The 87,772-nt window shown below is 64.3% G+C and carries 90 protein-coding genes, 2 tRNA genes, 1 other RNA gene and 1 pseudogene (1 of these 94 cut by a window edge); 64 read left to right on the top strand and 30 right to left on the bottom strand.

Features of this window, described 5'->3' with window-relative positions; genetic code table 11:
• Positions 1-22: 22 nt before the first annotated feature.
• The 10 genes from L0V05_RS16050 (at position 23) to L0V05_RS16005 (ending at position 11,426) form a co-directional block, all read left to right on the top strand.
• A tRNA-Met gene (locus tag L0V05_RS16050) sits at positions 23-99 on the top strand.
• Positions 100-616: 517 nt separating this feature from the next.
• Entirely contained in the window at positions 617-1,333 is a 717-nt protein-coding gene (locus L0V05_RS16045; protein ID WP_234872163.1) for an ABC transporter ATP-binding protein, read from the top strand.
• The gene (locus L0V05_RS16040) at positions 1,327-3,693 is read left to right on the top strand and encodes an ABC transporter permease (protein ID WP_234872161.1); all 2,367 of its coding nucleotides are present in this window, start codon (positions 1,327-1,329) and stop codon (positions 3,691-3,693) included. The genes L0V05_RS16045 and L0V05_RS16040 overlap by 7 nt, the downstream gene beginning before the upstream one ends.
• Positions 3,694-3,696: 3 nt before the next feature.
• Complete coding sequence (locus L0V05_RS16035; protein WP_234872160.1) at positions 3,697-4,884, top strand: efflux RND transporter periplasmic adaptor subunit; 1,188 nt, start codon at positions 3,697-3,699, stop codon at positions 4,882-4,884.
• A 433-nt stretch (positions 4,885-5,317) separates the two neighbouring features.
• On the top strand, positions 5,318-6,400 hold the full coding sequence (locus L0V05_RS16030; RefSeq protein ID WP_234872158.1) for an ABC transporter ATP-binding protein: 1,083 nt from the start codon (positions 5,318-5,320) through the stop codon (positions 6,398-6,400).
• A 2-nt stretch (positions 6,401-6,402) separates the two neighbouring features.
• Complete coding sequence (locus L0V05_RS16025) at positions 6,403-7,326, top strand: ABC transporter permease (protein WP_406565980.1); 924 nt, start codon at positions 6,403-6,405, stop codon at positions 7,324-7,326.
• Positions 7,319-8,119 carry an ABC transporter permease gene (locus tag L0V05_RS16020; protein ID WP_234872156.1) on the top strand — a complete coding sequence of 267 codons (801 nt, stop codon included), beginning with the start codon at positions 7,319-7,321 and terminating at the stop codon, positions 8,117-8,119. The genes L0V05_RS16025 and L0V05_RS16020 overlap by 8 nt, the downstream gene beginning before the upstream one ends.
• Before the next feature lie 21 nt (positions 8,120-8,140).
• Complete coding sequence (locus L0V05_RS16015) at positions 8,141-9,175, top strand: extracellular solute-binding protein (protein ID WP_234872154.1); 1,035 nt, start codon at positions 8,141-8,143, stop codon at positions 9,173-9,175.
• Between the two features lie 60 nt (positions 9,176-9,235).
• Entirely contained in the window at positions 9,236-10,663 is a 1,428-nt protein-coding gene (locus tag L0V05_RS16010) for an amidase (protein WP_234872152.1), read from the top strand.
• Between the two features lie 103 nt (positions 10,664-10,766).
• Complete coding sequence (locus tag L0V05_RS16005) at positions 10,767-11,426, top strand: TetR/AcrR family transcriptional regulator (RefSeq protein WP_234872150.1); 660 nt, start codon at positions 10,767-10,769, stop codon at positions 11,424-11,426.
• An 89-nt stretch (positions 11,427-11,515) separates the two neighbouring features.
• On the opposite strand, the gene L0V05_RS16000 is transcribed toward L0V05_RS16005, so the two are convergent.
• Positions 11,516-12,466 (bottom strand): LysR family transcriptional regulator, encoded by a 951-nt coding sequence (locus tag L0V05_RS16000; RefSeq protein WP_234872148.1) that lies wholly within the window; start codon positions 12,464-12,466, stop codon positions 11,516-11,518.
• Positions 12,467-12,575: 109 nt separating this feature from the next.
• Here L0V05_RS16000 and L0V05_RS15995 point away from each other — a divergent pair, with 109 nt between their 5' ends.
• The 5 genes from L0V05_RS15995 to L0V05_RS15975 are packed head-to-tail and all read left to right on the top strand — an operon-like array spanning position 12,576 to position 17,961.
• Positions 12,576-13,433, top strand: a complete 858-nt coding sequence (locus tag L0V05_RS15995) for a dioxygenase family protein (RefSeq protein ID WP_234872146.1) — start codon at positions 12,576-12,578, stop codon at positions 13,431-13,433.
• A complete protein-coding gene (locus L0V05_RS15990) occupies positions 13,430-14,491 on the top strand; it encodes a maleylacetate reductase (RefSeq protein ID WP_234872144.1) in 1,062 nt (353 codons plus the stop codon). Before L0V05_RS15995 ends, L0V05_RS15990 begins: the two co-directional genes overlap by 4 nt.
• Positions 14,492-14,527: 36 nt before the next feature.
• On the top strand, positions 14,528-16,282 hold the full coding sequence (locus L0V05_RS15985; protein ID WP_234872142.1) for an FAD-dependent oxidoreductase: 1,755 nt from the start codon (positions 14,528-14,530) through the stop codon (positions 16,280-16,282).
• A gap of 3 nt (positions 16,283-16,285) precedes the next feature.
• Positions 16,286-17,131, top strand: coding sequence for an intradiol ring-cleavage dioxygenase (locus L0V05_RS15980; RefSeq protein WP_234872140.1), 846 nt, complete (start codon positions 16,286-16,288; stop codon positions 17,129-17,131).
• Positions 17,128-17,961, top strand: a complete 834-nt coding sequence (locus L0V05_RS15975; RefSeq protein ID WP_234872138.1) for a 3-oxoadipate:acetyl-CoA acetyltransferase — start codon at positions 17,128-17,130, stop codon at positions 17,959-17,961. Before L0V05_RS15980 ends, L0V05_RS15975 begins: the two co-directional genes overlap by 4 nt.
• Before the next feature lie 5 nt (positions 17,962-17,966).
• On the opposite strand, the gene L0V05_RS15970 is transcribed toward L0V05_RS15975, so the two are convergent.
• A complete protein-coding gene (locus tag L0V05_RS15970) occupies positions 17,967-18,737 on the bottom strand; it encodes an IclR family transcriptional regulator (protein ID WP_234872136.1) in 771 nt (256 codons plus the stop codon).
• Between the two features lie 206 nt (positions 18,738-18,943).
• On the opposite strand from L0V05_RS15970, the gene L0V05_RS15965 reads away from it, so the two are divergent.
• The 10 genes from L0V05_RS15965 to kce all read left to right on the top strand — a co-directional run bounded on the left by L0V05_RS15965 (position 18,944) and on the right by kce (position 27,570).
• The gene (locus tag L0V05_RS15965; RefSeq protein ID WP_234872134.1) at positions 18,944-19,780 is read left to right on the top strand and encodes a cyclase family protein; all 837 of its coding nucleotides are present in this window, start codon (positions 18,944-18,946) and stop codon (positions 19,778-19,780) included.
• Positions 19,781-19,873: 93 nt separating this feature from the next.
• Positions 19,874-20,224, top strand: a complete 351-nt coding sequence (locus L0V05_RS15960) for a cupin domain-containing protein (protein ID WP_234872132.1) — start codon at positions 19,874-19,876, stop codon at positions 20,222-20,224.
• Positions 20,221-21,015: an SDR family NAD(P)-dependent oxidoreductase gene (locus tag L0V05_RS15955; RefSeq protein WP_234872131.1), complete on the top strand. Its 795-nt coding sequence runs from the start codon at positions 20,221-20,223 to the stop codon at positions 21,013-21,015. Before L0V05_RS15960 ends, L0V05_RS15955 begins: the two co-directional genes overlap by 4 nt.
• Before the next feature lies 1 nt (position 21,016).
• Positions 21,017-21,940, top strand: a complete 924-nt coding sequence (locus L0V05_RS15950; RefSeq protein WP_234872129.1) for a 3-hydroxyacyl-CoA dehydrogenase family protein — start codon at positions 21,017-21,019, stop codon at positions 21,938-21,940.
• A 45-nt stretch (positions 21,941-21,985) separates the two neighbouring features.
• Positions 21,986-23,257 carry an ABC transporter substrate-binding protein gene (locus tag L0V05_RS15945; protein WP_234872127.1) on the top strand — a complete coding sequence of 424 codons (1,272 nt, stop codon included), beginning with the start codon at positions 21,986-21,988 and terminating at the stop codon, positions 23,255-23,257.
• A gap of 61 nt (positions 23,258-23,318) precedes the next feature.
• Complete coding sequence (locus L0V05_RS15940; protein ID WP_234872126.1) at positions 23,319-24,047, top strand: ABC transporter ATP-binding protein; 729 nt, start codon at positions 23,319-23,321, stop codon at positions 24,045-24,047.
• The gene (locus L0V05_RS15935) at positions 24,040-24,744 is read left to right on the top strand and encodes an ABC transporter ATP-binding protein (protein ID WP_234872124.1); all 705 of its coding nucleotides are present in this window, start codon (positions 24,040-24,042) and stop codon (positions 24,742-24,744) included. The genes L0V05_RS15940 and L0V05_RS15935 overlap by 8 nt, the downstream gene beginning before the upstream one ends.
• Positions 24,745-24,748: 4 nt before the next feature.
• Positions 24,749-25,612: a branched-chain amino acid ABC transporter permease gene (locus tag L0V05_RS15930; RefSeq protein WP_234872122.1), complete on the top strand. Its 864-nt coding sequence runs from the start codon at positions 24,749-24,751 to the stop codon at positions 25,610-25,612.
• Positions 25,613-25,615: 3 nt separating this feature from the next.
• A complete protein-coding gene (locus L0V05_RS15925) occupies positions 25,616-26,629 on the top strand; it encodes a branched-chain amino acid ABC transporter permease (RefSeq protein ID WP_234872120.1) in 1,014 nt (337 codons plus the stop codon).
• Positions 26,630-26,637: 8 nt separating this feature from the next.
• Positions 26,638-27,570, top strand: a complete 933-nt coding sequence (gene kce, locus L0V05_RS15920; protein ID WP_234872118.1) for a 3,5-dioxohexanoate:acetyl-CoA acetone transferase — start codon at positions 26,638-26,640, stop codon at positions 27,568-27,570.
• Between the two features lie 238 nt (positions 27,571-27,808).
• Here kce and L0V05_RS15915 read toward each other — a convergent pair whose 3' ends face one another.
• From L0V05_RS15915 to L0V05_RS15885, 7 genes are all read right to left on the bottom strand, one after another.
• Positions 27,809-29,419 (bottom strand): FGGY-family carbohydrate kinase, encoded by a 1,611-nt coding sequence (locus tag L0V05_RS15915; RefSeq protein ID WP_234872116.1) that lies wholly within the window; start codon positions 29,417-29,419, stop codon positions 27,809-27,811.
• A 1-nt stretch (position 29,420) separates the two neighbouring features.
• A complete protein-coding gene (locus L0V05_RS15910; protein ID WP_234872114.1) occupies positions 29,421-30,143 on the bottom strand; it encodes an SDR family oxidoreductase in 723 nt (240 codons plus the stop codon).
• A gap of 15 nt (positions 30,144-30,158) precedes the next feature.
• Positions 30,159-31,418 carry a sugar ABC transporter permease gene (locus L0V05_RS15905; protein ID WP_234872112.1) on the bottom strand — a complete coding sequence of 420 codons (1,260 nt, stop codon included), beginning with the start codon at positions 31,416-31,418 and terminating at the stop codon, positions 30,159-30,161.
• Positions 31,415-32,182 (bottom strand): ATP-binding cassette domain-containing protein, encoded by a 768-nt coding sequence (locus L0V05_RS15900; RefSeq protein ID WP_234872110.1) that lies wholly within the window; start codon positions 32,180-32,182, stop codon positions 31,415-31,417. Before L0V05_RS15900 ends, L0V05_RS15905 begins: the two co-directional genes overlap by 4 nt.
• Positions 32,183-32,247: 65 nt before the next feature.
• Positions 32,248-33,297 (bottom strand): ABC transporter substrate-binding protein, encoded by a 1,050-nt coding sequence (locus tag L0V05_RS15895; RefSeq protein WP_234872108.1) that lies wholly within the window; start codon positions 33,295-33,297, stop codon positions 32,248-32,250.
• 163 nt (positions 33,298-33,460) lie between these two features.
• Complete coding sequence (locus L0V05_RS15890; protein WP_234872107.1) at positions 33,461-34,339, bottom strand: AraC family transcriptional regulator; 879 nt, start codon at positions 34,337-34,339, stop codon at positions 33,461-33,463.
• 306 nt (positions 34,340-34,645) lie between these two features.
• A complete protein-coding gene (locus L0V05_RS15885; protein WP_234872105.1) occupies positions 34,646-36,040 on the bottom strand; it encodes a helix-turn-helix domain-containing protein in 1,395 nt (464 codons plus the stop codon).
• Positions 36,041-36,195: 155 nt separating this feature from the next.
• Here L0V05_RS15885 and L0V05_RS15880 point away from each other — a divergent pair, with 155 nt between their 5' ends.
• From L0V05_RS15880 to sucD, 4 genes are all read left to right on the top strand, one after another.
• Positions 36,196-37,395 (top strand): pyridoxal-phosphate-dependent aminotransferase family protein, encoded by a 1,200-nt coding sequence (locus tag L0V05_RS15880; protein ID WP_234872103.1) that lies wholly within the window; start codon positions 36,196-36,198, stop codon positions 37,393-37,395.
• 4 nt (positions 37,396-37,399) lie between these two features.
• Positions 37,400-38,338 carry an HpcH/HpaI aldolase/citrate lyase family protein gene (locus tag L0V05_RS15875; protein ID WP_234872101.1) on the top strand — a complete coding sequence of 313 codons (939 nt, stop codon included), beginning with the start codon at positions 37,400-37,402 and terminating at the stop codon, positions 38,336-38,338.
• Between the two features lie 108 nt (positions 38,339-38,446).
• On the top strand, positions 38,447-39,619 hold the full coding sequence (locus L0V05_RS15870; protein WP_234872100.1) for a malate--CoA ligase subunit beta: 1,173 nt from the start codon (positions 38,447-38,449) through the stop codon (positions 39,617-39,619).
• A 10-nt stretch (positions 39,620-39,629) separates the two neighbouring features.
• Positions 39,630-40,529, top strand: coding sequence for a succinate--CoA ligase subunit alpha (gene sucD, locus L0V05_RS15865; RefSeq protein ID WP_234872098.1), 900 nt, complete (start codon positions 39,630-39,632; stop codon positions 40,527-40,529).
• A gap of 260 nt (positions 40,530-40,789) precedes the next feature.
• Here sucD and L0V05_RS15860 read toward each other — a convergent pair whose 3' ends face one another.
• Complete coding sequence (locus tag L0V05_RS15860) at positions 40,790-40,981, bottom strand: Rieske 2Fe-2S domain-containing protein (protein WP_234872096.1); 192 nt, start codon at positions 40,979-40,981, stop codon at positions 40,790-40,792.
• Positions 40,982-41,231: 250 nt separating this feature from the next.
• Here L0V05_RS15860 and L0V05_RS15855 point away from each other — a divergent pair.
• A pseudogene (locus tag L0V05_RS15855) lies at positions 41,232-42,398 on the top strand (cytosine permease); the annotation flags it as partial.
• 86 nt (positions 42,399-42,484) lie between these two features.
• On the opposite strand, the gene L0V05_RS15850 reads toward L0V05_RS15855, so the two are convergent.
• Together L0V05_RS15850 and L0V05_RS15845 are read right to left on the bottom strand one after the other, a co-directional pair.
• Positions 42,485-43,000 carry an ester cyclase gene (locus L0V05_RS15850; RefSeq protein WP_234872094.1) on the bottom strand — a complete coding sequence of 172 codons (516 nt, stop codon included), beginning with the start codon at positions 42,998-43,000 and terminating at the stop codon, positions 42,485-42,487.
• 229 nt (positions 43,001-43,229) lie between these two features.
• A complete protein-coding gene (locus L0V05_RS15845; RefSeq protein ID WP_234872092.1) occupies positions 43,230-44,135 on the bottom strand; it encodes a LysR family transcriptional regulator in 906 nt (301 codons plus the stop codon).
• 183 nt (positions 44,136-44,318) lie between these two features.
• Between L0V05_RS15845 and L0V05_RS15840 the strand changes: the two genes are divergently transcribed.
• From L0V05_RS15840 to L0V05_RS15795, 11 genes are all read left to right on the top strand, one after another.
• Positions 44,319-44,747, top strand: a complete 429-nt coding sequence (locus tag L0V05_RS15840) for a DoxX family protein (RefSeq protein WP_234872091.1) — start codon at positions 44,319-44,321, stop codon at positions 44,745-44,747.
• A gap of 20 nt (positions 44,748-44,767) precedes the next feature.
• Positions 44,768-45,703 carry a VOC family protein gene (locus L0V05_RS15835; RefSeq protein ID WP_234872089.1) on the top strand — a complete coding sequence of 312 codons (936 nt, stop codon included), beginning with the start codon at positions 44,768-44,770 and terminating at the stop codon, positions 45,701-45,703.
• A 131-nt stretch (positions 45,704-45,834) separates the two neighbouring features.
• Positions 45,835-46,335: a cytochrome b gene (locus tag L0V05_RS15830; RefSeq protein ID WP_234872087.1), complete on the top strand. Its 501-nt coding sequence runs from the start codon at positions 45,835-45,837 to the stop codon at positions 46,333-46,335.
• A gap of 230 nt (positions 46,336-46,565) precedes the next feature.
• Positions 46,566-47,162, top strand: a complete 597-nt coding sequence (locus L0V05_RS15825; RefSeq protein WP_234872085.1) for a hypothetical protein — start codon at positions 46,566-46,568, stop codon at positions 47,160-47,162.
• Between the two features lie 392 nt (positions 47,163-47,554).
• The gene (locus L0V05_RS15820; protein WP_234872083.1) at positions 47,555-48,847 is read left to right on the top strand and encodes a tyrosine-type recombinase/integrase; all 1,293 of its coding nucleotides are present in this window, start codon (positions 47,555-47,557) and stop codon (positions 48,845-48,847) included.
• 47 nt (positions 48,848-48,894) lie between these two features.
• Positions 48,895-49,539, top strand: a complete 645-nt coding sequence (locus L0V05_RS15815) for a hypothetical protein (protein ID WP_234872081.1) — start codon at positions 48,895-48,897, stop codon at positions 49,537-49,539.
• A gap of 67 nt (positions 49,540-49,606) precedes the next feature.
• A complete protein-coding gene (locus L0V05_RS20740) occupies positions 49,607-49,828 on the top strand; it encodes a helix-turn-helix transcriptional regulator (RefSeq protein WP_406565979.1) in 222 nt (73 codons plus the stop codon).
• Between the two features lie 109 nt (positions 49,829-49,937).
• Positions 49,938-50,243, top strand: a complete 306-nt coding sequence (locus L0V05_RS15810; protein ID WP_234872079.1) for a winged helix domain-containing protein — start codon at positions 49,938-49,940, stop codon at positions 50,241-50,243.
• A gap of 366 nt (positions 50,244-50,609) precedes the next feature.
• The gene (locus L0V05_RS15805; protein WP_234872077.1) at positions 50,610-51,137 is read left to right on the top strand and encodes a GntR family transcriptional regulator; all 528 of its coding nucleotides are present in this window, start codon (positions 50,610-50,612) and stop codon (positions 51,135-51,137) included.
• A 232-nt stretch (positions 51,138-51,369) separates the two neighbouring features.
• On the top strand, positions 51,370-52,035 hold the full coding sequence (locus L0V05_RS15800) for a hypothetical protein (protein ID WP_234872075.1): 666 nt from the start codon (positions 51,370-51,372) through the stop codon (positions 52,033-52,035).
• 355 nt (positions 52,036-52,390) lie between these two features.
• Positions 52,391-52,933, top strand: a complete 543-nt coding sequence (locus L0V05_RS15795) for a hypothetical protein (RefSeq protein WP_234872073.1) — start codon at positions 52,391-52,393, stop codon at positions 52,931-52,933.
• Positions 52,934-53,959: 1,026 nt separating this feature from the next.
• Here the strand turns inward: L0V05_RS15795 and L0V05_RS15790 are convergent.
• The gene (locus tag L0V05_RS15790; RefSeq protein ID WP_234872071.1) at positions 53,960-54,457 is read right to left on the bottom strand and encodes a hypothetical protein; all 498 of its coding nucleotides are present in this window, start codon (positions 54,455-54,457) and stop codon (positions 53,960-53,962) included.
• Between the two features lie 286 nt (positions 54,458-54,743).
• Positions 54,744-55,343: a hypothetical protein gene (locus L0V05_RS15785; RefSeq protein WP_234872068.1), complete on the bottom strand. Its 600-nt coding sequence runs from the start codon at positions 55,341-55,343 to the stop codon at positions 54,744-54,746.
• A 167-nt stretch (positions 55,344-55,510) separates the two neighbouring features.
• Between L0V05_RS15785 and L0V05_RS15780 the strand changes: the two genes are divergently transcribed.
• Together L0V05_RS15780 and L0V05_RS15775 are read left to right on the top strand one after the other, a co-directional pair.
• Positions 55,511-55,810, top strand: coding sequence for a hypothetical protein (locus L0V05_RS15780; RefSeq protein ID WP_234872067.1), 300 nt, complete (start codon positions 55,511-55,513; stop codon positions 55,808-55,810).
• A gap of 154 nt (positions 55,811-55,964) precedes the next feature.
• On the top strand, positions 55,965-56,318 hold the full coding sequence (locus L0V05_RS15775; RefSeq protein WP_234872065.1) for a hypothetical protein: 354 nt from the start codon (positions 55,965-55,967) through the stop codon (positions 56,316-56,318).
• Between the two features lie 172 nt (positions 56,319-56,490).
• Here L0V05_RS15775 and L0V05_RS15770 read toward each other — a convergent pair.
• Positions 56,491-56,580, bottom strand: a tRNA-Ser gene (locus L0V05_RS15770).
• Positions 56,581-56,790: 210 nt separating this feature from the next.
• Here L0V05_RS15770 and L0V05_RS15765 point away from each other — a divergent pair.
• From L0V05_RS15765 to L0V05_RS15735, 7 genes are all read left to right on the top strand, one after another.
• Positions 56,791-57,618: a DUF2059 domain-containing protein gene (locus L0V05_RS15765; protein ID WP_234872064.1), complete on the top strand. Its 828-nt coding sequence runs from the start codon at positions 56,791-56,793 to the stop codon at positions 57,616-57,618.
• Positions 57,619-57,802: 184 nt separating this feature from the next.
• Positions 57,803-58,255 (top strand): 50S ribosomal protein L21, encoded by a 453-nt coding sequence (rplU, locus tag L0V05_RS15760; protein ID WP_234872062.1) that lies wholly within the window; start codon positions 57,803-57,805, stop codon positions 58,253-58,255.
• Positions 58,256-58,261: 6 nt separating this feature from the next.
• Complete coding sequence (rpmA, locus tag L0V05_RS15755; RefSeq protein ID WP_234872060.1) at positions 58,262-58,531, top strand: 50S ribosomal protein L27; 270 nt, start codon at positions 58,262-58,264, stop codon at positions 58,529-58,531.
• Between the two features lie 204 nt (positions 58,532-58,735).
• Positions 58,736-59,287: a GNAT family N-acetyltransferase gene (locus tag L0V05_RS15750; protein ID WP_234872058.1), complete on the top strand. Its 552-nt coding sequence runs from the start codon at positions 58,736-58,738 to the stop codon at positions 59,285-59,287.
• Between the two features lie 91 nt (positions 59,288-59,378).
• Positions 59,379-60,410 carry a GTPase ObgE gene (gene obgE, locus L0V05_RS15745; protein WP_234872056.1) on the top strand — a complete coding sequence of 344 codons (1,032 nt, stop codon included), beginning with the start codon at positions 59,379-59,381 and terminating at the stop codon, positions 60,408-60,410.
• 26 nt (positions 60,411-60,436) lie between these two features.
• Entirely contained in the window at positions 60,437-61,531 is a 1,095-nt protein-coding gene (proB, locus tag L0V05_RS15740) for a glutamate 5-kinase (protein WP_234872242.1), read from the top strand.
• Positions 61,532-61,597: 66 nt separating this feature from the next.
• Positions 61,598-62,869, top strand: coding sequence for a glutamate-5-semialdehyde dehydrogenase (locus L0V05_RS15735; RefSeq protein WP_406565978.1), 1,272 nt, complete (start codon positions 61,598-61,600; stop codon positions 62,867-62,869).
• Between the two features lie 2 nt (positions 62,870-62,871).
• Here the strand turns inward: L0V05_RS15735 and L0V05_RS15730 are convergent, their stop codons facing one another.
• Together L0V05_RS15730 and L0V05_RS15725 are read right to left on the bottom strand one after the other, a co-directional pair.
• Positions 62,872-63,498 (bottom strand): glutathione S-transferase family protein, encoded by a 627-nt coding sequence (locus tag L0V05_RS15730; RefSeq protein ID WP_234872055.1) that lies wholly within the window; start codon positions 63,496-63,498, stop codon positions 62,872-62,874.
• A 126-nt stretch (positions 63,499-63,624) separates the two neighbouring features.
• Positions 63,625-64,218, bottom strand: a complete 594-nt coding sequence (locus L0V05_RS15725) for a histidine phosphotransferase family protein (protein ID WP_234872054.1) — start codon at positions 64,216-64,218, stop codon at positions 63,625-63,627.
• Positions 64,219-64,251: 33 nt separating this feature from the next.
• Between L0V05_RS15725 and L0V05_RS15720 the strand changes: the two genes are divergently transcribed.
• The 3 genes from L0V05_RS15720 (at position 64,252) to olsA (ending at position 66,194) form a co-directional block, all read left to right on the top strand.
• Positions 64,252-64,434 carry a DUF3553 domain-containing protein gene (locus L0V05_RS15720; protein ID WP_234872053.1) on the top strand — a complete coding sequence of 61 codons (183 nt, stop codon included), beginning with the start codon at positions 64,252-64,254 and terminating at the stop codon, positions 64,432-64,434.
• Between the two features lie 147 nt (positions 64,435-64,581).
• Entirely contained in the window at positions 64,582-65,370 is a 789-nt protein-coding gene (gene olsB, locus L0V05_RS15715) for an L-ornithine N(alpha)-acyltransferase (protein ID WP_234872052.1), read from the top strand.
• Positions 65,367-66,194: a lyso-ornithine lipid O-acyltransferase gene (gene olsA, locus L0V05_RS15710; RefSeq protein WP_234872051.1), complete on the top strand. Its 828-nt coding sequence runs from the start codon at positions 65,367-65,369 to the stop codon at positions 66,192-66,194. The genes olsB and olsA overlap by 4 nt, the downstream gene beginning before the upstream one ends.
• Positions 66,195-66,261: 67 nt before the next feature.
• Here olsA and L0V05_RS15705 read toward each other — a convergent pair whose 3' ends face one another.
• Entirely contained in the window at positions 66,262-66,882 is a 621-nt protein-coding gene (locus L0V05_RS15705) for a thiamine phosphate synthase (RefSeq protein WP_234872050.1), read from the bottom strand.
• Positions 66,883-66,933: 51 nt separating this feature from the next.
• A complete protein-coding gene (locus tag L0V05_RS15700; protein WP_234872047.1) occupies positions 66,934-67,260 on the bottom strand; it encodes a TfoX/Sxy family protein in 327 nt (108 codons plus the stop codon).
• 74 nt (positions 67,261-67,334) lie between these two features.
• Between L0V05_RS15700 and L0V05_RS15695 the strand changes: the two genes are divergently transcribed.
• The 7 genes from L0V05_RS15695 (at position 67,335) to L0V05_RS15670 (ending at position 76,557) form a co-directional block, all read left to right on the top strand.
• Positions 67,335-68,060 (top strand): RNA methyltransferase, encoded by a 726-nt coding sequence (locus tag L0V05_RS15695; protein WP_319937898.1) that lies wholly within the window; start codon positions 67,335-67,337, stop codon positions 68,058-68,060.
• Between the two features lie 114 nt (positions 68,061-68,174).
• Entirely contained in the window at positions 68,175-69,212 is a 1,038-nt protein-coding gene (locus L0V05_RS15690) for a zinc-binding dehydrogenase (protein WP_234872045.1), read from the top strand.
• A gap of 212 nt (positions 69,213-69,424) precedes the next feature.
• Positions 69,425-70,093: a phosphoribosylformylglycinamidine synthase subunit PurQ gene (gene purQ / locus L0V05_RS15685; RefSeq protein WP_234872043.1), complete on the top strand. Its 669-nt coding sequence runs from the start codon at positions 69,425-69,427 to the stop codon at positions 70,091-70,093.
• Positions 70,094-70,161: 68 nt separating this feature from the next.
• On the top strand, positions 70,162-71,928 hold the full coding sequence (locus tag L0V05_RS15680) for a sensor histidine kinase (protein WP_234872042.1): 1,767 nt from the start codon (positions 70,162-70,164) through the stop codon (positions 71,926-71,928).
• 6 nt (positions 71,929-71,934) lie between these two features.
• Positions 71,935-73,263 carry a sigma-54-dependent transcriptional regulator gene (locus tag L0V05_RS15675; protein WP_234872040.1) on the top strand — a complete coding sequence of 443 codons (1,329 nt, stop codon included), beginning with the start codon at positions 71,935-71,937 and terminating at the stop codon, positions 73,261-73,263.
• 374 nt (positions 73,264-73,637) lie between these two features.
• A complete protein-coding gene (locus L0V05_RS20555) occupies positions 73,638-73,769 on the top strand; it encodes a hypothetical protein (protein ID WP_255683782.1) in 132 nt (43 codons plus the stop codon).
• Position 73,770: 1 nt separating this feature from the next.
• The gene (locus L0V05_RS15670; RefSeq protein WP_234872038.1) at positions 73,771-76,557 is read left to right on the top strand and encodes an Rne/Rng family ribonuclease; all 2,787 of its coding nucleotides are present in this window, start codon (positions 73,771-73,773) and stop codon (positions 76,555-76,557) included.
• 53 nt (positions 76,558-76,610) lie between these two features.
• On the opposite strand, the gene L0V05_RS15665 is transcribed toward L0V05_RS15670, so the two are convergent.
• Positions 76,611-76,853, bottom strand: a complete 243-nt coding sequence (locus L0V05_RS15665; protein WP_234872036.1) for a sulfurtransferase TusA family protein — start codon at positions 76,851-76,853, stop codon at positions 76,611-76,613.
• 109 nt (positions 76,854-76,962) lie between these two features.
• Between L0V05_RS15665 and L0V05_RS15660 the strand changes: the two genes are divergently transcribed.
• The 3 genes from L0V05_RS15660 to L0V05_RS15650 are packed head-to-tail and all read left to right on the top strand — an operon-like array spanning position 76,963 to position 80,339.
• The gene (locus tag L0V05_RS15660; protein WP_234872034.1) at positions 76,963-77,715 is read left to right on the top strand and encodes a cytochrome c biogenesis CcdA family protein; all 753 of its coding nucleotides are present in this window, start codon (positions 76,963-76,965) and stop codon (positions 77,713-77,715) included.
• A 54-nt stretch (positions 77,716-77,769) separates the two neighbouring features.
• Positions 77,770-78,981, top strand: a complete 1,212-nt coding sequence (locus L0V05_RS15655; protein WP_234872032.1) for a hypothetical protein — start codon at positions 77,770-77,772, stop codon at positions 78,979-78,981.
• On the top strand, positions 78,978-80,339 hold the full coding sequence (locus tag L0V05_RS15650) for a cytochrome P450 (protein ID WP_234872030.1): 1,362 nt from the start codon (positions 78,978-78,980) through the stop codon (positions 80,337-80,339). Before L0V05_RS15655 ends, L0V05_RS15650 begins: the two co-directional genes overlap by 4 nt.
• On the opposite strand, the gene L0V05_RS15645 is transcribed toward L0V05_RS15650, so the two are convergent.
• Both L0V05_RS15645 and L0V05_RS15640 read right to left on the bottom strand, forming a co-directional pair.
• On the bottom strand, positions 80,325-80,555 hold the full coding sequence (locus tag L0V05_RS15645) for a ribbon-helix-helix domain-containing protein (RefSeq protein WP_234872029.1): 231 nt from the start codon (positions 80,553-80,555) through the stop codon (positions 80,325-80,327). The two genes, L0V05_RS15650 and L0V05_RS15645, sit on opposite strands and share 15 nt — an antisense overlap.
• A complete protein-coding gene (locus L0V05_RS15640) occupies positions 80,552-80,731 on the bottom strand; it encodes a DUF4169 family protein (RefSeq protein ID WP_234872027.1) in 180 nt (59 codons plus the stop codon). The genes L0V05_RS15645 and L0V05_RS15640 overlap by 4 nt, the downstream gene beginning before the upstream one ends.
• Before the next feature lie 158 nt (positions 80,732-80,889).
• Here L0V05_RS15640 and L0V05_RS15635 point away from each other — a divergent pair, with 158 nt between their 5' ends.
• Entirely contained in the window at positions 80,890-81,411 is a 522-nt protein-coding gene (locus tag L0V05_RS15635; RefSeq protein ID WP_234872025.1) for a VPLPA-CTERM sorting domain-containing protein, read from the top strand.
• Between the two features lie 79 nt (positions 81,412-81,490).
• Here L0V05_RS15635 and fumC read toward each other — a convergent pair whose 3' ends face one another.
• The 8 genes from fumC to L0V05_RS15595 form a co-directional block, all read right to left on the bottom strand.
• Positions 81,491-82,885, bottom strand: coding sequence for a class II fumarate hydratase (gene fumC / locus L0V05_RS15630; RefSeq protein ID WP_234872023.1), 1,395 nt, complete (start codon positions 82,883-82,885; stop codon positions 81,491-81,493).
• A gap of 101 nt (positions 82,886-82,986) precedes the next feature.
• Positions 82,987-83,436, bottom strand: a complete 450-nt coding sequence (locus L0V05_RS15625; RefSeq protein WP_234872022.1) for an SspB family protein — start codon at positions 83,434-83,436, stop codon at positions 82,987-82,989.
• Between the two features lie 84 nt (positions 83,437-83,520).
• Entirely contained in the window at positions 83,521-84,774 is a 1,254-nt protein-coding gene (gene chrA, locus L0V05_RS15620) for a chromate efflux transporter (RefSeq protein WP_234872020.1), read from the bottom strand.
• Positions 84,771-85,571: a chromate resistance protein ChrB domain-containing protein gene (locus L0V05_RS15615; protein WP_234872018.1), complete on the bottom strand. Its 801-nt coding sequence runs from the start codon at positions 85,569-85,571 to the stop codon at positions 84,771-84,773. The genes chrA and L0V05_RS15615 overlap by 4 nt, the downstream gene beginning before the upstream one ends.
• 104 nt (positions 85,572-85,675) lie before the next feature.
• Positions 85,676-86,362, bottom strand: coding sequence for a DUF1194 domain-containing protein (locus tag L0V05_RS15610; protein WP_234872016.1), 687 nt, complete (start codon positions 86,360-86,362; stop codon positions 85,676-85,678).
• Positions 86,359-86,850 carry a cupin domain-containing protein gene (locus L0V05_RS15605; protein ID WP_234872014.1) on the bottom strand — a complete coding sequence of 164 codons (492 nt, stop codon included), beginning with the start codon at positions 86,848-86,850 and terminating at the stop codon, positions 86,359-86,361. Before L0V05_RS15605 ends, L0V05_RS15610 begins: the two co-directional genes overlap by 4 nt.
• Before the next feature lie 86 nt (positions 86,851-86,936).
• Positions 86,937-87,291, bottom strand: a transfer-messenger RNA (tmRNA) gene (ssrA, locus tag L0V05_RS15600).
• A 57-nt stretch (positions 87,292-87,348) separates the two neighbouring features.
• Positions 87,349-87,772 carry the end of an extracellular solute-binding protein gene (locus L0V05_RS15595; RefSeq protein WP_234872012.1) on the bottom strand. The gene runs 620 nt beyond the window's last position, so only the last 424 of its 1,044 coding nucleotides appear in the window; its start codon lies off the right edge, out of view; its stop codon occupies positions 87,349-87,351.

Here is an 87,772-nt window from a genome sequence, read left to right as displayed (position 1 = left end):
CCGGATACCGTGACGCAACCGGCGCGGGGTGGAGCAGCCCGGTAGCTCGTCAGGCTCATAACCTGAAGGCCGCAGGTTCAAATCCTGCCCCCGCAACCACCGTTACTTGCCCAGAACGCCCGCCACCAAAGCGGGCGTTGGCATTTGAACCACCCGCCTCGCAAAGCGACAGGATCGCGCCAAGTTCCCCATAAAGTTCAAGCACAGGGCCGTCCCGAGCAAAGGGGTGACGGCTACGACACTCCATGACTTGCGGTCTAAATGCGACGGCATGGAGGTCGGCGAGGCTTGGCGTTTGAAGCAGCTTGAGGACGGGAATGCGATGCTGAAGCTGCCTTTCAGATATGTAGCGGTGAAGGTGTGAAGCCGCGTTCCTTCGACAGGACCATGAGAGATGACCTCGGTTTTCCTTCCAACCGACAGGTCCAGGCTGGGAAAATCAATAAAACTGCTGCCGATATCTTCCAAAATCTTCGCCCCAAGGCTCGATGGAAGTGGAAGTGGTGGCGAATGCGCAGATGGACTGCTGCGGATCTTCCCGTCTCGACACTTGACACACCTCAAGGTGCGCAAGGCGCAAGAACCTATGCTGGCAGATCAGGGAGGAGCCGGTCGGATGAACGCGGAAGCAGGCCCCGTCTTTCGGACCAGAGGCCTGACCAAGGTCTATCGCAGCGGCGAGCAGGAGGTGCATGCCCTGCGTGGCGTGGATTTCCAGGCGAACCAGGGCGAGTTCATCGTGATCCTGGGCCCGTCGGGATCGGGCAAGTCGACGTTTCTCAACATCATCGGCGGGCTGGATCGGGCATCTTCCGGCGAGGCATGGTTTCAGGACCATCAGTTGACGGCGCTCGACGAACGGGGGCTTACGCAATACCGGCGCGATCACGTTGGCTTCGTCTTCCAGTTCTACAACCTCGTCCCCAGCCTCACGGCGCGAGAGAACGTGATGCTCGTGACCGAGATCGCGCGCCATCCCATGCCTGCCGACGAGGCGCTTGCCCTGGTTGGGCTTTCCGACCGGCAGGACCATTTCCCTGCGCAGATGTCCGGCGGTGAACAGCAACGCGTGGCGATCGCGCGCGCCATCGCCAAGAATCCCGAGGTACTCCTATGTGATGAACCGACAGGGGCGCTTGACTCCGTCACCGGCATCCGCGTGCTGGAAGCGCTAGTGCAGGTCAACCGAACGGTCGGTGCGACAACGCTGGTGATCACCCACAACGCCGCCATCCGCGACATCGCCGACAGGATATTGCGCTTCGCCGACGGACGGATCGTCGAGGAGATCGTGAATTCCGCCAGGAAAAGCCCGTCGGAGGTTTCATGGTGATCGCGCCGCTGCATCGCAAGGTCCTGCGCGACCTGCGTCGTCTCTGGCCGCAGGTGTTGGCTATCGCGCTGGTCCTGGCGGCTGGGGTGGCGACACTGATCCTTGGCAACGGTGCCTATTCCTCGCTCTACGAGACCCGTGCGCGCTATTACGACACCTACCGGTTCGGCGATGTCTTTGCCGACCTGACCCGCGCACCGCGCGCACTGATGTCCGAGATCCGGTCGATCGACGGCGTTCTGTCCGCCGAGGCGCGAATAGTGAAACTTGGCCTGCTTGACCTGCCGGACATGGTCGAGCCCGGCACCGTTCAACTGGTCACGGTCCCGGAGAGCGAAGGAGGCGGCCTCAACCAGTTGCATCTTCGTCAGGGCCGCATGCCCGACCCTCAATCCGCTCACGAGGCGGTGGTGTCCGAAGGGTTTGCCACGGCGCACCGGCTGCGTCCGGGCGCGCCGTTCACGGTCCTCATGAACGGGCAGAAGCGCGAACTGGTCGTGACCGGCATCGCCCTGTCGCCAGAATTCATCTATGCGCTCGGGCCGGGGGAAATGATGCCCGACCCGCGCCGCTATGGCATCGTGTGGCTTCCCCGCTCTGTGCTGGAGGCGGCCTATGACCTAGAAGGCGCCTTCTCGAACGTTGTCCTTAAACTTGCACCCGGCGCTGATACGGATCGGGTGATCGCAGACCTCGACAGGCTGACTGCGCGATATGGGGGCGTCGGCGCCAATGCCCGCGAGGACCAGACATCCCACGCCTTTCTCGATGCGGAACTGAGACAACTCAGCGCCATGTCGAAGGTGCTGCCTCCGATCTTCCTCATGGTGGCGGCGATGCTGGTGAACATGACACTGTCGCGGCTCATCACGCTTGAGCGCGAGCAGATCGGACTGCTGAAGGCGATCGGCTACTCATCGCGTGCGGTGGCGATGCATTATGTGGAATTCGTCCTGGTCCTTGCTGCTATAGGAATCCTGATCGGTTTTGTCGCCGGTGCCTGGCTTGGGACAGGCCTTGCGCAACTTTATGCCCGCTTCTTCTCCTTTCCCTTTCTGGTCTTCACGCGGGACCCGCAGATCTACGGCTTGGCCGCTCTCGTGACTCTGGCTGCGGCAGTGGCTGGCGCGCTTCAGGCCGTTCGCGCCGTGGTCGCCCTGCCGCCTGCAGTGGCCATGTCACCTCCGGCGCCGGCCGACTATCGGGCCGGGATGGGCTTCGCTGGTCGTCTGTTCCCGGTCCGCCAGACCGATCTGATGGTCGCGCGACACCTCTTCCGCTGGCCTTTGCGGACGCTGTCGGGAATACTTGGCGTTGGCATGGCCGTTGCAATCCTGGTGGCGTCGCTGTGGTCTTTCGGATCGATCACACGGATGATCGACGTTTCGTTCTACCGCACGGAACGGCACGATGCCCTGGTGGCCTTTGGCGAGGCGCAACCCGCGCGCGCAATCCAAGTGGTTCGCCAGATGCCCGGAGTGATTGCAGCCGAGCCATTCCGCTCTGTCTTCGCGAGGATCAGCCACCGCAATCTCTGGCGCAGGCTTTCCATCGTCGGCAAGCCAGAGGTGCCGACGCTTTCACGTGTGCTTGCCCCCGATCTGCGTCCCATGACGCTGCCCGAGGCGGGCGTGATCCTTTCGGAAGCTCTCGCAGAAGCTCTGGATGCCGGTCCGGGCGACCTTGTCACCATCGAGTTTCTCGAAGGTGCCCGCAACACGGTGACTGTGCCGGTCAGCGGCCTTTCCATCGGCTACGTTGGTCTCGGCGCCGCTATGGAGCTTGGGGCACTCAACCGGGCCATGGGCGAGGATTCTCTGATTTCGGGGGTAAGCCTCATGATCGACGGCGCGGCCCGGGACCGCTTCTTTGCCGCCGCCAAGGACACGCCAAAGACCGGTTTCGTGACCGTCACCGCCCTTACCGTCGCGCGGTTCAAGCAGACTCTGGCCGAGAACATCACGATCATGACCACTGTCTATGTCGCGCTCGCCACCATCATCGCTATCGGTGTCGTCTACAACTTCTCGCGCATCGCCCTTTCGGAGCAGGGGCGAGAACTGGCCAGCCTCAGGGTTCTCGGCTTCACGCGGGGCGAGGTGTCGGGCATCCTGCTAGCCGAGCTTGCTGCCGTCGTTGTGCTGGCGCAGCCGCTCGGCTGGCTGATTGGCTACCTTATCGGCCTGGGCATGGTGGCCGCCTTCTCGTCCGACTTGTACCGTGTGCCGTATGTGATCGGGCGGGACGTCTTTGCGACGGCCAGTCTGGTCGTGATTGCCGCAGCCCTGGTTTCCGCCTGGGCGATCCGCGGGCGGATCAACCGCCTCGACATGGTCGAGGTCCTGAAGACGAGGGAATGACCCATGCGCCGCGTTCTTCTTTCGCTCGTTGCCATCGCTGTGGTCGGGCTCGCCGTGTGGGCCTTTCTGCCGCGCCCGGTCGAGGTCGAACTTGGCCGGGTCGAAACCCGCACCATCGAGGTCGCGGTCGAGGAAGAGGGTGAGGCACGCATCCGCGATGTGTTCACCGTTTCAGCCACGACGGGGGGCAAGCTTCGGCGGATCGGGCTGCATGCCGGTGATCCAGTCGTGGCCCAGGAAACCGTCGTCGCCGTGATTGGCCCAGGAGCACCGGCGCTGCTCGATATGAGGGCGCAGGCCGTCGGGGAAGCGATGATGGCTGCGGCCCAATCGGCGGTCGACCTTGCCCGCGCCCAGGTGGCGCTTGCCGAGACGTCGCTGGAATTCAAGTCATCGGAGGCCAACCGGGCGCGCGCGCTCTATGAGAGGTCCGCGATTTCCGAGCGGCTTCTGGAGAATGCGATCCTTGAACAGAAGAGTGCTCAGGCCGCGCTGGACAGTGCCCGGGCAAACATTGCCGTGCGCCAGCGCGAACTGGAAAGCGCCGAGGCGGTCATTGGCATGGGCGTCGCCATCCATGCCGAAACCTGCTGTGTCGAACTCACGGCCCCGGTTTCAGGTCGCGTACTTCGGGTGCTGACCGAGAACGAACAGATCGTCCAGCCCGGCACTCCGCTGCTCGAGGTCGGCGATCCGCAGAACCTGGAAATTGCCGTCGACCTGCTGTCACGGGATGCGGTCCGCGTGCACGAGGGATCGGAAGCCCGCATCACCGGCTGGGGAGGACCGCCGGTTTCTGCTGTCGTCGAGCGGATCGAGCCGTCTGCCACCACCAAGGTCTCCGCGCTCGGCATCGACGAGCAGAGGGTAGAGGTGATCCTGAAACTCGGCGGAGATCCGAAGGACTGGCAGGCGCTCGGCCATGGTTTCCGTGTCATTGCGCGTATCACTCTCTGGAAGGGCGAGGACGTCCTTTCGATTCCCGTCGGGGCACTCTTCCGGGACGGGTCCGATTGGGCGACCTATGTCGTTCGCGACCGCCGCGCGCGCTTGCAGACCATCACGCTTGGAGATCGCAGCGAAGAGTTCGCGCGGGTGCTCTCTGGCCTGCAGGCAGGTGACGAGGTTGTGCTGCATCCAAGTGACCAGATCGCCGACGGCAAGGCCGTCGAACAGAGGCCCGCTCGATGAGCCAGGACGGGAACTGCCAGCTTCGATGCGTTAACCTGGACTCGGCCGCGGCATGAGGACGAAGCGAAGCCAGTCTCAGCATGGTTTCGGGCATTAGAGAGGGCAGGTCACAGTCAGATCAGATCGATGCCGGACTCTGCCCGGCGCGCTGAAGCAATGGTGAGGCCTTCTGCTTGGATGCCACCGCGAGAGCGCTCCGGAAGTTTTTCTCCAGCTCTTTCTTTGCATCCAAGGCCGCAAAGGCCGTCCCGCGTATCCGATGGCTTCCAGCTTGGTTGTGAAGACGACTTTTCCGGGGGCAGACCTCAGGGCCGGCTACGGATCACCGACGGGAAATATAATTGACTGCATGTTTAGTTAGTTTATCGTCCCGGATCACTCAAGCGAATCCAGCCGCGACAAGACGGCAGACGCGACAGGGAAGGGTGACTGGATGTTTTCGGCTTTACCGGCAATCGAGGTTCGGGATGTCGTCAAGAGCTTTGGCGATGCCAGGGCGCTTGACGGTGTTTCGGTCAGGATCAAGGAGAACGAGTTCTTTACGCTGCTTGGGCCGTCGGGCTGCGGCAAGACCACGCTTCTGCGCCTTATCGCGGGGTTCGACTATCCGACCTCGGGCGAAATTTGCCTTCATGGGAAAGATATCGCGGGCATGCCGCCCTTCGCCCGGCCGGTGAATACCGTTTTCCAGAACTACGCCCTGTTTCCACACATGACCGTGGCGCAGAACATCGGCTTCGGGCTGGAGATGCAGGGCAAGCCCCGGTCCGAGATCGCGGCCCGGGTCGACCAGATGCTGGCGCTCGTGCGGATGGAGACGCTGCGGTCGCGCCGTACGTCGCAGCTCTCGGGCGGGCAGCAGCAGCGCGTGGCTCTGGCCAGGGCCCTGGCGCCGCAGCCGCGCGTGCTTCTGCTCGACGAGCCGCTCTCGGCACTGGACTACAAGTTGCGCAAGGAGATGCAGGGTGAGTTGAAGCGGCTCCAGACCGAAACGGGCATAACCTTCATCTTCGTCACCCATGACCAGGAAGAGGCTCTGACCATGTCGGACCGGATCGCGGTCATGTCCGGTGGGCGCATCCTGCAGGTCGGCAACCCGCGCGACATCTACGACAATCCCCAAGAGCGGTTCGTGGCGGATTTCATTGGTGAGGTGAACTTCCTTGCCGGGCAGGTGATAGGCATCGACGGCCGTACGGCGCGCGTCCGGCTTGCCGCAGGAGGCGAGGTGGTCGCAGGCCTGCCCGAAGGCGCGACGCCGGTGGGACGCGCGACGGTGATCGTACGCCCGGAACATGCCGAACTGCGCGGGCCCACCGAACAGGCCGACCTGCGCGGGCGGCTGGAGCAGGTGGTGTATTTCGGAACCGACACGCATCTGCATGTCCGGCTCGCCGACCAGTCCGAATTCGTCCTGCGCCAGCAGAACAGCCCCCGAGGAACGGCGGATTTGCAGCCGGGGGCAGAGGTGGCAATCGCCTTCAAGCCGGGCGCGGCCCGTGTGCTGAAGGATTGACCATGAGCCAGGCCCAGGAAATTGCCGAGGAAATGGCCCGCAGATCAGTCAGGACCCGCTGGTGGCTGTCGGCCCCGGCGCTTGCGGTCGTGTTCCTCTTCGCGATCGCGCCTCTGGCGGTGATCGTCCTTTATTCCTTCATGGCCAAGGGCGACTACGGCGATGTCAAATACTGGCAGTTCTCGCTTGACGGCTGGTTCAGCGTCTTCTTCGAGCGGGGGCTGTTCGACGACAGCATCGGCATCGCGCAGGCTCATGTCAGCATCCTGTGGCGGTCGGTGAAGCTCGCGCTGATAACTACGGTCGTGACACTCCTGATCGGCTTTCCAACCGCCTACTTCATTGCGATCCGACCACCGAGCCAGCGCGACTTCTGGCTGTTTCTCATCACCATTCCGTTCTGGACGAACCTTCTGATCCGCACCTTCGCCATCCAGGAGGTGTTCCGCAACGAAGGCGTGCTCAACACAGTGCTGATGTGGAGCGGGCTGATCCGCGAACCCCTGAAGATCATGTTCACCGATCTCGGGATCTTCCTTGGCATGGCCTATGTCTATCTGCCGCTGATGGTCCTGCCGATCTATGCGAGCCTGGAAAAATTCGACTTCCGCTTTGCCGAGGCCGCGTCGGACCTTTACGCCAACAATCGCAATGTGCTGTGGCGGATCATCATTCCAATGACTCGTCCGGCGATCATCGCCGGCTGCATCCTCGTCTTCATCCCGGCACTCGGTGCCTATGTCACGCCCCGTCTACTGGGGGGCGGCAAGAACCTGATGCTCGGCAACCTGATCGAGTTGCAGTTCGGGCAAGGGCGCAACTGGCCACTTGGCGCAGCGCTGTCGCTGACGCTGACCGGCGTGGTGATGCTGGCGCTGCTGGTCTATGTCCGCGCCGCCTCGAAGGAGGGACGCAGCCATGGCTAGGCCGCACTCTGTTCGTCACCAGCGCGGCTTCACCTTCATCGCGTTGATGTGCTTCTTCCTGCTCTACCTGCCGATGGCGACGATGGTCGTCTTTGCCTTCAATGCGGGCAGCACGGTCGGCCAGCTGGACGGGTTTTCCCTGCGATGGTTCCGCACGGCGCTGGCGAATGACCAGATCATCGAGGCGCTGCTGCGGTCGCTGACCATCGCGCCCATCGCCGCCTTCTTTGCCACCGTCGCCGCGACCATGGCGGCGCTTGCCACCACGCGGACCGCGCCCTATCGCGGCATGGCGCTGAAGGTGGCCTTCATCAACCAGCCGCTGATGGTGCCCGAGATCGTGACTGCTGTGGCCCTGCTGGTCGTGTTCTCGCGGGTCAAGGTGTGGACCGGCTATACCGGGCTTGGCTACATCATCGCCGCCCATACCGCCTTCTGCATTCCATTCGCCTTCCTGCCGATCCGCGCCCGGCTCGAGACCATGGACCTGTCGCTGGAAACCGCGGCGGCCGATCTTTACGCCCGGCCTTGGTCGGTATTCCGCCGCATCACGCTTCCGCTTCTCTGGCCGGGCATCCTTGCGGGTTTCATGCTCGCCTTCGTCGTGTCGCTGGACGATGTGGTCATCACCGAATTCATCAAATCGGCGGGGCAGGAGACATTGCCCACCTACATGCTCGGCCAGTTGCGCCGCAACGTGACGCCCGAGATGAACGCGATCTCGACGCTGTTCCTGGCTGTGTCGGTCATCGTCGTCAGCCTCTTCTTCCTTCTCAGCCGCAAAAAGACCTGATCAACCGCACAGGAGATTCCCATGCGCCTGCCTATCCTTGCCCCGACGCTGTCCGGCCTCGCAATTCTGGCCGGTAGCAGCGCGTTTGCCGCGGGGGAACTGAACATCTTCAACTGGGGCGAATACACGAGCCCCGAGCTCATCAAGAAGTTCGAGGAGACCTACGACGTCAAGGTGACGATCACCGACTTCGACTCGAACGATACGGCGCTGGCCAAAGCCCGGCAGGGCGGCAACAACTTCGACATCGTCGTGCCCAGTTCGACCTTCGTGCCGGTGTGGATCGCGGAAGGTCTGCTTCTGGAAAGCCGCCCGGACCAGATGGAGAACTTCAAGAACATGGACCCACGGTGGGTCGATGTGTCCTTCGATCCTGGTCGCCACTATACTGTGCCGTGGCAGTGGGGAACGACCGGCGTCATCGTCGACACGGATCTCTACAAGGGCGATCCGAACACCTCGACCATCTTCCTTGATCCGCCGCCCGAACTCGCAGGCAAGGTCAATGTCGTGCCCGAGATGGGCGATGTCATGGCATTGGCGATCCGGGCGGAAGGCGGTCAGGACTGCACCGCCGACATGGAGGTTTTGAAGCGCGTCCATGAAAAGCTGGTCGCGGCGAAGCCGAAATGGGTCGCGATGGATTATGCGAGCATCGAGAAATACACCGGCGGCGACTATGCGGCCGGTCTCTCGTGGAGCGGCGCCGCCATGCGGGTTCGGCTCGAGGCGCCCCGCTTCGTCTACGGCTATCCGAAGGAAGGTTACCCGATCTGGATGGACAATGTTGCCATCCTGAAGTCGGCCCCGAATGTCGAGAACGCAAAGCTCTTCCAGAACTTCATCATGGATCCCGAGAATGCCGCGATGATCTCGGCCTATGCGCGCTATGCGAACGGCATCAAGGGTTCCGAGCAGTTCATGCCCGAAGACATGCGCAATGCGCCCGAGATCAACATACCGCCTGAATTCGTGGACAAAGGCGAATTCAGCCCGGCCTGTCCGCCCGAGGTGAACGACCTCTACACGCGCATCTGGACCGACGTCCTGAAGTGATCCCTTTCTGCGGGACCGCCACCCCGGTCCCGCTTTTCCCCACAACTCCGGAAGACCGAAATGTCTGATCTCGATCTGTGTTACCTGCCGGCGCATGAGGCGCTGCGGCGGTTCAAGTCGCGCGAGCTGTCGCCCGTCGACCTGATGGATGCCATCATCGCTCGCGCCGAAACGGTCAAGGACCCCGTCAACGCCTTTACCTTCACCCATTTCGACGAGGCGCGTGACCTCGCCCGCAAGGCCGAGACCAAATATGCCAGTGGCGCCCGCACCCGCGCGCTGGAAGGCCTGCCGATCGGGGCCAAGGACGAAAGCGAGATCAAGGGCAAGCCGACCTCGTCGGGTTCCCTGATCCTGAAGGATTACATCGCGGAAGAAACCTCCACCAACAACGCGCGGATCCTTGCGGCGGGCGGGATCATCCATGCCCGCACGGCGACGCCGGAGTTTTCCTGCGCCGGCACCACCTGGAGCCGGCTGTGGGGCGTGACGCGCAATCCGTGGAACCCTGCATTCACCTGCGGCGGCTCTTCAGGAGGATCGGGCGCATCGCTGGCGGTCGGCACCTCTGCCATCTGCACCGGCTCGGATATCGGCGGCTCGATCCGCATTCCTGCCGCCGCCTGCGGCGTGGTCGGCTACAAGCCGCCCTACGGCCGCAATCCCGACGATCCTCCGTTCAACCTGGACTTCTTCTGCCATACCGGCCCGATGGCGCGGGATGTCAAGGACGCGATCCTGCTGCAGAACGTGATGTGCGGGCCAAGCCCGACCGACATTTCCACCCTGCGGCCGAAGCTGCGACTGCCGATGGACTACAAGCCGATCAAGGGCTGGAAGATCGCCTGGTCGATGGACCTAAATGTCTTCGAGGTCGACGAGGAGGTGCGCCGCAATACGCTTGCCGCGCTGGATGTGTTCCGCTCGCTCGGGGCGACGGTGGAAGAGGTCGATCTCGGTTGGCAGCCGGGCATCCTCGAGGCCGGAATGGGCTATCTGGATCATATCTTCGGGGCCTATCTGTCGCGTCTGCTGGCGGATCACGGCGACGAGATGACGACCTATGCCCGCGACTTTGCGCAGAAGGGCGGCAAGTCGACCTCGGCGCAGTTCCTTGGCTGCCTCGAGACCATCGCTGAGATGTACCTGACCTTCGGCCCGATCATGGAGAAATACGACGTCTTCATCTGCCCAACCAACTCGGCGACGGCGATCCCGGCGGACCACGACCATTCGCGCGATACGGTCCGGATCAACGGCAAGGTGGTGGACCCCTCGCTTGGCTGGGTGATGACCACGCCCTTCAACATGCTCAGCCGCTGCCCGGTGCTTTCGGTTCCCTCGGGCCGCGCGTCGAACGGGGTGCCGACCGGCATCCAGATCGTCGGGCGCAGCTACAGCGATGCCGATGTCTTCCGCGCGGGTCTCGCCTATGAGACAGCGCGTGGTGCATGGTATCAAGACGCGGCAAATCGACCGAAGCTGTGACACATCGCGTTGACGCGCGGCCGGTCGAGGATGATATCGGGTGCGGCCAGTCCGCCGCACCCCTACTTTCAGGAAATGCATTTTGTCCCAGGTTCCGGCATCCGTGAATGACCAGGAGATCTCTGCTCCGCTGACCCGCGAAGGGCGGGCTGACCGGCGGCATTTGCGCGGACAGGCGAGCGTCCAGCGCATCATCGAGGCGACCATCGCGGTGATTGCCGAAGAAGGACTGCCCGGCGTGACGATGCAGCGGATCGCCAAGCGCGTCGGCTCGTCGAACGCGCTGGTCGTCTTCCATTTCGGCAACAAGGAGCAGCTGTTTCGCGCGGTGCTGGAATTCCTCAATGACCAGTTCACGAAGCACTGGGAGGCGCATGTGAGGCAACCGGGCCTGACCACGCCCGAGCGGCTTGTGGCGACGCTGGATTGCGCCCGCACCTTCATGATCCAGCATCCGGATTGGGTTGCGGCTTGGGTGATCTTCGCTAGCGACCGCCAGACCATGCAGCTCGACAGCCTGATCAGCGGGCCCTCTGACCATGCCTATCTTGAAGAGGTGCGCGGCATGCTGGCCGACCTTGCACGCGCCGGCGGCCATCTCGGCATCGATGTCGATACCTTGGCTGAAGGCATGAACTACATGGTCCAGGGCCTTTGGTACTGGGATACGATCAACATGGATCACCCGCCGTCAGATGCCTTGCGGAAGACCGGGCTGATCCTGCTGAAGCAGGCCTTTCCGCAGGAATTCGCAAGGTTCTGATCTGTGGGTCAGGACAGCGGCGCGCGATCACAGGCCTTGCGTCGGTGATGAAGCCGACCCGCAGTGTCCCCCTCGATTGCGCGACAGCCTCAACGTCCCCAGACCACGGCATTCTCGTGTCGCTTGATGAGGTGTTTCAACTCGTCGAATGACTGCACGATATGGGCCGCAAAGCGCTCCGCCACGGGATTCTTGGGGGCATTCCTCCGCCGCAGGATGCCAAGTGCGCGCTGCGGCTGGGGAATGTCGAAGGGCAGAGAGGCGATCCGGTTCTCCAGGCGCTGCGAAAACACCACTGAAAAGGGCAGGATGGTCAAGGCGTCGCTGCCGGCCATGTAATTCAGAACCGCCATCAGCGAGCCGCCGGAAAACCGGATATCAAACTCGGGCAAGCCCATCCCGACAAGGATCGAATGGAGATCGGTCAGCAAGGGCGAGCCCGGCAGCGGCGCGACCCAAGGGAAGCCTTTCAGGTCCGCAGCCTGCAGCCGCCGCTGCCGCGCGAGCGGATGCCCGGCGCGGCAGGCGACGACGTTCCGACCCGGCAGGATCTCGGTGAAGTCGAACCCCGGCGTCGCGTCGGTCAGCCCGATCGGCACGATGGCGAGATCTATCTGATCCCCCTCGAGCGCCTTGGCCATCTCTGGCGTGTTACCGTAGGAAAGCCGGACATTCACATCAGGCTCGAGCGTCAGAAAGCCCGCGATCATCGTGCTGATCATCGCGTCGATGAAGAAAGGCACACCTCCCACCCGAACGGTGCCCTTTGTTCCGCGCACGAAACCGCTGACCGTGGACGACGCCTCGCGCGAGGCCGCCAGGATCGTGCGGCCATGCGCGGCAAGCTGCGCGCCCAAAGGGGTGGGGCGCAGAGGGCGGCGTCCGCGCTGGAACAACGGTTCGCCCACGCGCGCCTCAAGCATCACGAGGGCGCGGCTGACGGCTGGCTGGGTCAGGCCGAGAAGCGCAGCCCCCTCTGACACGCCCCCGGCATCCACGACGGCGGCAAGCAGCATCAGGTGGCGTTCATTCAGCTTCATAACAGAATGGTATATTGATCAGCGCATAAGTCATCACTTTTCGCCGCCGAACGACCCAAGATGCAAACCGGTGAGGGCTGCTTGCAGCCGGTTCGGGGGGATCTGAGTGGTGGATGGCGCGCCGGCTGCGGAATCGCAGGACGCTTTGCTCGAAGCCTTCGCTGAACGGCTCGGCGCCGCGCGCGAGGAGCGGCTGGCGCAAGGCGTTCTGGCGCTGGTCGGCCGCTTGCATGACCTCATTCGCGACCTTCGTCCGACGCCCGACGAGTTTTCTGCCGTCCTCGGCTTCCTGACGGATGTCGGTCACAATACCGACGCCCGGAGGCAGGAATGGGTGCTCCTGGCGGATGTGCTGGGCGTCTCGACGCTGGTCGAGGATCTGTCCCAAAGCGCGCGCGGCCGGGCAACGCCTTCGACGATTGCCGGACCATTCTATCGCCCCGATGCGCCGGACCTGCCTGACGGTGCCGATCTTTGCCGCGATGGACGGGGGCAGCCGCTCGACATTGCTGGGCAAATCAGCGATCTGTCCGGGGCGCCCATTCCTCAAGCGGTTGTTGAGATATGGCACGCAAATGCCCAAGGTTGCTACGAAAATCAGCAGCCTGATCTGCAGCCGGAATTCAACCTGCGGGGCCGGTTCCGTGCCGACGCCTCAGGCCGTTTCAGCTGCCGGACGATCCGCCCCGGCGGTTACATGCTGCCCAAGGACGGGCCCGTGGGGATATTGTTCCAAAGGCTTGGCCTTGGCCTCGAACGCCCGGCCCATATCCATTTCCGCGTGGCCGCTCCGGGGTTCCGAACGCTTGTCACGCATGTCTTCGATCGCGACGATCCCGCCATCGGGCGCGATGCCCTCTTCGCGGTAAAGCCCGAGCTTCTGGGGGAATTCCGGCCTGTCTCGGACCATCCTGAGCGGTTCGCACTGGCGGTCCGCTTCTTTCTTGCTCCGGAGACCCATCCATGACCCGCGCCTTCGTATTTCCGGGGATTTCCAGCCGAGTGGTTTTCGGGGCGGGAACGATTTCGACAGCGGGGGCGGAGGTCGCGCGCCTTGGCCATTCCCGCGCACTTGTGCTGTCCACTCCGCATCAGGAAGGAGAGGCGCGGAAACTATCCGAGTCTCTTGGGCCATTGTCTGCCGGGGTATTTGCCGGTGCGGCCATGCATACGCCGGTCGAGGTGACCGAAACGGCAACGGCGCATTTCCGGGCCTCCGGCGCAACCTGCGTGGTAAGCCTCGGGGGCGGATCGACGACCGGCTTGGGCAAGGCGATCGCCGTCCGGACCGGTGCAGATCAGGTGGTGATCCCGACCACCTATGCCGGGTCGGAGATGACCGACATCCTGGGCGAGACCTCGGGTGGCGAAAAGACCACCCGGCGCGATCCGGCGATCCGGCCCGAAACCGTGATCTATGACGTGGCCCTTACGACGACACTGCCCGTCGGGCTGACGGTAACCTCGGCGCTGAACGCCATCGCCCATGGGATGGAGGCGCTTTATGCCCCGGACCGCAATCCCGTGGTGGTGGCGATGGTAAAGGATGCGCTGCCCGCCTTCCGCGACAGCTTGCCGGAGATCGTGAAATCGCCGACCGATCTGGTGGCCAGGGGAGAGGCGCTCTATGCCGCCTGGTGCTGTTCGACTGCGCTCGCCTACGTCTCGATGGCGCTGCACCACAAGCTCGCCCATGTCCTCGGCGGGTCGTTCAACACGCCACATGCCGAAACCCACGCGATCCTTCTGCCCCATACCACCGACTTCAACGAAGAGGCTGTGCCGGGCCTGCTTGCCCCGATTGCTCAGGTGTTCGGCGGCGGCAGTGCGGGCAAGGGCCTTTGGGACTTTGCCAAGGCGCTCGGCGCACCGATGCGGCTGGCCGACCTTGGCCTGACCGAAGCAGACATGGATCGGGCTGCAGCGATTGCGATGAAGAACCGATACGACAACCCCAGACCCTTCACCGAAGCCGATATCCGCGCGCTGTTGCAGTCTGCGTGGGAAGGGCGACGGCCAAGCTGAAACCGGGTCTGACACCAGAACGACAGGGAGGAACGAATGGCGGATATCACCACGGACGTGCTCATCATCGGTTCGGGGCCTGCGGGCTCGGCGACCGCGGCGCTGTTGTCGAGTTACGGCATCGAGAACATGGTGGTGAACCGCTACCGCTGGCTCGCCAATACCCCGCGCGCCCACATCACCAACCAGCGCGCGATGGAGGTGTTGCGCGATCTGGGGCCGGAGGTCGAGCATGAGGCGATGCTGCACGCGACCCATCAGGAACTGATGGGCGAGAACGTGTTCTGCGAAAGCCTTGCCGGTGAAGAATTGGGCCGGATGAAGAGCTGGGGCACAAGCCCCCTGTCCAAGGCCGAGCATCTTATGTCCTCGCCCTGCGAGATGAACGATCTGCCGCAGACCTTCATGGAGCCGATCCTGTTCGGTGCCGCCTGTCGCAAGGGGACCCAGGCGCGGATGTCGACCGAGTTCCTGCGGTTCGAACAGGATGCTGATGGCGTGACCTCGACCTGCCGTGACCGGCTGACAGGCAAGGAGTTCACGATCCGCTCGAAATATCTCGTCGGGGCCGATGGTGGGAACTCTGCTGTCGCCGAGCAGGCCGGGCTGCCCTTCGAGGGCAAGATGGGCGTGGGCGGATCGATGAACATCCTGTTCCGCGCCGACCTGTCGCGTTACGTCGCGCATCGCCCGTCGGTGCTCTACTGGGTGATGCAGCCCGGAGCCGATGTTGGCGGGATCGGCATGGGGCTGGTGCGGATGGTCCGGCCCTGGAACGAGTGGCTGATCGTCTGGGGCTACGACATAAACCAGCCAGCGCCGGTCGTCGATGCCGCATTGGCGACGCAGGTCGCGCGGCAACTGGTGGGCGTTCCGGATCTCGAGATCGAACTGATCTCTGCCAACACCTGGACGGTGAACAACTGCTTCGCCACGAACCTGCAGAACGGCCGTGTCTTCATCATGGGCGACGCCGCGCACCGGCATCCGCCGTCGAACGGTCTTGGTTCGAATACATCAATTCAGGATGGCTTCAACCTAGCATGGAAGCTTGCCGCGGTCGTGAAAGGACAAGCGACGCCGAAGCTCCTGGACAGCTACACGGCAGAGCGTGCCCCTGTCGCGCGCCAGATCGTGACCCGCGCCAACCAGTCCATCGCCGAATTCGGTCCGATCTTCGAGGCGCTCGGCATGGATGGCGGTGTCGACCACGAAAAGATCCAGCGGTCGATGGCCGCCCGCTGCGACGCCACCCCGGCCGGCGAGAAGCAGCGTGAGGCGCTGCGCAAGGCGATCGAGTTCAAGAAGTACGAGTTCGACTGCCACGGCGTCGAGATGAACCAGCGCTACACATCCGGCGCGGTGGTGACCGACGGCCAGCCCGAACCGGCCTTCCAACGCGACCGCGAGTTGCACTATGCGCCCACGACTTGGCCCGGCGCGCGCCTGCCGCATGTCTGGGTGTTCGACAAGAACGGGAAGCGCCATTCGACGCTCGACTTGTGCGGCAAGGGGCAGTTCACCCTGCTGACCGGGATTGGCGGCGATGCCTGGGCGAAGGCGGCCGAAAAGGTCGGCAAGGCGCTTGGCCTGCCGATCCGGACCCATGTCATCGGTCCGCGCCGGGAATATGAGGATCACGTCGGCGACTGGGCGCGGGCCCGGGAAATCCGCGATGCGGGCTGCCTGCTGGTCCGGCCCGACCATCACGTGGCCTGGCGGTCCTTCGACCTGGCCAGGGACCCCGAGGCGGAGCTGACCCGCGTGCTCAACTCCATCCTGGGGAGGTAAGCAATGACCATCGGCTTCTTCACCGAAGAAAACTCGGTCGAGACGGTGCTGGGCCGGAACGGCCCGGGCGCCAATCCTCGCGTCGTCGAGGTCGTCTCGGCCCTTGTGAAGCACCTTCACGCCTTCGCCAAGGAAGTGCACCTGATGCAGGAGGAGTGGGAGATCGGGATCGATTTCCTCACCCGCACGGGTCAGCTCTGCGGACCGGAGCGGCAGGAATTCATCCTGCTGTCCGACACGCTTGGCCTGTCGATGCTGGTCGATGCGATCAACAACCGCCGTCCGAAAGGGGCGACCGAGAACACCGTCTTCGGCCCGTTCCATGTCGATGACGCGCCGCGCCGCAAAATGGGCGACAGCATCAACATGGATGGCAAGGGTGAAACCTGCCTCTACGAGGGCAGGGTGCTGGACCTCGACGGCACGCCGATCGCCGGGGCGAAGGTCGATGTCTGGTCCGACAGCGCCGACGGCTTTTACGACGTGCAACAACCGGGCATCCAGCCCAAGGGCAACAACCGCGGCGTCTTCATTACCGGGGACGATGGGCGCTACTGGTTTACCGGGATCAAGCCGACGTCTTACCCGATCCCCGATGACGGCACGGTCGGCAAGATGCTGGCGCAGCTGGACCGCCATCCCTACCGCCCCGCCCACATGCACTTCCTCGTCGCGGCGCCGGGCTATCAGAAGCTCGTGACCCATACCTTCGTCGGTGGCGACACCTATCTCGAATCCGATGCGGTCTTTGGCACCAAGGCGTCGCTGGTCGCGCCGTTTGACAAGGTCACCGGCGGCGCGACGGAATGGCGGTCCCCCTTCGACTTCGTGCTGGTGAAAGCCGAATGACGACGCCTTGCATCATCTGCGTGGCGATCACCGGGTCCTTGCCGACCAAGGCGGACAATCCGGCCGTGCCGATCTCGATCGCCGAGCAGGTGGAAAGCACACATGAGGCGTTCGAGGCGGGCGCCACCATCGTCCATGCCCATGTCCGCGATGACGAGGGCAAGCCGACCTCTGACCCTGAACGCTTCGCCCGACTGAAGGAAGGGGTCGAGCGGCTTTGCCCCGGCATGGTTGTCCAGCTGTCAACCGGCGGTCGGTCAGGCGCGGGGCAGATGCGGGGGGGCATGTTGCCGCTGAAACCCGACATGGCCTCGCTGTCGGTTGGGTCGAACAACTTCCCGACCCGGGTGTACGAGAACCCGCCCGATCTGGTGGATTGGCTGGCGGCAGAGATGAAGACCCACGGCGTCAAGCCCGAGATCGAGGCCTTCGACCTCAGCCATATCTTCAAGGCCAAGGAGATGGTCGAGAAGGGGCAGCTTCAGGACCCGCCTTACGTCCAGTTCGTGATGGGCGTGAAGAACGCCATGCCCGCCGACCGCGAGGTGTTCGACTTCTACATCCGCACGGTCAAGCGGCTGTTCGGGCCGGATGCGCCTTGGTGCGCGGCCGGGATCGGCGCGGCGCAGATCGTCCTGAACGACTGGGCAGTGTCCTCGGGCGGGCATGCGCGGACCGGGCTGGAGGACAACGTGCGGATCGACCGCCAGACGCTCGCCCCGTCGAACGCGGCACTGGTGCGGCGGGTGGTCGAGCTTTGCGAGAAGTACGAGCGGCCCGTCGCCACCTGGCAGCAGGCCCGCGCAATTCTGGGGCTGCGCCAGCCGTGAGCCGCTCAGCCCTCGAAGATATGCGCGATCTCGGCCCGGAGCGTGGTCAGCGCCTCGGTCACGCGGCCGCGCATTTCGGGCCAGCGCGAGGTCGGGACGGGAACCGAGATCGCGTGCAGGTCGCCGGCGAGGTCGGTGAAGGCAAAGCCAAGGGCGATGATGCCCTCTGTATGCTCGCCGTCATCCTCGGCCAGACCCGTCCGGCGGACCTGGGCCAGTTGGCGGGCGAGCGTGGGCCAGTCGCCCGTCGCCGTGCCGCGCGCCCATTCCGCCTCGGCCAGCTTTCGCGCCTCTGCCTCGGGCAGAAGCGAGAGACAGGCGCGGCCATTGGCCGTGACGGTCAGCGGGAACACCTCACCCACGGAAGAGACGGCGCGCAGGCGGTGACGGCCCTGAACCTGGTCGAGGAAGATCATCCGGCCGCCGCGAAGAACCGAGAGGTCCACCGTCTCGCCGGTCTGTTCCATCAGCTTCTCAAGGAACGGACGGCAGCGTTCGACCACGTTGAAGCGGGCTGCTCCGGCAAGGGAATGGAGCTCCGGACCCAGCCGGATACCCCCGCCATTGGCCGAACCGATGACCAGCCGTTCGTCCTGCAGTGCCTGGACGATGCGCTGCACGGTCGAGCGGGCGAGGCCCACCCGCTCGGCAATCTGGCCAAGGCTGAGGCCGGTCGGATTGTCTTTCAGCGCGCGCAGCACGGCGGCCGCGCGGGCGATCACCTGGATGCCGTTGCGGGTATCGCTGCGGTCTTGGTCGATCTCGGTCTGGTCCATCGCGGAGCCTCCTTCAGGCGGCAGTCACCGCAAAGCGCAGGCGAAGTCAATCGCCCGCAATGCGGTGCAGATGTATTGATATGCGGGAATCATGTTGACCGCAATCCGGTTCGTGTGCATCAATATGCGGGACAGGTGGGGGGAGCCACCAGGACATTCCGTATGAACATGCACCGCCGGGGGCGGTGAACGAGGGAGGATTACCGATGGTCAAGATCCGCGGCATCGACTTCGAGGGGAACCTCGACAACAGCATGGGGCTGAACTTCTACAACCTCAGCCATCGCTTCGGCTTCCAGCATCCGAACTGGCCCTATTTCCAGGACGTACGGATCGAGCGGATCCACTACATGGCGAAGTCGGGCGTGCTGTCGCAGCGGATCACCACGACGATGCATGCGACCACCCATATCGACGCGCCCGCCCATGTGGTGCAGGGCACGCCCTTCATCGACGAGGTGCCGCTGCCGCATTTCTTCGGCTCCGGGATCGTCGTCTCGATCCCCAAAAAGAAATGGGAGCCGATCACCGGGGACGATCTGGAAAAGGCTTGCGGCAAATCGATCCGCAAAGGTGACGTGCTGATCGTCAACACCGGCTGGCACCACCAGTACGAGGATGGCGACTACTTCGCCTATTGCCCCGGTTTCGTGCCTTCGGCCGGGCATTGGCTGGTGGAAAAGGGCGTGAAGGTGGTCGGCCACGACACCCAGGCCAACGACCACCCGCTGGCGACCGCAATCGGGCCACAGCGCAACGGCCCGCTTCTGCCGCATCTGGCCGACGAATACCGCGAATGGTCGGGTGGCCGCGACTGGAAGGACGACTTCCCGGAGTGGGAACCGGTCCACAACATCCTGTTCCGGAACGGCATTCTCGGGATCGAGAACGTGGGCGGCGATCTGGATGCCGTCACCGGCAAGCGTTGCACCTTCGCCTTCTTCCCGTGGAACTGGGACCGGGGCGACGGCTGCATCATCAGGCTCGTGGCGATCACCGATCCGTCGCAGGCCTACCGGATCGAGAAGGGCGAGGCGTACTGACCCGCGGAAAGGCCGGGGGACTTTGCGTCCCCCGGACCCCCCCCCGCAGGGTATTTGGACCAAGAAGAAACGGGGATCGGGGAGGATCGCCGAATGCTGGTGAAGAGATTTCAGGAAGCCCGCCCCTACGACGCGCCCAATCATCGCGGCGTGGTGGGGCTGCGGCTGCAGGGCTTCGAGGCAGGTGGGCCGACCGCGTCCTGGGTCGGCTATTCGCAATTTCTGCCGGGCGGTGGCGCAGGCCCCGACGCCTCGCCGCTGGAGAAGGTCTATGTCGTGATCGAGGGCGAGATGACCGTGATTGTCGGCGGCAGGGAGGTCGTGCTTGGCCCGATGGACAGCTGCACCATCGCAGGCGGCGAAGAGCGCGAGATCGTCAATCGCTCGAACCATGTCTGCAAGATGATCGTGACCATGCCCTATCCGCCGGGGGTCAAGCCATGACCCTGCCCGATCCGCTGCGGATGTTCGACGTGAAGGGCAAGGTCGCGCTCATAACCGGCGCCTCGGGTGCCTTCGGCGCGGTCGCGGCGCGGGTGCTGGCCGGGGCAGGGGCGAAGCTGGTGCTAGCGGCCGGGAAGGCGTCTGAGCTGGCCGCCATCGCCGGGGAATGCCGCGACGGCGGCGCCGCGGTGGTCGAGGTCAATGCGCGCCCCGACAGCGAGGCGGCCTGCGCGGCGATGGTTGCAAGGGCGGTTGAAGCCTTTGGACGGCTTGACATCCTCGTGGTGGCAAGCGGGATGAACAAGGTCGCCAAGATCGACGAGATGGCGCCGGAGACCTTCCTGTCGGTGATGGATGCGAACGTCACGCAAAGCTGGCTTCTGGCGCGGGCGGCGACGAAGCAGATGAAGGCGCAAGGGCAGGGCGGGAAGATCGTGCTCGTGTCCTCGGCGCGGGGGCTCCTGGGCCATCCGGCGGGCTACACGGCCTATTGCGCCTCGAAGGCGGCGGTCGACGGCATCACCAAGGCGCTCGGCTGCGAGCTGGGGCCGACCGGGATTACCGTGAATGCAATCGCGCCGACAGTCTTCCGCTCGCCTCTGACCGCCTGGATGTTCGAGGAGACCGATCAGGCCAAGGCGGTGCGGACCGGGTTCCTGGCCCGCGTGCCAAAGGGCCGGCTGGGCGAACCTGAGGATCTTGCGGGGCCGCTCCTGTTCCTCGCCTCGAAGGCGTCGGATTTTTACACCGGGCATATCCTTTATGCCGATGGCGGCTATACGGCGGGATGAGATGGTGAAGAACCAGCAGATTGCGGTTCTGGGGGCGGGGCTGATGGGCCACGGCATTGCGCTGACTTTCGCGCGGGCCGGCCAATACGTGGCGATCACCGATCCGGTGCCTGAGGCGCGGGCTGCCGTGGCGGGCCGGATCGCCGACAGCCTTCGCCTGATGGGCGAGGACGAGGCGCGGATCGCCACGATCCTGAAAAGGATCGAGATCTTCGACTCGGTGCCGGGCGCGGTGCGCGAGGCGGCCTTCGTTTTCGAGGCCGCACCCGAAAAGATGGCGCTCAAGCAGTCGCTCTTTGCCGAGGTGGAACAGCATGCACCCGAAACGGCAATCCTGGCGTCGAACACCTCGGTCATGCCGATCACCCAGATCATGGGCGGGCTGAAGCTGCGCCATCGCGCGCTTGGTACCCATTGGTGGAACCCGCCGCATCTGATCCCTCTCGTCGAGGTGATCCGTACCGAATGGACGGACGAGGCGACGGTCGCGGCCGCAATGGCGCTTCTGGCGGATGCCGGGAAAACCCCGGTCCGGGTCGAGAAGGACGTGCCGGGCTTCATCGGCAACCGGCTTCAGCACGCGCTCTGGCGCGAGGCGGTGAGCCTGGTCGAGAACGGCATCTGCGACGCCGAGGCGGTGGATACGGTCATCAAGGCGAGCTTCGGGCGGCGGCTTGCCGTGCTTGGCCCGCTGGAGAATGCCGATCTGGTGGGCACCGACCTGACGCTCGACATCCACAACACGGTCCTGGCCGATCTGGAATGGCGGCCGGGACCTTCGCCCTATCTGGAGCGGCTGGTGGCCGAGGGCCGGCTTGGCATGAAGTCGGGCGAGGGATTCCGCCGTTGGACGCCGGAGGAGGCGCAGGCGGTGCGGGAGAAGGTCGTGCGGCATCTGAGGAAGCTCGACACGATACTGGACTGAGGAAACAGGCGCGCGCGTACGGCGCCGGAACAGGGAGGAAGACAGATGACGAGACAGACGAACCGCAGGCAATTCCTGGCTGGCGCCTCGGCGCTGGTCGCGGCGCCCGCCATCCTGCGCGCCACGCGCGTCTATGCCGAAACGCCGACCCTCAAGATCGGCTATGTCAGTCCGGCGACCGGGCCGCTCGCCGGTTTCGGCGAGGCCGACGACTACATCATCGAGGGCATCAACAAGGCGCTCGCGGGCGGGATCGAGAACAACGGCAAGACCTGGATGATCGAGATCATCAAGCGGGACAGCCAGTCGAACCCAAACCGCGCCGCCGAGGTGGCGAGCCAACTGATCCTCGAAGAAGAGGTCGACATCCTGACCGGCGCCGCGACCCCGGACACCACGAACCCCGTGGCCGATCAGGCGGAACTGAACGGCACGCCCTGCATCACCACCGACTGCCCGTGGCAGCCCTATTTCTTCGGCCGGGGCGGCAACCCCGAGAAGCCCTTCGAATGGACTTATCACTTCTTCTGGGGGCTCGAGGACGTCATCGCCAACTTCACCGCACTCTGGGATCAGGCCGGGGTGGCGAAGACCGTTGGCGGCCTCTTCCCGAACGATGCGGACGGAAACGCCTGGGGCGACCCGAAGGTCGGCTTCCCCGGCCCCTTGGCCGAAAAGGGCTTCAAGCTGATCGATCCCGGTCGCTATGAGCCGCTGAACAACGATTTCTCGGCCTATATCAACGCCTTCAAGGAAGGCGGGGCCGAGATCGTGACCGGTGTGATGATCCCGCCTGACTTCGGCACCTTCTGGGCGCAGGCCGGCCAGCAGGGCTTCAAGCCCAAGGTCGTGACCATCGGCAAGGCGCTCCTGTTCCCCTCGGCAGTCGAAGGGCTGGGCGATCGCGGCGTCGGTTTGACCTCGGAAATCTGGTGGTCGCCGAACCATCCGTTCAAATCCTCGATCACCGGCGAAAGCTGCAAGCAGCTGGCCGATGGCTACACGGCGGCGACCGGCAAGCCCTGGACCCAGCCGATCGGCTTCCGTCACGCCCTGTTCGAGGTGGTGGCGGATGTGGTGAAGCGCTGTGCGGATGTCGAGGATCCGGCCGCGCTGGTCGAGGCGATCAAGACCACGTCACTGCCAACCATGGTCGGCAAGATCGACTGGGCGACGGGACCGGTTCCGAACGTCTCCAAGACGCCTCTGGTTGCCGGCCAGTGGCAGAAGCCGGCCGACAAGCTGGAGCTTGTCATCACCACCAACCCGCAGGCGCCGGACATTCCGGTCGGCGGGCAGCTGCAACTCCTGTCCTGATCGGACAGTCACGACCTCCCGCTCCGGTGCGCCGGGGCGGGACAATCGACAGGGGCAGGGCATGGCAGAGGTTCTTAGGCTCGAAGGGGTCAGCAAGTCCTACGGCGCGGTCATCGTTGCGGATGCGCAAAGCTGGTCGCTGGAGGCCGGCGAGGCGCTTGGCGTGATCGGGCCGAACGGCGCGGGCAAGACGTCGATGTTCAACCTCGTGACCGGGACCGTCGTCCCCAATGCGGGGCGGATCTGGTTCGACGGGCAGGATGTGACCGGCTGGCCGGCGGCCAGGCGATGCCGTGCCGGGATTGCGCGGAGCTTTCAGGTTCCGCAACCCTTTGGCGGGATGACGGTCTTCGAGAATGCGCTGGTCGCGGCGACGCAAGGCGCAGGCGAAAACGGAGCGCAGGCTGAAGCCACCTGTCTGGACGTGCTGGAGCGGACGGGGCTTCTGCCGAAAGCCAACGTGCTGGCCAAGGGGCTGACGCTTTTGGAGCGCAAGCGGCTGGAACTGGCGCGTGCCCTTTGCGCCCGGCCGAAGGTGCTCCTGCTCGACGAGATTGCGGGCGGGTTGACCGAGGCCGAATGCCATGCGCTGGTCGCCAGTATCCAGGACGTGCGCAAGACCGGCGTTTCGATCGTGTGGATCGAGCATGTGGTCCATGCGCTTCTGGCCGTGGTGGACCGGCTGATCGTGATCGATTTCGGCCGCAAGATCGCCGAGGGTGAGCCGCATGCGATCATGGAAAGCCGCGAGGTGAAGGAAATCTACCTGGGGATCGAGGCCGATGCCTGATCCCGTCCTGTCCCTGAGCGATCTCGACGCCCGCTACGGCGATTTTCAAGCGCTTTATGGCGTGACGGCCCATGTCGAGCCGGGAGAAGTCGTCGCCATGATCGGGGCAAACGGCGCGGGAAAGACCACGCTGATGCGCTCGATCGCCGGGTTGATCCGCAACGCGCCCGAGGCGATCCGCTGGAAGGGGCAGGCGATCGGGCGGCTTCGGGCAGATCAGGTGGCGGCGCTCGGCATCGCATTGGTGCCCGAGGGACGGCTTCTGTTCCCGTCGCTGTCGGTCGAGGAGAACCTTGTCATCGGCGGTCAGCTGAAGCGGCCGGGGCCGTGGAACCTGTCCCGCGTCTATGACCTGTTCCCGATCCTGCAGGAACGGCGGAACCAGCAATCCACCTCGCTCTCGGGTGGACAGCAGCAGATGGTGGCCATCGGGCGGGCGCTGATGTCGAACCCGGAACTCATCTTGATGGACGAGATCAGCCTCGGCCTCGCCCCGGTCATCATCAAGCAGATCTACGAGGCCCTGCCGGGGATCGTGGGGCAGGGCATGTCGGCGATCATCGTTGAGCAGGACATTGCCAAGGCCCTGTCGGTTTCGGCCCGTGTCTATTGCCTGCAGGAAGGCCGCATCTCGCTCGAAGGGCGATCGGACTCAGTTTCGCGCGACGCGATCAGCCGCGCCTATTTCGGGATGTGACGGCATGGAATGGGTGAACGCAGTCCTGCAAGGCACGCTGCTCGGGGGGCTTTATGCGCTCTTCGCGGCGGGGCTGAGCCTGATCTTCGGCGTCATGCGGCTGGTGAACATCGCTCATGGCGACCTGATCGTGCTGGCCGCATATCTGGGCCTGACGATCGCGGTCGGGCTGGGGATCCATCCCCTGCTGGCGCTGGCCATCGTCGTGCCCGTGATGGCGGCGCTCGGCTACGCCCTGCAAAGAGGCATCCTGAACCGCACGATGGGCGACGACATCCTGCCGCCGCTTCTGGTGACCTTTGGCCTGTCGGTGATCATCCAGAACGCGCTGCTCATGGGTTTTTCCGCCGACCCGCAAAAGCTGCAGGCCGGTGATCTGGAAACGGCGAGCCTGACGGCAGGCGGCCTAACCATCGGCGTACTGCCCTTCCTGATGTTCGCCACCTCGGTGGCGGTGATCGGCGGGCTGCAGTGGATGTTCTATCACACGGCGCTTGGCCGCGCCTTTCGCGCGACCTCGGACCGGCAGGACGTGGCGCAGCTCATGGGTCTGAACCGGGCGCATGTCTTTGGCCTGGCCATGGCGTTGTCGCTGGCGGTCACCGGAATCGCGGGCGTGTTCCTTGGCATCCGCACGTCCTTCGATCCGTCCATCGGGGGGAGCCGCCTGATCTTCGGCTTCGAGGCCGTGATTATCGGCGGTCTGGGCAATCTCTGGGGCACGCTGGCCGGCGGTGTCATCATTGGCATCGCGCAGGCCGTGGGCGGACAGATTCACCCCAGTTTGCAGCTTCTGGCAGGGCACATCGTGTTCCTCGTCATACTCGCCGTCCGTCCGCGCGGCCTCTTCCCGAAGATGGAGGGCTGAGCGATGCAGGTCACCCGCTCGTCTCCCGCCTCGCGCGCCGCTGCCGTGATCGGCCTTCTGATCGTCATCGGCCTTGTCGCCGCGCCCTGGTGGGCGGGGCGGGCCGACCTGCGGCTGATGGGCGAGATTTTTCTCTATGTCTCGCTCGCCACGCTCTGGAACCTTCTCGCGGGCTATGCCGGTCTCGTCTCGGTCGGGCAGCAGGCCTATGTCGGATTTGGCGGTTACGCCTTCTTCGCGCTGACCATGCTGGCCGGGATTCCGATCCTGCTGGCGCTTCCGCTCGCCGCGGTCGCCGGTGCACTGGTTGCTATCCCGGTGGCGACGCTGATCTTCCGCCTGCGCGGCGCCTATTTCGCCATCGGCACATGGGTGGTGGCCGAGGTCTTTCGCCTGATCGCCGCGCAGACGCCAGCCCTTGGCGGCGGGTCGGGGGCGAGCCTGTCGGCAGACATCGTCAAGACGCTGGCCGACAGCCGCGACCTGCGTGAGGCAATCGCGTTCTGGCTGGCGCTCGGGGTTATGATCCTGACGGTGGGTGCGGCTTTCCTCATCCTGCGCTCGCGTCGCGGCCTGGCGCTGACCGCGATCCGAGACAACGAACTCGCGGCGCGCAGCCTCGGCATCGACATCTGGCGCACGAAGTTCTTCGTCTATGTCGTGACCGCCGGGATGACGTCGCTCGTCGGAGGGCTGATCTTCCTCCAGAAGCTCCGGATTTCGCCCGACGCCGCCTTTTCGGCCAATGACTGGACTGCTTTCGTGATCTTCATCGTGGTGATCGGCGGGATCGGTACGCTCGAGGGGCCAATCCTTGGAACGCTGATCTTCTTCGCCCTGCGCGAGACGATGGCCGAGCTTGGCACGATCTACCTGATCGCCCTTGGTGTGGTCGCCATCGCGGTCATGCTCAAGGCGCCGACGGGCCTTTGGGGCCTGATCCGGGCCCGTACCGGCGCCGAGCTTTTCCCGCTGAGCCGCCGTGTGACCGGCCTCGCCCCCATGTCCCGCAAATAGGAGCCATCATGGCCCGCCGTCCGAAGACCGTCATCACCTGCGCCATCACGGGTGCGATCCACACGCCGACCATGTCGGATGCGCTGCCCTACACCGCCGACGACATCGCCGGACAGGCTATCGCGGCGGCCGAGGCCGGGGCGGCCATCCTGCACCTGCATGCGCGCCGGCCTGCGGATGGCGGCGTCACCATCGACCCCGATGCCTTCGCCGCCTTCCTGCCGCGCATCAAGCAGGCGACCGAGGCCGTTGTGAACATCTCGACCGGCGGGAGCCTCAAGAACACGATCGAGGAGCGCATCGCACCCGCCCTGCGCTTTTCGCCCGAGATGTGCAGCCTGAACATGGGGTCGATGAACTTCTCTTTCCATCCGCTGGCCAAGCGCTACGACAGCTGGAAATTCGACTGGGAGAAGGATTACGTCGCCAATTCCGACACCTACATCTTCCGCAACACCTTCCGCGACATCGAGACGGTGGCCAACGCGCTCGCGCCGCACAAGATCAAGTTCGAGCACGAGTGCTACGACGTCGGCCACCTCTACAACCTGCGCTTCTGCATGGATATCGGGCTGTTCAAGGCCCCGATCTTCATCCAGTTCATCTTCGGCATCCTCGGCGGCATCGGTCCCGAGGTCGACAACCTGATCTTCATGAAACGCACGGCAGATCGCCTGTTCGGCGACGATTACCGGTGGTCTGTTCTGGGCGCGGGCGGGGCGCAGATGAGCCTCGCGACCACCGCCAGCCAGATGGGCGGGAATGTGCGGGTCGGGCTGGAGGACAGCCTGTTCATCTCGCGCGGCAAGCTTGCCGAAAGCAACGCCCAGCAGGTCGCCAAGATCCGACGCATCGTCGAGGATCTCGGCTGCGAGGTGGCCTCGCCTGATGAGGCGCGAGAGCTTCTTGGCCTGAAGGGCGGCGATCGCGTCGCGTTTTGACATGCGGCCAAGGCCAGGTCCAATGGGGCAGGGCGGGACGTGTCGCCTCTTGGTGTGTTTGACCGCATCGGCTTCAGCGCGCCCGCGCCACTCGATGAAAGTGACGGCGCGGACGCCCTTGAGGGAGGCGGCAGAAGCGCGCCTTCCCCCCTCACGGATACTGCCCCCGAACCGCCCCAAGGCAGCGTCAGACACCTCCGATCCCGTGCCGGGCCGACGATCAGGCGCGCGCAGACGCTTAGGGTTCAGGATCGAACGCCTGCTGGCGGGCGACTGACTGAAGGGCCTGAAACAGTGCGTACCTCTTGTCATGCAAAGCCGCGATGTCACCCCCTGCCGGCTCGAACAGCCGTGCCCGGCCGGACATGGCAGCCATTGCATCCTGAAGGTTTGCATGCGTTCCGCCCGCAGTCGCTGCAAGCATCGCCGCGCCCAGAAGCACCGGCTCGGCGCCTTCGGGAAGAGCGAGAACCTTGCCGGTCGCGTCTGCGATGATCTGGCAGACCAGGTCGCTTTGCGCGGCCCCGCCGCTGGCCATGATCGTGTCGATGGCGATGCCACGCTGCGCCAGCGCCTCGATCAGCTGGCGCAGGCCGTAGCCGATCCCGCTCAACCCGGCCAGATAGAGACCCGCAAGACTGTCGAGTCCCCGGTCAAGGCCAAGCCCCGATATGACCGCCCGCGCTTCGGGGTCGGCGAAGGGAGAGCGGTTGCCCAGAAACTCCGGCACCACGACCACCTGACCGGCCGCCCGGATCGTCTCCGACAGGGTAGGGGCCAGTGTCTCGGCATGAGCGGCGACATGGGCGATCAGGGATCGCCCTGCAGTCTGCGCCTGCTCTTCGATCTCTGCCGCATCGCGGTGCAGGTGGACTAGGTGGTCAAGCGCCGCGCCGGCTGCCGATTGCCCGCCCTCGTTCAGCCAGAGGCCCGGGATCATCGCGCCGAAATAGGGCCCCCAGACCCCTGGCACATTCACCGGATCGACGGTCGAGGCCATGGAACAGGCCGAGGTGCCGAAGATGTAGGCGAGCCGCGCCGTCGCGGGTTCATGTCGTCCCGGCACCTCGGCGCGAAGCGTGCCGAGTCCCCCTGCATGGGCATCGATGAGCGCAGCGGCGGCAGGCAGACCCTCGGGTAACCCAAGCTCTTGTGCTGCCTGCGCGGTCAGCCCGCCCACCCGCTCTCCCGGAGTGAGCATCTCTGTGCCGATGCGGGCAAAGCCCTCGTCGGCCAGGGCACCAAGGCCGATGGCGCGGAAATAGGACGGGTCCCACCTGCTTTCATGCGAGAGGTAGGTCCACTTGCAGGTGACCGTGCAGGTCGAACGCGCGAGCGATCCGGTGGCGCGCCAGGTCAGAAAGTCAGGCAAATCAAAGAACCGGGCCGCCTGCGCAAAGGCTTTTGGCCGATGCCGCGCCAGCCACAGGAGCTTGGGCGTCTCCATTTCCGGCGAAATGCGGCCGCCCACGTAATCCAGCACCGGATGGCCGAGCGCGTTGATTTCCTCGGCCTCGGGCTGGGCGCGATGGTCCATCCAGACGATGACATTTCGCGCGGGGTCTTCCGAGGGTCCGACCGGAATACCCTCGCCGTTCGGCCCGACGACCACCAGCGAACAGGTGGCGTCAAAGCCGATGCCTTTCACCTGCTTCGGATCCAGCCCGGCCATGGCCTCATGCACCGCCGCGCAAACCGCTGCCCAGATCTGGTCCGACGACTGCTCCACCTGATCGCCCGGCGCCTGCCAAAGGGCCAGGGGATGTTTGCCGAGGCCAAGGAGCCGCCCCTTGGCGTCGAACACCCCCGCCCGGGCCGAGCCGGTGCCGACATCGACTCCGATCAGCATGTCAAAGGTCCACCGAGTTGGGCAGGATGACCAGATCTCGCACCACCACGCCCGGGCGGCGGGTCAGCATGAACATCACGGCCTCGGCCACTTCCTCGGGCTGCATCAGGCTGCCATTGGCCAGTGCCTCGTCCATCTTCGCCTTCGGCCAGTCGTCGAGAAGCGCCGTCACCACCGGACCCGGAAGCACCGCGCCAACCCGCAGACCCTTCGGCGCAAGTTGCCGGCGGATCGTGTGGACAAAGGCCTGAACGGCGAATTTCGAGGCGGTGTATATCGGTTCCCACACCACGGGTACGACACCGGCGATGGACGAGGTCATCACGATGTCGCCCGTCTTGCGCTCGATCATGTGGGGAAGGACCGCATGGACCGACCGGAAGGCCGCGTTGATGTTAAGGTTCAGCATCCGGTCCCATTGCGCGGGATCGCCCGACCAGATCTCGCCGCCGACATAGGCTCCGGCATTGGCATGGAAGATGTCGAGCTGGCCGGTGCGTTCAAGGATTGCGGGCATCATGCCGTCAACGCTCGCCGGGTCCAGGAGGTCCACCACCAGCGGGATGGCATCCGGACCGAGCCCGGCGCAGATCGTCTTCAGATTGTCGGCCGCGCGGTCCACCATCACCACCCGGGCGCCGGCCTCGAGCATCGCCTTGGCACAGGCCAGCCCGATCCCAGAGGCTGCCCCGGTGACAGCCGCAACTTTTCCCTTCAGTTTCATGGTTTTCCTCTTTCTTCAGGCGCGGCCATGCGAAATGCGCGAGCGCCGGGCCAGACTGTCCACGATGACCGCAATCGCCAGAACTCCCCCGGTGATCATGTACCGTAGCGACGAGGACAGGTTCAGCAGGGTCAGGCCGGAGGAAATCGCCTGGATGACGATAATCCCCAGAAGGGCCGACCAGGCCGAGCCCCGCCCGCCGAACAGGCTGGTGCCGCCGATCACCGCGGCCGCGATGGCGTTGAGGTTCACATCCCCCGTGCCGGCCTGCTGGCTGGAGGAGGCAAGGCGGGCGGCGGCAAGGGTCCCACCCAGGGCCGCGAGCGAGGCGCAGAGCATGAAGGCGCTGGTGTAGATGCGTCGCACGTTGATGCCCGCCCGCCGTGCCGCCTCGCGGTTGCCGCCCACGGCCATGACCGACCGGCCCCATTTCGTACGGGTCAGGGCGTAGTTCAGCAGGACGACCAGAAGGACGAACAGGCCGAACATGTAGGGCACGCCACGACCGAGATTCAGATAGCCGACTGCGACCTCGAGTGCGAGCGTCAGAAGCCCGGCCTTGAGCATCAGACCGCCCAGACCCGGCGCAGAAAGGTTCGCCGCGAGCCGCTGCCTGCGCCGGCGCTGCCCGACGATCAGCATCACCACGCCCGGCACGAGGGCCAGCGCATGCGACAGCCAGGCTGGCATGACCAGGATCTGGCCGAACTTCACCAGCGCGCTTTCATAGGGCAGGTTGATCGATCCGCTGGCCCCGAGGATGTAAAGCTGCATCCCGAGCAGCGCGAGAAGGCCCGCTAGCGTCGATACGAAGCTCGGCATCCCGAGGCGGTTGTAGAGCTGGGCATAAACCCAACCCACGGCTGCCCCCATGGCAACGGCGGCGGCAATGGCCAGCAGCACCGGCCAGCCCTGCTGGACCCAAAGGACGCCAACCAGTGCCGAAGCGAAACCACTGATCGAGCCGACCGACAGGTCGATCTCGCCCACCAGCAGCACGCAGACGATCCCGAGGGAGATGATCCCGACCGTCGCGCAATCGAAGAGCAGGTTCACGAGGTTGTTCGGAACCAGGAAGATCGGGTTCAGCGAGGTGAACACGACCGAGATGACGACGAGGCCCACTGCCACGGGCAGCATCCCTAGGTCGCCTGACTTCACCCGGTCGGAGAAGCCTTTGAGCGCCCCGGCAAATCCGGTGTCGGCCCGCAGCCGGGCATCGGCGCGGTCCATCGGTCCTTTCGGTGCAGGTCCGGTTTCGACTGGGCCGGTCATGCCTGCACCTCCTTGCGTTCCATTCTTCGCGTCACGGCATTTTCGCTTGCGCCGGTGATCGCGGCGACCAGCTCGTGATGGCTGGCGCTGCGGTCGAAGACTCCGTTGTTGCGCCCCAGGCGCAGCACGACGATCCGGTCGGCCACGGCGCGCACGTCTTCCATGTTGTGGCTGATCATGATGACCCCCAGCCCCCGGTCCCGCACCCTCTCGATAAGGTTCAGGACTTCGGCGGTCTGCGCGACCCCGAGTGCGGCGGTGGGTTCGTCGAGCATGATGATCTTGGGATCGAGCAGCAGCGAGCGCGCGATTGCCACGGTCTGGCGCTGTCCGCCCGAGAGCGAGGCGATGGGTTCCCGCACGGAAGGGATGCGTGCGGCAAGTTCCTGCAGCAGGGTCCAGGCGCGGACCTCCATCGCGACTTCGTCGAGAGCATAGGGGGAAATCTCGTGGCCGAGGAACAGGTTGGCGACGACGTCCAGATTCTCGCACAGCGCGAGGTCCTGATAGACGGTGGCGATACCCAGCTTCATTGCGGCTGCAGGCGTGTCGAGCGTCACCCCGCGCCCGCCGAAGCGGATCACGCCGGCACTCGGTGCATGGACACCGGCCAGCACCTTGACGAGCGTTGATTTCCCCGCGCCGTTGTCGCCAACCAGGGCCACAACCTCGCCCGGATGAATGTCCAGTTCGATATCGGTCAGCGCGGCCACGGCACCGAAGTTTTTCGACACGCCGCGCAGGCTAAGAATTGGGTCCGCCATCGCCTCTCCCCCAAGAAAAGGCCGGCGCCGTGGCGCCAGCCGGTCTGCTGTATCTGAGCCCTTGGTTACTGAATGATGCCCAGCTTCTTGCAGCCTTCGACATATTCGCCGGTGCAGATATTCTCCGGCTTTTCGATGCCTTTGTCGAAGATTTCGGCCTTGATGTTCTCGGCCGTCACCACCGCCGGCACGAAGAGCTGCGAGGGCGCATTGTACAGCGTCGTGGTGGCCTCTGGGGTCTTGCCGTCGAGGAACATCACAGCCGCCTGGGCCGCGGCTGCCGCCACGATTTCCGAAGGCTTGGAGATCGTGTTGTATTGGTCGCCCGCAATGATGAGCTGCAGCGCAGCCTGGGTCGCGTCGTTGCCAGTCACCGGCGGAACGGGGTTCACGCCCGCTGCCTTGAAGGCAGCGATCGCGCCGCCGCCGGTACCGTCATTCGCCGCCACAACGCCCTTGATGTCAGCGCCAAAGCGCGTGATCTGGCCTGCGGCCCATTCCTGCGCCTTGGGGGGCGCCCAGTCCGGCGTGTCGAATTCGGCGAGAGTGACATAACCCGAATCCTTGAGCGCCTCGTGGATACCGTCACGGATCAGGCCAGCTGCCGCATCGGTGGGCGAGCCGTTGATTTCCAGCACCCCCGCGCCCTCCGGCACGCCGGTTGCCTTGAGGTGCTCGACCAGCGACTTGGCGATGGCAAAGCCGATCCCCTTGTTGTCGAAGGAGACGTAGAAATCGGGGGCCTTGTCCGGGATCGGGCGGTCATAGGCGATGACCTTCACACCCTGCGCCTGGGCCTGGGCCACCAGTGAAGCGGCAGCCGTCGAGTCTACTGGGTCGAGCACGATCACCTTGGCGCCCTGGGTCAGGACCGAGTTGAACTGCTGCTGCTGGGTGGCCGCATCGGCATTGGCGTTCTGGTAGATCACCGTGCAGGTCGGGCACAGCTTCTCCATCTCGGCCTTGAAGCCGGGATAGTCGTGCTGTTCGTACCGGGTCGAAGCCTGGTCGGGCATCAGGAATGCAACGGTCGCACCATCGGCGGCCAGCGCTGCGCTTGCGCCCATCAGTTGCGCGGCGAAGAGCGCAAAGAGGCTTGCAGAAGTCTTTTTCATCGTTTCTCTCCCTAAAGTTTTCCGGTCAGTTCCGTCCGTCCGAAGGCGGACCGGGTCGTTCCTTGGTCTGATGGCCCCTGCGCCCTGCCACGTGGCAAGACTTGACCGTGCAGCGCCCCGGGACCGAAGGCGCGGTCAATTCGGTTCGGATGTTGGCGATACGTCAGGCCGCGACGGGCCTGTTATCCTCCAGGAGCGTGCGGAACCTGCTGGGCGACATTCCCTTGCGGCGCAGGAACTGCCGATTGAAGTTGGACAGGTTGTTGAACCCCACGGCGAAACAGATGTCGGTGACCGGCTTCTCGGGCTCGTTCATCAGCAACTGGCAGGCCAGGTTGATGCGGTGGCGGTTCACATACTCCACGACTCCCATGCCGGTATGTTTGCGGAAACTGCGCGAGAAGGCCGAAGGTGTCATCTCGGCGGTCGCTGCCAAGTCCTCCTCGCTGAAATCCTCGGTCAAGTTGGCGTTAATGAAGCTCAACGCCTTGTTCACCCCTGCGGTCATGAAGCCGGACGGGTCGGGTAGGTAGGTGTCCGAGGCAAGGGTCTGCACCTCGGCATCTGCCGCGAGGTTTGCGAGGATCTGCAGAAACAGGCTAGCCCGGCGCGGCCCCTTGGCCTGGACGATCTCGGCCAGAAGCGGCGCGCTGTCGCGGGAGCAAGCCTCCGAGAACAGTGCCCCGCGGCGGCTGATCTCGAAGAGCGTCGAAAAGCCCCGCGTGTCAGGGAACAGCTCGGCAATGCGCAGCAGAAGGTCCTCGGGGAACTGCACGACACGGCTGCGCAGCGGCACAGACGAACGGTCGCCGAGATCGCTGATCCAGTTGTGCGGGAGGTTGGGCCCCGTGAGCACCAGGTTACCGGGGGCGAATTCGCCAATGAAATCGCCGATGTAGTAGTGGCCCGAGGTGGCCGCGACATAATGGATCTCGAGTTCCGGATGAAAATGCCAACGGACCGTGTGGAACGGATACCCATGTTCCCAGGCCGTAAAGGACTGGCCACGGCCGATCTGGACAACCTCTAGGTCCGGCTTCATGACATCCTCCCCTCAAGCGCCGCCGCTTTTCTACGCAGCGTCTGGCCAGCCTCCCCGCCAACCCAGGAGGACACAATGGCGCATGGAATCCCCCCGCGCTACCACAGTGCGCGGTCCGGACTGATACTATTTTGTCTTTCTGCACTGCAACATTGAGCAAAATAGGCGAAGTCGTATCCGCTTTGGGTCGCAGTGCCGACGGATCGCGCGAAACAGGCAGCACTGCTGCAGAGCCACGCCGCCCCGGATGCGGGCCTTGGATCGTCGCCGCCAGGCCAGCGGGCATACAGCCAGTGGGCTCCGAGCCTAGCCGTCGAACCGCGTGGTCCCCCGCCGCCGCACATCGACCGGCCGCGTGTCGATCACCGCCTGATGCGCGCGCTGGTCGCACCCGGTCCGCGGGCAGATGCGGCAGTTGATGCCGATCGGCGTCATTTGCGCCGTCGTTACCGACAGGCCCTCAGCATAGCCGATCTGGGCGGCATGTTCGATGGCGCAGCCCATGGCCACCGCCAGGCGGTTGTCTTGGGCGTGGCGGAACCAGGTCGGCCTGTCGACCGTGCGCGAGACCACGAAGAAGCGGCTTCCGTCGGGCATTTCCACGAACTGGGGTACGATCCGCCCAGGTGTGCGGAATGAGGTATGCACATCCAGCCGGGGGCAGGCGCCTCCATATTCGGCCAGGGGAAACTCGGTGGCGTTGAAGCGCTTGGTCACGTTGCCGCCCTTGTCGATCCGCAGGAAGAAGAAGGGGACGCCCTGCACCCCCTCGCGCTGCAGGGTCGTGGCGCGGTGGCAGGCCTGCTCGAAACTGACGCCAAATCGCGTCGCCATCAGGTCGAAATCGTATTTCGTCGCCCGCGCCTCGGCGAGGAAGGCGTCGTAGGGCATCAGCACCGCCGCGGCAAAGTAGTTGGCCAGTTCCACCCGCAGCCGGCTGACCGCCGAGGGATCGGTCAGGCCCGCCCGATCGATCAGGCTGTCGAGCAGCCCCCGCCACTCCAGCAGCGCGCACATGTGCACCAGCTGGAAGCTGCGGTTGGGATGGTCGAGTGCCTCGGACAGAAGGATCTCCCTGCGCGCCTCGTCATAGGTCCGCAGAGCGCCCGGCATGTCCTCCACCCGTGCCAGCCGCACCGTTACGCCCAACTGGTCGCGCAGCCGCGCCTTGAGGCTTGCATACATGTCGTCGCGGTCGGGCCGGTCGCCGTGCCAGAAGCCTTCCGACGCCAGCTCCAGTTCGCGGAAATGGTTGCGGTTGCGCCGGAAGATCATGTGGACGGAGGCCTCGGGGCTGCCGGCCGGGTCGGGCGTACCCTGAGACAGGGCTGACAGCCGGTCGATGGCCGAGCCATAGGCGCGATGCAGCCGCAGCAAGGCGGCGGCGAGGTCGGGCGCATGGACGAGTGCCGCGCGTAACTGGGGCAGGTCCGGACGGCTGCCCGCAAAGATGGGATCCTGCAGGCAAGCGCGCAGATCGGCCAGTGTCGAGCCCGCCTGATCGTCAGCCAGATCACGCCAGTCGACGCCATACTCCTCCATGAGGCGCAAGAGCACATGGACCGAGACCGATCTCTCGTTATTTTCCAGAAGGTTGACGTAGGAAGCTGAGATGCCGAGCGTGCGAGCCATGGCGCCTTGGGTCTCACCGCGCTCTTGCCGCAGGCGGCGCAACTGGGGGCCGATGAAGGTCTTTTGCATACTGCTGCACACAAGTCCGATGATGTTGACTTTACAATATTACAAATTTTGCATTTTGTAAATTGCTGCATTCACAGCAGAACCCGACTTCATTTGCCGAAAATCCGGGCAGACCGCATCGTGATCCTCGACCGATTGCTGCCAGAGGATACTCCATGACCTTCCGTCCCGGCCTGAACCACCTCTACATACCCGGGCCAACGAACGTGCCCGACACCGTTCGCATGGCCATGAACGTTCCTCAGCAGGACCAGCGCGGCCCCGAATTCGGCGCCTTCGTTCTTTCGATCCTGGCGGACCTCAAGCCGATCTTCGGGACGACCAAGGGCAAGGTAATGCTGTTTCCCGGCTCGGGAACTTCAGCCTGGGAGGCCGCCATCGTCAACACGCTTTCGCCGGGCGACCGTGTGTTGATGGCGCGGCACGGGCAGTTCTCGACCCTGTGGGTCAAGATGGCGATGGACCTAGGTCTTGACGTCGAAGTCATCGACCTCCCCTGGGGCGCAGGCGCCCCGGTTACGGAGTTTGCGCGCCGTCTCGGTGCCGATCGCGAGGGCAAGATCAAGGCCGTCTTCGTTACTCACAACGAGACGGCGACCGGTGTCACGTCCAGCGTGGCGGGCGTGCGCCAGGCGCTCGATGCCTGCTTCCACGAGGCAATGCTGTTCGTCGACGGCGTCTCGTCCATCGGCTCGATCCCTTTCCTCATGGATGACTGGGGCGTCGATCTGGCTGTCACCGGCAGCCAGAAGGGGCTCATGTCGCCTGCGGGTCTGGGCATCCTGGGCATCAGCGAAAAGGCCATGGCAGCTTCGCGGTCGAACGGCATGCGCCGCAGCTTCCTCAGGTTTGAGGATTACTTGGCCCAGACCGAGACGGGCTATTTCCCGCACACCCCGCCGACCCCGGTTCTGCATGGCCTGCGCGAGGCGCTGAACCGCATCAGCAGGGAGGGCCTGGACAATGTCTTTGATCGCCATGCCCGCCTGGCCGCCGGTGTCCGTGCCGGTGTCGCCGCCTGGGGTCTGGACACCTGCGCCGAACATTCCTCGCTCGCATCGAACACCGTCACCGCGATCAAGACGCCGCAGGGCTTTGATGCGCGCGAGGTGATCCGCATCGGTCTTACCCGTTACAACACCTCTTTCGGCTCGGGCCTCGCGCAACTTGCGGGCAAGGTCTTCCGCATCGGCCATCTGGGCGACCTGAACGAGGGCATGTGCCTGACCGCGCTCGCCGTGGCGGAACTGTCGCTGCGCGCGGCTGGGGCCAAGGTGCCGCTCGGCGCGGGCGTCGCTGCGGCGCAGGAGGTCTACGAACAGGACGCTCCGGCGTTCGCACTGGCGGCGGAGTAAGACGATGAGCCACACCCTTCACCCACTCAGGAAACAGCGCCTGCAGCGTTCGGAACTTGCCGTTCCGGCCAGCAACGTGACGATGATCGAGAAGGCCGCCAACGGTCCGGCCGATTACGTCTTTCTCGATCTGGAGGATGCCGTCGCCCCGCCGGAAAAGGAGCAGGCCCGCAAGAACGCGATCCAGGCCCTGAACGACATCGACTGGGCGGCCAAGGGCAAGACCGTCTCGGTGCGCATCAACGGGCTCGACACCCACTACATGTACCGCGACGTGGTGGATGTAATGGAGCAGGCCGGCAACCGGGTGCACACGCTTCTCGTGCCAAAGGTCGGTGTGCCGGGCGATCTGTACATGGTCGAGGCCATGGTGAACCAGATCGAGATGGCGAAGGGCTTCACCACCCGTGTCGGTCTTGAGGCGTTGATCGAGACCGCTCTCGGGATGGCGAATGTCGAGGCCATCGCCCAGTTCGGTGGACGGCTGGAGGCGCTGCATTTCGGCGTGGCCGATTTCGCCGCCTCGATGCGGGCGCGCACGGTCAACATCGGCGGTCTCAATCCCGACTACCCCGGCGATCAGTGGCACGCCGCCATCGCCCGCATGGTTACCGCCTGCCGCGCCTATGGCTTGCGCCCGATCGACGGTCCCTTCGGCGACTTCTCGGACCCCGAGGGCTACAAGGCCGGCGCCCGGCGGGCCGCCGCCTTGGGTTGCGAGGGGAAATGGGCGATCCATCCGTCTCAGGTGACGCTCGCCAACGAGGTCTTCTCACCCACCGACGCCGAGGTGACCAAGGCGCGGCGCATCATCGAGGAACTGCGCACGGCCGAGGCCCAGGGCAAGGGTGCGGCGAGCCTCGACGGCAAGATGATCGATGCGGCCAGCGAGCGCATGGCCAAGAACGTGCTGGTGATCGCCGACGCCATCTCCGGCAAATAGCGCCCGAAACCTAAGGACGGTGGGCCCTTTGGCCCATCCCACGGACAACCGCAGGACCTGCAGCACGGGAGACCGTGAACGACCCGGTCTTGCCAGGGGAGGACGGAAATGGACATCCACGAATACCAGGCAAAGGAAATCCTCGGCCGCTTCGGTGTGCCGGTGCCGAGGGGCGGGCTGGCCTACAGCCCTGAACAGGCGGCCTACCGGGCGCGCGAACTGGGCGGTCATGCCTGGGTGGTGAAGGCCCAGGTCCATGCCGGGGGCCGGGGCGCCGCCGGTGGAGTGAAGCTCTGCAAGTCGGTCGACGAGGTCCAAAGCTATGCTGCGAGCCTGTTTGGCCGCCAGCTGGTGACCAAGCAGACCGACCAGAACGGCAAGGGGGTCTATCGCCTGTGGATCGAACCCGCCTGCGATATCGCCCAGGAGTTGTACCTGGGCTTTGTCCTCGACCGGAAATCCGAGAGGATCATGATCGTGGCCTCGGCCCATGGCGGGATCGAGATCGAGGATCTGGCCGAGACCGACCCGGCCAGCCTTCGGCGCATGACGATCGACCCGGCAACCGGCCTTGTCGAATTCCAGGCACGCGAACTGGCCTTTGGCCTGGGGCTCTCGGGTACGCAGATCAGCCAGATGGTGACGATCCTGCAGGCCTGCTATCGCGCCTATCGCGACCTTGACGCCATGATGGTCGAGATCAACCCGCTGGTCATCACCGGGGCCGGCGACCTTGTGGCGCTCGACGCCAAGATGAGCTTCGACACCAATGCGCTGTTCCGCCGGCCGCAGATCGCTGAACTGCGCGACCGCAGCCAGGAGGACCCGCGCGAGTCGACCGCCGGCGACCATGGCCTGGCCTATGTCGGCCTAACCGGCGACATCGGCTGCATCATCAACGGCGCGGGCCTGGCCATGGCGACGATGGACATGATCAAGCTTGCCGGGGGCGAGCCTGCCAACTTCCTCGACATCGGCGGCGGCGCGAGCCCCGAGCGCGTGGTCCGTGCCTTCCGCACCGTGCTGGCCGATCGCAATGTCAGCGTGATCCTCGTCAACATCTTCGCCGGCATCAACCGTTGCGACTGGGTCGCCGAGGGCGTGGTGAAGGCCTATCGCGAGGTGGGCATGACCATCCCCGTCGTCGTCCGGCTTGCGGGCACGAATGTCGAGGAGGGCAAGACGATCCTTGAGGCCTCGGGCCTGCCGCTGATCACCGCCGACACCCTGGCCGAGGCCGCCGCAAAGGCTGTGGCCGCCCGTCCGAAACTGGCAGCCTGAGGAGGATCCCATGGCTATCCTGATTACCGAAAAGACCCGCGTCATCGTTCAGGGCATGTCGGGCCGTATCGGCCAGTTCCATGCCGCCGACATGATCAAGCACGGTACAAACGTTGTTGGCGGCGTGACCCCCGGCAAGGGCGGCGAGCGGCTGCTGGACCGGCCGCTGTTCAACACAGTGCGCGAGGCGGTCGAGGAGACCGGTGCCGAGGCCTCGCTTCTCTTCGTTCCGCCGCCCTTCGCGGCCGATGCGATCATGGAGGCGGCGGATGCCGGCATCAAGACCGCGGTCTGCGTCACCGACGGCATCCCTTCGCAGGACATGATGCGGGTGAAACGCTTCCTTCGCCGCTATCCCGAAAGCCGCAAGATGCGCCTTATTGGGCCGAATTGCGCGGGCATCATCTCGCCCGGCAAGGGCTTCATGGGCATCATGCCGCCGCATATCTACATGCCCGGGCGCGTGGGCATCGTCGGTCGCTCTGGAACACTGGGCTACGAGGCCGCGTCGCAGATGAAGGCGCTTGGCATCGGCGTGTCGACGAGCGTGGGCATCGGGGGCGACCCGATCAACGGCTCGTCCTTCCGCGACATCCTTGAGCTCTTCCAGCAGGACCCGGAAACCGATGCCGTGATGATGATCGGCGAGATCGGCGGCCCGCAAGAGGCCGAGGCCGCGGCCTGGGCCGCGCGGAACATGACGAAACCGATCGTGGCCTATATCGCCGGACTCTCGGCGCCCAAGGGCCGCAAGATGGGCCATGCCGGGGCGATCATCTCGGCCTTTGGCGAAAGCGCGCAAGAGAAGGTCGAGATCCTCACTGCAGCCGGCATCACCGTGGCGCCGAACCCGTCGTCGATGGGCGAGACAATGGCGCGTGTGATGGCCGCACGCCGTGCCGCCGCCTGACTCTGGTCAAGCAAACAGTAGCCGCCGGGTCCGGCATGCAGAAAAATCGAAATCTGGCCTTCCGATAAGGACAGCCCAAGGTCGTGCAAAGCTTGGCGAATCGGTGGGCTGGGACGCCAGAGCAGACGCGATTGGTCGGACTATGTCCGTGCGCAGTGACTGAACGGGGGAGGTCCTATGGTCCGCCCCCTTAAACCTGAACACCGGCCGCTCGTTCTGGAGACCCTCGGCATTGATGCGACCGGCATCAGAGGCCGAGATTACGCCTCAACCAGGATCTGGACTTCGCCATTCTCCAGACGAACCGGGTAGGTCCGCAGATCGATGCAGGCCGGAAGCTTGCGAGACTCGCCGGTCCGGTAGTCGAAGGTGCCGAAATGAAGGGGGCATTCGATGATCCCGCCGGCGACCAGTCCGCCAGATGGGGATCGTCTCGCGCGAGCAATTGCCATCCATGGCGAAGAAGTCGCCTTCGGGCGACCGGATGATGACTAATGTCCAGTTTCCGAAGTCGAAGCGCTTGACGTCCTCCAGCGGGATATCGTCGACGCCATGCTGCGCAATGATGTCGTGTCGGAACGGGTCTGGTCCGACCCTTAGACGGGTGCGTTGGCAGTGTCCAAACTGGCGCGCTGGCCATTGAAAGCTCTACGCTGACGCTCGCGCGGGTCCGCGCCTATCGCCGACTTCACCGAAGCGGTCGTGCCGGCCGATCAACGCCGCTCGAACTTTCGGATGCTGGCGCAATTCCTGTCGATGCAGGCGACCTTTGGCGCCGTCCTCGTAGGCTACGGCGCCCGGTTCCAGGGGCTGACACTTGGCGAGTTGTCCGAGGCGATGCTGATCGCCGTGGCGGTGATGAGCGTCTATTGCTTTGCCTCGGCCAATGCCGGTGCCGCGACAGGGCAGACCCATTCGGTCATGGCGCGGAGCATCTTCGGAACGCTCGGCAGCGGGCTCGTCTCGCTTCTGCTGGTCATCAATGGGATGGCCTTCTACCTCTTCACCGTCAAGTTCGTCATCGACATCACGGGTGGCCTTATCACGCTGCCGGCGGTCGGAATCCTGACTGCGATCCTTGCCTTCGTGATGATCGTGAACACCTATTTCGGCTTCGAAGGGGTTCAGCGCTTTGCGCAATACGTCGCCGTTCCGGTCATCCTGGTCTGGGGGATCTTCGCGACGATCCTTGCCTTCCGGGCCACCTCTTCGGACCTGCTTGCGGCTGTGCCGCCGGTCGACTCGAAAACCGGCATGATCCTGGTCATTGGCGGCATGGTCGGTCTGTCCACCTGGGGCAACGAGCCCGACTTCTTCCGCTACGCCAAGGCCGGGCGGGCCTCGATGTGGAACGTGCCGACGATCGTGATTTCCTATCTTGTCGGGGCCTTCCTCTTCCCGGTGATGGGATATCTGGTCGCCGCGCTGTCGAATGCCCCGGATTTCGGGCCGAGCATCCATTACTTCGTCAGCTTCAGCATGCTGGGCAGCGCGCTCCTCGGGATCATCATTCTGGTCATCAACCAGTGGGCCGTGCAGGACGGCAACCTCTACATCGCGGTGAACGGCGCCCAGAACGTGCTGTCGGGCATTCCCGGCTGGAAGCGGCAATACACGGTGGTGGGCCTTGGCCTTCTGGCGGCGGTCCTGACCTTCTTTCTGCCGAACCTGCAGGACACCTTCAACCTTGCGACGAGCGTCGGCTCGACCACAGTGCCCGTCGCCAGCGTGATCATGGCGCTCGACCTGTTTGTTCTGCCGCGGCTCTTTGGCATCCGGCGCCCGATGCACCGGGTCGCGACCTGGGGCGAGCTCGGGATCGCGAACTGGCCGGGCGTCCTGGCCCTGGCCTGCGGAACGCTGGTCGGGCTCTACACGGCGGGACTGCTGCCGATGTTCAACACCGACTACATCGGCTTCCCGGCGCTGCAGTCGTGGATCACGGGTGGGGTCGTCTACCTGCTGGCGGTTGCGGTGGTGCATCGCAGCGCGAACATCTGGTACAGGCCGCCGAGCCAGTCTTCGAGGTGCCAGGTGGTCTGGACCAGGCCGTCCTTGTTGAACTCGTGGACATCGATGGTCATGATCGTGAAGGGACGGCCCTTCGGCTCGAATCCCATGAAGGGACCGACCTGCGTGGCGGTATAGGACGACCGGACCACGACCTTGTTGCCCTCCTGGACGATGTCCTCGATCTTGATGTTGCCGTCCTTGAAGGTCGCGGCGAAGCCCGGGACCAGCTTCTTGAAACCCTCCCGGCCCGGCTCCTCGCCGGGGGTATTGGCGGGGATGTGGACCCAGTCTTCGGCGATGATCTGGTCCAGCAGGGCCGGATCGTTCTTGTTGAAGGTATCGTAGAAGATGCGGATCTTGTCCTTGTAGTCGGGTTCGGCCATCGCCGCTCCGGCAAAGAGCGAAAACACGGTGGCGGCGCTGGCGAAGGCAAGGATGGCGCGGCGGTTGATGGACATGGCGGTTTCCTTCTCGTTCGTTTCGGATTGAGGTCTCCGGACCGGTGCCGCGCCTCCTGCGCGGCCCGGCGGGCCTTGGGGTTCGGGGTCTGGACCGGGCTTCCTGGCTTGCGCCATCTTCCTGCCCGATGAGAGGAAGCTAAACCTTCCCCCTCAGGCAATCATCTGACCTGCTGTTGATCCAGAGTTTCCGCCCAGGAAAGGATGGGGGCCGCCGCCAGGCCATCCGTCATCTGGCACCGAGTTGGCCACCGAACCCTTCGGGCCCTGCGAGGAAGTCCAGGAAGCTCCGGGTCTTGGCGGGCAGGTAGCTGCGGTCGGAGTAGATGGCTGACAGGCTGACCGTGGGCGCGGGCAGATCGGGAAGGAGCGCCTCGAGCCGACCTTCGGCCAGATGCGCGCGCGCCGCCGGATGCGGCATGATCGCGATGCCCATGCCCTCGATCGCGGCCTGGAACAGCACCGTTTCGTTCGCGCTTTGCAGGACCGGGGTCATGCGGACCTCCGGCGCATTGGACCCCAGCCCCATTCGGACGCGCCCGCCGGTGCTGATCGGACTATAGGCGAGGAAGGGGGCGCCGGTCAGATCGGCGATCTCTCTTGGGCGGCCGATCCGGTCCAGCAGTGCAGGGGAGGCCACGATCAGGAAGGCGATGTCGGCAAGGCGCCGTGCGATCAGCCCCTCGTCCAGGACCGGGCTCACCCGGAGCGCCAGGTCATAGCCGTCCTCAACCAGGTTGACCGCTCGCCCGCTGAGGTCGAGATCGAAACTCACCTCGGGGAAGCGCGCGCGATAAGCGCCCAGCACCTGGACAAAGCCGGGCTCGGCCAGCCAGACCGGCAGGCTGATCTTCAGCATCCCCCGTGGATCGATCGTCGATTGAGCCAGCCGTGCGCCGGCTTCGTCCAGCCCATCCAGAAGGGGGCGCACGGCGGCAAGGTAGATGGCGCCGGCCTCGGTCAGGCTGACGCTGCGGCTGGTGCGGTTCAAAAGCCGCGCGCCGACGTCGGCCTCGAGATGCTGGACATGCTTGCTGGTCATCGCGGCCGAGATGTCCATCCGGTCGGCCACGGCGGCGAAACTCTTCGCCTCGGCCACGGCGGCAAAGACCCGCAGGCTGAGAAGGCGGTCCATGAAGTCCTCCGGATGGCGCAACCGTTGCGCATAAGAGCAGGATAGCAAGGGCTCCGTGCAAGATCATCAACTCGGAGGAAAGACAGTCTTCACTCCTGCCCCAATGATCGGGGACAGCGGACCCTGTATCCATCGCGCCATGAAACCATGGGCCCTAGCCCTGACACCGCGAAAGATATCCAAATGACACTGACCTCGACCGACACTCCCCCGGCAAGCCGCAACTGGAACATCGCCCTCTGGGTGGGCCAGATCGCCCTGGCCGCACTTTACCTGATGGCCGCATGGATGAAGGGCATGATGCCCATCGCCGACCTCGCCCAGATGGGCATGACCTGGGTGACCGGTGCGCCCATCTGGCTGGTGCGCGGCATCGCCCTGATGGAGTTCCTCGGCGCCGTCGGCGTTATCCTGCCCGCCGCGACCCGCATTCTGCCCTTCCTGACCGTTTGGGCCGCCGCCGGGCTTCTGGCGATCCAGGCCCTGGCCATCCCCTTCCACCTGATCCGCGGCGAGGCCAATGTCCTTGGCTTTAACCTGATCTACGTCGCGCTGGCCGTCTTCGTTCTCTGGGGTCGGACCCGCAAGGCCCCTATCGCACCCCGCGCCTGAGACCACGCGAAGAGACCAACATGGACACCCAAGCCCTGCAACTCGCCCGGCAGAGGATGGCCCAAGACCGTCCCGAACGCCTCACCTGGGGCTCGCTGACCCTGTCGGTCACCGACCTTGCGCGCGCCGAAGCCTTCTGGACCGAAGCCATCGGCTTCGTGCGGCGCCCCGACGTGGGGGCGGGCCTGGCACTCGGCACGCCGGACCGGACTCTGGTGGTGCTTGTCCCCGACGCCACCAGCCCGGTCGCCCGGGGTTATGCAGGCCTGTATCACGTGGCTTTCAGCATGGCCTCGCAGGCGGAATTCTCGCGCCGGATGCAGCGCTTCGTCGACCTCGGCCTGAGGATGTCTGCGGTCGATCACCTGATGTCCAAGGCGATCTACGTCCACGACCCCGATGGCCACGGCATCGAGATTGCCTGGGAGACGCCCGACCGCTTTGGCCGATTCAGCGATGCCGGCGGAGGCTTTGCGATGCTCGACGCGCAGGGACGCCGCCACAGCGGTCGCGAGGCGCTCGACCTTGTCGCCGAACTGACCCGGGCGGAGGGGGCCGATCCGGTGCTTCCCCTGCACCGCGACACCAGGGTTGCGCATCTGCATCTGCATGTGCCCGCGCTCGAGCCCGCAGTGAGCTGGTTCGAGGGGCTGGGCTTTGCCCGTAACTTGCATCTGACCCACTTCGGGATGGCAGACATGGGGGCAGGCGCGCCCTATACCCATCGGCTGGCGATGAACGTCTGGGCCGGACTCGGGGCACGGGCTGCCCCTGTCACCTCGGCCCGGCTCCGCTCCTATCGGCTGGAGACGACCGATGCCGCAACCTTTGCCGCGGCAGGGACACGGCTAGCTCTCGACCCGGCGACCGGAGATCTGAACGGCACCGATCCCGCAGGCGTCACGCTGACCTTGTCCCTGAAGACCGAGGGGATGCGCAAGGAGACTGCGGCCTGACCGCGACAGTCCCGGCTGCGGGATCGTTGCGGCCAAACTGGTGCCGCCATCGGCTGTTTCGACTTGGACCCTTGGGAAGCGAGAAGCCACAGCCCACGGAAAAGTCCTTCCCCATCACAAGAAGCGAAATCATGTCACAGACTGCCGTCGCCTATCGTCCCGCCCAGATCTGGCTGCATTGGAGTGTCGTCATTGGCGTGATCGTCCAGATCGGTTTCCACGATCCCATCGTCGCCGTTGTCGATGCCCGCGAAGCGGGGCAGGCCCCCACAGCTTCGGATGTCTCCTTGGCTTGGGTCCATGTCGGCGTCGGAAGCCTGATCCTCCTGGCCGTCCTTGCGCGGCTTTACCTGCGCTGGCGCCATGGGACTCCCGGCCATGCGCCCGGTACCTCGGTCCTCCAAGCCCGGAGTGCGACGCTCATGCACGCCGTCCTCTACGGGCTGCTCCTGGCGATGGTCGTGACCGGCATGCTGACCTGGACCGGGATCGCGCCCCTGGGCGGCCTTCACTTCGCGATCAACGTCGCGCTGTTCTTCTCGGCCCTGGTCCATGCGGCGGCTGCGATCTTCAACCAGGTCGTTCGCAAGGACGGGACGCTTGCCCGCATGGTCCCTCTCCTGCGCCGGTAAGGTGCCATGTCCACCCCGACGCGCCCTCGCAGACCAGCGCCGGGCCCTCCTGTTGCCGACGACCTCGCCGATCTCCCCTTGCCGATCCGGCCTCCCACCGTCCGGAGTTTCGGTCGCTGCCCCACTCGCGCGGCACGTTCCTGATGGGGCCGGCAGCGCGGTTGATCTATTGGCAAGCCTCCTCCGGGTCGTTCTGCGCTGGGACGGTTTGGACCTTACCCTGGCCATCGATGGTCCTCGCCCATCTGTGGGAGATGGCGCAGGCGAACCGGCTCCTCGATGAACCGGACATCCTGGCCGCGGACCGGCTGATCGCTCAGGTCGAGGCCCTCGCACAGGCTTCAGCAGCCGATCCGGCGCGGCTCGCTCGTCTGGTCGCCCGCGTGACACTTGGCTCCAGGTCAGTCCGGATCCGGCTTGAGGCGGCAGCCATCGCCGAAGCGTTTGGCCACGCGTCCGAAGATGTCGCCACCCATGTCCTCGACCTTGCCGGCCTGTTCCGTTTCCGCCGCCGCGGGATCGAGGCGCGCATCGTTGCCGGCGAACGACTGCCCAGCCCCGATCCGGTCCTGCTTCGCGTTCTGTCCGAGGCCCGCTGCTGGGCCCGCGCGCTCAGGGCAGGAACACCGCTGGCGGCAATCGCCGCCCACACCGGTCATTCGGAAGCCTATCTCCGCACCCGCCTGCCGATCGCCTTTCTCTTGCCGCGCCTGCAGCAGGCGATCCTGGAAGGGCGCCAATCCCCCGACCTGACCGTCGCCCGCCTAGTCCGCGAGAGGATCCCGCTCGACTGGGCCGCCCAGGAGCGCCGGTTCGGCTTCGCTTGAGCTGTCGTTATTTTCGGTGCTCGTCGGAATCGGCACTTCCCTGTTTCCTTCACGAGGGGCAAGCCGAACCACCTTCCGAGGCCTGCGGAGACGCAGCGCCGGAAAGGGTGGACGTCGCAGGTACAGGACCGTCTCCGAGCGAAATGCGACCCGATAACCCGCGGAAACACGCAGGAAAATCGGGAACAGACGATCAAATAATGAAATCAAGGGGGCGGCTGGCGGAGAGGGTGGCCGCCATTTCCGGGTCGCAACGCGCGGCATGGCGCTGCAGAAATGTTATTAAAACACAGGATATTGAACAGATGGTCACAGGTCGCCAGTCGTCTGCAATTGCAATCCGTCGCATCGTGTGATTCTATCTATGATGGGTAAGACGGGGAGTAATTGCCGTGCCGAAGCTCGCCGCAGAACTTGGGCCGCTGGACGTGAAACGGCTTGCGCACCCTGGAGGCAAGGGCAACGCCATGGTCGCGGTTGGGGGCGTTGCGGGACTTTACATGCAATTGACCCCGAACGGCGGGAAGACGTGGATCTTGCGCGTTCAGGTTGGCTCGAAGCGCCGTGATATCGGGCTGGGTGGATTTCCGACCGTGACGCTGGCGCAGGCCCGTGAAAAGGCCCGCGAGGCGCGGGACAGGATCGAGTGCGGCATTGACCCGGTAGAGGAACGCAAGGCCGCCAAGGCCCGTCTGGCCCTCGCGCAACGCCGGGGGATGCTGTTCAGGGATGCTGTCGATAAGGCCCTTGCCGCGAAGCTGGACGCCTTCCGGAACGAGAAGCACCGCGACCAGTGGCGCAATACGCTCGAAACCTACGCCATGCCGGAACTTGGCGCGTTGCCCGTGCAGGAAATCGACACCGCTGCCGTTCTCCGCGTCTTGCAACCGATCTGGAACACAAAGACGGAAACAGCGTCGCGCCTTCGGGGCCGCATCGAGGCGGTTCTGTCGTGGGCCACGGTCGCAGGGCATCGGTCGGGCGACAATCCGGCGCGATGGGCGGGCAACCTCAAGGAACTCCTGCCTGCTCCGAGCAAGGTTGCGGTCGAAGGCAATCAACCGGCGCTGGCGCTGGACGATGTCCCGGCGTGGTTCGCCGATCTGCGCAAGCGCGACGGGTTTGGCGCGCGGGCGCTGGAATTTGTGGCTCTAACGGCGGCACGCTCGGGCGAGGTTCGCGGTGCGACTTGGGATGAAATCGACTTGGACAAGGGACTGTGGATCATCCCTGCCGCACGCATGAAGATGAAACGCGAACACCGCGTCCCGCTGTCATCAGCCGCCGTTGACCTGCTGAAGGGACTGCCGAGACTTCAGGCCAATCCGCTGGTGTTCCCCGCCGCTCGTGGCGGGATGCTGTCGGACATGACCCTGTCCGCGACGATGCGCCGTGTCCACGAGGCTGCGGTGGCGGATGGTGGCAAAGGCTATGTCGACCGCGTCAATAAGCGCCCTGCGGTGCCGCATGGGCTTCGCTCGACCTTCCGCGATTGGGTGGCCGAGCGCACCAATTTCCCCGGCGACATGGCCGAGGTAGCCCTGGCTCACAAGGTCGGCAATGCGGTGGAGGCATCCTATCGGCGCGGCGACATGCTGGAGAGGCGCCGCAAGATGATGGCGACTTGGGCAGTTTTCATTTCGGGAAGCAATACGGCTGATTCTGGGATTGTTAGGATTTCCTAATGCGACTGGTTCCGAACTTGTTCAGCGATGGCGTACCAAATTCTAGCATGCGTGGCTGGCTCCTCGCCATAGCACACTTCCCCAACAGTCTCTACGACGCCGAACTGTTCTTTTGGCTTTGGCAAAATGAACAAGAACGGATGCGAGACTGTCGGGAAGAGTATACCGAAAGCGAAGTTTTCCGCGCTGCTTCTAATCGCCTAAAAAAGCGTAGGGGGCAGGGTGCTGTCACTGGTTTAGTTGCAATTTCATACTTGTTTCTTAAGGACAGGGGTTTGCGGCCGAGCCTTGAGAAGGCTTCCAGAATAGCGTCTGAAGTCATTTATCTTAGTGGAGAAGGCTCAGTCCTGGGAACTCCTGATACCTTTGCAATGGTAGGTGACCAAGCGAGCGTAAAGGCCGCGTTCAGGGCTAATCGTTCCGTGGCCCACATCTGGGCGACTGAGCTTTGTTTTCGCCCGCCAAGGATCGAGCAGCAGCAAGAATCCTCCATTTTATTGGACGAGCTATCGTATTATTGGTCGGCCAAGGTCTTTCAGGAGCGAATAGAAGCCGCGACCGATACGAGAGATTGGCTTGTCTGGAGCCTGAGTGGAGTCGAGCCATTGGAACTGGAACAGGCAACGACATACGACGAGCGTTCTGGTCCTATCGATGTAATCGAGCAAGCTTTTGAGAGTCTGTCGTCCTGAGCGCTGCACGGCGGGGGGGGGGGACATGAAGTGCCCCGGTTCTCATCAGCCACGCATTGCATGACATTTGTTCCAGACGCAACGCCTTGGAGCAAACGCATTGCCCGAAACTTATCTGACCGACGCTCAGCTTGCCGCCCGTTATGGCGTCAACAAGGCCACGCCTTGGCGCTGGGCCAAGACTGACCCGACCTTTCCCAAACCTGTAAAGCTGTCGCCGCAATGCACGCGGTGGAAATTGGCTGACCTTGAGAATTGGGAAGCCGCAAAAAGTCAACGTAACGGCTAAACGAATTAGCCCCCACCCGAATTGCCGGGCAGGGGCGTTATTCGTATCAGCATCACAGCAGTATGATAACGTCTGCAGTCCCGGCATTCAACCTTCCAAGAGGTAGGAAATGCCCGAGCAAAATTGGGGCAAGGCAAGCTTTGTCGTGGATGCCCCCGACGGAACAACTACGTATATTTCGGTTTGCGGCCGCGAACGTTGGGCGCTGGAATGCCTGATGGCGGCGAACGCCAAGGGCTGCACGCCGATTGACCATCCCGGCCCGCGGTGGTCCGCCTATGTTTTCGATCTGCGCGGAATGGGCCTGGACATCGAGACAGCCCACGAACGCCATACCGGGCCGTTTCCCGGCAGCCATGCCCGATACGTCCTGCGTTCCAAAGTCCGCCGCATCGTGCCCGGAGGTGAGGCATGAGCAGGGCGCAGCTTCTCTATCTTCGCCGCCTCTATGGCCTGACAGATGCGCAGGCGTTGGCTGTCGCCGCACTGTTCTGGGGGTATCCGAAATGACGGATAGGCACAGGCAGGAAACGGGTGACGACTACCGCAAGGTAGTCGTCCAGCTTTCCGACGAATTGCGCGTGGTCATCTGCAAGGATGGCGTCCAGTGGATATTGCAGCGCCGCAAGGCCGGTGGCGCAGAGCGGCCTTGGCGGGCCGTCAGGTTCCATCGCACACGGGAGGGCTTGATGCGGTCCTGCGCCCTCTTCTGCAGCCGGATCGACCCAAGCGCACTTGTGGCTTTGATGGCGATGCCCGACGTTATTCGAGGGTGGAGCGGATGAAGAAGCCCAACAAGACGGGACGGGATACTCGCGGCGAGCATTTCACCCAAGTTTTCCGGTCAGTCATGGATACACCGGCCTGGCGGGCGCTATCAACAACAGCCCAGTCCCTTTACCCATGGATCAAGCTGGAATGGCGGGGAGCCAGAACGAACAACAACGGCAAGATCCGGTTATCGGTCCGGCAGGCTGCCGAGGCGATGGGTGTCACCGCAAATACGGCTGCCAACGGGTTCCGCGAGCTGCAAGCCAAGGGGTTCCTGGTCCTGACCGAGCAGGCGACGCTTGGCATCGAGGGACACGCCCGAACCGCGTCTTACGAAATCACCGAGCTTGCAATGCCGGGAGCAACCGTCGGCAGGAAGCTGTTCATGGGTTGGAGTAGGGACCACGAATTCCAGGTGCAGCGGTCCCCGGCCAACAACCCCACGGGCCGACGCCGAAAAACAGAACCCTGTCTCAAAAACCGCGACGACGCTGTCATCAATTTTGAGACGAAGAAGCGGAGCCCATCTCAAAAATGAAGACGTGCCATCTCGAAAACTGCGACGAACAGCCCAGAACCGCCAAATCCTTCGTCTCGGTTTCTAAGACATCCTTAACTTACCAGGGGGACAGGGGGCCGGGCTCCTCCAAGAAGCCAAGGCCTCCTGTCTTCTTGGTCGCAGATCGAAATGCACCGCGCCGTCCGGCTTGTGTCCATCTGAAAAATACCAGCGGCGACAATCTCCACCACCTGAAACTGAGGCAGCACCTATGGCAACGAAACCCAAGAAGCCGAACACGGCACCAGCGCCACAAAAAGGCGTGGATATCGATACTGCGCTGAAGCGCGTGACAGCGGGCCGGAAGGAACGCGAAAACGAGCGCATCAAGGAAGTCGCGCGCAAGTTCTCGGATCGAGCAGATGGCCCGGAAATGCGTCTCAAGATAAATGGGACGGCCCTGGAAGTCGCATATGCCCATGACGACGCCGAGGCCGCTGCCGTGCTGCTCATGGCGGATATGGGCACGAGCGATCCACATTTCTTCAAAGGCGCCTCATCGCAAATTGCACTCATCGGTTCCTACGGCAAACAAATCGACGCCGAAGCCAGCAACTTCGTTATGTCGGTGGTGCGCGGGATTGCCCCGAAGGACGAACTGGAATCGATGCTGGCGATGCAAATGGGCGCAATCCACGCGGCGACGATGACGCTGGCCCGTCGGCTCAACAACGTGACAAGCATTCCCCAGCAGGATGCCGCAGAGCGCGCCCTGAACAAGTTGGCCCGCACCTTCGCGATGCAGATGGATACGCTGAAGCGCTACCGGACCGGCGGCCAACAGAAGGTCACCGTCGAGCATGTGACCGTGAATGAAGGCGGTCAAGCCATCGTGGGCAACCTGGTTCACGGGGGGAGGGGCAACGATGGAAACTGACATCAGCCCCATGCAAAAGGCGCATCTCGCGCCCCGTTGCACGGCTCACAGCAAACGGACTGGCTTTCCCTGCAAGAACCCTGCCGTCCGGGGTTGGAAAGTCTGCCGGATGCATGGCGCTCGGGGCGGGCAGCCTGCCGGACCACAGCATCCTTGTTGGCGGCACGGCGAGAGAAGCGCGGAGGCGGTGGCGCTCCGGAAATGGGGAGCAGAAATTGTTCGAGAGGTGCGACATGCGACTAAGTTGTTGTCTGGCCGCAGGATCGAATGACATTCCGCGCCGTTCACCCAGTCCTAGGAGAATCATTGATCCTATGCCACGCTTGCGCCATCGCGAGTGACAGGAGAGTACACGATGCGCATTTTGGCGATGGCGGCGGCTGCGATATTGGCAGCTTGGGCTACATTCGGTGAGGCAAGCGCCGCGACTACGGGTTCAGGTGTATACCTGTTCCGATCATACCCGTCCTATTCCGGCCCGATCGTTGGGTCGTTCTCCTTCACGCCCGGGGCTATCGAAGCGGCGAAGAAGGCCGGCAAGTCAACAGCCACTATCACTTATGATGATCTCGTGTCGTTTGACCTATCAGACACGAAGGCAAAGCTGAACTTTACTTTGTCCGATGTTCTGCCGACCTTCGCGATGACATTCCTGCTTCCGAAGCGCGGCACACTGATTACGCCCATAGGGGATACGGACATCGTAGCTGTGGCTGGCTACTACAGCATGAGTTTTGTCGGCGGCCTCGGGGTGCGCATCACGGGTCCGCGCGGGTCAGAGATCAAATATGGATACTGGGGCGAAAAGAGCGCCTACGTTCCGCTCCCGGCCAGCTTGCCACTTCTGGCCGGAGCGCTCGGTCTCGGGTTGGCACTTCGTAGGCGGCGACCCAGCTAAGAATCTACATTACCTAGCATCAATGGGCAGGGCAGGGGGCAGGCCCCAGCCTTCAATCGCGCCCCGCTCACCATTTGATTGCGACTCACGCGTGTTCCGCGTTTGTTCACGTCATGGCGCGATGGACCAGAGCACAGTCCAAGGCGGACGACGAGGCTTTCCCGGTTAGGGTGTGGTTCTACATCCCTGACCGCGGCCTAGGGCGTCTGGTGACACCGATTTATGACTGGCTAGACCAGCATGTCGGCAGGTCTGGGTATGCTGTGCATAGCGGAGGAAGCAACGCCAAGGGCATCACACCCGCAAGCCGACCGCTGGCGCGCAGATCACCCTAGACGATGGCCGGGGCGGATCAGCTCTGCGCGGGGTGGCACGGTTCAACCGCCTTTTGGCTCCGATGACAGAGGCAGAGGGCGCGCAAGCAGGGGTCGATGACTTCCGCCGCTATTTCCGCATAGCAGAGGCTGAGAGCAACCTTGCCCCGCCTTCGTCCGACCGGAACCAATGGTTTGAAAAGACCGGCGTAGAAATCGGTAACGGGGGCGCTTAAAATAGAATAACGATGGCTTTTCAGGTGGGTATCGCTGATGACCGGGGCCGAACTTGCTGCGCTTCGGAAGGCTGCGGGCCTGTCACAAATTTAGCTAGCCAGACAGGCTGGCATCGGACGGCACGCCGTCAGCTATTGGGAATGCAAAGCCCATATTCCGCACAGGTGGCGCTGGCCTTGGGCAGTCGAGCAAATCGGAAAGGTCCTGAGGCTGCCAGATTACCACACACCAAACGCGCGCGCGGACATAGGGTGTTATTGGGGCCAGAAGACAGCTTATGTGCCACTACCAGCATCTGCTTTCTTGCTCGCGGGCGGTGCAGCGTTGTTGGCATTCGCAGGCCGCCGTCGGCCCGCTTAGGCTCTAAATTCGACGGCATGGCCCGCCTGTGGCCTCCAAGATAGCGCAGGCGTGATTCCTTGGGAGCGCCTGCGCTAACGACGATTGCCGAGCTACGAGGGTGCGACCCCTCTGCTCACTGATAGCGGCGCTTCCTTGCCGCCAAGACCATGAGCGCCGCCCCACCCGCGAGCAATGGAGCAGTCGCAGGTAGTGGAACGGCTGCAACACGCCAATAGCCCGCATAAGTCTCGCTGCTCTCTTCGTCGCTCCACAAACTCTCGGTGAAACTGCTCTTATTCCAGCTCCATGCGAAGAAATCCTCAGAATAGTAGTAGGATATCTCTATAATTTTTCCGACACTGTCCGTCAGCAGTTCGAAGGACGAGGTCGCGTTGCTGGGAACCTTAGAAGGATGGACAATAGGGGGGTCGAAATATCCGCACTCGCAGTCATCCGACGACTCCATATCGACTAGCTGACTTATGTGGACATTGGAAAGTGACGGCAGTTGAAGAACTATGGACGTTTGCCCGCGAGGCGCGTCGGTGATGAACGACAGATTGTAAATCGCTGCCTGTGCAACGCCCACCGTCCCCAAAAGCGCCGCAAGAGTGTATCCGACTAGTTGCATCACAATCTCCAATTTTCACAACGACTTGATGCTGTCAGCAGCAGCTCGATTCGACAAGGCAGTCGCTACTCGCAAAGGAAAGATAAACACATGACCCGTCTGTGGATTGGAGAATATCGGATGCCCGACGCCCGCCCCTGACCCTTTCGGCCGCCACCATGACGTAACGCCAGACGGCCGCCCCGCTCAGGTACCGTTCCCGGCCAGCTCGCCACATCTGGCCGGGACGCTAGGAATCGGGTTTGTGTTTCGGAAGCGGCACCCCAGGCAACTGCTTTCGCTTGGCTCAGCCGAATTTTGCGAGCTGGCCACTGTGCCTGCCGCGACGACGAGTCAGGTTGCCGACTGCAAAGAGTGCAACCATGAACGAAGCCAAACCGATGACAGAATGGGGGACAGGGACAGAACTCACCGTAATGCTATAGGTCGATTCACGTGGTTCACTGCCGTACCCGCCTATGAATGAAAAGAAGTTATCTTCATATGCGCAACTGTAGCCGTACGTCCGGCAGTCACGGCCGTTCCAATCCCAATAGGCCGAAAAACTGCCTCCGGGCAGACTGCGAAAGCCGGTTTGAGTTGAGAAAGTAGGTAGCAAGCCAGCGCTCAGCCAAAAATCGAGCGCTGACGAAGACATAGGTCGCGGCGAGAAGGTAATCCGGGTTCCATCATGAACGACGGACTTTATGCCAAGGGGGTTATCACTCGAAAGCCACCCATCGTCGAACGTAAAGCGAATGTCGAACTTCGAGCCAAGCTTGAAATCGATCTTCGATTGAACCTGACCGTCAAGTGACAGAGTCTTCTTGTCATAATCATATTCGTAGGTCGCTGCTTGCGCGGCAGTTCCAATTAGAACCGATGCAATTAGTCCCAGAAAACGCATTGAACCCTCCAAATCACCCTTGCGTGATGCTGCCACGTCGAGACGCGATTCGACTAGGAGGAATGCATGACGGTTCTGATGGCCGACGCAACGCGTGCGACCAAGTGCGGCCCACGGCCTCCAAGAATGCCCTTGCGACTCGCGAATGTTCCTCATTTGTTCTAGACATGACCCGCCGCACGCGCCCGCAGTCCAAGACCGACGAAGAAGCCTTCCCCGTGCGGGTATGGTTCTATGTCCCCAAGCGTGGCCTGGGACGACTTGTGACGCCAATCTATGATTGGTTAGACCAGAATGTGGGAAGAACCTGCTACGCGGTCCACAGCGGCGGCAGCAACGCCAAGGGCGACCGTATCGCTGTGTACTTTCGGCTCCCATCGGATGCACAGGCGTTCGTCGCGGCTTTCCCATCCCTGGAACTTGCCGACGGCACGGTCTTTCCAAGCTATTATTCGCCGCAGAGGTGACGAACCGCGCGTCAACCCCAGATCCAATACGCTGGATCGTGGAGGCCATGCGGGACAGTTACAGGTGGTGTTTCACATTTTGACAGCGAAGTTGCCAGAATGCCGCCAAATTCTCCTGTGAAGTAAGTATTGTTCACAATGAAAGGACAATACTGTGAAACAGACGAGTTTGGCGCTTCTTCTGGCCGTTTCAGTTGTCGCCGGCTGCGCAAGCCAACCTGAGAGCGTCGTGGCGACTTACGTCAGCCCCAGCACGTTCTCCAGCTATAGCTGCAAACAGATCATCTCCGAACGAAACATGGTCGTGAACAAGGTGAACGAATTGACCGGCGCCCAGGAGAAAAAGGCGACCAATGATGCCGTGGCGGTGGGTGTCGCCACTGTTCTCTTCTGGCCGGCCGCCTTCTTGGTTGCAAGTGGCACCGATTATTCCGCCCAGCTCGCCTCGATGAAGGGCAACTATGAAGCGCTCACTGCGGCAGGAACCGCTAAGGGCTGCTTCAAATAGCATCCTTTGCCTAGCAAAATGAGCCCCTCCGAACAGGTGGGGCAGACAGCGTTAGTGGGCAGCAGACAGAACTGCCTTGCCCTGCATATCGGCAAAGCCCAAAGAAGTTGTGGGGTTTTATGGTGGGTGCGCTCGCCGGAATGCCAAAAATGACAGTAAAATCAATGGCAAGTGGCGGAGAGGGTGGGATTCGAACCCACGGAACGCTTGCACGCTCAACGGTTTTCGAGACCGCCCCGATCGACCACTCCGGCACCTCTCCGCATCTGGGGGTCGTCGGCGGCGGTTTAGTCGAGCGGGCTACGGCTTGCAACCCCGATTCTGCAGAGTTTTCAGGCAGTGCGTAACAACCTCTTTCCCGGCAATTCCCCACGTGGCGGCAGGGCTTGGCAGTCTCGTTAGAAGCGCCTAGCCTGCCGGCACGTCCGACCCGAGGCGGGCGGTCGCGGCCATGCGGAGTCCGGTCTTGCTCATGCGATTCATTGCCCTGTCAGCACTGCTTTTCCTGGCCGTCCCTGCGGCCGAAGCCCAGACCGCGACGGCGCAGGACGTGGCGGCGGCGCTGCGTGTGCCTGAATTGATGGAGGTCATGCGCGATGAGGGCGTCGACTATGGCGAGGATCTTGCAGGCGAACTCTTCCCGGACGAGGACAGCGGCCGCTGGCAGGGCATGGTTGCTGCCATTTATGGCGCCCCGGCCGTCCGGTCGCAGTTTGACGACGTCTTCGCCGAGCATCTGGCTGCCGTGCCGCAGGACGTTCCTGTGATCCTCGACTTCTTCACCAGCGAGCTTGGCAAGCGGATCGTCGGCCTTGAGATCGACGCGCGCCGAACGATGCTCGATCCCGCTGCGGAAGAGGCGGCGCGCCTGTCATGGTCCGCGCTGCAAGAAGAGGATAGCGGGCGCGTTGGCGACCTGCGCCGCTTTGCCGAGGTGAACAACCTGATCGAGGAGAATGTCGCTGGCACGATGAACGCCAACCTCGCCTTCTATCACGGCCTGAACGATGGCGGCGCCTTTGCCGGCGACCGTATGGACGACGACGAGATCGTTGCCGAGGTCCGGGCACAGGAGCCGCAGGTGCGGCGCGAGACCGAAGACTGGCTGATGCCCTATCTGGCTCTGGCCTATCACCCGCTGAGCGATGCAGAACTCGCGAAATACATCAGCTTTTCCGAAACCCAGGCCGGCCAGACGCTGAATGCGGCCCTCTTTGCGGCCTACGGCGCGGTCTATGCCGAGATATCGAATGAACTGGGCCGCGCGGCAGCGCAGGTTCTGGCCGGTCAGGACATCTGATCGGCTACTGCCGGCGCTTGACAATCCGCAGTCATTGCCCGATATGACCGCATCTCCGGAAGGGCGTCTGCCCGGCCGGGGCTTTTTGTTTCATATCGTCCCGGAAGCGGGGCGCGCTGTTCGAGGCACCTAACGCCGGTTGAACCCGGGGCCACAGGACGCGGCAGAGAAGAAGGAAAGACCCATGTTCGCGGTCCTCAAGACGGGCGGCAAGCAATACAAGGTGCAGGCGGGTGACGTCCTGCGCGTTGAAAAGCTCGCGGCCATCGCTGGCGACAAGATCCAGTTCAATGAAATCCTGATGGTTGGCGGCGACTCGGTCACCGTCGGCTCGCCCCTCGTCGCTGGCGCTGCCGTGCAGGCCGAGGTGATCGACCAGATCAAGGGCGAGAAGACCATCCACTACGTCAAGCGTCGCCGGAAGCATTCGTCGCAGCGCACGAAGGGTCATCGTCAGCACCTGACGCTGGTCCGCGTGACCGACATCCTCGCCTCGGGCGCAGAGAAGTCGGGCGTCGCCGCCGCGACCGGCACCGCCGATGCGCGCCGCGCCTCGCACGAAGCCCCCGGTGCGAAAGCCGCCGAAGCCCCCGCGAAACCGAAGCGTGCCGCCAAGGCCGCCGCTGCCCAGGAGTAACGACAGATGGCACACAAGAAAGCAGGCGGTTCTTCCCGCAACGGCCGCGACTCCGCGGGCCGTCGTCTGGGCGTCAAGCTCTATGGTGGCCAAGTGGCTGCCCCGGGCAACATAATCGTCCGCCAGCGCGGCACCACCTGGTTCCCGGGTGAGGGCGTCGGCATGGGCACCGACCACACGATCTTCGCCGTGGTCGAGGGCCGCGTGACCTTCAAGAAGGGCCTCAAGGGCCGTACCTTCATTTCGGTTCTCCCGTCGGCGGAGGCCGCCGAGTAAGCCGAAAGCCCCAGACGGGTGCCACATCGGGGGATCGGCGGAAACGCCGGTCCCCCTTAAGTTTTTCGACATATTGTTCCTGCAGGGCTTGGGCGCATGACACGTGATCGCCATCTTGTTCCGGTAGGGGGAGGGTCTCGGCCCCGCAAGGGTCGCGACGGAACAGGGGAGAACTCCCCGCATGCGCTTCGAAGGAGGGAAGCCATGACACTCGACATGACGATCGCAACGCAGGCGTCCGCTGCGGCGCTGCCGGCGGGGCGGTTCGTTTTGCGGCCGGTCCGGATTTCCGATGCCGGCCTCTTTGCAATGTATGCCGGTGATCGCCGTGTGGCCGAGGCCACGCGCTCGATCCCGCACCCGCTGCCGCCCGGCGCCGCCGAGGCCTTCGTGACCAGGGCGATGTCCGGCAAGTCGGACGAGGACGTCTGGGTGATGGATGGCTCCGCCTCGGGCTTGTCCGAAGTCTTGGGCGTCATTTCGCTGAAGAAGATGGACCGTGGCCAGACCGAGATCGGCTACTGGGTCGCGCCGGCGTTCTGGAATGCGGGCTTTGCCTCGGAAGCCGTCCGCGGCCTGATCGCGGCGAACCCGCAGGGCGCACGCACGATCTTTGCCGAGGTGTTCCAGGACAATCCCGGTTCTGCCCGTGTGCTGACCAACAACGGCTTCGAATACATCGGGGATGCCGAGACCTTCAGCGTCGCCCGCAACGCCCGCGTCCCAACCTGGACCTATATTCGCAAGCTCGACTGACCTCCGGTCGGGCCGGGAAGCGGGCCGAGGCTTGCGCCCCGGCCCGTCCGGGTCTATCGCCAAGACCTGATCCCACGGAAAGCCCTGCCCCATGAAGTTCCTCGACCTCGCCAAAGTCTATATCCGCTCGGGTGGCGGCGGGTCGGGCTGCGTGAGCTTCCGGCGCGAGAAGTTCGTCGAGTTCGGCGGCCCCGATGGCGGCGATGGCGGCAATGGCGGCTCGGTCTGGGCCGAGGCGGTCGAGGGGCTGAACACGCTCATCGACTTCCGCTACCAGCAGCATTTCTTCGCCAAGAGCGGCCAGCCCGGCATGGGCAGCCAGCGCACCGGCAAGACTGGCGATGACATCGTGCTGAAGGTGCCGGTCGGGACCGAGATCATCGACGAGGATGAAGAGACGGTGATCGCCGACCTGACCGAGGTCGGGCAGCGTGTGCTTCTGGCCAAGGGTGGCAATGGCGGCTGGGGCAACATGCAGTTCAAGACCGCCACCAACCGCGCCCCGGCCCGCGCCAACCCGGGGCAGGAGGGGGTCGAGCGGACAATCTGGCTGCGGCTGAAGCTGATTGCCGATGCCGGGCTTGTCGGCCTGCCCAACGCCGGGAAGTCGACCTTCCTCGCCGCGACTTCGAACGCACGGCCGAAGATCGCGGATTATCCCTTCACCACGCTGGTGCCGAACCTCGGCGTCGTCGGCATCGACGGGCATGAATTCGTCATGGCCGATATTCCCGGCCTGATCGAGGGGGCGAGCGAGGGCAGGGGCCTGGGCGACCAGTTCCTCGCCCATGTCGAACGCTGCGCGGTGCTGCTGCATCTGGTCGACGGCACATCGTCCACGATCACCAAGGACTATCGCACGATCATCGGCGAGCTCGAGGCCTATGGCGGCACGCTGGCGGACAAGCCCCGGATCACCGCCATCAACAAGATCGACGCGCTGGATGCCAAGACGCTCTCCACCCGCCGCAAGGCGCTGGAAAAGGCGTCGGGCGGCCCGGTTTTCTCCATGTCGGGCGTAACCGGCAAGGGTATCCCCGAAGTCCTGCGCGCCCTCTATGCCGAGATCACCGGCGAGCGGGCGGAGGCGGAGGTCGAGGAGGGCGGTCCTTGGCAGCCCTGACCGAAACCCGCGCCTCTGCCCCCGACATTCGCGCGGCGAAGCGGCTGGTCGTCAAGATCGGCTCGGCCCTGCTGGTGGACCGCCAGACCGGTCTCAAGATCGACTGGCTGCGCGGGTTGGCCGAGGATGTGGTCGCCGCCAAGGCGCGAGGCACGGATGTGATCCTCGTCTCCTCAGGCTCGATTGCGCTTGGCCGCCGGGTTCTCGGATTGCCGGACGGGGCGCTAGCGCTGGAGCAGAGCCAGGCCGCCGCCGCCGTCGGCCAGATCCGCCTTGCCCGTGCCTATGAAGAGGTGCTTGCTCCGCATGGCATCACCACTGCGCAGGTTCTCGTCACGCTCGACGACACCGAGGACCGCCGCCGCTACCTGAACTCGCGCGCGACGATGGAGACACTGCTCGGCCTTGGCGTCGTGCCGATCGTGAACGAGAATGACACGGTTGCGACCGACGAGATCCGCTTCGGCGACAACGACCGGCTGGCGGCCCAGATCGCGGTGACGATCGAGGCGGATCAGCTGGTGCTTCTGTCCGATGTTGACGGCTTCTATTCGGCGAACCCGAAGGAAGACCCGACGGCGCAGCGCTTCGATCTGGTCGAGGAAATCACCCCGGCGATCGAGGCGATGGCGGGCGATCCGATCTCGGGCTTGTCGAAAGGCGGGATGAAGACCAAGCTCTTGGCCGCCAAGACTGCCGTCGCGGGCGGCTGCGCCATGGCGATCATGGAAGGCTCGGTCCTTCGGCCGCTAAAGGCTTTGGCCGAGGGCGCGAACCGCACCTGGTTCGTGGCCGAGCGCGATCCGCAGGCGGCGCGCAAGCGCTGGATCGCGGCGATGAAGCCGCGCGGCGAGGTGACGGTCGATGCGGGCGCGGTGACGGCGCTGGCAGCGGGCAAGTCGCTGTTGCCGGCGGGGGTGAAGAAGGTCACGGGCAGCTTCGGGCGCGGCGATCCGGTGGCGATCCTCGGCCCCGACGGCGTGGTGCTGGGCAAGGGGCTGGTGCGCTATACGGCCGCCGAGGCCAAGGCCATCGCCGGGCACCGCTCGGGAGAGATCGAGGCGATCCTCGGCTATGCGGGCCGCGCGGCGCTGGTGCATCGGGACGACATGGTGGTCTGAAGTGGAGAGCCCCGGGGGGGTCACACCCCCGGACCCCCGTGGGATATTTGGGAACAGAAGAAGTTCATGGTGAAGGCGATGGACGGAGCGATGAGCGACCTGATGGCGGAAATCGGCGCCCGCGCGAAAGCGGCGGCAGCGGAGCTTGCCTTCGCGCCATCGATGGCCAAGGTTCGCGCGCTCGAGGTCGCCGCACATCGGCTCTGGGAGCGGCGGGCAGAGCTCATCGCGGCCAACGTCAAGGACCAGGCCGTCGGCGCGGCCAAAGGGCTGAACCCGCCCATGATGGACCGCCTCAGGCTCGACGAGGGCAGGGTGAAGGGCATCGTCGAAGGCCTGCGCGCGGTTGCGGCACAGGATGATCCGGTTGGCTCGGTCATTGCGGAATGGGACATGCCCACGGGCCTGCATATCCAGCGGGTCCGGACGCCGCTCGGCGTCATCGGCGTGATCTACGAAAGCCGGCCGAACGTCACCGCCGATGCTGGCGCGCTGTGCCTGAAATCGGGCAATGCGGTGATCCTGCGCGGAGGGTCGGAGAGCTTCCATTCCTCAACCACGATCCATGCCTGCATGGTCGAGGGCCTGAGGGCGGCGGGCCTGCCCGAGGCGGCGATCCAGCTGATCCCGACCCGCGACCGCGAGATGGTTTCGGCCATGCTGCGCGCGACGGAATGGATCGACGTCATCGTGCCGCGCGGCGGCAAGGGGCTGGTCGGTCTGGTGCAGAAAGAGGCGCGGGTACCGGTCTTTGCCCATCTCGAGGGCATCTGCCACGTCTATGCCGATGGCGCAGCCGATCTTGAGAAGGCGCGCCGCGTGGTGCTGAACGCCAAGACCCGGCGCACCGGCATCTGCGGCTCGGCCGAATGCCTGCTGATCGATCGGGCGTTCCATGACCGCCACGGCGCGGTGCTGGTCGAGGATCTGGTGAAGGCCGGGGTCGAGGTGCGGACAGAGGGCGACCTTCTGAAAGTGCCCGGCACGGTTCAGGCCGCGCCGGACGATTTCGGCCGCGAATTCCTCGACATGATCATCGCGGCGAAGATCGTCGATGGTGTGGACGAGGCCATCGCCCATATCCGCAGATACGGCAGCCAGCACACCGAGGCGATCCTGACCGAGGATGATGCCGCGGCAGCGCGGTTCTTCGAGCGGCTCGATTCCGCGATCCTCTTGCGCAACGCCTCGACCCAGTTCGCCGATGGCGGCGAGTTCGGCATGGGCGCCGAGATCGGCATCGCCACCGGCAAGCTGCATGCGCGCGGCCCCGTGGGGGCCGAGCAGCTGACGAGCTTCAAGTATCTCGTGACCGGGGACGGGACGATCCGCGCCTGACCTCAGGCGGCGCGGGCCGACCAGGCGACGACCGCCGGGTGCGCGCTCACGGCCTCGGCGAGACGGTTCAGCCGCTCGTACGGGGCGAGCACGCTGCCCGGGATGTGGTCCACCGCTCCGCTCGCGATCCAGCGATGGACCATGTAGAGCTTGAGGTCGGCGACGCCGATCTTCGTCCCCATGACGAAAGGCCCCGCGGGCGAGGCCGCGGCGAGGGCACGCTCCACGCAGGCCCCCCAGAGTGGTAGGTACTCTGCCGCCAACTGCTGGCGGGCGGCGACCTTTTCCGGCCCGTCGGGCATGCGCATGGTCGGTGAGATGCGGTGGCGCAGGTCCTCGGCCGCATCCATCAGCGCGTCATGCCGGGCGGCCTCGTAAAGATCCTCTGGGTAAAGTCCGTTCTGGCGGCCGATCAGCCGAAGGATGGCGTTGCTCTGGGCGAAGACGCCGTGCCCCTTGATTTCGAGCGTTGGCAGGCTGCCGAAGGGGAACTGCGACTTGAGCTGGGCGAAAGATGCGCGGTCGAGGCGGTGGTCCTCAAACGACAGCCCGGCAATCGACAGCGCAAGTCGGACCTCCTCGCCGCGGCTGCCGGCGAAATCGAAGTAGGTCACCTTGTATGCGGGCATCATTCCCTCCCTGCGCGCGTGCCGGACTCATCTGCGGCAGAGCCAACGCCTGACCAAGGCTTCCGTCAAGGGGAGTCCGAGAAAGCGGGCGCTGGACGCCAGGGCGCGGCCCCCGTGCTGCGGGCATCAAAGCTCGAGCCGGATCGTACCATCCCCGAGTTCGGCGCTGAATCGGCGGCCGGAGCGGCGCAGGTCCTCGGCCAGAAGCGGGAATTGGACGAGGGCCGGTGTAACCTCCAGCCCCGGTTCGGGCGCTTGCAGCGAGCCCCAGAGGCCGGGGTCGATCTTGAGCCGTGGGGCCTCGGCCAGCACGGACCATCGCGCAGGCCCCTGCAGGACCGAGACGCGCCCGCCCCATGGCATGGCAGTTTCGAGGCAAAGCAGGCTCAAAAGCAGCACCTTCACCTCGCCGCGTGAAAGATCAGGGTCGCTGGTCCAGGATATCGCCAGCCGCGTCGCGGACACGTAAGCCGCGAGGATCGACTGCACCTCGGCGCGTGCAACGCGCTGCCCACCGCTTGCCCCGAAGGCCAGTCGGAAGAAACGGAGCTTGGCATTTGCCGATGTGACGCTGTCGGCGATCAGATCCAGTTCGGGGCTTGTGCGCCCGCGTTCCATCACCATCAACTCGACCCCGTTGCAGATCGCACCGATCGGGCTGACAAGATCGTGGCAGATCCGCGATCCGATGAGTGCAGCAAGGTCGGGGCGATCGGTCATGGGCATTGTCCCGCAAGTGGAGGCAAGGGGCGGATGAAGGGTGTCAACGCGATACTTGAGCCGGGGATGCTGGTGCGCCATCCTGGCCAGCCGGACTGGGGGCTGGGGCAGGTGCAGTCGAGCATCGGCGGACGGATCACGGTCAATTTCGAACATGCAGGCAAGGTGGTGATCGATGGGGCGCAGGTCGAACTGCAGCTGGTCTTCGAGGCCTGACATGTGCTGGCATACAACCCAGGATTGTGCAAGCGGCAGCAGGAAGCTGCCTGTCCGGTCTGTTGCAATAAGGTTTACGAAACCCTAAAACCACCGGGCGAGAGGCAGGTCCAATCCGGCCGGCAAACTCAAGGCTGCGACTGCTCCATGATTCCCGAGGAACCGCATTTCACGCTCCGTCTCGCGCGGGACGACCGCGACCTGCGGGCAGCGCAGCGGCTGCGGTACGAGGTCTTTGTCGAGGAACTGGGCGGCGACGGAGTCCTGGTCGATCACGAGGCGCGGCTCGAGCGGGACGAATTCGACACGATCTTCGACCATCTCCTGCTGATCGACACCCGAAAGGATCCGGCGCGTCTTGAGGATGTCGTGGGGGTCTACCGCCTGTTGCCGAGCGACCGGGTGCTGGCCACGGGCGGACGGTTCTATTCGGAAAGCGAGTATGACCTGGGTCCGCTCAAGGCCTCGGGACGCAAGCTGCTTGAACTCGGCCGGTCCTGCGTCGCGGCGGATCATCGCGGCGGGACGGCGATGTTCCACCTGTGGAACGCCCTGGCTGATTATGTGCTGGAGCGGGGGATCGAGATCCTCTTTGGCGTCGCGAGTTTCCACGGCACCGAGATCGAACCGCTGGCGATGCCGCTCTCGTATCTCCACCACAACCATCTGGCGCCGCCCGAATTGCGGGTCCGGGCACAGCCGGACCATTTCCAGCGGATGGATCTTGTGCCTGCCGACCAGATCGACCGCCGGGCGGCGATGGTGGCGACCCCGGCGCTTATAAAGGCCTATCTCCGGCTGGGTGGATTCGTTGGCGAAGGGGCCTGGATCGACCATGCCTTCAACACCACCGATGTCTGCCTCGTGATGGACACGGCACGGATGTCGGCGAAGCACCGGGAATTCTACATCCGCAAGGCGGGCCAGGCCGGATGAGCGGCAAGGACTGGCTTGCCGACGAGATGGTCCTGCCGCGTCCGGGCGTGATGGGCTGGGTCCGGGTGATCCTGCGGGGCGGGGCTCTTGCGATCGTCACCTATGGCTGCCTGCTTCTCCTGCTGCTTCTTCGGCTGATCGAGCGGCCGCTCTTCGGGCTGGACCGGCCATGGACGCCGTGGATCACCCAGTTCGTCTGCCGCTCGGCAATGGTGATCCTCGGGATCCGCCTGAAGGTGATCGGCACGCCGATGCAGGAGCGCGGAGCGGTCGTCGCAAACCACGCAAGTTGGCTCGACATCTTCACCCTGAACGCGGTGCAACGCATCTACTTCGTGTCCAAGGACGACGTCGCGGGTTGGCCGGGGATCGGCTGGCTGGCCAAGGCGACGGGAACGGTCTTCATTGCCCGGAAGGGGAGCGAGGCGAAGGCGCAACAGCAACTCTTCGAAGAACGGTTGCGGGCGGGGCATCGGCTTTTGTTTTTTCCAGAGGGGACGAGCACCGATAGCCTCCGGGTTTTGCCATTCAAGACAACGCTTTTTGCAGCGTTCTTCACTCATGGTCTTGAGACGGTGCTCAGCATCCAGCCCGTTACCGTGGTTTACCGCGCGCCAGAAGGTGCCGATCCCCGTTTCTATGGCTGGTGGGGAGAAATGGCGTTTGGGCCGCATCTGCTGGCGGTTCTGGCCGCGCCGCGGCAGGGGATGGCCGAGGTGATCCTGCATCCGCCGGTGCCGGTCGACGCCTTCCCAGACCGCAAGGCGCTGGCCGCCCATTGCGAGCGGGTGATCCGAGCCAGCCACCCCTTCGCCGAGGCCTGAGATTGGGCCCCGCAATTTTCGTTGAAGAAGTTTGCCAAAATCCTTGCAAGGAATTTGGGCAGCGCCCTCAGCCGAGCGGGGCGATCAACCGTTTCAGCGCAGCCGTGGCGTCCGCCTCGCGCCAGATTTCCTCGCCGAAGGCAAAGAAGTCCGTGACCGGACCGAACTTGGCGACCAGGTCTGCGGTCAGCGCGCCCTCGGCCACCACCGGAACCTCGATCATTTCGGACCACCATTGGAACAGCTCGAACTCGGCAGAAGCCCCTGTGCCGAGCGGCGAGGCGCCGAGCGGACCGAAAGCCACATAGTCCGCCCCGGCCTCACCCGCATTCATGCCCTCATGCCGGGTGGTGCCGCAGAAGGCGCCTACGATCGCGTCGGTCCCGAGATCCTTGCGCGCCTTGCGCAGGTTGCGCGCGCCGTCCGACAGATGAACGCCGTCCAGCCCCAGCCGTTCGACCAACAACAGATGGTTCTCGATCACCAGTGCAACGTCGCGGGCATGGGCGACCTCGCGCAATGCATCGGCCATGCGTGAAATGCGGTCCTCGTCCCGCGTGGCCAGCGACAGGCGGATGCAAGCGACCTCGACCGCGTCCAGAACCTCGGCCAGACGGTCGGGAAAGTCCTCGAGCGTCGCGTCGGGCGGGGTGACGAGATAGATCTGCGGGCGCTCGGCTTCGGCCATGGGGGGCTCCTTGATTGTGACGCCCGTCCTAGCGCAGCTTTCGCGGGCGGTCTACTTGGGCGGCAGCGAATTCACAAAACCGGTTGCCAGCCCCAGCAGCTTTTGGCGGCTTACGTCATCGGCGCTGGCCTCGCCCGTCGCTTCGACCATGCCGGCCATGGCCCGGCCATTCATGGCCATCGGTGTGATCCCGGGAAGGGCAAGGGCCGCCGTCTCGTTCGCCTTGCCGACCCGGTAGAAGGCACCACCCTTGTGGATGCCGCAAACCATGTGCCCATGCAGCATCCAGGCGAGGCCGCCGAACATGCGCTTCTCGATTGTGGGGTGGCCGGAAATGTCCGTCCGGATCCGCTCTGCCAGTGCCTCGTCCCAGGCCATGCCGCGCCCCTTCTTGCCACCTGCCGCCCCGGCATCGTATCAGGCGCGCCTGAACCCGACCAAGGAATTTGCCCGTGACCCCGCCCGTCTTCATCCTTGTCCGCCCGCAGATGGGCGAAAACATCGGCGCCGCTGCGCGGGCAATGCTGAACTTCGGGTTGGAAGGGCTGCGCGTCGTGGATCCGCGCGACGAATGGCCCAATTCCCGCGCTGTGGCGATGGCCAGCGGGGCAGGGCGGCTTCTGGACTTCGCCGGCCCCTACGAAGGGGTGAATGCCGCAGTGGCCGATTGCGACTACGTTTTTGCGACGACCGCGCGCAGCCGCTACATCACCAAGCCGGTGGTGACGCCGGAGCGCGCGATGGAGCAGGCGCGGGCGCTGGCCGCCGAGGGCAAACGCGTGGGCGTCCTCTTCGGACCCGAGCGCGCGGGGCTCGAGAACGAGGACATTGCTTTCGCCAATTCCATCGTGACCGTGCCGGTGAACCCGGATTTCCCCTCGATCAACCTCGCGCAATGCGTTCTCCTGATGGGCTACGAATGGCGGCGGCAAACGGCAGAGGTTCCGGCGGAGGTCATGGTAATGGCCGGAACCGACTTCGCGAGTCGCATCGAGGTCGAGAAACTGGGCGACCATTTCGAGGAAAGGCTCGAGGCCGCGGGTTTCTTCTTTCCGCCGGAAAAGGCCCCCGGAATGAAGCTGGCCATCCGCCAGATGTGGGCACGGCTGGCCTTAACCCGCGCCGATGTCCAGAGCCTTCATGGCATGCTGCGCCAGATTGCCCGGAAACTGCAGTAACCTGACCTGCTGGGGAAATCGGCACGATCGCCCATTTGCGACCTCGACCTGACGCGACGCGCTTGACCGGCGCAGGCGGCCTTGCGCTGATGAGGTCGAAAACCGGAGGACTCCATGCGCGCCGCCATTCTGAGGAATTACAACCAGGACCTTTCGATCGAGGAGGTCGCGGATCCCTTCTGTCCGACTGATGGTGTGGTCCTCAAGGTACTCGCCTGCGGTATCTGCCGGTCTGACTGGCATGGCTGGGTCGGCGAGCATCCGAAGGTGAAGCCCGGGGCAATTCCCGGGCACGAGTATTCCGGCGAGGTGGTCGAGGTCGGCCCGCTGGCCCGATGGCAGGTCGGCGACCGGGTGATCGCCCCGTTCATCCTGTCCTGCGGCGAATGCCCCGAATGCCGTTCGGGCCAGACCACAACCTGCCGCAGCCAACGCGTGCCCGGCTTCGGCGAGCCCGGCGCCTACGCCGAATTCATCGCCGTGCCCCATGCCCATAACCTTGCGCGCCTCCCCGAGATGTTGTCCCCGGTCATGGCAGCCGGCCTTGGCTGCCGGGTGACGACTGCCTGGCATGCACTGACCGGACGCGCCGCGCTGCAGGCCGGCGAATGGCTGGCCGTCCACGGGACAGGGGGCGTCGGCCTTTCGGCGCTGATCCTCGGCCATGCCCTTGGTGCGCGGGTCGTCGTGGTGGATATCGTGCCCGAACGACTGGCCCACGCCCTGTCGCTTGGCGCCGAGGCGGCGGTCGATGCACGCGACGGCGACGTGGCGGCGCGGATTGCCGAGATCACCGGTGGAGGCACCCATGTCAGCATCGAGGCGCTCGGCATTCCGGCCACGGTCAACGCTTCGGTCGAATGCTTGCGCCCACTCGGCCGCCATGTGCAGATCGGCTTGCCGACCGGTCATATGGCGCGGATGGAGATCAACCTGAACGCGGTCTACATGAAGCAGCTCTCGCTCTTCGGTTCGCGCGGCATGCCGAGTTGGCGCTATCCTTCGCTCCTGACGCTGATCGAGACGGGACGGGTCGATGTCTCGCCCATCGTTGCGCGTACGGTGCCGCTTTCCGGGGCAAGCGCGGAGCTGCGGGCGTTCAACGGGCCGATGCCGCCGGGCGTTGCGGTCATCGACGACTTCGCCGGTTAGGGCACGAGCGGCTCCCGGGTCCCGACCCCGGTCACGGGCCAGGCATTCATTGCTGAAGGAAGGGACCCGAGCGCTTCTAATGGCGCATCGCACCCTGTGGGATGTTTGGGAACAGACGCAGATCGGGGGCTCTGTCCAAAGGCTTCGCACTGGCAGAGCCGCGCGGATTGCGGTATGGGCCGGGCATCCCCAGAAGACTCGGAGCGTTGCCGATGAAAGCCGCCGTCATCACCTTTCCCGGATCGAACTGCGACCGCGACCTGGCCGAGGCCTTTGCCAAGGCGGGGGCCGAGGTGACGAGGGTCTGGCACAAGGAAACCGAATTGCCGAAGGGCACCGACATCGTCGGCATCCCCGGCGGATTTTCCTTTGGCGATTACCTGCGCTGCGGCGCGATCGCCGCGCGCTCGCCAGTCGGGCAGGCCGTGGCGGCGCATGCCAAGAAGGGCGGATATGTGCTTGGCATCTGCAACGGCTTCCAGGTGCTGACCGAGATGGGTCTGCTGCCGGGCGTGTTGATGCGCAATGCGGGGCTGAAGTTCGTCTGCCGCACCGTCGGTCTGACAGTCGCGACGCGTGAAAGCGCCTACACAGCGGGCTGGCAGACCGGCAGCGTGATCCGCGTTCCGGTTGCCCACCACGACGGCAACTACACCGCTGATGCCGCCACGCTGCAGCGGCTCAAGGCCGAAGACCGCATCGCCTTTACCTACGTCGACAATCCCAACGGGGCGATGGCAGACATCGCGGGCATCCTGTCGGACAACCGCCGTGTCCTTGGCATGATGCCGCATCCAGAGCGCGTCGTGGACGCTGCGCAGGGTGGCACCGACGGGTCGGTGCTTTTCCGCTCGGTCGTCGGCGCGCTCGCGGAAGCGTGACCTCGGCGCCTTGAGGCGCGGCGCCGGGCAGCCTAGACTGGCTGCCAATGACCGATAACGGCTACGCCATGACTACATCTCCCGAGGGGGATCCGACGCCCGGCCTGAGCTGGCGCGTCAAGTTGGCCATTGCGGCGCTGGTGCTGATCGCCATCGGCGTGATTTTCGCCACGAACCAGTGGATGACCGCGCGCTCGACCGAGGCGACCCGGACACGTGCTGAGTTGCGTCTGGCGCTTTATTCCGGGAACCTGTTGGCCGAATTGCAGCGCAACCAGGTCGTGCCTTTGCTTCTGGCGCGTGACCCGGAACTTATCAAGGCGCTGCAGTCGCATGACTTCACCTATACCTCGCAGCGGCTGATCTCGTTCAAGGACGAAATCGCTGCGGCCTCGATCGTGCTTCTGGACGGCGGCGGGCGGATCGTCGCGGCCACCAATCGCCACCGGCTTGGCGTTTCGATGGCGAAGGAACCGTTCTTCATCTCGGCCCTCCGGTCGAAGGATACGGTCTTTACGGTTGCCCGCCGCGACGAGGGCGACTTCGGATTTACCTATTCCCGCGCGCTGAGCGCGGAGAACAAGCCCATCGGTGTCGTGGTGGTCGAGGTCGACTTGCGCAAGTTCGAGCGCGCCTGGGCCGGCCTGCAGGACGCCGTCGCGATCACCGACAGCGAAGGCGTCGTCCTTCTCGCGACCGAGCCGCGCTGGCGCGCCCTGCCGTTGGACGAAGCCATTGCGATGAAAAGCGGCAACTCGACTTTCGAACGCGCGGTGATGGCGACGACCGACTGGACGCAAACCCAGCCTGACGCCTATGTGCGCGGCGAGGCGGTGATGAAGACCGAAGCGCGCATCCCCTTCCAGGGCTGGCGGCTGGTCACCTACACCACCTACACCTCGATCCGCGACCAGGTGAACGGGGTGCTTGCGCTCGAGATCATGGGCTTTGCCATCCTTCTGGCGCTGACCTTCTATCTTCTGTCCCGCCGGGCCCTGTCGCAGTCGGTGCTGTTCCAGCGCGAAAGCGCCGAGTTGCGCCTCCTGAACGCCCGCCTTCAGCGCGAGATCGCCGAGCGCGAGAAGATGCGCAAGAACCTCGAGGTCGCCGAGCAGACGCTGGCGCAATCCTCGAAACTCGCAGCCCTTGGCGAGATGTCGGCGGCGGTCAGCCACGAGTTGAACCAGCCATTGGCCGCGATGAAGACCTATCTGGCGGGCGCGCGGCTTCTCCTGCAGCGCCGTCGCGCAGAAGAGGCGCTGTCGTCCTTCCAGCGGATCGACGACCTGATCGACCGCATGGGGGCGATTACCCGGCAACTGAAGTCCTATGCCCGCAAAGGGGGCGAGGCCTTCGAGCCGGTCGATGTAAAGCAGGCCGTGTCCTCGGCCCTGTCGATGATGGAGCCGCAACTCAAGGCTCGCGTCGTGAAGATCACGCGGACTCTGCCGCGGGGCCCGGTCATGGTGCTGGCGGACCGCATCCGGCTGGAGCAGGTCATCATCAACCTGCTGCGCAACGCGCTGGACGCCACGCGGGACCGCTCCGAGCCGGAGATCGAGATCCTTTTGACCGCAGGGGAGACGGCCACTCTGGCCGTGCGCGACAACGGTCCAGGCATCAGCGACCTCGAAAACCTGTTCGAGCCGTTCTACACGACCAAGAAGCCGGGAGAGGGGGTCGGACTTGGCCTTGCGATCTCGTCCGGCATTATCAATGATCTGGGCGGAAGACTGACCGCCCGCAATTCGGAAAGCGGTGGGGCTGTATTCGAGGTTCAGCTTCCCATATTGGGACAACCGGCCCTGACCGAGACCACCGAAGCAGCCGAGTGAGGTAACATGGCACGCACGATGAAGGTCGCGATCGTCGACGACGAAGCCGACATGCGCCAGTCGATCAGCCAATGGCTCGCCCTGTCGGGATTCGACACCGAGACTTATGGCAGCGCCGAGGATGCGCTCAAGGGCATCGGCCCGGACTTTCCCGGCGTTGTCGTCAGCGACATCAAGATGCCGGGCATGGACGGCATGGCGCTGCTGAAAAAGCTGATGGGCCAGGATTCCGGCCTGCCGGTCATCCTTATCACCGGGCATGGCGACGTGCCGATGGCGGTCGAGGCGATGCGGGTGGGGGCCTTCGATTTCCTCGAGAAGCCCTTCAACCCCGACCGCATGACCGAACTTGCCAAGCGCGCGACGCAGGTGCGCCGCCAGACGCTCGACAACCGCGCGCTGCGTCGCGAACTTGCCGACGGCAGCCAGATGATGAAGAAGCTCATCGGCACGTCGACTGTCATGGATCGATTGCGCGAGGACATTCTCGATCTCGGGCAGGCGGACAGTCATGTGCTGATTGACGGCGAGACCGGCACCGGCAAGACGCTGGTCGCCCACGCGCTTCATGCGGTCGGCCCGCGCGCCGGCAAGAAATTCGTCACCATCTCCTGCGCCGCCTGGTCCGAGGATCAGCTGACTCAGCGCGTCTTCGGCCCGACCGAGGACGGATCCATCCCGCTGATCGAGGAGGCCCGAGGCGGGACGCTCTGTCTCGAGGATATCGAGGCGCTGAGCAGCGCGCTGCAGGCACGGCTCCTGACCGTCATCAATGAGCAGGGCACCCCGCCCGAAACCCGGATCATCGCGATCTGCAACGAACATGCGCCGGACAAGACGGTCGAGGATGCGCTGCGGCCCGACCTCTACTACCGGATCGGGGCGATGAAGATCACGCTGCCGCCCCTTCGGATGCGGGGCGAGGACATTCTGGCGCTCTTCACCCGGTTGTCCGAGGAGTTCGCCGAAGAATACGGCTGCGACGCCCCGCAGGTCACCGCGCAGGAAGCGGCGCAGCTTCTGCAGGCGCCGTGGCCCGGCAATGTCCGCCAGCTGGTGAACATCGCCGAACGGGCGGTCCTGCAGAACCGGCGGGGGTCCGGGTCGATCGCCTCGCTCCTGATGGCCGACAACGAGGCGGCTGGGCCGGTGCTGACCACCGAGGGCAAGCCGCTGAAGGAGCATGTCGACAGTTTCGAGCGGATGCTGATCGACAACACCATGCGTCGTCACAAGGGGTCCATCGTCGCGGTGATGGAGGAACTGTGCCTGCCGCGCCGGACCCTGAACGAGAAGATGGCGAAATACGGCCTCAGCCGGTCGGACTACGTCTGACCGGCGCAACCGAATTTTCTGCGAAAATTCAACATTCGTCGCTGCGGCGGCTGGGGCGGCGGCGAATTTTCGCAGAAAATTCGGACAGCCGCCCAAGCACGCATCACGAATCCCCATTGTCATTTTCTGCGCATGACCTTTATGGTCACGGAACGCGGTTAGCGGTCACAACAGACCGTCCGCGCGAGAGTTTTCGCGCCGGAGGCGCGGGCCGGGTCCGAGGTGGCCCGGACGCGCCAGAGGCGGAAAAAGGCCGAAAGGCCAAGAGGCTTGCCTGCCACGTCGTTGATGTGACGGGCTTTTCACAAGGGAAGCGCCCTGCGCTTCCGGGACCAGAACCGCGATGGAATGCGCATCGACAGGATCAGGACGGCATGAGCGCCCAGGCGCCGCCGGACCGCTGGACCTTGCGCCCACCTTCGCCCGAACAAGTCACCCGCGCCACGCTGCCCGTCCGCCCGGAGCCTGCTTCGCAGGACGGCGGCAACGCCGGTGCATTGGAATAACATGGCAAAGAAGATGCTTATCGACGCCACCCATGCGGAAGAAACCCGCGTGGTCGTGGTCGACGGAAACAAGGTCGAGGAATTCGACTTCGAAACCGTCAACAAGCGCCAGCTTCAAGGCAACATCTACCTCGCAAAGGTAACCCGGGTCGAGCCGTCGCTTCAGGCGGCCTTCGTCGATTACGGCGGGAACCGGCATGGCTTCCTCGCCTTCGCCGAGATACATCCCGATTATTACCAGATCCCCGTCGCCGACCGCAAAGCGCTGCTCGAGGAAGAGCGCGCCTATGCCCGGGCGATGGAAGAGGAAGAGAACGGCCGCTCGCGGTCACGGTCGCGTCCGAAACCCGCACCCCGGACAGAGGCTGTCACGGGCGAGGGGGATGCGACGCTGGCCGGCGCCGAGATCGGATCGATGGATGTCGTCGATCTGGGCGAAGAGACCGGCGCGGATGCTCTGTTCGCATCCGAGACCCTGGTAGAAGAGGCCCCGGAGGCATCCGAAGCCGACGACAGCACCGGTCAGCATCGCGGACATGACCACGATCACGCCGGTGAGCCGCCCTCGGCGGCGGACGACAACGGCAATGGCAATGGCCACCGGCCTTACCGCGCCGTCGATCATGCTGCCGACGTTGATGACGAGATCGAAAGCGTCGCCGAGGAGGACGTGGCCGAGGAAATCCGCCAGCCGCGCAAACCCCGTCCGCGCCGCTACAAGATTCAGGAAGTCATCAAGGTCCGGCAGATCATGCTGGTCCAGGTCGTCAAGGAAGAGCGCGGTAACAAGGGCGCGGCGCTGACCACCTATCTGTCGCTGGCCGGCCGCTACTGCGTGCTGATGCCGAACACGGCGCGGGGCGGCGGGATTTCCCGCAAGATCACCCAGGCGGCGGACCGCAAGAAGCTCAAGGAAATCGCGCAGGAGATCGAGGTGCCCGAAGGCGCGGGTCTCATCATCCGCACGGCGGGCGCCAAGCGGACCAAGCCCGAGATCAAGCGCGACTACGAATACCTGATGCGGCTGTGGGAGCAGATCCGCGAACTGACGCTCAAGTCGATCGCGCCCGCGCCGATCTACGAGGAAGGCAACCTCATCAAGCGGTCGATCCGCGACCTCTACAACCGCGAGATCGAAGAAGTTCTGGTCGAAGGCGCGGAAGGCTACCGCGTGGCCAAGGACTTCATGAAGATGATCATGCCGTCCCACGCCAAGGTCGTGCAGCCCTATCACGAGCCGATGCCGCTGTTCGCGCGCTATCAGGTCGAAAGCTATCTGGGCGGCATGTTCAACCCGGTCGTCCAACTGAAATCCGGCGGTTACATCGTGATCGGCGTGACCGAGGCGCTGGTGGCGATCGACGTGAACTCGGGCCGGGCCACCAAGGAAGGCTCGATCGAGCAGACCGCGCTGAACACCAACCTCGAGGCCGCCGAGGAAATCGCGCGGCAACTGCGCCTGCGCGACCTCGCCGGCCTGATCGTCATCGACTTCATCGACATGGAAGAGCGCAAGAACAACGCCGCCGTCGAGAAGCGCCTGAAGGACAAGCTGAAGACCGACCGCGCCCGCATCCAGGTCGGTCGAATCTCGGGCTTCGGTCTGATGGAGATGAGCCGCCAGCGCCTGCGTCCGGGAATGCTTGAATCCACCACCCAGCCTTGCGCCCATTGCCACGGCACCGGCCTGATCCGGTCGGATGACAGCCTGGCGCTGCAGATCCTGCGCGCGCTGGAAGAGGAAGGCACGCGCAAGCGCTCGAAAGAGGTGCTGTTGAAGGCCCCGGTCGCGATCGTCAACTACCTCATGAACCAGAAGCGCGAGCATATCGCACTGATCGAGGCCCGCTACGACATGGCGGTGCGGATCGAGGCCGATCCGGCGCTCATCAGCCCGGATTACTCGATCGAGAAGTTCAAGACGGCGACTCGGGTGATCTCGCCCGCGATGGCCTCGGTCATCTCGGCGGAAAGCACGACGATGCCGGATCTGGTCGAGGAAGACGAAGATATCGTCGAAGAGATCGACGAGGTCGAGGAAGAAGCCGAGGAAGCCGCCGCCCCGCGCCCGCAGTCGGCCTCGGGTGACGGTCAGCCGAAGAAGAAGCGCCGTCGCCGTCGCCGTCGTCGGGGAGGCAGCGGGTCGGCTGAGGGGGCTCAGTCCACGGCTCAGTCGGGCGACGAAAACGCCTCTGACGAGGATGAGGGCGATGACACCGCCGAGGACGACGAAGAAGACTCCGTCGAGGTTGCTGTCGCGGCCGAGGCTGCAGGCGCGTCCGACGCCGAAGTGATCGCGGCCGAAGTGGTGGAGCCGGCTCAAGCGGAAGCGGAACCTGCAGCCAAGCCGAAATCGCGCTCGCGGAGCAGCTCGAAGAAGACCGGCGAGGGCGAGCCGGCTCCAAAGCCTGCCAGCAGCCGGTCGCGGTCGTCGAAGTCGAAGGCCAAGAGCGAAGAAACCGTCGCCGAACCCGCTGAATCTGCGGCCCCGGAAGTTGCAGAGAAGCCGAAACCCAAGACTTCGACCCGCTCGCGCTCGTCCAGCAAGAAGGCCGCAGAGGCGGCCCCTGCGGTGCAAGCACCGGCGCCCCCAGTTGTCGAAGTGCAGGCCGTCGTGATGGAATCGGAACCTGTTCCCGCAGGAGAGCCGGCTGCGATCGTGGAAGCCGCTGCTCCGGCGGAGGTCGAGGTCGTGACAGCCACCCCGGAACCTGCCGCCCCGGAACCCGAAGCGGCCGATGATGACGGCAAGCCGAAGAAGCGCGGCTGGTGGTCGATCGGCCGCTGATTGGACGCAAGAGCTCAAAAGGCGGGCGCGGGGGAAACCTTGCGCCCGTCTTTCTATTCGCCGCGCCGGATCAGGTAGAGGCCGACCGCGCCGTCCTGCACGGCGCCGAGGAAGGCATGCCCGGCTTCGGCGCAGAAATGCGGAAGATCGATCGCTGCCATCCCGTCGGTGGCGCGCACGCGGAGAACCTGCCCGGGTTGCATCGCCATCAGCCGCTTGCGCGCCCGCAAGACGGGCAGGGGGCAGAGAAGCCCCTCGCAGTCAATCTCGTCATCCCAGCTCGGCGCGTCGGTCATGGCATGGGCGGATACGCCAGGCGGCAGGGGACGTCCACGCCTTTGTGACGTTGCTGCAGCGTGACGGCGGGAATGGCTTGGGCTATGTCGGCGGGACAGGAGGACAGGCATGTTCGGAATCGACGTGATCGACGCAGGGCTTGTCCCGGCCATGCTGGTGGCGCTGGCCGCCGGCATCCTGTCTTTCCTCAGCCCCTGCGTGCTGCCGATCGTCCCCCCCTATCTTGCCTATATGGGCGGGATCAGCGTGGGCGAGATGCGCAAATCCGGCCACGCGCATACACGCGTCGTCCTCGCCGCGCTGTTCTTCGTGCTCGGCCTTTCGACGGTCTTCCTGCTTCTCGGGTTCACGACCTCGCTCTTCGGGGCGTTCTTCCTGACCCATGCCGAATGGTTCAACACCGTTGCCGCGCTGATCGTCATGGTGTTCGGCCTGCATTTCCTTGGCATCCTCCGCATGCCCTTTCTCGAGCGGGACATCCGCATGGATGCCGGCGACCGCGGCGGCTCGGCCTTTGGGGCCTATGTGCTGGGCCTTGCCTTCGCCTTCGGCTGGACGCCCTGCATTGGCCCGCAGCTGGGCGCGATCCTGTCGCTTGCGGCAAGCGAGGCGAATGTTGCGCGTGGCACGCTGCTGCTCGCCGTCTACGCCGCTGGTCTTGGGATTCCCTTCCTGCTGGTGGCGATATTCTTCCCGCGGCTGACCGGGCTGATGGCCTGGATGACGCGCCACATGGAGAAGATCGAGCGCCTGATGGGGCTTCTGTTGTGGACGATCGGCCTGCTGATGCTGACCGGGGGCTTCTCGAGCTTTTCCTATTGGCTGCTCGAGACATTTCCCGCGATGGCGACTATAGGTTAGCCCTTAATTTCGGCCAAATCCGGCGCTACTCTCTAACCCAAGGAGAGTGACTGCATGCGTTCCAGTCCCGCCAAGAGCGTTCGCCGCCGCCGGGTGTTTTACATCCCGGGCTATGACCCGTTCCCGCCGCGCCGCTACCGCGAGCTTTACCGCAAGGAAGGGGCGATGCAGGCGCTGGTTTCGGGCTATAGCCTGGTCCTGTCGCGGCGCAAGCACACCGGGCCGGATGGCTGGCACGTCGCCTCCGAGATCGACGGAAAAGCGGTCTCTACCGAGATGCAGGTGCTGGTCTGGGCCGATCTGGTGCAGGACTCGATGGGGCAGGGCATCCCCGGCACCTATCTTCAGTTGTTCCGCACCGCCTGGGCCTATATCGGGAGCGGTGCTCTGTTCCGCCTGATGCGGCTTCGCAAGGGGCCGATCATCGCGGCTCTCTATCCGATCATCCTGCTGTTGATTCAGCTGGCTCTTGCCGGGCTGATGGGCTGGGGTGTTGCACAGGTCGCGGCGGGTTTCATTCCAGTCGTGGCCGCGGCACCGCTCGGCCTAGCAACGGTGGCGCTGGTCCTGGTGGCCTTTCGGCGGCTCGACCGCCACTTCTTCGCGTATTACCTGATGCATGACTACGCCTACACGGCACAGCATGGTGGCGCGAATCCGGACGAACTCGAGGCTCGCATGTCCGCTTTCCGCCAGACGATCCGCTCGGCGCTTGAAAGCAATGTCGACGAGGTCCTCGTCGTCGGCCATTCCTCGGGGGCGCATCTGGGGATCTCGATCCTGGCTGACCTGATCCGCGAGGGCCTGCCCGAACGCAAGGCCGAACTTGCCTTCCTGACCCTCGGGCAGGTGGTTCCGATGGTGTCGTTCCTGCCCCATGCCGACCGGCTTAGGGCTGACCTGAACTATCTCTCGGCCCGCAAGGAGCTGACCTGGGTCGATGTCACCGCCCCGGGCGACGGCTGCGCCTTCGCGCTCTGCGATCCGGTCTCGGTCTCTGGCGTGGCGCCGCCCGACCAGCGCTGGCCGCTGGTGCTTTCGGCGGCCTTCACCCAGACGCTCAGCCCCGAACGCTGGAAGTCGTTGCGCTGGCGGTTCTTCCGCCTGCATTTCCAGTACCTCTGCGCCTTCGACCGGCCGGGCGACTACGACTATTTCCGTATCACCGCCGGTCCGCTGAGCCTGCGCGCCCGGTTCGAGGGCCGCCCCCCCTCGAAAAGCCGTATCGTCGAGCCGGCCTCGGGCCATACCAGCATGCACGCATGATCCCGCCGAAGCCGCCTGCGCGCGAAGGCCGGACCTCCTTCTGGCGCTATCTGCGGCTGTTCCGGAAAGACATCCTCTCGGCCCAGCCCGCGCGGCTGTACCGCGCCTGGATGGCCGAGTTCCGTACACCCTTCTTCCGCAGCTATCTCTGCAACGATCCGACGCTGGTGCGGCTGGTGCTGTCCGACCGGCCGGGCGACTTTCCCAAGTCCGACCGGGTCCGAGAGGGGCTGGCGCCGCTTCTGGGCAATTCGGTCTTTGTCACCAATGGCGAGGTCTGGACCCGCCAGCGCCGCCTGATCGACCCGGCCTTCGAGGGCGGACGCCTTCGCGACACCTTCCCCGCCATGTTGGCGGCCGGAGAGGCGGCAGTTGAGCGGATGCCGGAGGGCGACGTCGAGGTCGAGGAGCAGATGAGCCACCTGACGGCCGACATCATCTTCCGCACGCTGTTCTCGATCCCGATCGAACACCGGACTGCCGCCGAGGTGTTCCGCCTCTTTCGCGAACATCAGCGCACGCAGCCAATCCTGAACCTTGGCGCACTTCTGCCCCTGCCAGCCTGGCTGCCGCGCCTGCACCGTCGCACCACGGTCGCGACCGCCGCCAGGATCCGCCAGCTCATCACCGAATTGACGCAAGAGCGCGCCGCGCTGATCGCGGAAGGCCGGGCCCCCGACGACCTTGCGACGAAGATCATGACAGCCCGCGATCCGGTGGATGGCAACGGCTTCGACACGGCGGAAATGGTTGACCAGGTCGCGATCTTCTTCCTGGCCGGGCACGAGACCTCGGCCTCGGCACTGTCCTGGGCACTTCTGATGCTGGCGCTTCATCCCGAGGTGCAGGAGCGGGTGGCGGCAGAGTCTGTGGCCTTGGGCGAAACGCCGGGGTTTTCCGCCGTGGCCGGCCTTCGCTACACCCGCGACGTCTTCCGCGAGGTGCTGCGCCTTTATCCTCCGGTGCCGATGATGGTGCGAGAGACGACACGGCCGGAGAGGTTCCGCGATCGTGATGTTCCTGTCAGGTCACAGGTCGTGCTCAGCCCCTGGCATCTGCACCGCCACGAGCGGCTTTGGGACGATCCGGACAGTTTCGATCCAGACCGCTGGCAGGATGCCGCGCGCAAGGCCCCTGCGCGGGAGGCCTACATCCCCTTTTCCGCCGGGCCGCGCGTCTGCACGGGCGCGGGCTTTGCCATGCTGGAAGGCGTCCTGATGCTGGCGCTTCTCGTTCGAGCCTTCCGGTTTGCCCCTGGGCTGGGGCCGCTTCCGACACCAGTCGCGCATCTGACTGTCCGGTCGCGCGACGGCATGGTCCTGCGCGTGCTGCGTCGCGGCGATTCAACCCCGAAGTGATTCGCTCGCCAGCAAGTGCCTGAGAACAAACAGACGGATTGCCGATGCGAGGCCGCAGTCGCCGCGTTCGGTGTCGATTGTTTCCGCCAAGTGATTGATCGATAGCCCTTTTTCTGCCGCAATGCGGCGAAAACATGACCAGAATTCTGGTTCGAGGGAAACGCTGGTTCTATGCCCATTTAGCGTCAATGAATGTTTTTCCGGCCTATTGTTCACGGATCTTCTCTAATATGGCCATCGAGGTGCTTCTTGAGCCGCAGCGCCTCTTCTTCATCTTTTTGGCGTTGTTCGGGCGTACGCCCATATTTCGCCGCATTCTCTGCCGCCTTTTGGCGCGCCACTTCTCTCTGTTTTTGCTTGGAAAAGCGGCGAAGGTTGATGATTTGGCTCATTTTTCTTGTGGATTCAACCTCTGGTGGGTAGATGCATGGCCGAAGCGGGCAACCTTATGCTAGACATAATCTTGCCACAGAAATGGGCCAAGTCATCGGGGTTTCCTGGTTGGGGATTGTTCCGCAGGAAGAACCAGAAGTTAAGAAGGGACGATATGATGAAGAGCAGCATTATAGCTATTGCCCTCGCTGGTGGCATGATCGCGAGCCAGGCCTCGGCGGCCACCGTTTCGGTCGATGTCTACGCGAAGAAGGATTCGGTTTCCAATTCAGTCCTGACCGGTGCCGATACCGGGCTGACCGTAGTTGCCGGGCATACCTACGAGATCAAGGTTGACCCGAGCGACACCTGGCGTATCGGCAACACTCTGCCGCGGCATGAAGGCAATGCCGATGGCATGACCGCGACGCGGCTCTACACGCTGTTCGGCAAGACCTTCAATCATGGGACCCTGGTTGGCCGGATCGGTGATGGCGCTTTCTTCGAGGTCGGCACCTATTTCCGTGGCATCGTCAGCGCTTCGGGTGCGCTGAAGCTGTTCATCTGGGACAAGAACTATCTCGACAACAGCGGCTTCGTGACAGCGGAGGTTGCCCCTGTTCCGCTGCCCGCCGGCGCGCCGCTGCTTGCCTCGGCCTTGCTGGGATTCTTTGCCCTCCGCCGCCGGAAGTCGGCCTGACGCTGATCGGGCGAAGAGACGACACAGGAAAGGCCGCCGTTGCATCCAACGGCGGCCTTTCTCTTTGTCGAAGCTGTCTTCAGCCCTTCGGTCCGATCATGTCCTCCGGGCGAACGACGCGGTCGAAGGTTTCGCCGTCGACATAGCCAAGCGCGATCGCTTCCTCGCGCAGTGTGGTGCCGTTCTTGTGGGCAGTCTTGGCGACCTTGGTCGCCGCGTCATAGCCGATGGTCGGGGCCAGAGCGGTAACAAGCATCAGGCTTTCCTTCATCAGCTTGTCGATCCGGGCGCGGTTGGCCTGAATGCCGACCACCATGTTGTCGGTGAAGCTCGACGCTGCATCGCCCAGAAGCTGCATCGACTGCAGCACGTTATAGGCCATGACTGGGTTGTAGACGTTCAGCTCAAAATGGCCCTGGCTGCCGGCAAAGCCCACGGCCGCGTCATTGCCCATGACATGGGCGCAGACCATCGTCAGCGCCTCGGCCTGGGTCGGGTTGACCTTGCCCGGCATGATCGAGGATCCCGGCTCGTTTTCCGGCAGGATCAGTTCGCCCAGACCCGAGCGCGGGCCGGAGCCGAGCAGGCGGATGTCGTTGGCGATCTTGAAGAGGCTGACGGCAACGGTGCGAAGCGCGCCCGAGAAGAACACCATCGCGTCATGGGCGGCCAGCGCCTCGAACTTGTTCGGCGCGGTGACGAAGGGCAGACCGGTAATCTCGGCGATCTTCGCCGCAACCCGCACGTCCCAGCCAACACGGGTGTTGAGGCCGGTTCCGACGGCGGTGCCGCCCTGCGCCAGTTCATAGACCTCGGGCAGACATTTCTTCACACGCTCGATGCCCGAGGCGACCTGATGGGCGTAGCCGCCGAATTCCTGTCCAAGCGTCAGCGGCGTCGCGTCCTGCGTATGGGTGCGGCCGATCTTGATGATGTCCTTGAACTCCTCGGACTTCGCGGCCAGCGCCTTGTGCAGCTTTTCCAGCCCCGGGATCAGCACGTCACGTGCCATCATGCCGATCGCGACATGCATGGCGGTCGGGTAGGTGTCGTTCGACGACTGGCCCATGTTGACATGGTCGTTGGGGTGGACCGGTTTCTTCGATCCCTTCACGCCGCCCAGCATCTCGATCGCACGGTTCGAGATCACCTCGTTGGCGTTCATGTTCGACTGGGTGCCCGACCCGGTCTGCCAGACCACCAGCGGGAAGTTGTCATCGAACTTTCCGTCGATCACTTCCTGCGCAGCGGCGGCGATGGCATTGCCGAGCTCGGGCGAAATGTCACCCTGGGCAATGTTTACGAGCGCGCAGGCCTGCTTGATGACGCCAAGCGCGCGGACGATGGCAACCGGCTGGCGCTCCCAGCCGATCGGAAAGTTCTGGATCGAGCGCTGAGTCTGCGCCCCCCAATACTTGTCGGCGGGAACCTCGAGCGGGCCAAAGCTGTCGGTTTCGGTACGGGTTGCGGTCATGGGCAAGCCTCCTGCGGAATCTCTGCCCCTATAGGACGGGGACCGGCCGAAATCAATCGGCATACCGTCGCATACCATAACGCGTGACGTCGCAGGCAGGCTTACTTGCGGAACTTGTCGAGGCTGACGACCTCGGCCTCGTGCGGCTTGGCGTCCTCATCCTCGGCTTCGATTTCCTCATCCTCATCGTCTTCTTCGGGATGGGTCTCGAAGCGCAGGCCAAACTCGACGGACGGATCGACAAAGGTGCGAACCGCGTCGAAGGGGATCACCAGCGGCTCGGGCTGGTTGCCGAAATTCAGCGTGACCGAAAAGCCGTCATCGGTGACGACAAGGTTCTCGTACCAGTGCTGGATAACCACTGTCATCTCGGAGGGGTAGCGCGACCTCAGCCAGTCGGCCATTTCGACATCGGGATGCGTGGTGTCAAAGGTGATGAAGAAGTGGTGGGCGCCCGGCAACCCGTCCCGCGCGACATCGCTCAGCACGTTCTGGATCAAGCCACGCATCGCGCGGTGCATGAGGTTGCCGTAGTCGATACTGCGCGCCATGCCCGGATTCCTGAACTGCTCCTGCGTCCAGCATAGGGGATTTGCCCGTCAAGGGAAGGGGGCGATGTCGGAAACTGGCCAGGGTCAGATCTGCGCCCAGGCCCAGGAAAGGCCTGCCGACAGGATCAGCACCAGTGGCAGCGGCCAGTGCCGCCACAGGATCGCCCCCCCGGCAAGAAGCCCCAGTACAAGCGCTTCTGGATGCAGCGAAGCGGGATCGGGAAGCGGCAGATGCAGTGGTCCGATCTGCATGTCGTTGACCGTGCCGAACAGCACATGCACCCCGAACCAGACCGAGATCGAGGCGATGACGCCCACAACCGCCGCGGTGATGGCCGCCAGAGCCCCTTTCAGTGCCGGACGTCGGGTCAGATGCTCGAGCCACGGAGCACCGGCAAAGATCCACAGGAAACAGGGGGCAAAGGTCATCCACAGCGTGACTGCCCAACCGGCAACCCCGAGCGGGATCCCGCCCTTCGCCTCGGCCGCCAGGTATCCCACGAAGGCGGTTACCAGGATCAGCGGACCCGGCGTTGTTTCAGCCAGCCCGAGGGCGTCGATCATCTGCGCCTGCGTGATCCAGCCATGGTCCTGTACAACGCTCTGTGTCATCCAGCCGAGCACCGCATATGCCCCGCCGAAGGTTACGACCGCGAGCTTGGAGAAGTAGACACCAAGATCGAAGAGTATCCCGTGTCCGGACAGCGCCAGGGCCGCCAAAGGCACAAGCCAGACTGCAAGCCAAAGGGCGATGGTCCGAACCGTCTTGGCCGGGGGCGGAGTCGGGATGTTTACGGCCAAAGCGGCCTGCCCGCGCGCCTCGATCCACCCCCAGAGCGCCGCCGCAACAATGATGGCAGGGAAAGGGATGTTCAGCAGAAAAAGCGCAATGAAGGCCAGGACTGCAATGGCGAGGTCTCCCGGTCCGCGCAGCGCACGCTTCGCCACCCGCTGGAGGGCATGAAGCACGATCCCGAGAACTGCCGCCTTGACGCCCAGAAGCAGGGCCTGCGCCTCGGCTGCCGAGCCCCAGATCGCATAGGCCGTGGCCAGCGCAAGGATAACCAGTGCGCCGGGCACCACGAACAGCAGGCCCGCGATCAGCCCGCCGGGCGTGCCCCGCAGCTTCCAGCCGGCATAGGTCGCAAGCTGCATCGCCTCCGGCCCCGGAAGGAGCATGCAGAAGGAGAGGGCACGCAGGTATTCCTCCTCGCTCAGCCAGTTGCGTTCTTCAACCAGTTCGCGATGCATCAGCGCGATCTGCGCGGCAGGTCCGCCGAAGGAGAGGAGGCCGATCCGGGCAAAGACCCGGGTCAACTCGCCAAGGGACACGCTCATGCCGGACGTCCCGCCGGCCAGTCATGCCCCTCGTCGAACCCGTCGCGGGCCCATCGGTAGAGCGCGTCGTAAAGACCCATCCCGGCCTCGAGCTGTTCCAGATCATCGCGGTAAAGTCTGGACAGTCCGACGGAAACCGCCAGAAGCCCCGCCGCCTGCGGGGCAAGGTCGTGCCTGTCGTTATCGGCAGCGCGCACCACGGTTGCCAGCCGTTCCAGCGCCGGGGTGGACAGTCCGAACTCCTCCACCATTGTGTCGAAGGTGCAGCACTCGCCGCGATGCGACCAGCGGACATCAGGAACGTCGAAAGGCGTGGCTGCGAACCGCTCGGCGACACCCAGAACCTCGGCTGGGGCGACATAAAGGAACCGGGCCGCTGGATCGACAAAACGGCGGATCAGCCAGGGGCAGGCGATCCGGTCGATCTTCGGGCGGTGGCGCGTGACCCACAGACCGCCGGGGGAGAAGCTGTCCAGCGGCACGCGCGGCAGCCCTGCCTCTGCCCAGGCGATGGTGCCGCCCTCCAGCACCTCGGCCGGGATGCCCTTGAGCCGCAGATGGGCGGCCACGCCCTGCGAGAGCTTTCGTCCGCGTTGGCAGAGGATGACGGCGCGTCGTCCCGTCAGGGTAGCGGCAAGGCTCTCGGGCCGGTCGAAGGGGTAAAGGCGCGATCCGGGCACAAGGTGAGGATCTTCCACCACATCCTCGGGCAGGCGAACGTCGATCAGGGCAGGTGCATCGGGGGTACCGACAACCCGTGCCAGTTGGGCTGGGGTGATCGTATTGAAGTCGGGCATGAGCATCCCTTGCAAAGTGACAATGGATGCGACTCTCTGGCCTATGCCTCACGGGGTGATCGCCGACCCCATGACCGAAGCCTAGGGGCGGGGTGCGGTGCGCGTCAAGCGGCGGGTTTGGTCAGTTCGCGCAAGAGTTTTTCACGCATCGCACGAGGATAGTCGCGCAAACCACGGGCGGTAATGACAAACCCGCCCTTGGTCACCGCCCATCGCAGATAGAAGTTGGTAATCGGCGTCGAGACGCCCATGTCCTCGATCGCGATGGCATTGATCTCGATCCCCTGAACCTCGGCCCGTTGGCGAGCCTGTCCGACGGTGAAGCCGACGTTCTCGGGTCCGTCGCCCGAGATGTCGATGACTTTCCGGCGACAATCGGCAACGGCGGGAAACTGAGCGGCCGAGACATCGATGGCTTGCCCGACTGCAGTCTCAGACGCGCGGAAACTCCTCGGCAGGGCGCGGGCGGCAGCGGACAGGCGGGCGGCGTCGCCGGCACCGAAGATCCGTTGCCAGGGGATGACGACGGCCTGTGCACCAATGCCAGACCATTGGACGACCGAGATGGCACTCTGGCCGGCGACCAGCGCATCGACGATCTCGGGATCCTCAAGACCTTCGGCAAGTCCGCGGATCTGAAGGTCGTATTCCGCGGCATCGATCGAGCCGGAGATGTCGATGGCGAGCAGAAGGGCGGTGTCGCATGCCGCGGCGGCCGATATCAAGCCCGGCAGAAGCCCCGCCACCAGGCAAGGCCCCTTGAGCCATCGCAGCGTGGCGTTGAGCCTCATCCGATGGCACTGTCCAGGGGAAGGGGAGGTCCGACGACTTTCATGCGATGCGCCGCAGAAAGGTCAGCAAACTGCTGCGGTGTCATCTTCCCTTTGGCGCTTCCTTCTCGGAAGAAGTCCTCCATCGTTCCGGCCGGCTGAAACAGGACGACCAGCCGCGCCCTTTCGCTGAGATTGGCAAAGGCATGGGGAATGCCGCGGGGTCCGAAGACGCTGTCCCCCGGACCGAGGCGATGCGTGACCTCTCCGACCCGCAGGATGAACTCGCCTTCAAGGACGAAGAACCATTCGTCCTGATCGAAATGGATATGGAGCGGCGGGCCGCCACTTTCGGTTCGGACCGTGTCGAAAACGCACAGGGCGCCGCCTGTTTCGCGTGCCGACACCTTGAGGTCGAACCTGCCATTCAGAAAGTGAAGCGGCGTGTCGAACCGGTCTGCGTCGCGGCGGACAACCTGGGCCACGCCATCTTCTGACCTTGCTGACATGATGCCCTCCCGGAGCCTGACCAATCATAGCACGGAACGGCTCCTCGCGCTCCGACGGAATTCAGTGATCAGGCAGGGATGGGGAGAGTGCAGGTTTCTGTTGCCAGGTACCTGCGAACCCCGCCTTACGCGGCTAAGCGCAAGGGCTTAAGTTTTGGTCTTGCGAACTGCTTACGCAGCCAGCGCGACCGGAGCACGGTTGTCGTTGGCAACTGTACTTTTGCACCGATAACGGTGGTAGCTCACCGAGCGAAAGCTGGCCCCTTTGGACGTTCGTCGATCCTGTTTCGGCCCCATCCGCCCCCAACGAGGGAAAGTTTGGTGGAGCCGCCGGGTACCGCCCCCGGGTCCGATCCGCGTATTACGGGTGCGTTTATCGCCATAGTCCCGGCAAGCCGGAACATCTCTGATATAAGCAGCGTGCGATCTGGCCGCAAGCGCCCCGAAAGGAAACGGGCGCCCAGCAAGGGCGCCCGCAGGAGTTCCGTATCGAAGGGATCAGAACCCGGCCTTGATCTGCTCGAATTCTTCGAGCATCCGGTTGCGCAGGTTCTGGTCAAGCGGTGTCTGGGCCAGCAGCGTGGTCGAGATCGGATCGACCGAAGCCGCCACAAGCTCGTCATGCGGGATTTCGTTCATCGCCAGATCGTTGGTCGAGGAATAGCCGAAATTCGACAGAAGCACCTTCGCCGACGGCTTGGCCGTCAGCGCGTTGATGAAGTCGTAGGCCTTCTCCTCGCTGCCGGGCTGGTCCTTGAAGTTGACGAAGCCGCAGAACCACGACGCCGCGCCTTCCTTGGCCTGGCGCTGGAATCCCACCGGGAAGCCTTCGCTACGCAGAAGCGCGATCGAGTCGTTCCAGGACCAGGCGATCAGCACCTCTCCTGAGGCGACGACCTGCGCGAGTTCGGACGGATCCTTC

This window comes from Alitabrizicola rongguiensis, assembly GCF_021491355.1.
GTDB lineage: Bacteria > Pseudomonadota > Alphaproteobacteria > Rhodobacterales > Rhodobacteraceae > Aliitabrizicola > Aliitabrizicola rongguiensis.
This window is presented reverse-complemented; position numbering and strand designations above follow the sequence as displayed.

What these genes read in the sequence shown, in the direction of transcription:
- L0V05_RS16045 (WP_234872163.1), top strand. Translation starts at nt 617, where the DNA reads ATGAACGCGGAAGCAGGCCCCGTCTTTCGGACCAGAGGCCTGACCAAG.
- L0V05_RS16040 (WP_234872161.1), top strand. Translation starts at nt 1,327, where the DNA reads ATGGTGATCGCGCCGCTGCATCGCAAGGTCCTGCGCGACCTGCGTCGT.
- L0V05_RS16035 (WP_234872160.1), top strand. Translation starts at nt 3,697, where the DNA reads ATGCGCCGCGTTCTTCTTTCGCTCGTTGCCATCGCTGTGGTCGGGCTC.
- L0V05_RS16030 (WP_234872158.1), top strand. Translation starts at nt 5,318, where the DNA reads ATGTTTTCGGCTTTACCGGCAATCGAGGTTCGGGATGTCGTCAAGAGC.
- L0V05_RS16025 (WP_406565980.1), top strand. Translation starts at nt 6,403, where the DNA reads ATGAGCCAGGCCCAGGAAATTGCCGAGGAAATGGCCCGCAGATCAGTC.
- L0V05_RS16020 (WP_234872156.1), top strand. Translation starts at nt 7,319, where the DNA reads ATGGCTAGGCCGCACTCTGTTCGTCACCAGCGCGGCTTCACCTTCATC.
- L0V05_RS16015 (WP_234872154.1), top strand. Translation starts at nt 8,141, where the DNA reads ATGCGCCTGCCTATCCTTGCCCCGACGCTGTCCGGCCTCGCAATTCTG.
- L0V05_RS16010 (WP_234872152.1), top strand. Translation starts at nt 9,236, where the DNA reads ATGTCTGATCTCGATCTGTGTTACCTGCCGGCGCATGAGGCGCTGCGG.
- L0V05_RS16000 (WP_234872148.1), bottom strand. Translation starts at nt 12,466, where the DNA reads ATGAAGCTGAATGAACGCCACCTGATGCTGCTTGCCGCCGTCGTGGAT.
- L0V05_RS15990 (WP_234872144.1), top strand. Translation starts at nt 13,430, where the DNA reads ATGACCCGCGCCTTCGTATTTCCGGGGATTTCCAGCCGAGTGGTTTTC.
- L0V05_RS15985 (WP_234872142.1), top strand. Translation starts at nt 14,528, where the DNA reads ATGGCGGATATCACCACGGACGTGCTCATCATCGGTTCGGGGCCTGCG.
- L0V05_RS15980 (WP_234872140.1), top strand. Translation starts at nt 16,286, where the DNA reads ATGACCATCGGCTTCTTCACCGAAGAAAACTCGGTCGAGACGGTGCTG.
- L0V05_RS15975 (WP_234872138.1), top strand. Translation starts at nt 17,128, where the DNA reads ATGACGACGCCTTGCATCATCTGCGTGGCGATCACCGGGTCCTTGCCG.
- L0V05_RS15970 (WP_234872136.1), bottom strand. Translation starts at nt 18,737, where the DNA reads ATGGACCAGACCGAGATCGACCAAGACCGCAGCGATACCCGCAACGGC.
- L0V05_RS15965 (WP_234872134.1), top strand. Translation starts at nt 18,944, where the DNA reads ATGGTCAAGATCCGCGGCATCGACTTCGAGGGGAACCTCGACAACAGC.
- L0V05_RS15960 (WP_234872132.1), top strand. Translation starts at nt 19,874, where the DNA reads ATGCTGGTGAAGAGATTTCAGGAAGCCCGCCCCTACGACGCGCCCAAT.
- L0V05_RS15955 (WP_234872131.1), top strand. Translation starts at nt 20,221, where the DNA reads ATGACCCTGCCCGATCCGCTGCGGATGTTCGACGTGAAGGGCAAGGTC.
- L0V05_RS15950 (WP_234872129.1), top strand. Translation starts at nt 21,017, where the DNA reads ATGGTGAAGAACCAGCAGATTGCGGTTCTGGGGGCGGGGCTGATGGGC.
- L0V05_RS15945 (WP_234872127.1), top strand. Translation starts at nt 21,986, where the DNA reads ATGACGAGACAGACGAACCGCAGGCAATTCCTGGCTGGCGCCTCGGCG.
- L0V05_RS15940 (WP_234872126.1), top strand. Translation starts at nt 23,319, where the DNA reads ATGGCAGAGGTTCTTAGGCTCGAAGGGGTCAGCAAGTCCTACGGCGCG.
- L0V05_RS15935 (WP_234872124.1), top strand. Translation starts at nt 24,040, where the DNA reads ATGCCTGATCCCGTCCTGTCCCTGAGCGATCTCGACGCCCGCTACGGC.
- L0V05_RS15930 (WP_234872122.1), top strand. Translation starts at nt 24,749, where the DNA reads ATGGAATGGGTGAACGCAGTCCTGCAAGGCACGCTGCTCGGGGGGCTT.
- L0V05_RS15925 (WP_234872120.1), top strand. Translation starts at nt 25,616, where the DNA reads ATGCAGGTCACCCGCTCGTCTCCCGCCTCGCGCGCCGCTGCCGTGATC.
- kce (WP_234872118.1), top strand. Translation starts at nt 26,638, where the DNA reads ATGGCCCGCCGTCCGAAGACCGTCATCACCTGCGCCATCACGGGTGCG.
- L0V05_RS15915 (WP_234872116.1), bottom strand. Translation starts at nt 29,419, where the DNA reads ATGCTGATCGGAGTCGATGTCGGCACCGGCTCGGCCCGGGCGGGGGTG.
- L0V05_RS15910 (WP_234872114.1), bottom strand. Translation starts at nt 30,143, where the DNA reads ATGAAACTGAAGGGAAAAGTTGCGGCTGTCACCGGGGCAGCCTCTGGG.
- L0V05_RS15905 (WP_234872112.1), bottom strand. Translation starts at nt 31,418, where the DNA reads ATGACCGGCCCAGTCGAAACCGGACCTGCACCGAAAGGACCGATGGAC.
- L0V05_RS15900 (WP_234872110.1), bottom strand. Translation starts at nt 32,182, where the DNA reads ATGGCGGACCCAATTCTTAGCCTGCGCGGCGTGTCGAAAAACTTCGGT.
- L0V05_RS15895 (WP_234872108.1), bottom strand. Translation starts at nt 33,297, where the DNA reads ATGAAAAAGACTTCTGCAAGCCTCTTTGCGCTCTTCGCCGCGCAACTG.
- L0V05_RS15890 (WP_234872107.1), bottom strand. Translation starts at nt 34,339, where the DNA reads ATGAAGCCGGACCTAGAGGTTGTCCAGATCGGCCGTGGCCAGTCCTTT.
- L0V05_RS15885 (WP_234872105.1), bottom strand. Translation starts at nt 36,040, where the DNA reads ATGCAAAAGACCTTCATCGGCCCCCAGTTGCGCCGCCTGCGGCAAGAG.
- L0V05_RS15880 (WP_234872103.1), top strand. Translation starts at nt 36,196, where the DNA reads ATGACCTTCCGTCCCGGCCTGAACCACCTCTACATACCCGGGCCAACG.
- L0V05_RS15875 (WP_234872101.1), top strand. Translation starts at nt 37,400, where the DNA reads ATGAGCCACACCCTTCACCCACTCAGGAAACAGCGCCTGCAGCGTTCG.
- L0V05_RS15870 (WP_234872100.1), top strand. Translation starts at nt 38,447, where the DNA reads ATGGACATCCACGAATACCAGGCAAAGGAAATCCTCGGCCGCTTCGGT.
- sucD (WP_234872098.1), top strand. Translation starts at nt 39,630, where the DNA reads ATGGCTATCCTGATTACCGAAAAGACCCGCGTCATCGTTCAGGGCATG.
- L0V05_RS15860 (WP_234872096.1), bottom strand. Translation starts at nt 40,981, where the DNA reads ATGGCAATTGCTCGCGCGAGACGATCCCCATCTGGCGGACTGGTCGCC.
- L0V05_RS15850 (WP_234872094.1), bottom strand. Translation starts at nt 43,000, where the DNA reads ATGTCCATCAACCGCCGCGCCATCCTTGCCTTCGCCAGCGCCGCCACC.
- L0V05_RS15845 (WP_234872092.1), bottom strand. Translation starts at nt 44,135, where the DNA reads ATGGACCGCCTTCTCAGCCTGCGGGTCTTTGCCGCCGTGGCCGAGGCG.
- L0V05_RS15840 (WP_234872091.1), top strand. Translation starts at nt 44,319, where the DNA reads ATGACACTGACCTCGACCGACACTCCCCCGGCAAGCCGCAACTGGAAC.
- L0V05_RS15835 (WP_234872089.1), top strand. Translation starts at nt 44,768, where the DNA reads ATGGACACCCAAGCCCTGCAACTCGCCCGGCAGAGGATGGCCCAAGAC.
- L0V05_RS15830 (WP_234872087.1), top strand. Translation starts at nt 45,835, where the DNA reads ATGTCACAGACTGCCGTCGCCTATCGTCCCGCCCAGATCTGGCTGCAT.
- L0V05_RS15825 (WP_234872085.1), top strand. Translation starts at nt 46,566, where the DNA reads ATGGTCCTCGCCCATCTGTGGGAGATGGCGCAGGCGAACCGGCTCCTC.
- L0V05_RS15815 (WP_234872081.1), top strand. Translation starts at nt 48,895, where the DNA reads ATGCGTGGCTGGCTCCTCGCCATAGCACACTTCCCCAACAGTCTCTAC.
- L0V05_RS15810 (WP_234872079.1), top strand. Translation starts at nt 49,938, where the DNA reads ATGCCCGAGCAAAATTGGGGCAAGGCAAGCTTTGTCGTGGATGCCCCC.
- L0V05_RS15805 (WP_234872077.1), top strand. Translation starts at nt 50,610, where the DNA reads ATGAAGAAGCCCAACAAGACGGGACGGGATACTCGCGGCGAGCATTTC.
- L0V05_RS15800 (WP_234872075.1), top strand. Translation starts at nt 51,370, where the DNA reads ATGGCAACGAAACCCAAGAAGCCGAACACGGCACCAGCGCCACAAAAA.
- L0V05_RS15795 (WP_234872073.1), top strand. Translation starts at nt 52,391, where the DNA reads ATGCGCATTTTGGCGATGGCGGCGGCTGCGATATTGGCAGCTTGGGCT.
- L0V05_RS15790 (WP_234872071.1), bottom strand. Translation starts at nt 54,457, where the DNA reads ATGCAACTAGTCGGATACACTCTTGCGGCGCTTTTGGGGACGGTGGGC.
- L0V05_RS15785 (WP_234872068.1), bottom strand. Translation starts at nt 55,343, where the DNA reads ATGCGTTTTCTGGGACTAATTGCATCGGTTCTAATTGGAACTGCCGCG.
- L0V05_RS15780 (WP_234872067.1), top strand. Translation starts at nt 55,511, where the DNA reads ATGACCCGCCGCACGCGCCCGCAGTCCAAGACCGACGAAGAAGCCTTC.
- L0V05_RS15765 (WP_234872064.1), top strand. Translation starts at nt 56,791, where the DNA reads ATGCGATTCATTGCCCTGTCAGCACTGCTTTTCCTGGCCGTCCCTGCG.
- rplU (WP_234872062.1), top strand. Translation starts at nt 57,803, where the DNA reads ATGTTCGCGGTCCTCAAGACGGGCGGCAAGCAATACAAGGTGCAGGCG.
- rpmA (WP_234872060.1), top strand. Translation starts at nt 58,262, where the DNA reads ATGGCACACAAGAAAGCAGGCGGTTCTTCCCGCAACGGCCGCGACTCC.
- L0V05_RS15750 (WP_234872058.1), top strand. Translation starts at nt 58,736, where the DNA reads ATGACACTCGACATGACGATCGCAACGCAGGCGTCCGCTGCGGCGCTG.
- obgE (WP_234872056.1), top strand. Translation starts at nt 59,379, where the DNA reads ATGAAGTTCCTCGACCTCGCCAAAGTCTATATCCGCTCGGGTGGCGGC.
- L0V05_RS15735 (WP_406565978.1), top strand. Translation starts at nt 61,598, where the DNA reads ATGGTGAAGGCGATGGACGGAGCGATGAGCGACCTGATGGCGGAAATC.
- L0V05_RS15730 (WP_234872055.1), bottom strand. Translation starts at nt 63,498, where the DNA reads ATGCCCGCATACAAGGTGACCTACTTCGATTTCGCCGGCAGCCGCGGC.
- L0V05_RS15725 (WP_234872054.1), bottom strand. Translation starts at nt 64,218, where the DNA reads ATGACCGATCGCCCCGACCTTGCTGCACTCATCGGATCGCGGATCTGC.
- L0V05_RS15720 (WP_234872053.1), top strand. Translation starts at nt 64,252, where the DNA reads ATGAAGGGTGTCAACGCGATACTTGAGCCGGGGATGCTGGTGCGCCAT.
- olsB (WP_234872052.1), top strand. Translation starts at nt 64,582, where the DNA reads ATGATTCCCGAGGAACCGCATTTCACGCTCCGTCTCGCGCGGGACGAC.
- olsA (WP_234872051.1), top strand. Translation starts at nt 65,367, where the DNA reads ATGAGCGGCAAGGACTGGCTTGCCGACGAGATGGTCCTGCCGCGTCCG.
- L0V05_RS15705 (WP_234872050.1), bottom strand. Translation starts at nt 66,882, where the DNA reads ATGGCCGAAGCCGAGCGCCCGCAGATCTATCTCGTCACCCCGCCCGAC.
- L0V05_RS15700 (WP_234872047.1), bottom strand. Translation starts at nt 67,260, where the DNA reads ATGGCCTGGGACGAGGCACTGGCAGAGCGGATCCGGACGGACATTTCC.
- L0V05_RS15690 (WP_234872045.1), top strand. Translation starts at nt 68,175, where the DNA reads ATGCGCGCCGCCATTCTGAGGAATTACAACCAGGACCTTTCGATCGAG.
- purQ (WP_234872043.1), top strand. Translation starts at nt 69,425, where the DNA reads ATGAAAGCCGCCGTCATCACCTTTCCCGGATCGAACTGCGACCGCGAC.
- L0V05_RS15680 (WP_234872042.1), top strand. Translation starts at nt 70,162, where the DNA reads ATGACTACATCTCCCGAGGGGGATCCGACGCCCGGCCTGAGCTGGCGC.
- L0V05_RS15675 (WP_234872040.1), top strand. Translation starts at nt 71,935, where the DNA reads ATGGCACGCACGATGAAGGTCGCGATCGTCGACGACGAAGCCGACATG.
- L0V05_RS20555 (WP_255683782.1), top strand. Translation starts at nt 73,638, where the DNA reads ATGAGCGCCCAGGCGCCGCCGGACCGCTGGACCTTGCGCCCACCTTCG.
- L0V05_RS15670 (WP_234872038.1), top strand. Translation starts at nt 73,771, where the DNA reads ATGGCAAAGAAGATGCTTATCGACGCCACCCATGCGGAAGAAACCCGC.
- L0V05_RS15665 (WP_234872036.1), bottom strand. Translation starts at nt 76,853, where the DNA reads ATGACCGACGCGCCGAGCTGGGATGACGAGATTGACTGCGAGGGGCTT.
- L0V05_RS15660 (WP_234872034.1), top strand. Translation starts at nt 76,963, where the DNA reads ATGTTCGGAATCGACGTGATCGACGCAGGGCTTGTCCCGGCCATGCTG.
- L0V05_RS15655 (WP_234872032.1), top strand. Translation starts at nt 77,770, where the DNA reads ATGCGTTCCAGTCCCGCCAAGAGCGTTCGCCGCCGCCGGGTGTTTTAC.
- L0V05_RS15650 (WP_234872030.1), top strand. Translation starts at nt 78,978, where the DNA reads ATGATCCCGCCGAAGCCGCCTGCGCGCGAAGGCCGGACCTCCTTCTGG.
- L0V05_RS15640 (WP_234872027.1), bottom strand. Translation starts at nt 80,731, where the DNA reads ATGAGCCAAATCATCAACCTTCGCCGCTTTTCCAAGCAAAAACAGAGA.
- L0V05_RS15635 (WP_234872025.1), top strand. Translation starts at nt 80,890, where the DNA reads ATGAAGAGCAGCATTATAGCTATTGCCCTCGCTGGTGGCATGATCGCG.
- fumC (WP_234872023.1), bottom strand. Translation starts at nt 82,885, where the DNA reads ATGACCGCAACCCGTACCGAAACCGACAGCTTTGGCCCGCTCGAGGTT.
- L0V05_RS15625 (WP_234872022.1), bottom strand. Translation starts at nt 83,436, where the DNA reads ATGGCGCGCAGTATCGACTACGGCAACCTCATGCACCGCGCGATGCGT.
- chrA (WP_234872020.1), bottom strand. Translation starts at nt 84,774, where the DNA reads ATGAGCGTGTCCCTTGGCGAGTTGACCCGGGTCTTTGCCCGGATCGGC.
- L0V05_RS15615 (WP_234872018.1), bottom strand. Translation starts at nt 85,571, where the DNA reads ATGCCCGACTTCAATACGATCACCCCAGCCCAACTGGCACGGGTTGTC.
- L0V05_RS15610 (WP_234872016.1), bottom strand. Translation starts at nt 86,362, where the DNA reads ATGAGGCTCAACGCCACGCTGCGATGGCTCAAGGGGCCTTGCCTGGTG.
- L0V05_RS15605 (WP_234872014.1), bottom strand. Translation starts at nt 86,850, where the DNA reads ATGTCAGCAAGGTCAGAAGATGGCGTGGCCCAGGTTGTCCGCCGCGAC.